The organism is Flavobacterium pectinovorum, from assembly GCF_006438875.1.
GTDB classification, from domain to species: domain Bacteria; phylum Bacteroidota; class Bacteroidia; order Flavobacteriales; family Flavobacteriaceae; genus Flavobacterium; species Flavobacterium pectinovorum_A.
The window spans coordinates 1-115,343 of sequence record NZ_RCZH01000020.1 but is presented as its reverse complement, the minus strand read 5'-3'; the positions used below and the strand labels follow the sequence as shown (position 1 = coordinate 115,343).

The following is a 115,343-nucleotide window of genomic DNA, read 5'->3' as shown; positions in this document are numbered from 1 at the left end:
TTTTAAACCCGTTCAAATTGGTTTTTTAGAACTAAAAAATCGTATTTCGATGGCTCCAATGACAAGAGCAAGAAATCAAGATGGAATTTCAAACGAGAATAATGCCTTATATTATGAACAACGTGCAGGCGCAGGATTAATTATTACCGAAGGAACCGCAATTTCGGCAACAGCAAAAGGGGTACTTTATATTCCCGGATTGTACACTCAGGAACAAATTGAAGGCTGGAAAAAAGTGACCAATGCCGTGCGTAAAAAAGGCGGTACAATTTTTTCTCAATTATGGCATGTAGGCAGGGTTTCTCATACTTCAAACCAACCAAACGAAATTGCTCCTGTTGGTCCGTCAGATATTCAGGCAAGAAATACGTCGGCTTGGGGATTTGATCAAAATGGTGTTGAAGGTTTTGTTCCGGTATCAAAGCCAAAAGCGCTTTCGTCAAGCGAAATAAAAGAAGTTGTAAATGATTTTGCAAACGCAGCCAAAAATGCAATCGAAGCAGGTTTTGATGGTGTTGAAATTCATGGTGCAAACGGTTATTTGATAGAGCAATTTCTGAATCCTTTTGTAAATAATCGTACAGATGAATATGGAGGAAGTATCGAAAACCGCTCGAGATTTTTATTAGAGATTGTCGATGCAGTTATTAAAACAGTTGGAAATGAAAAAACAGGCATCAGATTAACACCATACGGAGGTTTGGGAGATTTACCTCATTATGACGAAATAGAAGCAACGTATCAATATTTGGCAAAAGAATTGCAAAAAAGAAACCTCGTTTATATTCATTTGATGGATCAGTTATCCAAAGGAAGTCATGCTTTGCCAAATGGTTTTATCGAGCGTTTCAGATCTTGTTATAACGGTGTGCTTATTCTCGCGGGCGGAATGACCAGAGAAAAATCAGAAGAACTTATTGAAGCCGGAACAATTGATATTGCGGGATTTGGTGAACCTTTTATATCAAATCCGGATTTAGTGGAACGTTTACAAAACAACTGGGAATTAACGCCCCCAAATCGTGATTTGCATTACGGATTAGGAACGCATGGTTATACAGATTGGGAAATATACAAAGCGCCAGTAACAATATAAGTGAAATTTGATTTTACAATTTTCAGATTCGAAAACTTATAATGTATAATGTTGTTTATTAATTTTTTATCCATAACGTTCTGTATTACTTTTGATTAGAATTATGTTGTACGTACTTTTAGCCTGCCTTAAACTAAAGCCAAGTCACTATGGAATTGCCAAAAATACCTTTTTATAAAAAGTATGACCTCACTTTTAAAGCCGTCATTGTTGGCGGAATATTAGGGTTGCTTTATGCTGTGTTTACAGACGCAGGATCAGGTTATGCTTATTTAAGATTTTTGCCGGGTACAATAATTGGAATTTTTATCAGCATTATCATTATAACTTTCGAAAGGTATTTTATCCTGAGTAAGTATTCTTTCTTAGAAACCATGGTTCTCAAAGCGTTGATTTATAGTATTGTGATATTGCTTTTTTTGCTTCTTTGTATTGTCCTTTTCGAAGAGATATTGGGTAAAATGACGTATCAGGAAGTAATCAAAAATTATGTCAGGGATCGGTTGCTTGAAGATTTTATATTCTCTTTTGGAGCATCTGTATTTTTAATTCTTTTTCTGGAAATCAGCAGTTTATTGAACAGTCGTTTCTTCTTTAATTACTTTACAGGTCAGTATCATCATCCGTTGCAGGAAGAACGAATTTTTATGTTTGTTGATGTAAAATCATCTACAACATTGGCAGAACAACTGGGAGATATTCTTTACAGTAAAATGCTGCAGGATTTATTCAATGATTTTACGGATGCAATTATAGCCTCACGAGCAGAAATTTATCAATATGCAGGCGATGAAATTATACTGACCTGGAAAACAAAGACCGGATTAAAAAACAAACGCTGCTTATATTGTTTTTATCTGCTTAAACAAAGTATCGATCTTAAGAAAGAACATTATTTAAAGCATTATGGTTTTGTTCCGAAATTTAAGGCGGGAATGCATATCGGTACAGCAATAACAACCTGGGTTGGAAAAGTAAAAAAGGAAATTGTTTATCATGGCGATCTTCTCAATACAACGTCCAGAATTCAATGCAAATGCAACGATTTCAATCATGATTTTGTTGTTTCAGAAGCCATAAAAGAGGTACTGCCAGAAGATTCAAAGGTAACTTATACACATCAGGGAGAAATACTTTTAAGAGGAAAAGCAAAACCAATGAAACTTTATACCGTCGATTTTAATTTTTAAAGAGATTTGTTTTACAAGGAATATTTATAAATTTATAACATGAAAGCAATAGTTATTGGCGCGACAGGCGCAACGGGAGAGTTTTTGGTTAACGAACTTTTAGAAGACAACGATTATACAACAGTTACGGTTTTTGTGAGAAGATCAATAGAAAAACAACATCCCAAATTGGTAGAGCAAATTATCGATTTCTCAAAGATCGATTCTTATAAAGATCTGATAACAGGCGATGTCTTTTTTTCCTGCCTGGGAACAACTTTAAAAGCTGCGGGTTCAGAGGAAAATCAACGGAAAATAGATTTTGATATTCCGGCAAAGTTTGCCCAATTTGCCAGAGAAAATGGAGTTTCGTCCCTTGTATTATTATCTGCTTATGGAGCTGCTGCGCAAAGCAAGGTTTTTTATTCTCAAATAAAAGGACAACTGGAAAATAGAATTGCTGACCTTGATTTTGAGCAGTATGTTATTTTCAGACCGGGATTACTTTTAAGAAAAGAATCAAATCGTTTAGGCGAAAAGATTTCAGCAAATGTTCTGAATGTCCTTAATTCCATTGGATTGTTTAGAAAATTTAAGCCGTTACCAACCGCTTTATTAGCAAAGAAATTAGCAAAAGCACCAAAAATACTACCCAAAGGAACTGCCATTATTAAACTGGACGAAATATTCGGTTTTTAAGAAGTCAGGAATATTTGGCTAATTCAGATATTGGACTTAACTTAGTTCGAAACCTACTGTAGAAAATTTACAAAACTAACTACAGTATAAAAATTTCATCTATGATTATTGAGCTTTTAGATACCAATAAAAACATTACAAAATTAAAAAGCATTGATGAAATACCTAAAGATTTAAGTGGTATAAATAGTGTACAGGTTATAAATTATGCAAAAAAAGACGTTTCTGCTTTTGAAAAACTTTTTGACATCGATACCACAATACTTAATAATAGTGAGGATATAGAAATTAGTTCTCATTACCTTGAAAAGCAAAATCAACTGGCATTTAATTTTTCATTCCCATACTTAACGCCGCAAAATAGAGTAGAAGAAGTGATTGTATCCTTTATTCTTAAGGAGAAAATCATGTTCTCGTTTATGGATATTAATTTTGAGAAGTTTATACCGGAAAATAAGAAAAAGGAACATTTTGATAAAATAGAAAGTTTACCTTTTACAATAGATACTTTTCTTCAAATGATGATTGGAATTGTTCCGGATTATTTTGCAGATTTAACCGAAATCATTTCGAAGAATATCAAGACAATTTATTTAAGATTACAAAAAGAGAATGATTTTTCTGAAGAAGGATTGAACGAAATTACAGCCTTAAAGTTCAATAATTTTATAATAAAAGAATCTCTTAATGAATTTAGGCGAATTCTGCTTTTGCTTAGAAAAAGTGATAAACTAAAACCTGAAGTTAAAGACGCAATTTTGCTAGAACTTACAGATTTAACGGTAATCAATGAATATGTTCAGAATAATTTTGAACGATTGGAAGATGTTAAAGATTATGTATCAACACGAATTGATCTTCAACAAAACCGAATTTTTAAAACACTGACCATAATAACAATGTGTATTTCATTGCCAATGCTCGTAGCAGGAATTTACGGTATGAATTTTAAATATATGCCTGAACTCGATTGGGAATATGGATATGTTTTTGCAATAGCTTTGATATTTTTATGTTTTGTTGCGCCTCTGATATGGTTTAAACGTAAAAAATGGCTGAATTAAGTATTGAATTTTATATTGTTTTTTTTAAAATAAATGTTATTTTAGTTTTATATAAATGTTATTAATGTGTTGATAAATAATAATTTAAAGCACATTTTTAACAGTAGTTTAAAAGAAATAATTTTTATATTTGAGATTAGTTATTGACTTATTAATTTAAAAATATTTTACTATGGAAAAAGCTATAAAACTAAAAGTACGTAAGGAATTAGATGGTCAGCAACAGTTTAATATCATTAAATTAAAAGGAAGTTTAATCTCCCGAGGTTATACAGAAATAATACATATTCTGGATCAGGATGATGAATTTCATATCAACTCTTTTGAAACACCGCTTGAAACTAAAAATGAAGTTCAGGAATATATTACAGCCTTTATTAATAAAGAAAACCTGAGTGATACAATATCTATATATAAATGATATTTAATTGGTTGCGTAAAAACAAAATAAAGTCCCTGTACAAAATATAATCAAACGAAAACATAAAATAGTAAAGTCGGAACAAAGCAATTTTGTTCCGACTTTACTATTTTTAAATAATCCCCGAATCATTTTTTTCAATAAAAGTAACTCAAAATCTAATTTAGTCGCTCCGTACTTTCCATTCTCAAACAATGCTCGGTACCTAAATAGAGTTGATTACCATGTTTTTCAGACCAAAAACCATCCAGCACATCTTTGGTAATACATCGGTAAACGGCAACTCCCTTAAAAGTTTTATTATTTTCGCCTTTGTAGTTAAAATTAATTACGAGGATATTGTCTTTAAAGAAACCACGGCCTTTTTGTTCCTGTGAATCGTTAATAAGCCAGTGAGCAATAATTCGGTTATTATTATCAAGCGATAAATTCAAAATGCCTTTGTAGGTTATTTCATGGCTCTCATCCTGATTACTTCCGGAAATGGAATAATTGCCAATTAGATCTTGTATAATCATTTATTTTTTAATGCAGAAGTTAATATCTTTAAATATTTATTTGAATTGTCATACTCTTAGACATAATAAAGTACGAATGTGAATTAAATAACACGAGATAACGATAAAATAAAATACGGTACATTGTAATTGAAAGTTTTAGATTTTATGTTTAAAGGTTTTTAAATAAAGGTATTAATATTTTGTCATGTATTTAAATAATTAATTAGATTTGTGTGCCAAAAATAAATAAACTGATAAAAACAAAAACAATTCTCAATTGATTAATATTACTAATTTTCCTCTTGTTTCGGTTATTATACCTACCTATAATCGTTGTTATTCTCTACATGCTACAATTGAGGCTGCTTTAAACCAAACCTATAAAAATATTGAAGTTATTATTGTAGATGATGGTTCTACCGACCATACAAAAAATGTGGTTTCAACTTTTGGCAGCAAGATTAGTTATATCCAAAAAGAACATACCGGACAAGCTGATACTAGAAATGTGGGTTTGCAACATGCTAAAGGAGAAATTATTGCTCCCCTTGATTCAGATGATATCTGGCATGATAAATATCTTGAAAAAAGTATTGGATATATGTTGGAACATAAGTTAGATCTTTTTTTTTCAAATTGGGAACACAATATTTCTGATAATTACCAGGTAAATGTTTTTCCTGTTTTTTTAACACATACACATATTCCAAATAAAGGCTGTTATATTTTCGATTATTTTGAATTTAGAAAGCTTTTGTTAATAGATTCTATAGCCCCTAGTTCTGGCTTAATCATAAAAAAACATTCTATTCCTTTTGGTTGGAATGCTCAAGTAAATATTGGTGACGATTGGGTTTTGCAACTCGAAATGATTTTTAAAAATTTGAACTGTCGGGTTGGTTTCACCAATGAAGTTTTTTGGAAAAAAAACAGAGATAAAACAAATATCAGTGATGGGAGAGAAGGAGTTACATTTAGAAAATTACATATTGACGATTTAGATTTAATTCTCAATAAGTTTAGTTCCTATTTGGATAATCATGAACGTGAGATGATTGATCTCAAAGTTATTCAAAATAAAATTTTAATCACTTATTTACTGCTGCTTAAAGGCAGTATTGGGATAGAAATGAAACAGTTGCTTATTCATCTTATTAAGGAACCCCTATTATTTCTAACAGCTCTTAAAAGGGGAATTCAAAAAGAGATATCCAGAAAAAAATACCAACTTAATATTGTTAAGAATTAATGAATTTTTTTAAACATATTAGAATAGCCACATGGTGGTTTAAATTACCGCCTTTTTTGGTGCTTATTTATTTGTATTTTATCAAAGAAAATATAAAAGATCTTGGACATGAAATTTTTCTGATTTTATTCCTTTTATCCGGTGTAATAACTATAGCAATATTTGCCAGTTTGATTAATAATTTTTACGATCAGGAAGATGATGCTATAGCAGGAAAAGAAAATAAAATGTCAAATTTGAGTAAAAAGAACCAATTTTTAATTTTGGGAAGCATTTTGGTAATAGGGATTTTGTTTTCTTTTTTTATATATCCTAATTTTTATGCCTTAGTTTTTTATTGGCTAAGCTGGTTGTGTTTTTTTATCTATTCCTGTAAACAATTTCGTTTAAAAGAGAAAACATATCTTGGGATTATTTGTGACGGATTAGGATCTCAATTCTTCCCTACACTTTTTATTTTTTCGTTTTTATATAAAGGAGATTTTGAAAATCATCTCGTATGGATAGTTAGCGGAAGTATATGGATGACATTTTCGTTTGGAATGAGGTCATTAATCATTCATCAATATAACGACTACGAAAATGATCTAAAAGCTGGTGTCTGGACTTTTGTAAACAGTACAGCTCAATTGCCAAAAAAATTTTTCCAAGGATTTGTTTTGACAATAGAAATTATTTCTTTTGTCATATTTGTATGGGCAATAGATTGGCACATTTTTGTTGTTCCCATATTAATTTATTTGATGTTGTTAATTGTATCTAAAGTAATGCTTAATATGAAATTTTATTTCTTTGAACCATTACAAAATCAAAAATCCAGAAGTTTATTTTTTGATTTTTATATTACAATTCTTCCTCTTACACTTTTGGGATTACTTACTTTTAAAAGTTACCAAAACGCAATCTTATTAGTGATATCGATTATTTTATTTAATGTGCCTACTTTGTTTAATGCAGTTAAATTTTTTAAATTAAAAAAATGAAATATAATTTTTTCTACATCTGTGGAACTTTCGGAGAACTTTTTTGGGTACTTGCTTATATGCTCATAATTTATAGAGGACTAAAAGATAAATCTTATGGTATGCCTCTTGTGCCGCTTGCTTTAAATTTAGGTGTAGAATTTGTCTTTTCTTTTTACGACCGATTTAATTTATTGTTTAGCTATACTTGGTTTTTACTGGATTTAGGTATTGTTTACACCTATTTTAGGTATGGATATAGTTCTTTTAGTAAATATTATCATTTAGGGAAAAAGCAATGGTATTTTATAAGTATACTTGCACTTTTGATTGGGATTTTAATTAATTTGTTTGGTCATCAGTTTTTTGCTCATCTTTTAAAGGAGCTTCCTGATACAGACGTGAGTATTTTCTTCTCTGTTTTAACTTGTATATTTATGTCTATATGCAGACTGGCAATGTTTTTTCAACGTGGAAGTTCAGAAGGTCAGTCTTTTATAATCGCATGTGTAATAATGATAGGGAATTTTTTATGCTTTTTTCAAATTGTAGCCACGTCTGAATTGTATATATGGAATAATTCTCTAATGAGGCTGATTTTGTCAATTATTGTGATTACTGATATGTACTGTGCAACATTACTTTATAAGCAACTTATAAATGAAGGAATTAATCCATGGAAACGTTTGTGATTTTTTCTTTAGTACTTAAGATTTTATAGTTGAATCAAACAATATTTTATAATTATTGTTTTTTAAATAAGCAATAACAACACCTATAAGGAAACCTATAAAAGAAAATGTTATAAGAATATTAAATATTGAAGGTTCGCTGCTCGATAGTGGAATTTCTGCTTTTTCTAATATTTGAAAAACAGGTGTATCTTCTTGTATTTGTATTTGCATTTGTACAGTTAATGCTACCAGATTATTCTGAATCTCATTTGCTGAAATGTCGTTTTTTGTTGCATCTTTTGAAATGTTTTTTTGCAAATTTTCTATAAATTGTAATTCATTACGAGCTTTTTCAGTACGATAGTGGGTAATATAATCCATTAAGTAGGCCATTGTTAAATTTGCAACATCTGCTGCAACTGAGGGGTCCGGCATTTGTGCCGTGACTAAAATAACGTTACTCTTTTTGCTGGTAGTGACTACAATTCTTTTTTGAATATTACTGTTATATTTTATCCCATCAGTGATTGTAGAATTTGATTTTCTTTTTTCAACTAATGAAGTATTATTTTGCAAATAGTAATCATAATAAGACTTTAAACTTATTATTTTATTAGTACTTGTTTTTACATTTTTACTAAGAATGTATTTGCAAAAGTCATTTGTTTTTATAATTTCAGCATAAAGATCTGAACTGGTAATTTCGGTATTATATAAATCAATATTGTTATTGTATTTTTTTAACAATTGATAGACTCCTGCCATACCATTGGGCGCTTTATATGAAACTTCAGGCATTATTTTACCAGTAGAAATATATTCTTTTTGGATATTTAATACATAAAAAAGTCCAATAATTGTAAAAAGTGAAGTCACTGACAAAATTATTTTAAACTCCCATTTTAAAATAAGAAACAGAGAATTTTTCAAAATTGACAGAGATTCATTATCTTCTTTGGCTGCTTGTATCATTTTTTATTGAATTTGAATATAATATGCCATTCCGTAAATAATTGCAATATGGTATGGATCATAATTAAGCCAAAGATGATTAAAAAATTATTGTAATTTGTAATTGTTTTTATTTTTTTTTCTTAATATGGCTATAGTTTAAGAAGTATTATTTAGAGCCAAAAGAGGTATAAATTTCTTTCATGTTCTTAATTTGCAAAATAGAAAAGACATTTATTTGCTCTAAATATGTTTTTTTAAATATAATTATTTGACTAGAATTTTCTGAATTTCCATAAGACCTGCTTTGTTTAAACCAAGAATAATTTGTTCTACCAGATCATCGGATAACAATAATGTCGAGAGCATGATTTTTATATTGATTGGAGTTTCAGGTTCCAGTTCAAGAAGTTTTAGCAGTTGAGTTTCCGCGCTGCTGTTCTGATTCATTAAAGCCAGGCTTGAAGATTTTAGTAAAGGATCCCAAAAAGTTTCTTGAGAATCTATTTTATTAGCCCAATAATAGGCCGTAGCGTAGTCTTTTTTGTGTAAATAATAGAAGCTGAAACCACAATTTATCCACCACGGATAATGCGGATTAAGTTTAATTGTTTTTTCTAATATCGTAAAGCCTTCTTCAAAATACCCTGCACAAATAAGCATCACGGCAACTCCTGAAACAATTACAGAGCAATTTGGGTTTAGCTGTATGCATTGCCTGGCAGCAATTAAACACTCTTCTTTCTCCTTTTTAAACACATGAGCCAGCGTAAGAGTATAAAACCCATGCTGACACGAAGGATCTATTTTTAATGCCTCCATACAACAACGATATCCTTCTTCAATTGGGTTGTCGATATCCTTAATATCAAGTCCTGCACCATTGAGATATACTTCTCCCAACATTGCCCACGAAACAGCATGTTGAGGATGCTGTACCACGGCGTGCCGTAAAGATATAAGGGCAATTTTATAATTTTCAATGGAGTAAGAACGCTGGTATTTATAATAATTGTAAATACCTTTCCAGATACTTATATTCTTCGATACCTTTTCTGGTGCAGCTTTTTCCATTTCCTGAAATATTAATCCATAGTAACCTCCAATCGAGGTTATTACAGATTTTATAATTTCATCCTGTATGTCGAAGATATCTGATACTATTTCCTTTTCAATAGATTTTGTCATCATAATTTCGCCGGTGGCAGTGATGAGCAATATTATTCTAACCCGCATTTTCTGTTCACTATATTGAATGCTTCCTGTTATAATATAATCAGCTCCTGATAACTTCCCCGCTTGTAAAATATTATCGTTGATTTTTGTAATCACATCCGGAGAGTAGTATCCTATTACTGTTATATCTTCAAATCTTGAAAGCTCTGCAGTTAGTTCATTTCGAAGTAATGCAGCAAATAGATCCGCATCTTTTCTTTTGGGCGTACATTGAAATGGGAATATTGCTACAGTTGGATTAAAACTATCCGTGCTTGAATAGGGGACAAAAGACGGCAATACCAACAATTTTTGAGGAATTTTAAACTCAGGAATATAACCTCCTTTTGGAATTGAAATTATTATAGAATCCTGTGTACCATCACTTAGATAATAGTCATTTAAAGTCCTTCTTAATCTTCCGGCATGAATCCGGACTGCTGCATCATCATTAGAATTAAAATTGCTGGAACGCTTTAAAACATTGACAGCAATAGAATATTCTTTAAGAAATTCTTCTCTCTCATTAATTGTTTCATGGACAATATATGACAGAAAATTAGTGAGGGTTGGAGAATTTTTAAATGATTTAAAATTTAAAATATATTCCAATTGCAGGCAAATTTCTTCTGATGAAAAATTTTTTATTTTTTCCATTCTTATTATGTGATTTGATTGTAAAAGGGTAACGGGGGTAAGTATTTATAAAACAATGAGTTAAAGTTATTGTATTTTATTGATATTATTAACATAAACTTAAGATTTTTCCTCATGAATGTTTTATAAAATGTTTATAAACAATCGTTTAACCGTTAATAACCTGACAAATGTTATAACAGTCGATACGTTGTATAAATTTACTTCACAAAATATTAACATTTGGCTTTAGTGTTTGTTATTCAGGAAGATAGAAAATTGTGAATGAAATTTATTAGTTAAGAAAGAATTTTTAACCTTTTAAAATTGAAATTATGCCAATACCGGAAGTCCTTAATGCTGAAAAATTTGAATCGCATAAAGAGTTGATAAGGATATTATACCTGGTTGATGGCGATTTTAAAAATATGTGTGATGACTACAGTATGAGCAGATTTTGTATTGAAAAGTACAAGGAAAAGGTTGCACAGGATGTTGGGGTTAAAAAAGAATATGAAAATCTATTTGACGAATTAGAAAAAGAAATTTTGATTTATATAAAGAAAAACTGCTGATATTCATTTAACCAGGTATTTAAAAACATTATTTAATGTATACTATAAAACTATTTTTGCTGATTTTATTATTTGCTGGTGTTCAAACCTTTGGGCAAGTATACACCGACAAGATAATTGGAGAAAAAAATGAAGCTCTCAGGGATAGTCTTGAAACTCATCAATATCCTTATTCATTGCCAATATGGGGAGAGAAAGTAGCCCGTAAAGGTTATGAACTTCCTTACTCAGCGGGTATATCAGTCAATTATTTTTGGCAGAAATCAGATTTAATTATAAACAATCTTAATGTGGGTTTTAATAATGGACCTCAATATAATCTGGATCAAATTGTCAGATTTAATAGTGCTGTATCAGAAGCTAATTCAGTTAACATAAGACCGGATATCTGGTTATTGCCATTTTTGAACGTGTATGGAATCTTCGGAAAAGCCAAAACTTCAACAGCTATAAACGCGGGTATATGGGTTCCTGATGCTGATAATAACTGGACGGAAATAGTGTCTTTTGGTACAAAAGCAAACTTTGATGCTACAACAATGGGTATAGGATTTACACCTACAATTGGCATTGGCGGTGGCTGGCTGGCTTTAGACATGAATGTGAGCTGGACAGATATTAGCGCACTTGAAAAACCAGCCGTGACTTTTGTTTTTGGCCCAAGATTGGGGAAATCTTTCAAATTAAACAAACCTCAAAGCAGTGTGGCGATCTGGGCAGGTGCTTTTAGGGTACATCTAAAAAGCGGAACCAGTGGCTCACTAAACTTAGCTGATGTTTTGCCACTTGACGGAGCACAGGCAAAAGTTGATAATGGCTTTGTAAAAGTTGCAGACAATCAAACAAAAGTTGACGATTGGTGGAATGGCCTATCAAATAAAGACAAGGCAAATCCATCAAATATTGCCAAATATTCGACCGCAAATAAAGCACTTGAAACGGCCGGTAATTTTTTAACCGCAGTCGATGGTGCCTTGAGCACCGCCGGTACATCAACAGTTCAGTATTCTCTTGAAAAAGCACCGGCAGATATGTGGAATTTTATTTTAGGTGCTCAATATCAATACAGTAAACATATTATGCTAAGGGCTGAATATGGTTTTTTGGGTAGCCGGGATCAGTTTCTAACAGGATTGCAATATCGTTTTGGAATTTAACAATTACAAAAATCACATGAATTTAATCGATTAAAGTCAAACCAATGAAAATAAAACATGTATTACTGATAGCTGTATTAAGTTGCCCTGCTATACAAATGTTCGCACAAGAATTTGCGGTAAAGCCCGGTTGGTCTTATTATGCAGAACCTTATGTTATGTTCCCTAATATGAGCGGAAAGACAGCACTTGGTAACTTACCTGAGATGAATGTCGATGTAGATCCAAGTCAGATTTTTGAGAACCTTCAATTTGGTGCAATGTTATATTTGGAAGCTTCAAATGAAAAATGGAATTTGAATTCAGACCTTCTTTATATGGATATTGGTCAAGGAGTAAAAGGGAACACTTTAATTAGCAGTGGTGACGTAACAGCAAAACAATTGGGTTGGGAATTGGCTGGATTATATAAAGTAAAACCGTGGCTTGAAGTAGGTGTAGGAACTCTTTTGAATTCGATTAAACTCGAACTGGATATTAATCGAAATACTATTGGCGGAGGTACAACAAATGTTAAAAAAGAAATGACACAAACCTGGGTCGACCCAATGCTGATCGCTGTTTTTAAAAACACGCCCGGTAAAAAGTTTATTTATACTGTTCGTGGCGAAATTGGAGGTTTTGGAATAGGGTCAGAATTTGCCTGGCAGCTGCAGGCTTATGCAGGATACAGGTTTTCTAAATTATTTCAAATTCAGGGTGGATATCGAATTATATCCCTGGACTATAGTACCGGAAACGGTTCAAACTATTTTTTATATAACATGGATACTTATGGTCCGGTTATAAAATTCGGGTTTCATTTATAGAATGTGCCAGAAAAAAATTAAACAATGAATCCATATTAATCCCTTAAACATAAAATCATGAAAAAATTACTTATTATTTTAATTATTGCTGTCTCAATGAGTGCAAATGCCCAATCGTCGTCTAAGGATGAACTTGCAATTATTCAAAGTACGTATGGAAAATCCAAAACAGATTTGATCAATCAGTACATGGCTTTAAGTCCCGCACAAACAACTGCTTTTCAACCTATTTATGATGCTTATGAAGCAGAACGTAAAGTTTTGGGACAGAAAAAAATCCAGATTATTGATGACTATGCCACGAAATATGCCACTTTGACTGATGCTGATGCGGATCAATTAACAAAAGCGAACCTGAAAAATAATCTTGATCAGGAGAAACTTTTCGACAAAACTTATGAAAAGGCCAAAAAAGCTATAGGAATCACCAATGCTGCTAAATTTATCCAGCTTGAATCCTATCTTCAAACCACAATAAAAGGAGAGATTCAGGATTCTTTACCATTTATTGGAGAACTTGATAAAACGAAGGTGAAATAACAATTTAAGCATTTAAAAAAAAGTGATTGCACAGTATAGAGCTGTCACTTTTTTTTAAAACCAACATTTTTATGTTTTGTATAATTATGCTTTTTCTGTTGATCTAAATAGGAGTTTGGGTTAATGATTGGGCTCCTGTTACAACGGTCCGTTAAAACTGCTTCATATGCATTTGGAAAAAAGAAACTATTTTAGGATAAGAGGAAGTTTTAGTCTTAAGATTTGTTGCTTACTTCTGTTCATTGGCGGCAATCAGGTACAGGCGCAAACAGATAAACTGAATCAGTTTTGGAACGAATATGACTTTACGAAAGATTTAAGCCAAAAATGGGTGCTGCAGCTCGATGCCGGATTGGTAACAAGCAGTACTCCTGAGGATAGCGATATTTTTCACAACATAACACAGTTTTATCTAAGAGGCTGGGCACATTATTATCCTTCGGAAAGATGGAAAGTGTCTGTTTTTTATGCCTATTATTCGAATCAAAATGTACCGGAACTCAATCAGAGAAAAGCCCCTGAATTTAGAACAGCGGTTCAGGCCACTTATAGTCTTTTGAAATCTTCACCGCTTAAAATAAATCTTAGGGCACGGATTGAAGACAGGCATATTGAGAACGACGATCATTATTTAGAAGCCGTCGAGCGATTCAGATTTCAGATAAAAGCAGTTTGCCCGTTAACTACTTTTGGATTAAAAACAAAAGCGATGTATGTTTTTGCTTCAGATGAATTATTTTTTAAAACCAAAAGCCAGGTCAGTGGTCCTGATTTATTTGATCGAAACCGGGCAAGTCTGGGATTGGGATTTACTGTAATAGAGAACATTCAAATAGAAGCGGCGTATGCTAATGAAATTATGCCCAGAGATCCAACCAATAAAATGGTAAATGCGATTCAGCTCAAAGGAATTTTTAATAATTTTTTTCCAACGCTTATAAAATCATTTAAACGCAAGAAGAATGCAGTTGATCAGGGAGACGGAAGTCTGTGAAAGATCATCTTACTTATAATTTCATTTTAAATACTTAAAACATGAAAAATTTCACTTTTGCAATAGCAGTTTTTTTAATGATTTTTGTAAGTCTTCCAGCTTTTCCACAAGGAAATCCGGAACCAAAAGCTTTAGGACTTCCGGGAGATAATTTGGATCTCTATGCAGTATTGGATCTTTTTCAGAAATCAAAAACAATTGAAGATTTTGAAGCTGCATTAAATTCAGAGAAACAAGGCATCAATAATCTGGATTTGGACAACGATAAAAAAATTGATTTTATTAAAGTTGTAACCAAAAAAGACAAAGACTCTTACACCTTTATACTTCAGGATCCGGTCAGTAAAAGTGAAACACAAGATGTAGCCGTAATTCTGGTATCCAAAGATAAAAATAAAAAAGTTACTCTTCAGATTATAGGTGATGAAGCATTATATGGCAAAAATTATATCGTAGAACCTGCACAGACACCTGCTAAAGCCGCTACACCAAATCCCGCTTATGCTGGCGCTAATCCTGTAGCTGCCGCGCCACAAGTAGTAGTGGTTGAATCCAGTCCTGTAATTGTGTACTTGTATTCACCAGTATATGTGCCCTATGTTCCGCCTTATTATTATGGATTTTATCCGCCATATTTTCATCCTTGGGCGCCTATATATTTTAGTATGTATTACCATAATGTTTATCCTCATCATGCGTACTATCAAAACACGGTTATCATACACAGCTCCAATAATTACGCTCATTATTCCAGTTCTTACAGAAGCACTTCTGTAACGGTAAACCAGTATAATAAAAGTGGTAATTATAAAGGAACTTATCAGGGTAATAATTATAATAAGCCCACGACATTGCCTTCAAATGCATCGTCGTTTCCTTCAAATGCCAATAAACCAATGAATACGCAAGCCACTAATCGTGCAGCAAATACAACATCTCTTCCTTCGAATGTCAATAAGTCAAATGTTCCACAAGCGGCTAATCGTCAACAAAATTCAAATATCCAAGCTGCAAAAGCAGGTGCATCCGGGAAAAGAAGACGATAAAAAATATTTCTCCCTTTACAAATGAGTAATCTAAATTATGAACGAATCAAATCAAAGAAATGAAAAAACTATTAGCACTTTTATTTATTACAGTTTCTTTTATTGCTCAAGCTCAGCAATCCAAAAAGAACAATTCAAAAAGCTCAGGAAAACCAAATATTGTTATAATTACTTGTGATGATGTTGGTATTTGGAACATTAGTGCGTACCACAGAGGAATGATGGGTGGACGAACGCCCAATATTGACCGCATTGCCAGTCAGGGAGCTCTTTTTACAGATTATTATGCACAGCAGTCCTGTACGGCAGGTCGTGCGGCATTGATTTTGGGACAAACACCATTTAGAACGGGGTTATTAATGGTTGGATTACCAGCCGCTAAACAAGGGGTTCAGAGCTCAGATCCTACTATTGCGGAACTTTTAAAACCGCTGGGCTACGCAACTGCTCAAATAGGAAAAAACCATTTAGGAGATCGTAACGAATATTTGCCTACAGTACATGGTTTCGATGAGTTTTATGGAATGCTTTACCACTTAAATGCGATGGAAGAGCCTTATGCGGACGATTATCCTAAATCGCCGGAGTTCCTTGCTAAATTTGGACCTAGAAATATTTTAGATGCCAAAGCAAGTGATGTTGATGATCCCACTGTAGATCCACGTTGGGGCAGAGTTGGTAAACAGGTCATTACAGATGGCGGACCATTGCCTCCACATCCCGGTATGGATCCAAAAGCCAAATTTAATATGGAAAATGTTGATGATGAAATTCTTCGTCGTTCACTTGATTTCATGGATAAATCTAAAAAAGCAAATAAACCATTTTTCTTGTGGTACAATTCTACCCGAATGCACGTTTGGACACATCTTTCTTCTAAATGGAAAGATAAAAGCGGTTATGGACTTTATGCAGATGGTATGATGGAATTGGATGACGAAGTAGGTCAAATTCTTAAAAAATTAGATGATCTTGGCATTGCTGATAATACCATATTGGTTTTTACCAGTGACAATGGACCAGAAATTTTTACATGGCCTGATGGAGGAAATCAACCTTTTAGAGGAGAAAAAGGAACAACTTATGAAGGCGGGTTCAGAGTACCAACTGTGGTAAGATGGCCAGGAGTTATCAAACCAAATATTATAATTAACGACATGATGTCAAATGAAGACTGGATGCCAACAATACTTGCAGCGGCTGGAGATCCTGATGTAAAAGAGAAACTTTTAAAAGGAATGACCGTTGGAGATAAGACATTTAAAAATCATCTTGATGGCTATAATTTTGTTCCATTTTTTAAAGGAGAAGTTACTACAGGACCACGTCACGAGTTCTTTTACTTTGGTTCCGGAGCTGATCTAATGGCGCTAAGATATGATGATTGGAAAGTTAGTTTCAAAACGATAAAAGGAAATCTTTTTAGCGGGCAGGTTGAGACTACTACAGCGCCAATTGTAACTAATCTAAGACAAGATCCATGGGAACGCTATCAGGATCAATCCATGAATTATGGAAAATGGTGGGGAGAAAAACTTTGGACTATGGTACCAGCCGTCCAAATCGTTGGTGGATTTTTACAAACATTCAAAGAATATCCGCCTAGTCAGGCAAGTGGCGGACTAACGGTTAGTCAATTTCTTGAAGGTATATCAAAAGGAGCTGCTGGAGCCGGAAAATAACGGGAGAAATTGCAGTTTGTTAAAAAATCAAAATTTACCTTTTTAAAGTATTAGTAACTAAAAAAATATACTACAAATTAAAAATGTAAAACAAAAAAACAGCTTGAGTTTAGAAAAACTTAAGCTGTTTTTTTGTTTTCTTTAGTTAGAAAGGATTGCTATTTATCTTTTTTATCAGTATTGGTCTTTAGTCCCCAAATTTCTACGTGGGCTTTTTTGCCTGAGTTACCTGTGGCAGTATTATAAGTAAGAATCACTTTTCTAACCACTCTTTCTCCACCACCTTCTAATTTTACGACACGGGTTTCGCCTGGATCTTTGATGTTCTGACTAACTGAGACACTTTGTTTATCGCCTTTATCAAAATAAATGTCAAAAGATTTTAAATTGACAGGCGCATTGGTCACTTTTAATTGAAGAGAGCTGAACTTATTTGCTCCGATGACCATAATTTCGTCTTTATCAGTATTAAAACTCACCGTATTTTCACCAATTTTGTGCCAGCCTTGTTTATCGCTTAGAACAACTGCCGGTTTCTGAGCTAATGCTTTCGAATAATTTGCCGCAATTAGCAAAACAAAAAATATTATTTTCAAATTTTTCATAATTTTTAATTTTAATAGTTATTTAATTATTTAAAAAACAGGAAAGTAAAGTTATTGGAATGATACTGCAAAAAGTTATGATTTTTTCTGATTTTCTTACAGTATTTTCATTTTATAGTATTGTAACATTCAGATTTAAAACGGGTTGTGTGTTTTTTTTTATTTATTTTGTATTTGCAAATGAATTAGTAATAGTATTATTTAATTGCTAATAAAATTGTCTATTGTTATTGCAACTTCTTCCGGTTGCTCTTCAGATGCAAAATGCCCGCTATTGGCAATTATTTTACCTTGTATGTTTTTCAGCCCGTTTTTCCTGAATCCTTTTACATAATCTTCAATATCGCCAAAATCTTTATCTCCTTTTAGATATAAAACAGGAACACTTACTTCCTTGTATGTGCTGTTTTCTTTCTCATCTTCCGGAAAAGACCTGTACCAATCAAAACTAGTCTTGAGAGATAAAGGATCAGCATATGCAGCGACATATCGTTCTCTTTTATTGGCATCAAAAACATTTTTAATAAATGGCAACGTATCAAAAAAATAATCAAAAAGTAAACGCTGTTTGCCTTCAATTAAGTTTTCAGGTAAATTTGGAACAGCATAAAAAGCAAAATGCCAGATATGCGGATTTCTCTTAACCTCTTCCCAAGGTTCAACGCCGGGAATAGCGGTGTTCATAATAATGGCTTTAGATACTTTGTTGGCAAAATGTCTTATAAAAGAATACGTTATCATGCCGCCACAATCATGACCTGCCAAAATTATATTGCTAAGATTTAATTTTTCAATTAAATCCTTTACGAAAACAGCAATAGAGAATTTATCACTTGAATTTATTTTTTCTGATTTTCCAATGCCGGGCAAATCGATTGCTAAAACATGGTAATCATTTTTAAGAATATTCATTAAATCCTTAAAAGCTTCCCAATTTTCAGGATAACCATGAAGAAATAAGATCGTTTGTTTACTCTTGTTTCCCGCCTCAACTAAATGGATTGAAGTATCCTTTATTTGTATTTGTTGTTGCACGAAAGAATTAAATTCGCTGTCCATATTTTTTGATTTAAGTACTCTTTATAAAGTTCAAAATTTAGTAAAACCATAGCTGGTTTTCTATAATAAGCTATAGACAAAAAACGGAACAAAAAAACTTATTTTGTTCCGTTTATAAAGGCATAAATGGTCGATTTCTTTCCAATATGCTTATTTTAAATGCTGGTATGATTAGTAATGTTTTAGTTCTAATAATCTTTTTTTAGATCATCATCATCTTCAACATTATCTTCATCCTCATCATCGAACTCATCCTGATCAAGATCGTCTTGGTCAAGATCGTCGTCAATTTCATCATCAGGATAGTTTTCATTTAGAACATCATCGCTATTATTATCCAGATCAAGAGCATTAGAAAAATTCTTGTCTAAATCATCGTCCTCATTATTGATAATATCATTATCCTGATTTACGATTTGCTCGTCTTCCGGAAGATTGTCTTCCTCTTTGTATTCGTTGGTATAACTTTCGTTTTCTCCCGAATTGCGGTTATCAGCATAAACAGAATTTTCTTCTGAACTGATGGCATCTTCCGGATTAAGAAAATTACGGTCATCCCGACCGTAATTTTCGTTGCTTCCTACTATCATAAAAATGATTTAAATTTAAATGATTTTTAATGTTTTGTCGTACCAGACTTTTTATCGTCTGTAGACTTAGTGTTGCCTTTTGAGGCAGTTGATTTTGTATCAGTTTTTTTGTCTGACATTTTTGCACCTGTAGTGCCGCTGTTTTTTTGATGTGAAGTGTTCATAATAAATAGTTTAAATTAATAGATTAAATAAAATCTTCCGTTTAAATCAAGTCTGATTGTTTAAAGATTTTATCCAAAATTAATTTGAATGAAACGTATTTGTTTATGAAATTTTAATTATTAATTGTATAATTATCAGTAGTTTATATTACGTATTTAGCTTTTTTGAAACCTTAAATTACGAATTTAACATTGAAAACATTTTTTTAACTAACACACTTTAGGTTGAGGATGAAAATTATACAAAATAGGATTATCATTTTGCAATTTTTTGTCGTTCATTAGAAAAATATTGAAAAGTGTAAATACATTATAACAAAAAAATGTCCCTAAATAGTGGTTAAACACTTTAGGGACATTCGTTATTTATCATTTTTAATTTAGAGCGGCAAATAAATACAGAAGGTTGTTCCCTGATCGACTTTGCTTTTTACGGTAATAAACCCATTATGGTTTACAATAATTTTTTTAACCAAAGTAAGTCCAAGGCCGCTGCCATGATATTGATCGTTATTATGCAGTCTGTAGAAAGGCTCGAATATTTTTGATGCAAATTCCTGATTAAATCCAATACCATTATCTGTCACACTGATTTTTATATAGTTACTGTCTTTGTTACCACCAATTGCAAGTATTTCATCAGTTGAAGGCTGTTGTGTCTCGATTTTTATTTCGGGATTAACATCACTTTTTGTGTATTTAATTGCATTAAGAATTAAATTGGTAAAAAGCTGTTGTATTTGATAGGGAATCACATTTAAATGCGGAAACGGAGCCACAGTAATATTCGTATTTGTTTCTACAATAGTATCTTTTATATCTGCAATTATTTTTTTGAAAAGAACATTCATATCCGTTTTTTTATGTTCTTTTTCGATAAAATTTATTCGGGAATAAGCAATTAAGTCAGCGATTAACTGGCTCATATTAGTTACGGCAAATAACATTCGCTCAAGATTATGTTTACTTGACTCAGATAAATTTTCTTCGCTGTCAATAACTCTTTTGCAAAACATATGAATTTTGCGAAGCGGTTCCTGTAAATCATGACTGGCAGCAGAACTAAAGGCCTCAAGCTGATCGTTATAATTTTGCAGTTCTTCATTTTTGATTGTTAGCAACTCATTGGCGCTAATTACATCTGTAATATCTTCGAGTGCGAGCAAAATCATACCTGCAGGTTTTGCGTTTAAAATGCGGCGCGCGTTAACCATCATGATTTTTTTACCAATACCTTTGCACGTAGTATCGACTTTAAAATCCTCGATCTTGGTTTTTTCGCCCAGCATTTTATGGATCAGATCTTTAAAATCCGGAATATCCCATTGACAATCCCCAATTTCAAACAAGGAATAACCTTCTGTCTCTTTTTCAGTAGTTTGAAAATATTTATAAAAAGCAGGATTGGCACTTTTTACGAAAAAATCCTGATCAATGATAAGCAACGGTTCCCGAATTGTTTTAAAAATAGACTCAGAATAATTTCGCATAGAAATCAATTGCTCCTGACGATCCATTAATTCATCGTTGACACACATTAACTCTTCATTATTAGACTGAAGTTCTTCTGTAGAAGTTTCTAATTCCTCATTCATTGCCTGCATTTCTTCGCTGCTGCTCAATAGTTCTTCATTTGTAGTCTGAAGTTCTTCAAATGCAGTTTGTTGTTCTTCGGTAACACGTTTAATGTCTTCACGAAGTTGAGCCATTTCATTTTCAAGCTCTTTTATGCGTTGCTGATCAGAACTTTTTCGGTTTCTTTTACTGTCTTCGTCTAATTCAGGAAGCATTTTTTTATGAAAAAGAACCATAATATGTTCGTCATCATTAGGAATCGCAAGTACTTCAAATGAAGCCAAATAAGGCTGATCTTTGACAACTATATTTTCCTTGATAACACTTTTTTGATCCTTTCTTATTCTCAAAATAGCATTTCGCAATTCAAAACTGATGCCTTCGCGTGCCATTTTCAAAATATTAAAGTTTGGTTTTCCGGGTGATGGCAATAAAAAGAAACTTGTATCACCATGAAAATGAACAATTTCCAGATGTTCATTTATAATTACGCTTGCCGGAGTATATTTTAAGAATAAAATATCCGAAGCAATTTTTCTAAAATCTGTTTCGGGCTGATTCTTTTTAGGGAATATTTCTGTTTTGTCGCGTGAATTTATATTTGCAGGTTTAAAAGCCTCAGGAACATAACGTCCTGGTGCAAATTTGCGCACATATATCTTCTCGTTTTTACCAATAGGTTCAAACAAATTTTGTGCATTGGCTGTAGTTTCTGATTTCCCAAGAAACAAAATTCCTTTTTCTTTTAAGGAATAATGAAAAGAACTCAATACTTTATTCTGCAGAAACGGATTAAAATAAATCAACACATTTCGGCACGATACCAAATCAATTCTGGCAAACGGCGGATCTTTAATAAAGTTGTGAACTGCAAAAATGCACATATCACGAATTACTTTATTGATCTGATAATGACCGTCGCGTTTTGTAAAATAATTTTGAAGCCTTGAAGGCGAAACATGTTGCAAATCCTGGGCGGAATAAAGTGCCGTTCTCGCTTTTGTAATGCATTTTTCAGAAATATCCGAAGCAAAAATCTGAACCTTTATATCCTTATTATTTTTCCCGGCAAGATATTCATGAATACAAATCGCAATCGAATACGCTTCTTCGCCACTGGCACATCCCGCAACCCAAATACGTAAATTATTATTGACCATATTTTGAACCAATGCTGGAAAAACAAGGCTTGGCAGCGATTCAAAAAACTTCGTATCCCTAAAGAAATACGTTACCGGAATTAAAAAATCATTGAACAAGAGATCCTGTTCTGCTTTATCATTTCTTAAATAATGGTAATATTCCTCCAGACCTTCTTTACGAACAATCACCATTCTGCGGGCAATACGTCGTCTTATAGTAGGTTGTTTATAATGACTAAAATTATTGCCGGTTCTTAAAAAAACAACATTTATAATTTGATTCAGGATTTCTTCTTCATTTTGAGGAATATGTTCTTCCTCACTATAACCATGATTAATCGTGTAGCTTTTCTGAATTTGAAGCAACTGTTCCGGAATCCTTTCAGGAGCCAGAATATAATCAACAACATCAGCATCTATGGCATTTTGAGGCATTCCTTTAAAAGCTGCCGTTTCAGGATCTTGCGCGATTGTTACACCGCCAAGTTCCTTTATTTTTTTTAGACCATAAGTACCATCAAATGCAGTTCCGGAAAGAATTACACCAATAGCAAAACTTTTATGAACTTGCGCCAAAGACTCAAAGAAAATATCAATGCTGTTATTTTTTCGCTCTTCTCGTGTTCTGTTATGCAATTTCAAAACGCCATCTTCAGTAACAAGATTATTGTTTTCCGGAATAATATAAATATGGTTTGGAGCCAAATTAATATCATTGATAATCTCATGAACCGGAATATCCGTGCTTTGCGAGAGTATCTCAGTAAGATTGCTGGGATAGTCAGGCGATAAATGCTGTACAAGTACATACGCCATTCCTGAATCTTTGGGAATCGCCTTCAATACTTTCTTGAAAGCGTCTAATCCTCCGGCAGAGGCACCAATGCCAACTACGGGAAAATCCTGTTTTGTTCTTTGAGGGTTTTTAGCAGGAACTTTCATGGTAAACTTTTATTTATACCAAATGTATAAAGTCTTTTTAAGATTTAAAAATTGTATTTTCATTAAATGGAAATATTATAACAATAAATTCAGAAAAATAGAAGACTAAGGCCCAAATTTCGTTAAAATTTGTTTTTATGATTATTTTTTAAAATTTAATTCCTTAAAAATCAATGTTATGAAAAAAACGTCTAATAATCACAATTATAAATTTTAAGGATATACTATTACACAAGAAAAATGAAATAAAAGACTTCAAACTAGAACAGCAATAATTATGAGTATTACTGTCGAAATGTAAAGACATTTTCTATTAAATTTTTATTGGAGAAAGATTTACAAAGAGGTGGTTTTTAAGTAAGAGTAGTAAGGATTTTTTTAAGTACATTAAAATCATTTGGCTTAATAAAATAATCCATAATGCCAAGATCTTTCATTTTGTTTTTTACTTCAGGAGGTATTGATGTTGAAAATATAATAACGGGTATATTTTTAATTACATCCTTCTTTTTAATTTCATGCAATACTTCTAATCCGTTCATAATTGGCATATTAATATCAAGAAAAATAACATCAGGATGGATTTCATTATCAACAAGTTTTTGTATCGCCAGAACCGGATTATGGATCGCGGTGTAGGCAGCTGCAGAAACTTCTTCAAGAGCTTCTAAGAAGAAATTGCAGTCATCATAATCATCATCGATTTGTAAAATGTTTTTATATTTCATGTTTGTAGAAATTGAGTTTATAAGTGCTGCAATAAAAAAAGTTATGTGACTTTTGATAACTCGATAAAGTCATAAAAAACAAATCAAATGGGAGGGATGAATAGTAAGATTTTCTGCATATTTTTTTATTTTTAAAGTTAAAAAAAGCTTGTAATTTAAACAAGCCATTTCTAAATAAATTGTCTGGAAAAATTATTTTCTTAAAACCGCAAACGAATCGGGTTTTGTTATTTGGGCTTCTTTCTGATCACGAGTATAATCCTCATCATCACAATGTGAGGCATAATTAGTATTTAATATTACAAGTAAAAAAACGGTTAAAAAAAGGTTGATACTCTTCATTTTTGGTTCTTTAGGTTATTAACTAATTCATGATTTATGTAAATTTAGAATCCTCAATAACCATAAATTTATATAATTTCTGTTTTTTGTTACATAATTCCCATGTTTGATATAAACGTGCCAAATATAATTATTTGATCGTGTTTAAGTTGTCTGGAAATGCAATAGCGAAGCCTTAATTGAAATTTTATAATCTTACCCAAAAATAGTAGAACTTTATTATTCTAAATTTTTATTAATTTGAACAAAATCAATTTATTAAAATTTAAAAATAACAACTATGAAAATACCAAGAGAAATAATCAACGGATTTTATATTTTTTTAGGAATCGCTATTTTCTTTTTATTAATGGAAGTTTTAGGTCTTTCTCATTTATTTTATCTGCGTTTATTAAATGTGCTGTTTATTTTGTACGGAGTCAACAGAACCTTAAAAATGAACCTTGCCGAAGGTAAAAATAGTTTTGTTCCCAACGCAATATCCGCTATGGTCACTTCATTTTCCGGAGTGGTATTTAGCGTCGTAGCATTACTTATTTATAGTTATGCAAAAGGCGGCGATGCGTATGTAAAATCATTATCAGAAGCTTTTATGTTTGGCGGAGATCCATCTGTATCAACTTATGTTCTTTGCCTGTTTTTTGAAGGAACAGCTTCGTGTATTATTGTAACATTATTATTGATGTTGTACTGGAACAACAAATACAAAGCCGATTAAATTAGGATTTAGTAAAGTTTCATTGTTGATTTCTCTTTAAAATTTTCAATGATTATATTTATACGATAAAAGACAAAAACCGCTGAATTTGCATCAGGCGGTTTTTTTTAGGTTTAAAACTAAGAAAAGTAAAATCATTAAGTATCACTTTGAAGATCAGAGGTATCTTTTTGATCAAAATCGGAATCAGAATCTTCACTATCATAATTATTGCTTTCAGATGTGTTTTTATTTTCTAAATCATCATCAAGATCCTGAGCAATTTCCGCATTTTTTTGAAAATAAGGATCTTCAGTATCGTTATCATCTTGTTCAGATGATTTTTCATCCTCTTGATCCTGATCGCTATAGTCGTGATTTACATTGTTTGCAGTATCATCCTGATGCTGATTAATTGCAGGATCTTTATTTTCCATAGTCTCAGAATTAATCATCTGACTTTCTGATTGAGTTTGACGGTGACTTTGTCCAAATCTCTCGTTGTCTGCTATTGCCATAATAAGTAGTTTTAAAATTATTTTTTTAGCTTAAAGCTGATATTCTATAACCAGCATTTTATTCTCAAAGAAGAATTTAGAATAATTAGTAAACCAAAACGGAACTCAAAAAAGCTTAATATTTAATTGAGCTTTTTTGAGTACTGTTTAAGCTTTTTAATTATTGCGCAATGCGTGTATTAATTCTTTTTTAGTCATTGTAGAGCGTCCTTTTATATCCGCTTTTTTAGCTTCAGAATAAATCTCTTCTCTCGTTCTGTCTGCGTAATCGTCGCTTGAACCTCCTCTTTTTTCGGCTCCTTTACTATTTGATATTCGCGCTGATTTTTGTTTGCTGTAACCTTTATCGCGCAATGCTTCGTATTGGTCCTTATCTTTTATTTGCGGACCTGGATCTTTTCCTGGCATAATAATTTAATTTAAAGTTTGTACTGTTTTAATGGATTAAATTCTAATGGATTAGAAAGTAATATTTTGCTATCCGGAATACCAAAATTCTATGGTATTCATTAAGTCTTTATCCGGCTTAAAACCTTTTTGGTTTAAAAGGATCAGGTTCATTAATATTCGGATTTTGTTTGTCTAAATTTTTGTCCGAATATCTAAGTTTATCTTCCTTGTCAAAATCTGTATTCTCGAAATCAGATTGATCTTTTCGATCTAAATCGTCATTATTAAAAGCATCTCTTAGATTATTTTCCCTGATATCTTCATCTTCGACATCATTGTCGTACGAATCATAATCGTTGTTGAGAGGATCTGAATCTTTCTTTGAATTGTTGTGGTTTAAATTGACATTCTCTAAACCATTATCCTGATCCGGTTCATCTTCGTTTGCATTATATTCGTCCAATGTTCTTCTGCTGGGATCGTTATCAGAATCATTCTGTAGACTATTGTTTCTATTTTCCTGATCCGGAGTATTTTCATTTTGCGCAGAAGAACTTTTATACTCTTCTCCGGTTTGTGCCTGACTTTGATCGCGATTTGTTGTATCCGTTTTTTCAGTAGTATCCTGAGTAACTCGCTGTCCTTCTGAATAAAAATTGCGATCTTCCTGATCGAAATTTTCTTTGTTATCGTTGTTCATAATTTTAATATTTATAATTATTGATTATTTTTTGTATGCTTGTTTTTGTTTATCATTACTTTTCATATTTGTAAATTCGGAACGAATTTTACCGCGCGCTAAGATTAAATTTTACTTTACGTCTAGAAAACACAATCCCGAAGCCCAATGTCATTAAGTTAAAGAGAAATCTATAAAAATTACTTAACAGTTTAATCAGGGAAAGTAATTAGAAAATTCGTTTTTTATCAGTGTTTTCGCTTTAGCGAATCAGTAAAATCAGCGTCTAATTTTGACGCGGATAAAACAGATTTACTTCGTAAAAACGCGGAAAAAAAACGGATTTGATTTGCAATAATTTTATTTTAAGCTTAAATTAATGACGGGATCTGAACTTTGCCGAATAAATCTCGCGAAAAGTCGCAATCCCGAAGCTTCGGGAGCAAAGAAAATGCATGTTAACTTCGCGTCTTTGCGACTTTGCGCGATTTTTTTTAGTCTTAATTGTCTAAAAAAAGCTTAGCGTGCTTTGCGTTAAAATTATTTACAATACAAAATGTTTTATGTTTCTCCACAGGTTTTTATGAAGATCCATTTATTATTTCTCTAATTCCAGATAAGATTTAAAACTCGTAATATCATCCTTGACTATTTTTTCGAAATAAGGATTTAAAAGCTGCGCCGCTTTTTCGCCAATAACTCCAAAGGGGGCGTGGTAAGAAATCGTTACATCAATTTCTGTATGTTTTCCTTTAGGTTTAAAAACAATTTTTCCAACATTTTTTATTGGAGCATCAGTAAGTGACTGCCAACTTAAAAAGGTGTTTTTTTCATCTTTTACAATTTCAGCTTCCCAGGTTAATCTTCCAATTCCCGCCGGACCTTTTGCTGTCCATTCCGATTTTCTTTGGTTTATGGTTTTTACAGATTCGAGATGCGTCATAAATTTGGGTAGATTTTCAAGGTCACGCCAAAATTCATATACTTCATTTACAGGTTTTTTAATTACGCTGTTAATTCGAATGTTGACATTGACCGCTTTGCTGTGCTGCAAATTGTCAACAGCATCATATACAGGACAATAACCGCTTACGCCACGAAGAAGCATTGTGCCTCCCAACGTACTTTTTGATATACTTTTTTTGTTATGTGACAAGCCATCATATAAAAGGTAGGCGCCACTTACAGCCATAATTATTCGCTCAATCGGGGATACATTTTTTTTAAGATGTAACGGATTCAGAGCATTTAACGAATGTGATGTTTTTAATTCCATTTTATTCTTTTTTTGATTTATAAATTCACTTAAATAGTAATTCGAAAATTATAATAAGTGTCTCTAAATCAATTATAAAATAAGAATCTGAGATTTACATTATTTACATAATATCTCCTCTTAAATTATTTTTTAGATTTAATATTTGTTGATTTTTAATGGTTTAGCTGTGAATTTTATAAAACTAAACGCTCTATTTTATAAAATTGATATTATGGTTCTTTTTAAATTCGAGTAGTGTAATTTTTTAGAACAATTGTGAGGGAAAATCCTTTAAAGAAATCCCTTACAATAGAGGAATTATAGACTTGTTGAAGATAAGAGTGAATTTGAAAAAATATAGAAACAGAATGAACCTGTTTTTCAAATTAATTCAAGTTGCTGGTTAATAAAGTTTAGTTCCTGTGGCAATGTCATTAAGTTAAGTTTTTTTAGACAATTATGACTAAAAAAAATGGTGCAAGGTCGCAAAGACGCGAAGTTAACATGCATTTTCTTTGCTCCCGAAGCCTGCGACTTTGCGCGAGATTTATTCGGCAAAGTCTTCGGGAGCAAAGTTTTTTTGAATAGGCTCCAGCTTTAGCTGGAGAGTTTATAATAGAAATGTAGGAAATGGCTTTAGCCAAAAATGCGTGATTTGGCTAAAGCCATCTTATTGTACACATTAAACACCTCCAGCTGAAGCTGAAGGCAATTTATTTATTGAATTATTAAACCGGCAACTTAAATTAATTATGTACTAATACTTAATATTAAAAAAATGGATCAAATACGAAATCTCATTGTTATTGGAGCATCAGCGGGAGGGATTAAGGCAATTTCTAAAATTATCAATGGTTTGCCGGAAACAATCGATGCCGCTATTATGGTGGTTCTTCATTTATCGAGAAAATCAAATCCGGAAAATATTGTTCAGATATTTCAAAGAAATACTAGTTTGAAATGTTTGGTTGCAAAAGATGAAACAGAGATTGAAAAAGGAAATATATACATTGCTCCGCCGGAACATCATTTAATGGTAAATAATCAGACCATAAATTTGAATCAGGGTCCGGAAGAAAACAGGCATCGTCCGTCTGTTGATGTGCTGTTTCGTTCTGCAGCAGTTCATTTTGGACACAAAGCAATTGGGGTCATTGCAAGTGGTATGTTATACGATGGAACTTCGGGAATGCAGGCGATTAAAAGTTGTGGAGGACTTTGTATCGTACAAGATCCGGAACAGGCAGAATATGCTGATATGCCAAGAAGTGTATTAAATAAAATAAGGGTTGATTATATGGCGGAACTGGAAGAGATTCCCGTCATTATTCAAAATATTTTAAATAAACCACTTCCTCCAAAAATTGAAATTCCACACGAATTGAAAATTGAAATAAATATAACCGAAAAACTAATGAGCGATATTAATCAATTAAAAAGAATAGCGGATCATAGTGATTTTTCATGTCCGGATTGCGGCGGTGGATTATGGAAAATAAAAGAAGATCCCACTCACAGATACAGATGTCATATTGGGCATGTTTATTCTGAGAAAATGCTGCACGAACTTCAGGATTTAAAAATCGAAGAATCCATTTGGGTATCCATCAGAATGCTGGAGGAAAAAAGAAATATGCTTCGGTTATTATCTGAACGCAGAAATCGCAGGGATAATGAGGAAACACTTTCTTCATTTGCCAAAAGAATTAATGACATCGATGAACATATAAAAAGATTAAAATCGTTTGTAATCAATATATCTACAAATGCCTTATCTGGAGATTAGAGAATTTACAAATATCCTGAACCCGTTACAGCATCCTTCAAAATGAAAAAAGCCCTCAAAATCAATGATCTTGAAGGCTTTTAATTTTAGGAATAAGTAAAAATGTATATATAATGATTGTATTACTAAGAAAAAAACTAGCAGTTTTTAAGGATTTCCTTCTCCACCGCTTGAACCATAAATCTGACCTGTTGCATAACTGGCATCATTAGCAGCAAGCTGAACATATATAGAAGCAAGTTCTGCCGGTTGCCCAGGTCTTCCCATTGGTGTCTGTGAACCAAATTCTTTTAGTTTTTCCATTGTGGCTCCTCCGCTGACTTGTAATGCTGTCCAGATTGGTCCGGGAGCAACACCATTAACCCTGATGCCTTTTGGCGCAAGCTGTTTTGCAAGCGATTTAATATAATTGGTTGTAGCCGCTTTTGTCTGAGCGTAGTCATATAAATCCTCAGTAGGAGCATAGGCTTGTACAGAACTGGTACCTATAATTGAGGCACCCGGTTTGAGATGCGGAAGCGCCGCTTTGATAATCCAGAAAGGAGCATAAATATTAGTTTTCATGGTCCAGTCAAATTCTTCGGTCGAAATATCCAATATCGAAGCGTGTGTTTGCTGTCTTGCCGCATTATTGACCACAATGTCCAGTCCGCCCAGCGCTGTTACAGCTTGTTCAACAAGAGCTTTACAGAATTGTTCGTTACGTAAATCCCCGGGAATTGCAATGGCTTTGCGTCCTTCGGCTTTTATAAGTTCAATTACTTCTTTGGCATCTTCTTCTTCGGTAGGATAATAATTTATGGCAACGTCAGCGCCTTCTCTTGCATAAGCAATTGCTGCAGCTCGTCCCATTCCGGAATCGCCTCCGGTAATTAATGCCTTACGGCCTTTTAAACGATTCGAACCTTTATAACTTTTCTCACCATGATCTGGACGTGGATCCATTTTACTGACAAGACCCGGCCATGGTTGTGATTGTTCTTTAAAAGGTGGTCGGGGATATTTTGTGGTAGGATCTTCAGGTATATTCATCATCGGAATTTCATTTAGTGTAAAGGCATTTGCCATAATTGGGTTAAATGCTGCTGTTGCAAATACCGCTCCCATACCGGTAAGTGCAGAGCGACGGGATATTTTATTTTGGGTCTCCATAATACTTATATTTTCCGTTCTTAAAAATGTTCTTTTGGGATTTTTTTCCTGATCTAAATTTGGATAATGTTCCCCGTTTCTCCCTGATCTTTTCTTTCGAACGTATTAGAAAATTCACCCTCAGGGTATTTTGGTTCTTCTCCCCAACACAATAGCTGCTCTTTTACCGATTGATAAAATTGATAAACCTGTTCAACATGATTGCGTTCAAATGTTTCCATAAACATTGGAGAATCTTCTGATAAAAGTACTTGTTGCGTTTGCTTTGTAGAATTAGTTGTTTTCATAATACTGAAATGTTTTAAATTTATTTTTATAGAAACAAGCTAATTGTCTGTTTCCAATTTTTTAATTGTGTTTATCGTTTAACTAAAAGAGTTTCTTATTTTTTCTTGTAATTAAAACAAGGATTTAAAACGCTTAATGCTTAAACTCAAAACCAAATTTAAAAATAGAGGTAATTATATTTTTATATAATTTCAGATTTTAGTTATGTAATCTCCAGTAGTTTATATTTAATAATAGTAACCTGTTGGGTGCAATTATTTTTAACACATAGAAACATAGTCCCGAAGCGTCGGGATGAACTCAAAAAAGGCGTTTCATTTCCATTAACACGTCGCGATGCTCAATGTCATTAAGTTAAGGTTTTAAAAAATAAAATTATTGCAGATCAAATCCGTTTTTATCCGCGTTTTTACGAAGTAAATCTGTTTTATCCGCGTCAAAATTAGACGCTGATTTTACTGATTCGCTAAAGCGAAAACGCTGATAAAAACGGATTTTTCTAATTAGTTTCTTTTTTATAATCTTCGAATAAGCACTATTTAATAGTAAAGTCATTTTCCTTTAATGCTTCAGCAACCTTAATCACAACTTCTGATCTGTGTTTGCCATCGGTCACGGTACGGTCGGTTTGTACCCAATACCGAATATTGATTTGTATGGTACTTCCGGTAATGCCTGATACAACAGCCGAATTAGAATAACCTTTGTCTACTATCGCAGTATCTGTTTTCATGACGTTTGTAATAATTTCGATTGCTTTTCTGTAATCTGATCCGTATTCCAGACCAATAGTGAAATCCTGCAGTAAATATCCTTCGCTGTTAAAATTCACCAGGGTATTTTTTATCAAAAGGGCATTTGGGATATAAATATTTTTACTGTCGCTTTTTACCTGTGTATCACGGAGATTTAGTGCTACAACTTTGCCTTTTACGCCATTGCTTTCTATAATATCACCAACAGAAAACGGTCTTTTGAAAGCCAATAGAATTCCGGCAAGAAAGTTTTCGCCAATATCTTTAAGTGCAAAACCTATTACAAATGCTGATATTCCGGCACCAGCCAAAACACTTTGTGCTACGCCGTTAAGACCAATAACGCGAAACATAAACAACAGCCCAATAATGATAAGAACTGCCTTGATTAAATTGGCAATAAAAGTAGCTAATAGCGGGTCATGCATTTTGGTTTTAAGTTTGCGATCAGCAAATACTTTTACGCGCGCGGCAATAAACCAGGAAATTAAAACGACCAGAATGGCAAGTAAAATTTTTGGAGTAATATCAACAAGATTATAATAATATCCTTCGATATGTTTAAAAATGTCATGAAAAAATTCTTCCATACTAGTACCGTATCATAATTAGTTTTCCTTTCATTAAAATTAAATTTTCATTGTTATAAATGACTTATATAATTTTTACTGTTTATTATAAAATTTTATCGTCTCATTTCAGAAGTAAGCTTTTAAGTTTCAATGCATTTAAGGGTGCATATCCATTTTGATCGTTATCGAAGTAAACGAAAACATCTTTTGTCTTCAACCATTTTCTGCATTGTTCTGCCCATTCTTCCAGCGTTTCATCAGAATAACTTCCTTGATATTTATCACCGGGACCATGAAGCCTTAGATATACAAAATCAGCAGTAGTTTCTATAGGAGACAAATGTCCCGCCAATTCATAAATGCAAAATGCGCAATTGTATTTTTTAAGCAAGAGATAAAGCTCTTTTGTGTACCATGCCGTATGCCTGAACTCGAATACATATCTTTGTTTTTTGGGTAATGCAATCAGAAATTCTTCAAGCAATTCGAGATCAGGTTTCATAAAAGGAGGTAATTGAAATAATATGGCGCCCAATTTTTTTCCCAGTAAGGCGGTTCGTTCCATAAATGAAAAAATACTTTCAGACGGATCACGAAGTTTCTTCATATGGGTGATATATCGGCTTGCTTTAATGACGTATGTAAAAGATTCAGGTGTGTTTTTTTTCCAGTTTAAAAATGTTTCTTCAGACGGGAGCTGATAGAAAGTATTATTGATTTCGACCGTATTAAAATTTTGCAGATAGTAAGCAAATTGATCCTTTACCTTGACTTCCTGAGGATAAAATGTGCCTCGCCAATGTTTATAAGACCAGCCTGATGTTCCTATGTAAATTTGATTTTGCATACAATCTGTAAACTATTTTTTAAACGAATGTTTGACATCAATTCAACTTAAAATTTAGCCCGCAGGATAAGCAGCCATAATTAGATAAGCAATAATTATGATGCTCATTACAAAAATAACAACGGTAATTACCGTGAGCATCATAGTAGAATACAGGTATTTTCCCTGCTCGAGAAGTTTATATGTTTGTTTGTATCTAAAATAAGACAGCAATATGGTAATAGCTCCGGTGAGCACCAATGCAATACCGATGAAAATTGTAGATCCGTTTTTGGGAAGGTCTGGTTCCTGAAAAAATCTGGAAGGAATTTGATTTACAAACAAAGAAAATTTTACGATAACGAATCCAAAGACCATAATACCGATTCCGGTTCTGATCCAGGATAAAAAAGTTCTTTCATTTGCCATTTGGTCATTTGCCAAATTTTTATTTTCGTTATCCATATTGTTTAGTATTTTAAAATTATAGTATAAAAACCGCAATTCACAAAAATAAAATTAAAACACATAGTCCCGAAGCTCGAGTCTTTGAGGAATAAATCGCGCAAAGTTTTATTTTGTTTCACGCAGATTTAAAAAGATTTAAGCAAATGCTCGCAGATTTATAAAATTCTAAATCAAAATAAAATCTGCAGAATCTGCGTGAAATAATTCTTTTGAATCTTTTTAATCTCTAGCCCTTATATAAAAAAATGGTCCAGAAGCCCAGGATCGCGACTTGGCAGCGATTTTTTTTAGTCATAATTATCTAAAAAAACTTAACGTAATGACATTAGGTTTCGGGATAATTGTTAAAAAATAATTATACCTAAAAGTTTATAAGATTCTAATCTAAGCCAGCACCGCCCTGAACCCAATGAAGCGCCTGATCATAAGATTCTTTTTTAAACCCACGAAAATTACCGGGCACCACGTAACCAAATGCATTGGTAAAAGAAATTGCTCTTTCGGAATTGGTAACAATAGCAGCCCTGTTCCATTTCCCAAAATTTTTAAGGCCTATAAAAGCATCTTCGAGCCAGGCTGTTGCCGTAAAATTTTCCAAATCAGTATCAATTAAAAAGAGAAAGTTGATTTCGTCAATCTGTTCTACGAGATTTTTTACTGCTGGTGCTATTATGGTTTTATAATCGTTTGCCGTGACCTCGCCAAGAGCCCGGAAAGCCACTACGTTTTTTGGTGCGTTAAGTACTTGTATCATTCTATATATTTATTATTATTATTATTATTATTATTATTATTATTGATTTTTTATTTAATATGAATTTGACTCAGATTTGTTTTTGCAGGACCATTTGTTACTACGCCATCGCATGAGAAACGCGAACCGTGACAAGGACAATCAAAAGATTTTTCATCGTTATTCCAATTAACGATACAACCCAAATGCGGACATACTGCCGAAAATGCTCTTAAACTATTGTCATAATCGCGGTATACGGCAATTTTTTTGAGTCCTGATGATAAAATTCCGCCTTCTCCAGTTGTAAGTTCTGCTACATTTTTTAAGTCAGATGCCGCAATCCAATCCAGATATTGTGCTGCCATATTTCCGGCTTCTTTGGCAAAATCTATTGCAGTTTTCAAGGTAATTCGGGACGGGTTATAGAGATCTTCCCATTTGTTTTTAAATCCTAAAATACTATCGCTGATGATCATGGCACCTATCGTAGCGTGCGTCATCCCGTTACCGGAATCTCCTGTGATAATATAAATATTGTCATCACCTGGATTTTTGCCCATAAATCCTAAGGAATCCACAGGTTCCATAACCTGACCGGACCATTTGTATGTTATATCCTCAAGCATGGGGAAATAATTTCTTGTCCAGGTTTCAAGTCTTTCATATCGTTGTGATTCTGAAATACCTTCTTCGTCTGCCTGACCCGTTTTATGGTCTTCACCACCGGAAATCAATAAATCGTATTGCTCATCAAAACTTTCTAAGCGCACATAATGATAAGGCTGAGAAACCCATTTAGAATCGGCATCGCCAGTATCCCACCAAAGCGAATAGGGTAATTTTCCTTTAGGGACTTTCCCCGCAATAACATAAGTTCGATAAGCAAATTGTTTCGTATGCATTGTGAGCGTATCATTTACCGGAGAATTCGTCGCCACAACAATGTCTTTAGCCGAAAAAGCAAAATCATTAACAACAGCACCATCTTTTGTAATTTTATCAGCTCGGGCTTCGGTAAATATTTGTCCTCCAAGAGCAACAATTCCCTGCGCAAGTCCTTGTAAATAGTGCAGAATATGAAATTGTGCCTGATTGTAAAAAGCCAGACAATTTAATTTATCACCATTCATTATAGCAGGAATATGATCTAAAAGACCGGTGTTTAAACCTGCATTTTGCGTAGCTTTAAATTCTTTTTGTAAATTTTTCTCGTCATCACTTGGGTGAAGGAATAAATATCCGTTGACTCTCTTGAAGTTGCAGTCGATATTAAGATCACTTACGTTTTTTTCAATTTCATCAATTGCTGCCGTATGACTTTCAGCAGCCAGTTTTGCAGCCTCTCTCCCAAAAGTATCTTCGAGAAAATAATAACGATCGTCCAATGCAGCAGTTAAATGTGCTGTGGTACGTCCGGTTTCGCCACTTCCTATAAAACCGTCCTCGACGAGCGTTACTTTTTTACCCGCTTTTAATAATTTATATGCCGTAGTAAGTCCGGCAATTCCACCGCCAATAATTAATACATCGGTTTCAATATTTCTATTGGGTTTATCAAAAGCAATAATGGCAGTAGAATCAATCCAAAAAGATACATTATCTCCGGATGTTATATTGCCTGAGTCGAATTTGTCGTGTAATGGTGCCATATTATCTGTCTGTTTTAGTTTGATAAGCAACAAGATTTTATACTCTAAAAGCCTGAATCTCTCAAAATTATAAAATCATGTGCGCTGGAGATTTATAAAATATTGTAGGACTTTTATATTATTTCCAGTTGTTTTATATGTAAGGATTTTTAATTAATGTATAAGATTAAGATGTTTAATATGAGTTACTTACAATCCTATTAATTTTAAAAAGCGTACTTATGAAAGCAGCAGTTATACACGGACCGGGTTCCGTAAAATACGATACGGTCGATGACCCGAAATTAAAGGCCAATGACGATATTATTCTTAAAGTAACTTCTACAGCAATCTGCGGATCAGATTTGCACATTTATTCGGGTGGTTTTCCACAGCCAAGACCGATGGTTTTGGGACATGAATTTATGGGAATAGTCGAAGAGACGGGATCAGCAGTTACACATCTTAAAAGAGGGGATCGCGTTGTTGTACCATTTCCTATTGCCTGCGGAAATTGTTTTTTCTGTAACCATGATTTCCCCGGAAATTGCGAACACAGTAATCCCGAACATTACGGACCTGAGGGAGGAATCCTGACTGAAAAAGGGGGAGCACTTTTTGGCTATACCGATCTTTACGGAGGTTATGATGGTGGACAAGCACAATATGTACGCGTTCCTTACGCCAATTATGGACCAAGAATAGTTCCTGACAGCCTCACAGATGAGCAAGTATTATTTCTGACAGATATTTTTCCAACCGGATATACCGGAGTAGATTGGGGAGAAGTAAAAGGAGGAGAGACCGTTGCCATCTTCGGATCAGGACCTGTGGGACTTATGGCTGCAAAAAGTGCCTGGCTTCGCGGAGCTGCGCAGGTTATTGTTGTCGATACACTTCAATATCGACTGGATAAGGCAAAAGCCACAACAGGATGTACCACTATTTTATGGGAAGATGGTCCTAAAGACGTTGTCGAGCAAATTCGTGCGCTCACACAAGGGCGCGGGGCAGATGTATGTATTGATGCGGTAGGATTTGAGCCTGAACGTAATCTTGGCGACAGAATCAAAGCGACTATCAATTTTGAAAAGGGATCTATCAAAGTATTAGAAGCCTGTATGAGCGCCGTAAGAAGAAGTGGTATTGTTTCAGTATTGGGTGTTTATCCGGCGAATTATGATAATTTTCCGTTGGGACAATTTTTCGATAAAGGGATAATTCTTAAAGGCGGTCAGGCTCCGGCGCACAAACACATAGACAAACTTTTAGAATATGTGGTACAGGGTAAAGTACAATTGGATGATATAATTACACACAGACTTCCGTTGTCTGAGATTTCGCATGCTTATGATATCTTTAAAAAACGGGAAGATGGCTGTGTAAAAGTTGTACTTGATCCCTGGCAATAATTATTTGATAGCGAATACTATTTTACTGCGATAATTGTTTAAATATTTTGGTTGAATGTGTAATAAATCAAAAAAAGACCGTTGTTAACGGTCTTTTTCATTTCTTTTCGGATCTTCTTCTTCGATGTCGGCATCATTATTAAATTCATTTGTACCAAATTTATCTTTTTTGAATTTGTCATTATTAGCCTCGTTTCGGATAAATTCGTCATTTTTAATTTGTTCATTACTAAGTTCCCCAATTTCGAATTCCTTATGATGCAATACATTGTCATTTAATTCGTCAGTTCCAAACTTTGTGTCTTGTTTATCAATCTCGTAATCAATATCAGATTCAAACAGATCATTATTTTTCAAATCATCTTCAATGTCTTGCTCCGTTATATCTTTCAATTCACTTTCGGATTCATTATCGAGATTTTCAGAATCGTAAGGATTGTCGTTTAAATGATTTTCAGTTGTTTGATCTTCATTAGCTTGCGAATCCGAATTTTTAAAATTAGGATCTTCTGTCGTATTAAATTTATTATTTTCTGTTTTCATAATAAAGATATTTACATTATTATTTTTTGATTGGTGCCACTTTCTTTGTTTCAATATTTAATTTTTCATTGCTTCTCGATGAGGGTGCCTTAGAAATTACTTTTTTATTTGAAGTTCTGGCGCTCGGAGCCGTACTATCTTTATGATATGAAGTATCCATGATTTTACGTTTAATTAATATGTACAAATCTAATGGAGTAATATACGGTTTTCTTATAGAATTTTACCCAATAATTCTATAATTATCAGATGGTTATGTTTTTTTTTGTGAACATGAAGTTAATTACGTATTAACTAAATATATAGATTACAAAACGTTTTAATTTTACAAAAAAATGCAAATGGAAATGATATAAGTATGAGGTATTAAAATGTAAGATTTTTTTATTTTTAATGGCAAAATTTGTTTTTAAATAAGTTGAAAATATTTATTAATTATTTAAAAATCAATATTATGAAAAAGTTATTATTAACATTCGCAATGATTTTTATTGTAGGATACGCTTCTGCGCAAGAAACTCCTAAATCAAAATCAAAAACCACAACGGACACAATCCATTCGGGAAAAATGCAGAAAAGTACCCAAAAAAGTTCGACCACTACAAATAAGAGTGAGACAACAAAATCAAGTACTAAAAAAGGTAAGCATAAATCCAAAAATCCTACTACGACAGATACTATAAATCGTCGTCCTACAACAGGTGATGGAACTCCTAAATAAGTTAGGAATTCATTTAGGATTAAATGATGGATTTAAGAAAAAAGCCTGTATTTACAGGCTTTTTTGTGATGTTTTATAATGGTGCATTTTATTGAATATTAGCGATTTAAAATCGAAAGCTTAAAATGTTTTAACTATAATTTTTTGTTGAAATTATGTAATAATTTTATTATATCTAATTTTAAATTTATCAAATAAATTATTAAAATTAAAATTATGAAAACAATATTCAAAACCAAAATGGCGCTTTTAATTGTAGTTGCCGGACTTGCATTTTCATGCAAAAAAAACGATGCTACTGCGACAGAACAGTACACAGATTCAACAGCAACGCAAACCACTGTTGACACAACCGGAATCGTAACTGATACAACCGGCACAGGAACAGTAAAAGGTACAGGTACCGATGGCACAACTGGTACTTCAGGTACAACCGGTTCCGGATCAGCAACTGATTCAACAACTACAAAAAGCAAATAATATTAAAGGTTATCTTACCAATACTAATACTTTATTTGGTTGATTATTTAAATTCCTGAAAACCTGTAGCGATTGTTACAGGTTTTTTGCGTTTTAATAAATAAAATTCCTTCTGGCTTTTTACTACTGCAGGCAAAATTTACATTTTCTCTTTCGTAAATAACAAAAAAAACATCTGTAGGTGATACAGATGTTTTTTGGTGAACTAATAAGCAACGAAATGAGAACTGTTTATTTATCGTTATTCAGCTGCTACAATATTAATGGTATTTAATGCAATATCATTAAGCAGGCAATCGGCTTCTTTTTCTTCTGAAAGAGTTTGTGTTAATAATTTTGCCACTTCATTTTCGCCCAGCGTTTTGGCAAATGCCGCTAAAGTTCCATAAGTTGCAATTTCATAATGTTCGATCTTTTGAGAGGCAGAGATAATTCCTGCATCTCTTACAGCTCCTGGAACGGTTTCCTGAAGAATTGCATCGCCTTCTTTTAAAAGTCCCGCCATAGCTTCGCATTTTTTTCCTTCGGCATTTTCACCAAGCACATTAAAAACTTTCTGTAATCTTACGATTTGATTTTCGGTGACGGCACGATGTTCGATAATTGTACTGCTAAGACTTGGAGAAGTAGCATTTGCAGCCATTTTTGCTAATGCTTCAAGTAAGGCGTTTTCTGCCCAGTAAATATCTTTAAGGCTGTCAATAAAAAAGTCATATAATTCTTCTGCTGCATCTTTCGCAGGTGCTACCACAAGGTTTTTAGTATTGGTTGTCGCTTTGTTTGCTGTGGGTTGTTTTTCTGAATTTTTCATGATTTTATTTTTTTTATTAATTATATAAGTTTACTTCACGGTCCCAAATACGGTGTTTGGCCATAGCTGTTATAAAATCCTGTGCAAATGCTTCACTCGCTGCTTCGCTGGTTATGATAATACCTTCGTCATCATTAGTGAGTTTAGAAGCAAACGGCGCTGAGCTTATTATTGAGGCCGCTTGACCATCAGCTCCTATAACTTTGCAATGATTGTAAGCCTCATTTAAAAAATCAGCCACCTCAGCGCTTTCAGCAAGAGAGTTAATATCTAAACCATCAGGAAAATAAAGAGCGTCAAACAAAACTGATGAAGCTGTAAGTAAACTAAAATCTACCGGAATTGCTCCATCTGTATTGGTCAGAATAGTACCCAAATGAGGCGCAATTATAAAACCTTTGGCATCTTCTTTTTTAAGGGCTTTTTTTAGATTTAATACACTTGCATCAGAAACGCCGTCTGTACAAACAATCGCCACTTTTCTTGAAGCAATAGTGGGTGAATTGGTAGGATTGTTAATCATGCTCAACGCATCAGATAATGCGAGAGACTGCTCAACAATACGAGGTTCATGATTGCCTTCGATTTCGTTTTCAGGAGATACTCCGTGGTTCAAAGGCGTTTCTAAAATAGGAGGAACCGTAGAACCAAGTCCAAGCGCTACTTTTTCAGCAAGTTCAGTGTCGATCTGAGACAAAAGCCCAAGCATTCTCACCCTGATTGCTGTTGTTTTGACTTTACCAAGTTCAAAGCGCAAGGCTTTTACAATATGGCTTTTTTCAGTTGGCGTCTGGCTATTAAAAAATAATTTGGCCTGCCCGAAATGGTCTGCAAAACTTTCGCTTCTTTCTCTTATTTTATGTGCATCGATACGTTCGTTGAAACTGGCAAAACCGCCTTCGCTGATTTTTGCCTGATAAGGACAGCCTCCGCCAAGCGAATTAGGATGATAACTTACACGTCCAACATTAATCTCCTGACGCATATGTCCGTCACGCTGGTTGTTGTGAACCGGTGCAACGCTTCGGTTAATTGGTATTTCATGAAAATTAGGACTTCCTAATCGTGAAAGCTGTGTATCTGTATAAGAAAATAATCTACCCTGAAGCAACGGATCATTTGTAAAATCAATTCCCGGTACAACATGCCCCGGATGGAAAGCAATCTGCTCCGTTTCTGCAAAGAAATTATCGGGATTTTTGTCCAGAACCATTCTTCCTATAATTGTTACAGGAACTAATTCTTCAGGTACAATTTTGGTTGGATCAAGAAGATCAAATTCAAATTTATGTTCGTCTTTTTCCGGAATAATCTGAATACCCAATTCCCATTCAGGGAAATTTCCCATTTCTATGGCTTCCCATAAATCTTCTCTGTGGAAATCAGCGTTCTTTCCGGAAATTTTTTGAGCTTCGTCCCAAACAACAGCATGAGTTCCTAATTTTGGTTTCCAGTGAAATTTTACAAAAGTAGATTCTCCCGCTTCATTAATTAATCTGAAAGTGTGAACGCCAAATCCTTCCATCATACGATAACTTCTTGGAATGGCGCGGTCTGACATCACCCACATAATCATGTGCATGGATTCCGGCATGAGGGAAATAAAATCCCAAAAGGTATCGTGTGCAGAGGCTGCCTGTGGAATTTCGTTGTGCGGTTCCGGTTTTACAGCGTGAATCAAATCAGGAAATTTTGAAGCATCCTGAATAAAAAATACAGGAACATTATTTCCTACTAAATCATAAATTCCTTCCTGCGTGTAAAATTTTACCGCAAAACCACGAACATCACGGGCTAAATCAGTTGAACCGCGCGAACCGGCAACAGTAGAAAAACGGACGAATACAGGAGTTTTAAGTCCGGCTTCTTTCAGAAAACCTGCTTTTGTTAATTCAGGTATTGGGTTGGTAACTTCAAAAAAACCGTGCGCGCCGGAACCTCTTGCATGTACAATTCTTTCCGGAATACGTTCATGATCAAAATGTGTAATTTTTTCACGTAAAATAAAGTCTTCCAAAAGGGAAGGTCCTCGTTCACCGGCTTTTAAGGAGTTATTGTCATCATTAATCTTAACGCCCTGGTCAGTAGTCAGAAATTTGTTTGTACCATCTGATTTGTTGAGGGACAAATCACGTTGTTTTTCGTCTTGTAAATTTTTCATAATATCTTTAGTATTATTGGTTTATTGACCTGAAAAAATGCTGCTTATGCGGTCATTTTTTTCAGATTACCAAATTTACTTTTCGTTACTATCAAAAATTTATATAATTATAAGAGCATTATTACAATATTATAATATGCTGTTTTTAAGTGTTCTAAGTCTTTTTGCTATTTATAGCCAACAAATTCCAAACGCGATAAAATTTCGTTTATCGAAAAATAGGCACCGCATACAAACTCATCTGCGGCTCCGTAATAAATAGTGAGCCTGTCACCGTCAACAACATGCCCGTTGGTAAAAACAACATAGCCAAAAAATCCGCTTAATTCGTAATTTTCCTGAGGTCTCATAATGGGTTCCAATGTCCGTGCAATAATTTTTGACGGATCTTTAAGGTCCATTAAAAAAGCCCCAAGACAATATTGATGTTCCGCATTTGCGCCGTGATAAATTTCAAGCCATCCTTGTTCTGTTTTTATTGGAGCGGCTCCTGCGCCAACTCTTGCACTGTCCCACAAACCTGGTCGGGATTTTATGATACATTGGTGATTTCCCCAGTGAACGCCATCAATTGATTCTGTAAGCCAGATAAAATTACCTCCAATTTGTGGACTAGACGGACGATGTAAGGCATAAAATTTGCCATTGATCTTTTCTTCAAAAATGGCACAGTCTTTATTATGAGGCGGAATAATCATTCCTTTTGCTTCAAAATTTTTCCAGTCTTTAGTAGTACGAAGTCCCACGCCAACACCGTTTTCTGAAACCGCCGTATAAGTAAGGTAATACGTGTCGTCTAATTTAGAAACACGACAATCCTCGATTCCAAATTGTTCCAGATTTCCCATTCCGGTTAAGATAGTGTTGGTGTCTTTTGGCTCATAAAAATGAATACCATCGTCACTGCATAACAAACGCAAATGCGAAAGCGTAGTAAGATAATCCAGTCCTTTGTATTGCACTATCCGCGCATCAGTCATGACCAGATCCGGATCGTTTAAAGGGATTTCGATAATTTCTATTTTACCCAATGCGTTCACTATGGGAAAAAAAATAACGCCCTCTTTTTGTGCAATACATTCTGCAACACGAACAAGAAGCCAGGTTTTATCTTCAAAGACAAAAACACCGGGATTTAAAAGACTTATAATTTGCAAATCAGCTGTACTTGGCTGCAAATCTTTGGGCATTAATAATGGATTTTCAGAAAAACGACGTGCTATATCACTCATAATATTTTGTTTTGATTAACCCGTTGGGTGTAATTATTTAACACATAGAAACATAGATTTCTTAGCTTAAGAAAAGGCGTTTCACTTATTTAAAATGTATCCCGTCCCGTCCCCGACGCTTCGGGCAATGTCATTAAGTTAAGCTTTTTGACTAGCCTCCAGCTTCAGCTGGAGGTGTTTAATATGCACAATGAGTGGCTTTAGCCAAATCGCATATTTTTGGCTAAAGCCACTCAGACTGGTTTTGAATAATCTCCAGCTAAAGCTGGAGATTATTCAAAACTACACTTTGAGATAAAAAATATAATCAAAAAAGCTTAACTTAATGACATTGAGCTTCGGGATCGGGATCGGGCAATGTCATTAAGATATTTTAGATTTTGTTCCATCGGAACATTTCATCGGTAGAAAAAAATGCATCCAGAGAAACATCGTCCCATTGGGACGTTTGAAATTGTCTACGTAATCTGTATATGTTTTTAACAATATTATTTATAAAATCAAACGTTCTTACGGAACGTAAAAAATACCGTATTTATTGGGCTATCAATGAAATGTTCCGATGGAACAAAAACAAATTAAAACTTACAATTATGCTTATGCTAAGAAAGTCAATCTATGGCTAATAAATTTATATAATAATAACGTACGCTTATGAAATTTTCATCAGTTTTAATTGATTTTCAATTATATAAAAGCGTTATATTTTTCAGAAATGCAGAATAAAATTTATTTCACAAAATGCGAAATAGAAGAAATCTTATAAAATATATAAAAAATGATGTAAGTAAAAGTCGTGAGAAGATTACAAATTTGTAGTAGCTAAAAAGATTGTACTATGAAAAATTTCTTACGTAATAACAGCCTTTCACTTTCTTTTTTTGTTTTGTTTCTAGCGTCATTAGGTGCGCAGACCATTTTTGGCTTTAAAGAACACAACAAAGAACTTATCGAAGACGGTGCAAACGCCATAACTTTTTTGTCTTATTTAACCTCAGGTCATTTTATACAATCGACATTTGAGAATTGGGAAAGTGAGTTTTTGCAAATGGCCTTATTTGTAGTAATGACTATTTTTTTACAACAAAAAGGTTCCTCAGAATCTAAGGATTTTGATAAAGACGAAGAAGTCGACAGAGAACCATCAGCAAATAAAAAAGACGCGCCATGGCCGGTAAAAAAAGGCGGATGGATTCTGGCAATTTACAAACATTCCTTAACGATTATTTTGTTTTTACTGTTTTTAGTTTCTTTTATTTTTCATTTTTATGGAAGTCTGAAAGACGAAAACGAAAAGCTTTCCTTAAAAGGACTTCCTTTAGAATCTGCTTTAAATTATATTGGAGACTCAAGATTTTGGTTTGAATCTTTTCAAAACTGGCAAAGTGAATTTCTATCTGTCTTTGCCATCGTTATTCTGTCTATTTATTTTCGTCAAATTGGTTCATCGCAATCCAAACCTGTTGATGCACCAAATATGGAAACCGGAGAATAGTGTTGATTAAAAAAAACAAAATTATGCCATCAGAAATTATTACAGAGTGCAGTAGAATTATTGCAGAAAAAGGCTGGAATATTGCCTTTGCAGAAAGCGCATCGGCAGGGAGATTAAGTGCCGAATTTTCTCTTACGCCATATTCCGGACAAATTTTAAGAGGTGGAATTGTCTGTTATGAAGTTTTTGTAAAAGAACAAATCTTGCACGTTCCGCATTATCTCATCAAGGAATTTACACCGGAATCTATGGAGGTGACTCAGGTTTTGGCACAACAAACAAGCCAGTTTTTTAATTCAAAAATAACGGTCGCACTTACCGGACTTACCACTCCGGGAGGAAGCGAAACGGAGGAAAAACCAGTTGGCACTATTTTTTTCTATATCATAACGCCTAAAGGCAACATCAGCCACAAAGAAGTATTTTCTGGTAATCCTGAAGAAATTGTGCTCAAAGCTGCCGACCGCGCAGCAACGCTGATTCAAAAGAAAATAAGTTAGAAATTAATCGATAAAATTAGATACACATGCAATCAATTTCACCATGGGCTGCAACAGTGCAGTCTGATCTGGAAAACAGCACGGTTTTATGGGAAAAGAAATTCCGTGAGTACACTTTTCAATTATACAATACCGGAGATTCACTATGGATTGTTACGTTGTGGCCCAATCAGGGAAAAATGGCTTTTAGGGCAGCTTTTGGTTTAAACAGTTGTTTTGAAGTTACCAATTTATTTGATGACGGTCAGATAACAGTACTAAACCTGTCAACAAGAATTGGGAAATATGAAGTAACAATTGATTTCCCAAATGAATTATTGCCTTTATTGCATTATAAAACGTCGTTTAAGGCAGATTTTCCGATTATGATTCCGTTCTGGCCTCGTGATATTTTGCCTTTAACAGAAAAAGGAAGTGTCGAAAATACCTTTGGAAACATCCATACACATCAGGTAGGAGCACGTTCAGGGCTTATTTTTCTGAGTATGACAAAACCAAAAACCGGATCTGTATTTTACTTTCAGGATTTAGGTTCCATGAGTGCGTATTGTGAAGCAACTGAAACTTCACTTGATGAAACCGTTGGTGGTAACTGGCCGGAAATTGGTTTTCAATTACCGCTGACGGAAGATAAACCTTTGCCGGCAGATAAAGATTTTGTTCTATCAGATGCTTATGTATTATTTTCGGACCAAATTGCCGAAGATGATATTCAGGTTACACATCAATTCTTAAATAATTTGGGCGAAGTTTATAAATCGCTTCCGCATCCTGAAACCGAATATCATAAATGGCCGGAAATTGCTGAAAAATGTCAGGAAGATTTATATCATAACAAAGGCTGTTGGACGCAAACTAACGGCGTTCCCTATTTGAATGCCTATTTGTGCGATTATAAAACGCCATCGGAAATTATGGTACAGCTTGCTGTTTTAATGCCTCTGAAGGAATATATGGAATGGACCGGAGAAAAACATCCGCTTTTTGATGATTTGCAAAAAGGAATTTCGGCATTTTACGATCCTGATATAAAAACTATAAACCGCTGGCTTCCGGCTTTATATGATAAACTCGACGGATCAGAAGAGCAAAAAGAGAAAATGGTGATGGATTCCTGGTATTTGCATCATCCTTTAATGAATCTAAGCAGACTTGCCTTAAAAGGAGAAAAAATTGCCGAAAAATTACTATTGGATTCTATTCCATACGCCATAAAAGTGGCACGCCATTTTGAATACGAATGGCCCGTTTTTTATAGAATGGATACATTCGAAGTTATTAAAGAAGAAACCGTGCCGGGGCAAGGAGGTGAGCATGATGTTCCGGGTTCATATGCACATTTGATGCTGTTGGTTTATGAATTAACAAAGGATGAACTTTATTTACGTGAAGCGAAAAAAGCGGTTAAAAAATTGATTGGTTATGGTTTTCAAATTTTTTATCAGGCGAATAATACCGCTTTTTCTGCCGGAGCACTTTTAGATCTTTATAAAATAACAGGCGAAAAAATGTATCTCGATTTGAGTTTTGCTTGTCTTGCCGGATTATTTAAAAACATGCAAATTTGGGATTGCCAATATGGTTATGGAAAAAATTATCCCAATTACTTTTCCATTTTTCCGCTTAATGATGCACCTTACAGTGCCGTATATGAAGAACATGAGGTTTATGCCAAGTTTTGCGAGTACATGATAAAAGCGGAAGATATTGAAATCCTGCCGGCGTTAAAAATTTTAATTCCTGAATTTATAAAATATTCGTTGACCAGAATGTGCTATTATTATCCGCCAAAATTGCCGGAAGATATGCTTTCTGAAGAAGTGAAAACCGGAGAAATTCAACCAAAACTATGGATTCCGCTGGAGGATCTTTATACCGGCTGGGAAAAAAGCGGTCAGGTTGGTCAGGAAGTTTATGGTGGTGGTGTGGCTTTTGGTGTGGTGCCAAGACAATATTGCAAGGTTAAAGGAGAAGACTTTTTGATGTTTTTTGATTATCCGATAAAAGGCTTTAGAAAAATTAAAAATACAATCATTTTCAAAACTCTGGGAAGTGAGGAATTCACTTGTAATATCATGATTATTGGTCCAAAGAAAATTCCGAAAAATATAAAAGTTACCCAAAATAAAAAAGTAATAGAAGCGGAGTTTTCGGAAGCAACTAGTATGCATTATACTATACAGGGAAATAGCAAAGTTAAAATTGAATGGTAAATTTTTTATGAATTTAAAAAAGGATAAATAATTGCAACTGAAAATAATATAAAGGTTACTTGAGAAAATTATAAAATTTATAAAGTACTAATGTTTAGTTTTAAGTAATCGAATATTATATTCTGTTTATTAAAGGTTTATATTCAGATAAAATGCGTAAAAATACCTTTAAAAAAGCGATACATTTTTAAATAAAAAATTATGAAAGCGATTATACTTTTGGCTACCCTTAAAAAAAATGGAAGATCGAATACCGAAACTCTAGTGGAATTTTTGGAGCCGTATCTTAAGAAACAAAATATAGAATATGAAGTAATCAAACTTGCAAAACACCATATTGTTCCCGGTACTTATATTCATATGGAAACAAAAGACGACTGGCCGGAAATTTATGAGAAGATTGCAAACGCCAAAATTTTGTTATTTGCCACACCCATTTGGTGGAACAATCACTCATCAGAACTTCAAAGATGTATAGAGCGTCTTGACGAAGTTTATGATAAAATTCTGGCAGGAGAAAAATCTCCACTTGATGGAAAAATAGGAGGTGTGATTGTGACAGGTGATTCTGATGGAGTAGAACATATTACAGGAAATATTGCTAATTTTTTCTGTAGTATCGGAGTAACAGTTGCGCCTTATACTTCTTTGGGAGTTATTTGGGATGGACATGCTAAAGATTCCAAAAAGACCAAAAAACAGCTTTTGGATTATTATAAGAGAACGTACGCCAAAGATGCAAAAGCTATGGCAGAATCATTATCGAAAGCAGCAAAATAGCAGCTGTTTTTTTTGGAAAATGAAATTGCCATGAAGAATGAAGCTTATATAACCCGAGGTAAAAACCGTATCGCCAATGCCGTATTCTTTTTCATATCAGGATTTGGATACGCAGCATGGGCTTCCAGAATTCCTACTATTCGCACGACTTTTCAACTTAGTGATAGTATGTTGGGAACCTTATTATTTGCAATGCCCGTTGGACTTATTTGTACTTTGCCGCTTACCAATTACCTTTTAGGAAAATTTAGCAGTAGAAAGATAATGCTTTTAGGATCTGTCGCATTCAACAGCGTATTATGTTTTACAGGTTTTGCCTCTCAAATTTGGCAGCTTTTTATCATTTTATTTTGCTTTGGGTCAGCGCGAAATCTTCTAAATATCAGCATGAATGCACAGGCAGTAAGTGTACAGCGTCATTATACGGAATCTATTATAACGACATTTCATGGCATTTGGAGTATTGCGGGTTTTGCAGGTGCAGCTCTTGGATATTTTTTGGTAAGTATGGATATTGGCATAAAATGGCACTTTCCACTTGTTGGATTAACTATGATTGCCCTGACGATTTATCAATATCAATATACTATAGACGATCCGCCTGAGCCGAAGAAGAGAAAAACCTTATTTTCATTGCCCGAAAAATCAGTTTTGCATTATGCCATTATCGTATTTATTTGCATGGCGTGCGAAAATACCATGTATGATTGGAGCGGTGTTTATTTCCAGAAAACCATGTACGCTTCGCAAGCGATGGCAACAGGTGCTTTTGCTGTTTATATGGTAGCAATGACTCTGGGGCGTTTCGCAGGAGATCGCGTCGTAAATCGTATTGGAATAAAAAATATGCTGTACTATAATTCCATTTTGCTCACGGCAGGTTTTCTGTTGGTAGTTTTAATTCCGTATCCCATATTTGGTTTTATAGGTTTTTTGATGACTGGTTTTGGAATATCCTGTATTTCGCCTTTGGTTTTGAGTCTGGCAGGAAAATCTGCTAAAGAGGGAAGTGCAAGAACACTGGCTTCTATTTCAAGTATCAGTTATTTGGGATTTTTGGTAGTGCCGCCTATTATTGGTTTTATTTCAGAAGCAGCAAGTATCAGGATTTCCTTTGGAATAATAACATTGCTTGCGGTAATAATGATCGTATTAATAAAAAGAATCAAACAGGATTCGAAAACAGTTACTGAACATACACAAGAAGTAGCACTTTAATTAAGTTGCATTAAATGACTAAAAAATAAGACTATGAAAAATTTAAATGAATACTTTGGAACAAATATTAAGGATAAAAATATTGTAATTACGGGCGGAACAACCGGAATAGGAAAAGCCACTGCCGAATTGTTACTTTCGCTCGGCGCACGAGTGCTTATTTTTGGAAGGGACCACGAAGATTTTAATAACACTTTTGAAGAGTTTACAGCAAAATATCCTGAAGCCGAATTGTTTGGAACACCAGCGGATGTTACAAATGAGGATGATATTAAAAAGATTTTTGATATTGTAGATCTAAGCATGGGAAACATCGACATTTTGATTAATAATGCTGCTTTATCTTCTGGTGGAATTACCAGTAACGACGATTGGAAATATATAGTAGATACGAATATTAAGGGCTACATTGATTTTGCACAACAAGCCGTTGTGAGAATGAAAACACAAAAATCAGGGCATATTGTTAACGTAGGATCAATGAGTGCCGAGATCAAAAATCCGGAAAGCACGATTTACGTAACAACAAAATCTGCTATTAACGGTTTTACAGCAGCACTTCGTAAAGAAATAAATCCGTTAGGGATAAAAGTGAGTCTTATAGAACCCGGAGCTGTAATGTCTGACATGCAGCCGGGAACTAAGGAAGAACAACGAGAAAAAATTGAAAAACTAGAAATGCTTGATGCAGATGATATTGCAATGAGCATATTGTTTATAGTATCGCAACCTAAAAGATGTGATATTGTGAGTATGCAGGTACGACCAATTCTACAACTTATTTAATGATGTTTTTTATGAATGTTTGAATTGTATAATGACTAATAAAAATTTTATAAGATTAAAATTACTGATAGTAATACATTTGAAATTATAACTAAAAAACTCATTATGAAAACAATACGAATCAAAATAGTATTAGCTATTGTTGTTGCAGGTTTAGCTTTATCCTGTAAAAAAAATGAAACGGCTCCAACTGATTACAACAAAAGTGCAGATTCTACAACGACACAAATAGATACTGTTGGACCAAATTCAGACACAACAAGTGTTGGGGCAGGAACGACCGGTGCAACTGGCGAAGGTTCTACCGGTTCTGGTTCTGCCGGAACAACACAAAAAGGAAATACGACTGTGAAAACAGATTCGACCAGTACAAATGGCAGATAAAAGTCTGCATTTGTTGATTATTTAATATTTAAAAAAACCTGTAACGATTTTCGTTACAGGTTTTGATTTTTATACCATCTTCCCAATTGGAAAAAACAGGTTTTGCTCTAATTATTTTCGACTTTTCAAAAAATCACGAGCTCGCTTAAGTCCAATTGCTATTGCAGAGCCTTCTTCGATGCCATTTTTGAGAAGAGCGTTGGCTATTTCTACTGCTTTTTTCCGAAGTTCTTCGGGAAGGTTTTTATAGGATGGAGGAAAATCTCCGTTATACCAAGGCATAATTTGAAAGTTAAATTAAAAGAAATAATGCAGGATAAAAGAAATCCTGCATTATTAAAGTTTTAGCTATTTGTTGCTGCACTGCCTGTACTACCGGAACCTCCGGAATTATCGTTTCCGCTTTCATAACGATTAGGATCAGTTCCCGCTTCATCGTCTTCATCAATATCTCCCCAATCTCCTGTGTTGGGCTTTTCTTGTGGTTCATTGTTTTTGTCGGAATTATTTTCCTGACTGTGATAAGGACATTTTTGAAGTTCTTCAGCGCTATAATTGTTTGAATTTTCCATGATTTGAATTTTTTAAAAGATTAATAACCTCAAAATTAATTCTATACAAAGATTTTGTCTTATAAAAAAATCAGCTTTTGTTATTAAATTATAAGGTATATGCTTCGGCGTATTTATTATTTTGTATTTGATAATGAAATTGTTAACCTGTGAATCCTGTAAAACGAGATTTATATTTTGTAAGATCTTTGTCTAAGAGATTTATAGATTTGAGTCATATGTTTAATTCTTAAACTGACTGGATTTGTCAAATTTATTATGAAAAATAAATATACTCTCGCAACATTATTTGGCATGATAGCAATGCCGTCTTATAAACCTTCAGAAAAGTAAAAATCCGGACAAAATCGTTTCCTTTTAATTTTAGAAATAAATAAATCATTTCATATGACAGACTCCCGCAATTACATACGATACAATGAAAATATAGAAGTTATACAGCCTAATGAGGACGAAATTAATAAAAAAGTTGTGGACTCAATGGCAAGAGTAAATCGCCTGATGTATGAGAAGCACCGTCATGCCATAAGGGATGCGCACTCAAAAAGCCACGGAATTTTGAAAGGCGAATTAGAGATTTACGACAATCTGCCTGAGCATCTGGCACAGGGATTATTTAGTAAACCTAAAAAATATCCTGTGATTGTAAGGTTCTCAACAGCGCAGGGTTCCATAGTTCCTGATAAAATGTCGGCATTTAGAGGCATGGCTATAAAAGTTATTGGTGTTGAAGGGCAAAAATATCTGGATGATTTATCTCATGCCGTAACACAGGATTTTCTGCTTGTTAATTATCCCATTATCCCTACGGGTACTATAAAAGAATATTTAAAAGCACAGGAAAAGATTGAAAGCCATGCCGATAGTGATTTATTGGTTCAGAAAATAGCACAAAAAGCCGCAGTAGGCGTACAGAATGTATTGGCAAAAGTTGGACTGGCAGATGATACCAATGAGTTGGATGCTCCTGGACCTCATATTCTGGGAGATACGTACTTTAGTATGGCAGCGTTGCGTTATGGAGATTATGTAGCAAAAATTAATATGAAACCGCTGTCAGAAAATGTCAGGGAATTATCAGGGAAGAAAATAGAGGATGCTATTATTGAGGCTGATGAAAATGCTTTCTTAACTTCGATCATTGCTGATTTTTTTAAGTCTAATACAGCAGAATATGAGATGGGAGCACAGCTTTGTACAGACTTAGATATAATGCCGGTTGAAGACGCATCTGTACAATGGCCGGAGGATAAAAGTCCTTATCAGCCAATTGCGAAGCTTGTATTTTTTCCTCAGAAAACTTTTAGCCCCGAACGACGTGTATATGCCGATGATGTTTTGAGTTTTAATCCGTTTCATTGCCTGCCAGAACACCGTCCGCTAGGAAATATTATGCGGGTTCGAAAACTGGCTTACGAAACTTCAAGTAAGTTCAGGCACCTTATGAATGCAAGAGTTAGGGTTGAACCAAAGGGAATTGAAGAACTGCCTGATTAATTATTATTAACCCGTTGGGTGTAATTAATAAGAGTTCAATTGGCACCTATAGAAACATAGATTTTAAATGCAAAAAAGAAACACATTTCTTTCACATAGCTGGTCCCGAAGCTTCCGGATGTATTTTAAACATTTTTCTGTAGAATAATGCCCAACTCGGAATCTCATTTAAAAGAATAAAAAAATCAGTATGAGAGATCGGTTTTTTCCTGACCTTCTTTTGTGATATAATAAGTGCGCATACAGCCTGTTTTTAAAAAATAAAAATGACTGCAAACTTCCTCCTGAGATAAAATAATTGTATTTCGTTTTATTTTAAGAGTTTTAATGCAAGACTATTAATTGGTGAATAATTTAAGTAATTGGTGACCTATAAATATAAGATAAATTTAATTCTTGAAAAACTTCAAAGTAAGAAAAATAATCGTTTTTTGTTGTAGAAATAAAAGCTTCCAATGTATAACACTGAAAGCCAAATATTTTTCGAGTAACTTATTAATGAATTTTTATAAATCTGTTATCACAGTGTATTTTGGAACAAGGAATTTCATAATCGCCCACGCAATCAAATACGCAACAGCACAAAGCACAAACATTACAGTATATCCTGTTTGAATATGCCCCAAATTTTCATAATAATCGAAAAGTGCACCGCCCAATTTTGAAACCAGAACACCGCCAATTCCTCCTGCCATTCCGCCAATACCAATCACAGAACCAATTGCTTTTTTAGGAAACATATCAGATACTGTTGTAAATATATTAGCAGACCAAGCCTGATGTGCAGAAGCTCCAACACCAATTAATAGTACAGGAATCCAATAACTAATATAGCCGAGTGGTTGAGCTAATAAAACAACTAAAGGAAAAAGGGCAATAATAAACATCGCTTTCATTCGACCCTCATAAGCGTTGTAACCTTTGTTGATGAAATACATGGGGAAATAACCGCCATAAATACTTCCAACCATTGTCATTGTATAAAGTACGGAAAGCGGAAAAGCAATATCGGTTTTTACAAGCCCAAATTGCGCTTCTAAATATTTAGGCAGCCAGAATAAAAAGAACCACCAGATACCATCGGTTAGAAATTTACCAATTATAAAAGCCCATGTTTGTTTGTATTTTAAAAGTTTAATCCACGAAATTTTTTCTTTTGGCAAAGCGTTTTCAACTTCCTTTTCTATAACCTCATTTTCAAGAATATAATTTAATTCAGCTGCTGATAGCCTTTTTTGCTTTTCGGGTTTTTCATATAGAACGTACCAAAAAAACATCCAAATAAAACCAATTCCACCAATGATGATAAAGGCAATTTCCCAACCCCAATTTACAGCAATCCACGGAACGGTTAAAGGTGCTAATATCGCTCCAACATTTGAACCTGAATTAAAAATACCCGTTGCAAGTGAACGTTCTTTCTTTGGAAAATATTCAGCAACGGCTTTAATGGCGGCGGGAAAATTTCCTGCTTCACCAACAGCTAAAAATGATCTTGAAATCATAAACCCTAAAATAGAAACCGGCACTGCAGCGATTCCCGCCCAAACCAAAATATTGTTTACCGAAGTTCCAATTGGGATGGCGTAGGCATGCATAATGGCGCCAATTGACCATAAGGCAATCGCTAAAATGTAACCAATTTTTGTTCCCACTTTATCAATCATTCTTCCTGCAAAAAGCATCGAGATGGCGTACACAAATTGAAAAATTGCTGTAATATTAGCATAATCGCTGTTACTCCAGTGAAATTCTTCTGAAAGGCTTGGGGCTAATAAACTCAGTACCTGTCTGTCTAAATAATTGACAGTGGTAGCAAAGAAAAGCAGTCCACAGATGGTCCATCGGTATTTTCCAATGACTTCGGTTTTATTATGCATTATTTTTGGTTGTTATAGTTTAATAATAGAATTTTAAATAAAGTTTTTTTGCATGATTGTATTTTTAATGTCATGATTTTATGGTGTAACGGTATTAAAAAAATTATATCAATGTTTATTTATAAACTTCTTTTGATTCCCAGTTCTAATCCTCGTAGTTCAGCCAAACCTCTTAAACGTCCAATTCCGGAATATCCGGGATTTGTTTTTTTCTTTAAATCATCAAGCATTTGGTGACCATGATCTGGACGCATTGGGAGTTTACTTCCGTTTCTTTTTTCTACTTTGATGATTTCTTTTACCACTTCATACATGTCAACATCACCTTCAAGATGATTTGCTTCAAAAAAGTTTCCTTGCTCGTCACGTTGTGTACTTCTTAGGTGAATAAAATTCATTTTATCACCGTGACGTCTCACGATTCCGGCTAAATCATTATCGGCTCTAACGCCGTAAGAACCTGTACACATTGTAAATCCGTTTGATTTTGAATCATACGCTCTCATCAATTCGATAAGATCATTTTCTGTGCTTACCACTCTCGGAAGTCCTAAAATAGGATAAGGCGGATCGTCCGGATGAATGGCCATCAATACATGATTGCTTTCGGCAACGGGAATAATTTCTTTTAGGAAAAAGAATAAATGCTCTTTCAATTTATTGCTGTCAATACCATCATAAGCTGCCAAAGTAATTAGGAAATCTTCAACAGAATATGCTTCTTCAGCACCTGGAAGTCCGGCAAGAATGTTCTGCTGTAATTTGATTTTGTCTTCTTTTGATGCATTTTCGAAGTACGTGGTAGCAGCTTTAATTTGCGCTTCTGAATATGATTTGTCAGCATCAGGACGTTTTAAAATAAACAATTCAAATGCTGCAAATTCGGTCATATCAAAACGTAATGCTTTTGAACCATCGGGCATTTCATACGACAAATCAGTTCGTGACCAGTCTAATACAGGCATGAAATTATAACAGATACAATGGATACCGCACTCAGCAAGATTTTTAATGCTTTGTTTGTAATTTTCAATGTATTGAAGGTAATTTCCTGTTTGTTTTTTGATGTCTTCATGAACGGGAATACTTTCAACAACTCTCCATTTTAAACCTGTCAATCCATTCTCAGGATTTCCATCCTTGTATTTTACAATATCAATTCTCTTTTGAATTTCTTCAACTTCCCAAACCTGACCGTTTGGAATATGGTGTAATGCGGTTACAACTCCTGTTGCGCCTGATTGTGCTATATCTGATAAAGAAACGGGATCGTTTGGCCCGAACCATCTTAATGTCTGTTCCATTTTATTTTGAATTTTATAATTAGTGTTTTTGATAATGTGTATTTTTTTAAACACATAGAGACATAGATTCAATTCTTAAAAAAAATGATATGAAGAGAAATACATTTTTTTTACATAGCTTATGTACCTTTTAATAAGTGAAACGCCTTCCTTTGCGTCATAAAAGCTATGTTTCTATGTGTTAAAATAATCGTTAACAATAGGTTCTATTAAATACTTGTTGCGCCAAAACCGCCATCTACTTTTATAATTGTTCCGGTTACGAATTTGGACATGTCGCTGCATAGAAAAAGTAAAACGCCATCTAAATCTTCAGGAACGCCAAAACGTTTCATTGGGGTCTGATCGATAATTTTATTTCCTCTTGGAGTCAATTCTCCTTCCGGTGTTAATAATAAGGCTCGGTTTTGTTCTCCGATAAAAAACCCCGGAGCAATGGCATTCACACGAATTCCTTCGCCGTATTTTGAAGCCAATTCTACAGACATCCACTTAGTGAAATTATCGATAGCAGCTTTTGAAGCTGAATAACCCACGACTCTGGTTAACGGACGCTCTGCTGATGCCGAAGAAATATTGATGATAATTCCGCTTTTTTGTTTTGCGAAAAGCTCAGAAAATACTTTTGAAGGAAGCATTGTCCCAATAACATTTAAATCCATTACTTTTTGTAAGTCACCTAATTTTAAGTCGTAAAAAGCCTGATCCGGTCCAATTGTTGCTCCCGGCATATTTCCTCCTGCAGCATTTATTAAGATATCCAAGCGGCCATATTTCTCAACAATTGTACTACGGATTTCTTCCAGTTCTTCCTGATTTAAAACATTTCCTTTAACTGCAAAAGCTTTAACGCCCTTAGCTGTTAATCTGTCTACTGCTGTTTGAGCTTCCTCAAGAGTAAGTCCTACGATTCCTGTAATTACACCTTCTTTGCCTAATACTTCGGCCATATTACTGCCCAAAACCCCTGCACCTCCGGTTATAAGGGCAATTTTTCCTTCTAAATTAAATACTGAATTCATTTTTTATTATTTATTGGTTACTTGTTTATAGTTTTTATAATGTTCAGGACGCTTTTGGTTTGAGTTTCTAGGGTCTCATAATCCTTGTTATCCATCAGTTTCTTGCTAATTAATTTGCTTCCCATTCCAACGGCGGAAACTCCTGCATCAAACCATGCCTGAATATTTTCTTTTGTTGTATCGACTCCGCCTGTAGGCATAAAAATCAGATCGGGAAAAATGTCTTTTATGCTGGATAGAAAGTCAGGTTCTATCTTGTTTCCCGGAAATAATTTTATGAACTGAATTCCTTTGTTTTCAGCCGCAATTATTTCAGTTGGAGTCATACAACCCGGGATATATAAAATTTCTTTGCTTTTTAATAAAGCGGCTACTTCGGGAACAAAACCCGGACTTATAAAAAAGTCAGCACCCAATTCCAGATAGGTTTCTGTTTGCGCTTCATTTTTAATGGTTCCAATTCCGATAAGTAAATCGAACATTTCGGCATCGCGAACGGCTATCATTTTTTTGAAGTTTTCTGTCGCTTCAATTCCTCTGTGCGTATATTCGATTGCTTTTATTCCGGCTTTGTACAGCGCGCGCAATATTTCTATACTGACAGTTTCATCTTTATTAAAATACAAAGGCAATGTGCCTTGTTTTGTAATCGTGGTTATTACTTGTTCTATTTTACTCACTTTTATTCGTTTTTATTACCATTTCCCATAGGATTTAATCTTCCAATAAATATTTGCGCTTATTTTTTCTCGCAGCTTTAGCAGATTTTTTATTTTATGATCTTTTGCTTTGTGTTAATAAATTAGATAGTTTTTAGAATTATCGAATCACTCTTCCGCCTGTAGAACCGTTCATTAAAGCTTTAATATCATCGGCTGAAGCCAAATTAATATCTCCGGCAATTGAATGTTTTAGGCAAGAAGCTGCTAAGGCATATTCCACCGTTTTTTTAGGATCTTCCGACCAGTTAATAAGCCCGTATATAAGTCCTGCCATAAAGGCATCGCCGGCACCAATACGATCGATAATGTGTGATATCTTATATTCTGTCGATTTGTATAATTTTGAATTGCTCCATAAAACCGCTCCAATTGTATTCGATGATGCGTTGGCATCGTATCGAAGTGTGGAAACAATCGTTTTTAATTTTGGATGCTGTTTTTGCCATTTTGTATAAACATCTTCAAAAGATTCTTTTTCTGTTGTTTTTATTCCTAAGCAGTTCTCAGAATCATCAATTCCTCCCAAAAGCACATCACAATATTGAATTAGGTTCGGCATTACTTCATTGGCTTTTTTGCCATAATTCCATAAGGTTGGTCTGAAGTTTAAATCAGCAGAAATTATAAGCCCCATTTCGGAGGCTATAATTAAGGCTTCTTCACAAACATCTGCCAAATCTTGCGAAAGGGCAGGAGTGATGCCCGACCAATGAAACCATTTTGCATCTTTGAAAATAGTTTTCCAATCGATCATTCCTTTTTTTAGCATCGAAAAAGAAGAACTGTTTCGATCATAGATTACTCTTCCAGGTCTTTCAGACGCACCCTGTTCGAAATAATAAATTCCGATTCGTTCTCCTTGTTTGATACTATTGGCCTTCATTCCATACGAAAGCATTTCACTTTCTGCAGCTGCCCCAAGTTCATTTTGAGGAAGTGCAGTTACAACCTTAACATCACAGCCCATTAAAGACAATGACGCTCCAACATTTGCTTCAGCACCGCCATAATGTGCTTCAAATGTTTTTGATTTAAAAATTTTTAAATGATTTGGAGGTGAAAGGCGAAGTAATATTTCTCCAAAACACACGATTTTATCTGACATAACTTATTATTTGTAATTTACTTTTGTATGGAATTCAGAACCATTATTTATTACTATTTAAAACTTAATTAACCATTAGCTTTTTGTTTGAAACTTTGCTGCCTGATTTTAAGGAAACCAAGTAAATACCAGTTTTTAAGGTTGAACTCAGGTCTGCTTTAAATGAATTCTCCTCTTTAACTTTACCAGAGTAAACCAAACTTCCTGTACTGTTATAAATTTCTATTGAAGTATATTTTTCACCATTAAAATCAATGTTTATAATTCCTTTGTTTGGATTAGGATAGATATACAAACCTTCCTCAGTTAAAGATTCAGTTGTTGTTTCAGCAGTCTTTGCACTTTTAGCCGCTATACCTCCCGAAGTAGTTTTTATAGCTAAATAGTCTACATTTAATTCCGTTGTTCCTTCAGAATCACGCAGCTCGATTACGTTATTTCCCTGATTAAGAGCAGTGCTTAAGGAAACTTCGGCAAAAGTTAAAGAGGAGGATGTGATAACGCCTTTTTTTGTACCGTTTACATAAAGTCCCATTTTTCTTGTACTTGCAGAATAAACCGCAACATTAAATGCTAGATTGTATGTTCCAGCGGTAGTCATATTAACATTTCCCCATTTTAGGCTTCCACCGGCATTTAAGTCAACATATCTTCCGGTTGCTCCGTCGTTTATAGTTCCTTCATTGATTAAAGCATTTTCTGCCTCATAGATATTTTTATTCGTAATCTCAAAATCCATAGTACTTATAGCTCCGCAACTGTTGGTGTACGTTGCGGTATAGGTTCCGTATTTTACATCCTGAATATTAGAAACAGTAACTTCGCGTGAATTTGAATTAAATCCGTTTGGTCCTGTCCAGCTCCAGGAACCGTCAGTAGGCTGAGGCCCAAAAGTCACAGCTGCGCCAGTAGCGGCAACGGTAATAGGAACATTTCTATAAGCACCATTATTTACTTTTGAGAAAGGATCAATTGGAATTCGGGTACATCCATCAGTTTCATGAACATCAGCCGTTGTGTTTTCGAAGTAAGTTCTCGGACGACTGCTGTTTCCTGTATTGATAAAATCACAGCTGTTAATATCAAGACCATCAATACCTCTTGCCCAAATACCATAAGCATTGGCGATTCCGTTATTTTTAACTTCAGGATAGTTTCCGTTCATGCAAGTAGGAACAACTCCTGCATTTGAACTGTAGTTATAAACTGTAATATTGTTTAGGGTTACATCTTCAATTTTAGTAGTTTCCGCACAGTCATAATTGAATACTACCGGTTGTACAGTTGCTTTTTTGCAATTGATGTTTTCAATTAAAATGTTGCTTAGTGTACCATTAAACGGGCTGTGATTTCCTCTGTTTTGCAATTCAAGATAAATAGGGTTGTAGCAGCTGTTGATCGTGAAATTTCTGATGGTAACATCATGTACATTGGTGTTATCGTTACTTTGTACTGTTATAGCAGAGATACAATCACCAGTAGAAATAGGATCTTGTCCGGATTCAGCAGGATTGGAATGTTTGTTTATAATAACATTTTCGGCAATGATATCATACACATCATTTTTTGTATCAGTTCCAATTTTAAAAGCGTTGCAGGAAGAAGCCAAAATACAGTTCTTGATTCTTACTTTATGCAAAGGGGCATCGGGTTTAACCTTTAGACAAAGTGCATCATCACCAACTTCAATATCACAATTGGTAATGGTAACATCAAAGCAGCTTTGGATATCTATACCATCTGCAGAACCGCGAAAGTTATCAAAAGGTCGACCACGAATTAACATATTATCTACTATTACGAGATTGCATCTTTCAATATTGACAGCAAAATTTGGGATATTTCTAACTGTTAAATGATGAATGTTTACGTTCGTACAACCAATTAATTCAATACCACGTCCGGGTTTATCATAAGGTCTCGTACTGCGTTCGTAGACCAAACCACCGCCATCGATGATTCCGCCTCCGGTTATTTCAATATTCTTAAGGTTTTCACCAAAGAATAAATCACTTCCGTTCTCGCGCCATACATAGATAGTATTGGCTTTTATAAGTGCGCCCGGGGAAATGATAACTGTTAAGTCGTTGGATTTAAGCGTCAAACCGCTGTCCATTAAATAAGTTCCGTCAGGAAAGAATAATACATCACCTGGCTGGCAGGCATTAATTGCATTTTGGATATTGACAGTTGCATAGCTGGCACCTGTATTATCTGCTCCGTAATCTGCGACCACGTTTCGGGTGGCGCTCCAAAGCACTGATGCGTTACATAAAAACGCAATGCTTGCAAAAAAGAAAATTTTCTTCATCGAACATCGATGGAAATTCAAACTTGTTTTCATAATAAATTGTTTTAAAAATGTGGTTATTTAATAGTTAATATTGCGCGTGTGCGCACACGGTTTTTGTTAAATTTTTTTACTTATTTGTCATTCAAAATATAGTTTATAAGAGTTAATTCTTCTTCGCTAAAAATGATATTTTTTAGAGCTTCAATAGAATCTATAATTTGTTCCGGTTTACTCGATCCTATTAAGACTGATGTTATTCGATTATCTCGCAGGAGCCAGGATAATGCCATATGTGCCAGTTTCTGTCCGCGCTGTTTTGCCAGATTATTGAGCAGGGAAATCTTTTGTATTTTTTCAGCTGTAATATGACTTTCATTCAGGAATTGTCCGCTTGTGGCAACTCTTGAATCCTCGGGAATTCCATTAAGATATTTATCAGAAAGTAATCCTTGTGCCAAAGGCGAAAAAGGAATACAGCCAACGCCTTGTTTTTCTAATACATCAAGCAATCCATTTTCCGGATCACGAACAAACATGGAGTATTTAGGCTGATGGATCAGGCATGGAGTTCCCAAGTGTTTAAGCAGTTTTACGGCTTGCAATGTTTGTTCCGCATTGTAATTAGAAAGTCCAACATATAATGCTTTTCCTTGTCGCACAATAAGATCTAAAGCTGTCATGGTTTCTTCGAGAGGAGTTTCAGGATCTGGCCTGTGATGGTAGAAAATATCTACGTAATCCAGTCTCATCCTTTTAAGACTTTGATCCAGACTTGAAACCAAATATTTTTTAGAACCCCAATCGCCATACGGACCATCCCACATGGTATAACCGGCTTTGGTAGAAATGATCATTTCATCTCTGTAATTTTTGAAATCCTGTTTCAGTATCTTCCCGAAATTTTCCTCGGCAGAACCTGGTGGCGGACCATAATTATTAGCAAGATCAAAATGGTTAATTCCATTATCAAAAGCAGTTTGAATAAGATTACGGCTGTTTTCGAAATCATTGACATTCCCGAAATTATGCCACAAACCCAACGATAACGCAGATAATTTAATACCCGAATTACCGCAGCGTCTGTAGTCCATATTTTTATATCGTTCTGATGAAGGTTGATAAGTCATTTGATGAAATGTTTATTTGTTTATTCGTTAATTTGTTCGATTGTTTTGCCGATGTGTTTAAATAATTTAATAGGTTGAGGTTTGTGTAGTCCCTACGGGACAATTTTCAGGGTCGTAATTTGTTTTTTCTACCAATATGTAATCTCTACGAGATATTTTTTTAGAGTTTCTAAGAATTACTCCGTTAGGAGTTTAAATGTTGGTAGAAAAAATATCCAACATCCCAGAAAATTGTCCCGTAGGGACTACACCAAACCCTACATATAATTACGTCCAAAATATTATTTAACCACATTTTCGCAATCTTCAAAAATCGTAGCTTCACGCGGATCTTTACATTTTAAATCATATTTCAAATTTTCGATTTTTAAACCGTTCACATATTTAAAATTGAAACCATAACTTGACATATTTCCGAAGGTATCAGGCGACGGATAACCCCGTTTTTTTTCCTGTAAAAGTTTCGTCATATCAATGCTTCTGTCTTCAGGATTTCCGGGATGCGTTAATTCAATATTGATATTTTTAAGGATAACATTGGTTACTTTATTAGCATTGTCTAATCCTGTAATTGATGATGACATTGGTCCGGCTCCAAAAGCTTTTATATTAGAAAATAGGATGTTTTTAATACTTCCTACAGCTGGTATTGGTGCTGTAGCGGTATGTTTGCGGCTTCTGTTTCCTAGAGTTACAAATATTGGTGTTACACAATCTGTCGCTTCGATATTATCAAACCAAACGTTTTCCATTTTACCTCCGTCAGTAATAATTAGGGTGATGGCGGTACGGGTTGTTTCGGTTCCGTTTACTTTATGAAAACCGGTTACGGATTGAACCACTTTGCAATTTCGGTACATGATGTTTTTGAATCCGCCTGTAGTTTCAGTTCCTAGTTTTAAGGAATTACAGTGGCTTGAGGCAATACAGTTTTCGATAAGGACATTTTCGCAGGCAGAAGGTCCGTTGCTTTTTAAGCAAATAGCATCGTCATCACTGTCGATACGGGAATTGCGAACATAAACATTACGGCAACCGTCTATATCAATTCCGTCATTGTTTTGGTGTGCATGGTTAAAAACGTTTATATTTTCTACCATCAGGTTTTCACAATCCAGATAATGCTGCATCCATTGTGGGGAATTCAAAAGCATTATACCGCTTATATAAATGTTTTTTGAACTTACGATTCTGATTCCAAAAGGTCGGCGTTTGTCATTATTTCCAGTTCCTAAATAAACTGGACTTGTTCCCTGAAAGTCAATCATTCCTTTTCCTGTAATCGATATCCCGTCTACTTTCTCAGCGTAAAACAGCGATTTATCAACCTGAAGATCTGTATTGTTTTTGTATTCTGGCTGAATGACCAGATAATCTTTTGCATCTGTGCTTCCCAGTATTTTTGCATTTTTGTCCAATTCAATATGAACGCCTGATTTTAAAATAAGTGTTCCGGTAAGATACATTCCAGCAGGAAAGAAAAGTCGGGAAGGCCCGTTTGCAGCACACTTATCAATGGCACTTTGTAATTCTTTTGTCGTTACTTGTACTCCGTTGTTTATTGCGCCAAAATCTTTAACGACATCATAAACCGGAAAATTACTGCGATCTATCGCCAATGATTTTTCTAGTTTTTTTGCCATAACTTCTAAATCAGAAGCTAATTTATTTTGATCAAATGCATTTTTTTGTCCTATTGCATTATTTGAAAAAATGCAAGTCAGCAAACAAAGAATTAGTATAGAAAATTTGTTATTCATGATAGTAGATATTTTATTTTAAAGCTATTTTCTTTTTAATGGTTTCGTTTTTCTTTAAAGTGATTTTTTCTCCGTTAAGGTCAAATTCACAATCTTTCCAGGCTTTTAATTCTAATGAAGCCGATTTTGTATCCAATTCACCGTTTACAATTACGCCAAGTTTTGAATAGATATTTTTTAGATATACTTTTTCTTTCCACGGATTACATTTGGCAATTTCCAATTTTCCGTACCAGTCAGATACTATATTGTTTAGAAGTGACTGCGTTATTAATCCATTGGTAATATTATAATAAGAGTCTTTGTAAACTCCGCTGGTTTCGAATACCTGAATCCATTCGGCATCAACATAATTTGCTTTTCTAAGATTATCCCAGTCTTTTTGCCATTCTATAACATTTCCGATTCTTGATCCAGCCAATAGAAATTCACCTAAAGTCCATCCGAAGAAATAAGGTTTTTTAGCACCCATTGTAATATCATAGCGAAGATCGTAAGCGGTTTTTGAAGTAGCGGATACTGTTTTTTCTATTGGAAGAAATGCCAACGGATTCAATTGTACAGGATGTTTCTGGTTACCATAATCTGATTCTCCTCGTCCTTTATTGGTAAAATAAATACCTCGTTGTGACTTAAGTTCTGGAAATGCTAATCCTTCTTTTAGGATTTTAGCGTAGGTTCCGTCTTCATCTAAATTGTATTCTATTGCTTTTTGAAAACAATATTCGGCACTAAATAAAGCACATAAATAATCGTCCTGATTAACACCGCCTTTTTCATCCTGTCCTGTCGACGGCTGAATGATGATGTGCCAAAGGTTATCAGATCCTTTTTGACAAACATTTTTATAGAATAAAGCCGTTTCGCCAATTAATGGTTTTGCATATTTGTCCGTCCAGCTTTGATCATTGACAAATACAGCCGTTTCATACGTCATGCGAGCCATATAACCCGAATTATGAATCTCATAGTAAAATTTATTTGGAACTGATGGTGTATGATAACCCTCAAAATCGCCTAACGGAAAAACCCACGGAGCCATGATTCCATCCACATTTAATAGACGTTTGGTGTAGGCTTTCATTCCGGGAATTCGTTCTGAAAAATATTCGATCCATGATTTTGCCATGTCTATATTTCCTGTCGAAAGCAACATGGTATGCACAAACGAAACATCTTGTGGATAGCCAAAATTCCAGTGATTTCCTGTGAATCCCATTGGTGGCGGCAAGCCCAGTTTTTTATCATTAAAAGAATATAAAAACTGCGCCATTGATCTTACCCACATTTGCTGCGCATGAATTTCAGGAGTAATTAAAATTCCCATATTTTGCCATTTTTCATGCCACCATTCTGTAGATTGTTTTAGTGATTGCTCCGCAGAAATTGTAATCGGTTCCTTTACAGAAAGTAGTATATTGTTTTCCCCTGAATGTAATGTCAGAACCAAATTCGAATCCTGAAGTTTTACAGCGGCATTTGTTTTTAGATAAACAAACATAGTTTTATCCAGACACGACAACTCAATTTTCCATTGATCGTTTTCGTTTGTTATTTTAGAAATCTGAGTTAATTTTTGATCGTAATGAACTTCTAAAATATCTAAAGGCTTAAAAATAATATCAGAAGATTTTCCTTCTACTGCAACGTTTAATCCAGCCAAATTTTTATCAACGGCGTCAAACCAGGTTTTTACGTTGATTTTATTTTTATCATATTCAAAATGAGTCGAAATAGTACCATCATAATACGATTGTGCCTGATTGTATTTCGTGATTTTTTCAGGTTCTTTTTCCCAGTAAAACTTCGCAAACGGAACCAGATAATCAGCAGCAAATTTGCCTCTGACAAAATAATTCATATTATAATATTCTGTTTTTCCGTATTTAGTAAGTGCTGTGTTTTTGGCTGGATTAATATGCAATCCAAGCGCTCCATAAGAACTCCCGAAAACGCCATTTCCCTGATAAAGATTAATCACAGCGGTGTCTGCGTAAGTTTTTCTCTCCAGATCTGTTGCTCTGATCGCTTTTTCTATATCTTTTATGCTGATGCCCGTATTTTGTGCAAAAGCGGGACAAATTAAAAAGACAAAGAAACCTAACAGTATGATTTTTTTATACATAATTGAATGCTTAACAGTTATTATTAGTGGTTTTTTTGTCCTGCAATCCCGAAGTTTCGGGATTGCAGGACGTATATTATTATAAATTTATCAGTCTAACGGCATCTTTTGAAACTGTTTTATCCTTCTTTATCAAATCTTCATTTTTGAATTTCTTTAAAGTTTGAATCGTAATATCCTCTGTCTTAATTCCTTTGAATGAAAACCACGGAATCGTTACAGGGAAATTCAAATTAAGTAATGTCGCTTTTCGAACATCGGAGAAATCCATTACAGATTTGCCTTTATTATTGCCATCAGTTTTAAGATTATTTACATATAAATCCTCCACATCTTCTGCTTTGACCAAAGGGCGCATATCGTCTTTGTCCACATAAATTTGAACATCATTCAACTGAATGTTTTTTGCATGTCTGATAAATAACCCTGAGATTGGAATAGGATCGGTGTCGTCTGATTTTGATAAAACGCGTCCCCACATTTTAGGATCGGGATATGATTTTTCTAATTCGTCAAGTTCAATTGATGCTGTTTTTTCATCTTCGCCACCAAGTGTTTTTATAATGATATTGCTTAAAACGACATTTTCGACATAAGAACCCGGAATTGAAGTAATCGACGAAGCAATACTGGCATTATACGCGACAATGTTCGAGATCATAACATCTTTAATGGTTCCGGCAGTTGATAAAACCTTTTTTTGTTCGCCTGCACCACGATTTCCTAATCTTATAAATATTGGGCACCAGGCTCCGTCCATCACAATATTCGAAATGGTTACGCCTTGAATATTGGCTCCGTCAACACTTTCGAGTGCAATACCGCTGGTAGCAGCCAAGCCATATCTTCGTGCATTTACATCGATATATTGAGCTGCGTCTTTTGCCAATTCTTCATCTGGTCGGGCAGTTTTTATGACTGAATTACTAAAAACAATATTCTTGAAGTCACCCAGAGATTCAGTTCCTATTTTGAATGAATTGCAAACTGTGGTTAAAATACAATTGGTCACGGTGATATTCTCGCAAACTTTGTGGGTATATTTTGGATCTCTGTTTTTCAGACAAATGGCATCATCTCTGGTATAAATATCGCAATTGGCAATTCGTACATTACTACAAGCCTGAATGTCAATTCCGTCTGTATTAGGACCTTGTAGTGGATTTCGAATACTGATTCCGTCGACGACAACCTGATCGCATCCTAATAAATGCAAAGTCCAACTGTCTGATCCTTTTAGGTGAATGTTTTGGATTTTGACATTTTTGCAACCTTCGAGCTTGAGCATGTTTCTCGGGCTTTTGGTTTGATGAATCCATTCTGGTGCACGATCATAAGGAATTTTGCTTCTATCGGCTGGAATCCAAAAAGTATGACCTTGTCCGTCAATAGTTCCGTTTCCGGTAATTGAAATATTACTGACTTCGACTCCGCGAATTAAATTCATCGGATCGTAATCTGCAATATTGGTACTTCCTAATAATACAGCGCCACTTTCAAGATTTAGATTAACATCATTTTTTAGATAAATTGTTCCAATCAAAAAATTCCCAACAGGAACCGTAACCGTTCCGCCGCCAGAAATAGAGCAGTCATCGATTGCTTTTTGAATGACTTTTGTGTTTAATGTTTTTCCATCTGCAACAGCTCCATATTCTAAAATATTGATGTTTTTTGCGTTACAATGGAATGCAATAAAAGTGAAAAAGAGAATAAGACAGGCTTTCGTTTTCATTATTTTATGATTTATTTCTTTTGTTTTTTTGAATTTTCGAGTAATTGGTTTTTGTCAATTCCTGGTGAATTTTGAGTAGTAATAGTTGCAACATCATCGGCAAATACTGCGGTTTTTATACCTTTAGCTACCTGTAATTTTAAATTATCAAGATACAATCCCTGAATATCTGAGAACATCGCTGCCGGACGTTTATCGGTTGTTTCAAATTGAGTATTGATGTTTGCCAATTCTAAATTTTTTACATGTCTGGCAAAAATGCCATAAGCTGGTAAGGTTCCTATTTTATAAGGTTCCGGATAACCATCACCCAATTCTCTTGGTTTTATAGCTGCATCTTCTAGAGTTCCGCCACCTTTAGAGGTTAAGCGGATATTTTCTAATCGAAGACCATCAATTGGCTGTTCAGGTAATCCAATAATTTGAATCCCGCTCATCATATCCACACCAGTCGCAATGACATTTGAAATCAAAACATTTTTCATTCTGCTGTTTGTTTTAACGTTGGGAGAACGGTTTCGGTTTCCCGTAGCGATATAAATGGCATAATGATACAAGTCGATCATGGTAATATTAGAAATGGTGATGTTTTCTAAAATTCCGCCATCTACAGATTCCAAGGCAAGTCCGCGACAGCTTCTAAAAGTGCAATTGGATATGGCAATGTTTCTAAATCCACCGCTGGATTCGGTACCAAGTTTGATACGTCCCGAAGCATTTGGTCGCGGTTTCATGGTTCCATCTAATAAAGTACCTTCCTGAAATCCGGAAACCTGACAGTTTGTAATGGTAATATTTTCGGTAAGCCTGAATTCTCCAAGAGCAAACGTACTTTTTAGACAGATTCCGTCATCTCCTGGAGAATTGATTCGGCAGTTTGAAACAGTAGTATTTCTGCAACAATCAATATCAATCCCGTCACGGTTTGTATCCATCGTTACATTATCTATGGTCATGATTTCGCAACCCGTTAATAACATTCCAAAATGTCCGCCGTGTACAATTGTAATATCACGGATTAAAACATTTTTGCATAACTTTAATGCAATGGTTTTGTTGCCCAATCTTAAAGCCGGCATATTATTTTTAGTTGGATTTTTCCAATTGTCGTGATCGTTCATTTTATTCAAAATAAGATCATCACGTATAATTCCGCCACCATTTATAAGTCCGTTCCCGGTAATAGAAATGTTGACCAGATTTTCTCCCCAAATTAAACTATTGTGAAAATAGCTGTGTGCGCCGTCCTGATAAGGTCCAAATGTGTAAGATTCCGTTTCATCATAAGCATTCATTTCTTGTGGAGCGCCCAAAATTGTTGCACCAGAATCAAGGTGTAAATTAATGTTGCTTTGTAAATGGATAGAACCGCTTAAATAAGTTCCTGCCGGAATCCAGACTGTTCCTCCTCCGGATTTTGCAGCTTCTTCAATTGCTTTATTAATGGCAGGGCTGTCGAGAGTTTTTCCGTCACCAATTGCACCGTAATTACGAACATTATAGACTGTGGTGATTTCTTTTGACTGGGCATTAATAACGATATAGAACCCAGATAACAGAAAGATAACAAATGCCAAAAAAAATGATTTTTCAGTTATTGTGAAATCTAATGTAGATTTTTGTCTGCTCATGGCTTTTCTATTTTAAAAAGTTTCGTTTGAGCTTGTTCCAGATTGATGTCTAATTTTCTATTTCCGATAATGGTTTTGGTTTTGTTCCAAAGTTCAGAAACCTCTACAGATTTATTTTTTACAAATAATGCTGGCAGGTTTAATGTGGTACTTACGGTATGATCTGCTGTGTGATTGATTCCTTCTTCGAGATTTCCGGTCATAATTTTGAAGCTTCCATCTTTAAGCTGCCACATTGATAATTGAACAGGCTGATTTTGTTTGATTTCATCAACAAAAGTAAAACCTGCTTTTTTCATCGTTTCATTCATTAGCCTGGCAGTCAAAACATACGGAACCGGACTTCCCATAATTTGATCCAATGAACCTTTGTAATTATCAGTTCCAGCGGGAAGATTATTGAAGAAATCAGGAGCATCCCAGTAAATTAAATTTTTACCATTCGTTTGGTTCAATCCTAAAACAGGTGAACTGCTTACAGAATATATTCTCTCAAGATCAGCACTGAATTTATTTTGTGTAAACGGCTGAAAAAGCGGAAATGTATTGGGTAATGATTCATAAATACCTTCTGTTTTGTAATTAATTGTTCCGATGTATTTAGTGCCTGTTATTGCTGTATCTGTAGAAGAAACACCTAAAATTTCGGCAATCTCTTTATCTAATCCTCCTGCGGGACTTCCTATAATCATTGCTGGCTTTCCCGATTTTAAATAGGTAATTAAGTTTTCTTTTTCTAATTGATTTAAATGAGATGGTGTCTGAAAAATAAACAAATCACTTTCGACCTTAGGTAAATATTCCAAACGTGTTACGGACATAATAGGAGCAGACCATTTCATTAATGTTCCGGCTTGCTCATCTATCCATTCTTTTATTGTTTCGTCCGGTTTATTGTTTGATTGCCATTCCATCGCACTTCGATTGTAGACTATTGTAGGACCAAAAACTTCTTTGGTTTCTGCTGCATCTGCAATGGCATCATTGGTGGTTTGCGCAAGGAATTTTACATCTTCTTCTGGCAATAACATTTTTCCTCTGTTGCACCATGAAATATAACTTCCTTCTGGCATTTTTAAACCATTTGGTGTTTTTAATGCAGCGTGCGAATATGCCCAAATTCCCCAACGTAAACGTTCTCTGGCATTGTGAATCATGTCCCAGGTTTCCCACGCATCAAAGGTTTCGGTTAGAAAATAATGATGCACTTTTGTATCTGCGAGCATAGCCGAATGAGTCAGCATATAACCTAACATATAGCTGTATCCTAATAATGGTGAACTCCAAAAACGTACTTCCGGCACATAATTCATAACTGGTCGTTGACCGACTTCGTTCCATGATCCTGCCCAGGATTGGTCAATCCATCCATCGAGATACCCTTCTTTTGCGATGGTTTCCAAATCAAAACAATTCGCACGCCAGCTGCCAATGGCACTTGCTGCGTTTGAATATCCTATGACCAATGCTTTTGGATTGGCTAATTTGGTTTGTTTCACTAAATCAGCTGTGGCTTTGCTCCATTCTGCTACTAGTTGTGGGTCTTTTGGTGCTGTTTCTCCATATGGACCTTTTCTTCTCGAGTATAATCCTGTTCCCAAAAATCCATCTCTTAGAATTATTACATCAAGATTTAATGCTTTAGATAAACTTCCCCATTGTTTTCCGAAGAATTCTGTTAATGGTGTGCCTTCTGGAATTCCTTGCGGGAACGCGCCATATTTATGTGATTCGGCTGATAATTTAGCGACCATATTAGGTTTTCCATTTCGGTATGAATTTGGATGCTTTACGGAAAATAAAGCTTTATCTCCATCATACGAACTATCACCGCCAGTAATAAATGTGCCGACTTTTACATCTTTAATATGATATTTATTTTGGGCTGTTTTTTTAATAATGCCTACTAATTTTTTTAAATCAGCATACGTCCATTTTTCGTAATCGATGGATTGTGGTTTATCTGCTTTTTCAAAACGTTCTTTCCATAAATCCATGCGTTCCGGAGTTGTTCCTGCCAATTGACCTCCATCTTTAATTGAACCCCAGGTTTTCATGTTTTTTGGCAACTTTATTTCCTGATTGATATCGCCTTGCCATTCGTATAAATAATCTGTTATCCAGCCCACATTGATGATAACACCTTTCCATCCGTCGATTCCCTGCATAAGCGGTTCGTAACGATCCCAAAATTCGTTAGCCGATTTTTGCATGTTTTTGTGTTCAAACCAATACAGATCAATTTCCAGCCAACGGTCTGCAGCAACGGGCGTTTTTGCGTTTACACTGATGCTGTAAAGTATAGAAAACAAGATAAGAAGCGTTTTTTTCATTATATATTTTTAATTATTTGGTAGTAATTTTTTTAAACACATAGAGACATAGATTTTTGTATTCTTAAAAAAGGCGTTTCACTTAGTTAAAATGAACATAGCAATAGGTCTATGTCATTCAGTTTTTTAAACTACAATTCAAAACTACATTTTGAGATAAAAAATATAATCAAAAAAGCTTAACTTAATAACATTGAGCTGAAGCTGGAGGCTAGTCAAAAAAGCTTAACTTAATGACATTGAGCACTAGCTTTGAGAAAGAAATATATTTCTCTTCTGGTTTCTTTTTTACGCATAAAATCCATGTTTCTATGTGTTAGATGTTTTTTATAAATCATGTTTTATTATTTTTTTTCCTTTTATCAGAATATCTTTTTTGCCACCATTCCATAATAAAGTAAGGGTAAAGTCTTTGTTTGATTTTATGGTTATTTGAGGCATTTTTTTAGTATCATTTCGGGATTTGCAATAAAAATCAATTGAACCATCTGTTCCAAAAGGATATTTTTTTACTCCAAATTCATCGGTTAAGCGCACATCCCAAACAATTTTATTATGAGGTACATCGGCTCTAATTCCAAAATTATATTCAAATAAAACTGCAATTGGTGTTAATCCTGTCCATCCTATAAAATTCTTGCGATCATTTCCCTGTACTTTTTCGGGCGAATAGTTTTCGAAAAATGTTCCGGTTGTATTAAAAACTTTCAGGACATTATCGAAGTGGTTTTTTCCTATTTCATAAGCCAAACTATCCTGATGTACCTGAGTTAGTCCTCTAAGAACCATATAAGTAGTTGGCGCCCAAACGGAGCCACGCCAGTAACCGCCATCGGCATTATAATCAGGATTATCTGCAGCTAATGTTGGTACGCGATGCGGACGATTGAATTTTTTAGGATCAGAAAGAGGGCTGATAAATTTATCAAGGCGATTGTCAGGAACTACATCTGCCAATAATGCCCAATAGGAACCTATAGATTGCACATTTGATAAAGAACCGTCTTTAAAAACATCGGTATAAAAATGCAGGTTTTCATTCCACATTTTTTCATTGATGAATTTGGTAAGTTCCTGAACTTCTGTCTGTAGATTTTTTACGTCTTTTTCTCTGTCAAGTTCGATGGCCATTTTTATTAAAAACTTTGCTGCAAAAATTTCTTGTAGCGTTGTATCAATCCATGACATTTGTCCGTTGCTCCATTTTACATTATAACCGCTTTGCAATCTCGGCTGATTGTCCATTCCGCAACCCCAACCGCTGGAATAATAAGTGCCGTCTTTCCAGGTGCGGTTTAGATTAAACCAATTATAATAAGCGAGCAATGCTGGAAAAACTTTGGCAAGTCTGGTTTTGTCGTTGAAGTTGTTATAATATTCCCATTCCGCCCACGGTAAAATATTAGGTCCAGTACTTGATGGATCATAACGTTCAAAAGAATCTTCGCCATTAGAACCATAAATTTGTCGGCATATAAATCCGTCGGGTCTTTGTTTGTTATAAAAATTATCTAAAGAGCCTTGAAAATTAAAAGCCCTTGAACCATAACGTCCAAAAAGTGTCATAAATGAAGTGTCCCACATAAAAATGTTGCCATTGAATGCGGCGTCTATGTATGGAGAAACAAATCCGTTCTGAGCGGTTACCTTATGAAGATTAGAAAAGGCAATTTCCCAAGCTTTCCAATACGAAATAATAGCATCGTTGTTGGCTTTCCAGATTGGTTCCGGTAACTTGTCTTTTATTTGGCTGAAAGTTGGCGGATCAATAAAATTTTGTGACGTGTTTTTTATAAAATCATTTTCGGCAACAAATTTATTCGGAATATAAAGTTTTTTTATCCCTTTTCCCCAAGCTTCTGTTCCTAGTTCAATAACAGTTTTTTGCGCTGTTACATGGCCTAAGAAAACTAAGATCATTAAAAAAGAATATATTTTTTTCATCGTTTTGATTTTGGATAACTTGGAATATATTATTTACTGTTTATAAATTATAAATTATGAATTTGTATTTCTAAGTCCCATTGGGACGCAATATTTATAGAAACAATAAATCCACCATAATATAAAACCCCAGCGGGGTGATATCTTAATTTATAACACAAGTATTTCGCTCCGATGGAACTTTAATTAAAAACTAAAATAAACGAGCTATAAATATCATACTCCTTTGGAGTTTGTATCGATTGTCGTTTGATTGAACATAAATTAAGCCTTGGTGCAGTAGTTTTAAAAGGGCGGAACAGGAAGGAGGATTCCCATCCCGCTTCTTTCAAAAAACTAAAATTAAACCAACTCTAAAATATTATATTGAATTTAGGCAGTCCTTTAGCCTGCGCCAATTGGAGCCTATACAAATTTTTTTAATGTATAAGGAATCTGTCCGCTTGCATTAAAGCGTGACATTCTTACTAAATCAGTTGAATTTTTCTCCCATGATTAAGCATGGGAGAAAGATTATTTAATTAATATCCGGGATTTTGATCTGACGGTTCGATTTTATTATTTAAGTCGATTTCTCTTTGAGGAATAGGAAATAATAAATTCTTTGGCTGCGGATTTTTACCTGCAGCTGTCATGATAGGAATTAACTGCTCCGTACGAATCAGGTCAAAATATCTTTTGCTTTCAAAACAAAATTCCCAGCTTCTTTCCTGAAGTATTGCCGCTCTGAATTGTTCTTTTGTCAAACCTGAAAGTTCCGTCATACCGGCGCCGGCTCTTTTACGAATGGTATTAATAGCATCGTATGCATCTGTAGTTGGGCCGTTTAGTTCGTTTAATGCTTCTGCTTTTATCAACAGTACATCTGCATATCTTAAGATTGGGTAGTTGTTATTGTTGTTGCTTCGCGCAAATGCCTGAGAATCGAAGTATTTGAATATACTTAGTTCTGCTAAACCTTTAGTAGGATACTCATAATATTTGCTGGTTTTAGGATCCGTAAAACTTGATAAGATTGAAGCATCACGGCGCGTATCTGCAGCAGCAAAAGATCTCCAGAATTTATCTTCCACTAAATTAATAGCGAAGCCAGATATTCCATTATTCTGAATAACATTTGCTGTTCTTGAAAGATAGAATTGCGAATATGCACTACCGTAACCTTCAGGACCGGACTGAAATTGAATTGAAAATATATGTTCTACTTTATTTTCATTGGCAATTTTCCAGACATCTGCTGGTGTTGCATATAAACCATAACCGTAAGTACCTTTATTGGTAATTACTTCTTGTGCTTTTGCAGCAGCATTAGTCCAGTCCTTTTTTGTTAAATATACATAAGCAAGCAGGGAGGAAGCCGCACCTTTTGTAGCTCTCCCAACTCCAGTTGCAGGCTGTACCGGCAGCAGTTTTGCTTCGGCTAGTTTTAAATCATCAATAATGACAGCATAAACTTCGTCTACTGATGAGCGCGCTATATCAAGGCCTTCTAATTCAGTAGTTTCCTTTAAACGTAAAGGCACTCCGCCAAATTCTCTAACAAGATTAAAATAGGCTAATGCACGTAGAAAATGTGCTTCGGCAATATATAGATCTTTATTAGCGGCAGGCATATCAATAGCAGGTACACGTTCTATAACTGTATTGGCTCTATTGATGACAACATAATTATTATTCCAGTTTCCGGCTAAAACAAGATTACCAGATTGAACGGTAAAATTATCAATATCAGTTCTGTCCGTATTTGAACCTGTTCCCGGATTGGTCTGTTCTCCGGCTAAATCTCCAACAAAAGTCATATCCTGACTGTATATGGGTCTTAACCCATTGTAGACAGATACTAAAGCTGCATATGCATCTGCGTCTGTTTTATAAAAGTTTGTAGGTGATAAAAATGATTGTGGATCTTCCTCCAGAAAATCATTCTGACAGCTGCTAAATCCAGTAATCAAAATAGATAAAGCTGCAACAATAAGAAAATTATTAGATTTCATGTTTTTTTGATTAAAGTTTTACATTAAGTCCCATTAGGAATGTTTTGGCAGCCGGATAACCTCCACGATCAACACCGATGCTAAGATTGTCCTGTCCAAATGAATTCACGTCAGGATTGTATCCTTTGTAATTGGTGAACGTGAAATAGTTTTGTAAACTCACATATAATCTGATGGACTCTACAAAAGTATTTTTGAAAACAATCTTTGGCATTTCATATCCAAATGATATGTTTTGTATGCGCAGGTAAGATCCGTCTTCTACTTGTTTGTTTGTTAAACGTGTTTCTTTTGTAGTTCTTGGAACATCTGTATTTGTGTTTGTTGGCGTCCATCTGTTATTTGAACCTGGAGCATTAATATCTGTTTCTGCATTTACATTTAGATTTAAAACATCATTGCCCTGAACACCATTAATTAAAACATTTAAATCGAAGTTTTTATAACTAAAAGTATTGGTCATTCCATAAAAGAAATCAGGTTGTGCATATCCTAAGATTGCACGGTCTTTGGCATCTAATTTTCCGTCACCATTAATGTCTTTATAGCGACGATCTCCTAATTTTACACCTGCTTGTCCAGAAGCTATTCCTGCATCTACTTCGGCTTGAGTTTGAAATAAACCATCGGTTACATAACCATAAAATAAACCAACAGGCTCACCAACTCTTAAAATTCCTGTATTTGCAATTGCTTTACTGGCACTTCCTCCTCCGGCTGGTCTTTCATAATCTCCACCCAGATCTGTTACTTCATTTTTATTGAAAGTGATATTAAAGGATGTTTTCCATTTAAAGTCACCGTCAAAATTCACTGTATTTAAAGCCAATTCAATACCATGATTTCTTACACTTCCAACATTTTGAAGTGAAGTCTGATATCCAGAAGTTCCAGGAATCTGAACGTCAAGTAATAAATCTTTGGTACGTTTGTCGTAATAATCTGCAACAAAGTTAATTCGGTTTGAAAACAAACTTAAATCAACACCTGCGTCGAATTGCGATGTAGTTTCCCATTTTAAGTTAGGATTGGCAACTCTTGTAGAAGCCACTCCGCTTGTGATAACTCCACCAATTGGATAATTAGAAGTTCCGCCTAAGGCTGCTAAACTGCGGTATGTTGGGATTTCGGTATTACCGGTTTGTCCGTAACTTGTTCTTAGTTTAAGATTTGAGATGATTTTTTGAGTTGATTTCATAAAATCTTCTTCAGATACTCTCCACGCAACAGATCCTGAAGGGAAGAATGAGAATTTATTACTTTCACCAAAACGGGATGATCCATCGGCACGACCTGTAAGGGTTACTAAATATCTGTTATCGTAACCATAATTAATTCTTGCAATGTAAGATTCAAGTGCCCATTCGTTTACATTTGATGTTGGAGGAACAACTATTGCTCCGGTACCTAAACTTCCATCTCCTAAAACGTCATTAACGAACTTATCAGCTCCTGTTGTTACATTTTCTGCAGTGAATTTTTGACGCGTAAAACCTCCTAATGCCGTAAAATTGTGTTTTGCAGCAAAGGTTTTAGTATAAGTTAAAGTGTTTTCATTTAACCAGCTAAAGCTTTGGTTAACTCCAATTCTTGCTTTTGCATTTTGTCCGGTATTCTGAATAAACGCTGGCATATAGTAATCATCTTTAACATTGATTTGATCACCTCCAAAACTTATTTTGAATAATAAATCTTTTGTGATTTTATAGTCAAGAAAAATATTTCCCATTACACGATCCGTTCTGGATAAGTTTTTAATTTCCAGTAGCGATGCAACAGGATTTCCGTAGAAACTTCCATCTGGTCCAATAAATCTGTTGTAGCTTCCATCAGGTGCATAAACAGGTGCAGTTGGCGGAGCATAAAGAATAGAAGTTACGGCACCAATATTATTGGCATCCAGATCTGTATCTGTTTTAGCCTGATTGTTTGCTGTTCTCGAAGCAGTGAAACTTAATCCCAATTTAAATTTAGAACTTAGGTTTTGATCCAGGTTTACGCGTACAGAACCACGTGTAAAATCTGATCCGCGAAGGATACCATCCTGAGTAAAATAATTTCCTGAAATCGCATATTTTGTCTGCTCATTTCCACCTGTAAAACCTAATTGATAGTTTTGTGTCGGAGCAACTCTAAAAGCTTCATCCTGCCAATCCGTTCCCTGACCATATACTGCCGGATTATAAATTTCAGGATCGGGATAAATAATTGGACGTGCTCTTTGTACGTTGTCTACGTTAGCATTTCTTGCAAAATCATATGCATTTACTAAATCTATTTTTTTACTAAGCTGTTGGAAACCGTAATAGGTTTCAAAATTTACGCTTGTTTGTCCTGTTTTACCACGTTTAGTAGTAATAATGATTACTCCATTAGCACCTCTTGCACCATAGATAGCAGTTGCCGAAGCATCTTTTAGAATTTCCATAGATTCAATATCACTAGGATTGATAGAAGCAAGCACATTCGTAGGCTGTCCGTTTCCTAAAACTCCGGTAGAGTTACTGTTGTCATTGTATATCGGGAAACCGTCAATAACATATAAAGGTTCGTTTCCTGCACTGATAGAGTTACCTCCACGAATTCTTACAGATGCACCACCTCCGGGAGCTGATGAAGATTGTGTCATTTGTACTCCGGCAGCTTGTCCTTTTAAAGCCTGTTCTGTAGAAGTAAGTACAAGATCTTTTATCGAGTTTTTATTAATTGAAGATACAGATCCGGTTATGTCGTGTTTCTTTTGAGTACCATAACCAACTACTACAACTTCATTAAGTCCTGCAGCACTTTCTTTCAGAACAATTTTAATAGTAGCTTGACCTTTAAGGGAAACTTCCTGAGTATCAAATCCTATGTACGATATTATTAGTATGGCGTTTTCGTTTGAAACATTCAAAGCAAATTTTCCATCAAAATCTGTTGTTACTCCGGTTTTGGTTCCTTTTTCGACAACGTTCGCACTTGGCAGCGGCTGTCCGTTAGAATCAACGATCGTTCCTTTAATTTGGACAGGAGGAAGATCCGGAAGATTTGGCTGACTTATCATGATGACTTTGTTCTCTTTTGTTTTGGTTAACAAAATCTTGCGATCATCAATTTCATATGAAGTATCAGTACCTTTAAAAAGTAAGTCCAGAATAATATTTACCGGAACTTTTTTAACGTTCAAAGTTACTTTTCGGTTTAAATCAACGGACTTGGTATTAAAAAGAAATTTAAATTCTGTAGTAGTTTCGATTTCATCGATAACTTCTTTTACAGTAACACTTTCTTTATTCAAAGAGATTTTAGTTTTTTGAGAATATGAGATGCTGGCTTGCATAACAAAACTTGCGGTGACAAAAAATAACAGTGATAACTTCATTTTTAAATCAAATTTTAAGCACGCAGGAAATAATCCATTGGACTTTGGTGGTTTTTTCATAATTTTGGAATGTTAATTAGTGATTAATCTTTGCGGTTTGATCACTTTACCTAAGTCGGGAAATGTTAGCGCATTTTCCGATTTTTTTTATCCAGATGATTTGGAAGAGGTATTTTAAGTGATAGTTAGTACTAAGTTTTTAAGTGGAACTACATAGGCTTATTTTAATTTAATTGATTATAATTTTGTTTTCTACGATACTGTAGTTAATCTGATAGACTTTTTTAAAGTAATTGAATACTTGCTCAATGCTTTCATGATCAGTTTCTATAGTAGCATTAAAGGTTTCTTTTGCAAGGTTTTTATTATTGTTGATGATAATTACATTGTAATGGCGTTCTAATTTTTTAATGATATTTTCAAAAGATTCTTGTCTAAAAACAAGATTTCCATTCATCCAGGAAGTATATAAAGAAGTGTTGACCTTTTCATTGGATATCTTTTTGTTATCTTTAATAAAAGTTCCTTTATAACCCGGAGACAGGAAAATTTCATTTTTACTTTTCCCTGCTGATCCTGATTCTGCCATACTTACTGAACCTTCGACAAGCACAACATCTGTAGCATCATCTTCCTGATAATTACTTACATTGAATTTAGTTCCATAAACCTGAACGTCGAGTTTGTTGGCATTTACAATAAAAGGATGTTTTTTATCGTGAGCAACTTCAAAGAAAGCTTCTCCTGTAAGGAAGATTTTTCGTTTTTCGTTTTTTATAAACTGTACAGGATAAGTCATAGAGCTTCCCGCATTCAGATAGACTACAGTTCCGTCTGAAAGCGTGATGTTAAAACGTTTTCCGTTCGGAATACTTAATGTGTTATATACTAGCTTCGTAACTTTTGGGTCATTAGTATATACCAGTTCCTTTCCATTTTGCTCACCAACTACTTTTCCATTGGCATCATATACTTTTGAAGTTCCGTCAGCTGCGATAACTTTAATATTTCCGTTTCCTAGTTTTAGCGTAATTTCATCCTTTTTAGGAACAATTATTTCTTTGGAATTATTGGCATTAAAAACATTCTTTTGTAATAAAACACCAATTCCTAAAAATATAATGGCAATGGCAGCATATTTCATTAAGGAACGAAGTCTGTATTTCTGCACTTTTTTCTTTTCCTTTCTTATTTCTTTTAATAGTGCTTTTTTAACTGTTTTAATATCCGGATTATTCATAGCCAATGTTACAGCAAAATGCGTTTTTACATAGTCCTGAAAAATCACTTGATTCTCCGGATCTTCTATCCATTTGTTCAGTATATCCAAATCCTGCATATTTGCAGACTGGGAAAAATACTTTATAATTATAATTTCGACTTTTTTGAAATCCATTTTGGGGTGGTTTTTTATGTAATACAAGGCAGAATCACAATACCCTAATTTTTTATTAATATTTTTTTCATATTCATATATTTTTTTTCTTTATTTTGCCGAATAATTACTTTTTATGGATTTTGACGATAATAAAATTTTGATGGAAAGCCTTACAAATGGAGAAGAAAAGGCGTATAAATTTCTGCTGAATAAGTTTCATAGAAAGCTTCATGCCTATGCTTTGACCTTAGTAAATGACCATTCGATGGCTCAGGATATTGTTCAGAATGTATTTTTAAAAACATGGAAAAACAGAAGCAAGCTTAATCCGGAGTTCTCCATACAAAGTTTTTTATATAAATCGGTTTATAATGAATTTATAAACAGCTATCAGCAAAATAAGGCGATGATGCTGCTACAGCAAAAATATGTGGAATCAATGCAGCATGTTGTTGAGACCACAGACGAAAATTCAATAGAACGAATGCTGGCAATCATCAATAAAGAAATCCAAAATTTACCAACTAAATGTCAACAGGTATTTATTTTAAGCAAAAAGGAGGGACTTACCAATATTGAAATAGCAGAACATCTCGATGTTTCTATTAAAACCGTTGAAGCCCAGATCAGTAAAGCTTATAAAATACTGAAAGAAAAACTCAAGGACAACTATAATATGATGTTGTTTTTGCTTTTTCATCCCGCTCATAAAGAATCTCATTAATAGTTCTAATAAAATAAAAAAACCTTCAACATTATAATAATACTGAAGGTCTGACTATCTTTTTAATTTATTTTATTAAAGGAATTTGCCTATAAGTTGCGTACTTACTAACAGCATACAGAATAGGAATGTCTTTATTTTTTGTTGTACCAATCGGGTTGAAAATTTATGATACTTTCGTTACGAATTATCTAAAGCATACCAATACTAGTGCTTCATTTCACCTCAATAAAATTGATTTATATATTTACAGTTTGTATTTTTGCCTTTATGAATGATAACTTTATAAATGAATATTTTGGGATAGGAATACAAAATGGTAAAACGCCTGAAAATTTGGGTGTTTTATGGCGATCTGCTCAAAACTTAGGCGCTACTTTTATATTTACTATTGGTAATCGATATGCCAAACAAGCTTCTGATACTCATGATGCAGTAAAGTCAATTCCCTATTTTCATTATGATACTTTTGAAGCATTTTTTGAAAACCTACCTAAAGGTGCGCGATTGGTTGGTGTTGAATTAGATGAAAAAGCTTCTGATTTGGAAACCTTTGAACATCCAAGACGTTGTGTTTATTTATTAGGCGCAGAAGATCATGGTTTGTCCAAAAAAGTAATGGATAAGTGCCATCATTTAGTAAAATTCAAATCAGAAAAAAGCTTAAATGTAGCCGTTGCCGGAACTATTATCATGTACGACAGAAACTTGCCGAAACCAAGATCTTAGAATAAAACGGCATTATCATAGCAATTATAACTGAGAGGAAGCTACAAGCTCTATTCTTTATCCAAAGTAAAAAAGGAATAAAAAAACGAGTAAAAATATTATTTATTAATACTCTTACTCGTTTATTTGTTTTTATTTCGTCTGTCTATTTTCCGATGCAGAAATTTGCAAAGATATTCCCCAGTAATTCGTCGTTTGAGACCTGACCTGTAATAAGCCCAAATTGATATAAAGCTTCACGAATATCAAGAGCTATAAGGTCGCTCGACAAATTAGTTTCAAGACCGTATTTGACTTTTTGTATTTCATCTAAAGCTTTCAATAAGGAATCATAATGTCTTGTATTCGTAACGATTGTTTCATTATTACGAAGAGCACCAGTATTTACGAAAGAAAGTAATTCATTCTTTAATTCATCAACACCAATTTTCTCTTTAGCAGAAATTTTCAAAAGTTTCAAGTTTAAAGTTTCAAGTTTTTCATTGATCGTTTGAATTTCATTTTCACTTAATAAATCCACTTTATTAATGACAACTAAAATTGGTTTTAAAGGATATTTATTTTTAACTTTTTCTATTTCAACAATATATTCAGAACCTGAAACCTGAAACTTAAAACCATCAAACAAAAATATAACAACTTGTGCCTGCTCAATTTTTTCGAAGGTTTTTTTGATTCCGATGCTTTCTACAACATCTTTCGTTTCGCGGATTCCAGCTGTATCAATGAATCTAAAACCAATTCCGCCAATTACCAATACGTCTTCGATAGTATCACGGGTTGTTCCTGCAATGTCCGAAACTATGGCGCGTTCTTCGTTTAGTAAAGCATTTAAAAGAGTCGATTTTCCAACATTTGGTTCACCAACAATTGCAACCGGAATTCCGTTTTTGATTACATTTCCAACAGCAAACGAATCAATTAAACGTTTTAATACGAATTCGATTCTATTTAATAATTCATGAAATTGAGTTCTGTCTGCAAATTCCACATCTTCTTCTGCAAAATCCAATTCCAATTCAATTAGAGAAGCAAAATTCAAAAGTTCTTCACGTAATTTGGCAATTTCATTACTAAAACCACCGCGCATTTGCTGCATCGCAATTTGGTGAGAAGCTTCATTATCAGATGAAATCAAATCGGCAACAGCTTCTGCCTGAGATAAATCCAATTTTCCGTTAAGGAAAGCTCTTAATGTAAATTCACCTGCATCAGCCATTCTACAGCCTTTTCTCAATAGTAATTGAATAATTTGCTGCTGAATATAAGTAGATCCATGGCATGAAATCTCAATCGTATTTTCGCCTGTATAAGAATTTGGCCCCTTAAAAACAGAAACCAAAACTTCATCCAGTGTTTTTGAATCATCAACAATATGACCCAAATGCAGCGTATGTGTTTTTTGTTTGGTTAAATCTTTGTTTTTGATGGATTTAAAAACTGAATCTCCAATGGTAATAGCATCAGAACCTGAAATACGGATAATAGCAATAGCTCCAGCTCCAGATGGAGTAGCCAATGCAACTATAGAATCTTGATTTATCATGCTGCAAAGGTATAAAAAAGCCGTAAAGATAACAACCTGAACTAAAGAGGGAAATGAGAATTTTATAGCTTATAAAATGGAGTTTTAGGAGAATATTAAATGTTAAAATACTGATAATTGTCAGGTTATTTTGTTTTTAGAATGATTAAATTTGAGAAACAAACCAGTAATCTCAAACAAAATGAAAAAGATACTATTTCCAACAGACTTTTCTGAAGCAGCTACAAATGCTTTTGTTCATGCTTTAGAATTTGCAAAAATTGTTAATGCCGAACTTATTTTGCTGCATACTTTTGAGATCCCGGTTTATGACAGCCAGTTCTTTCCGGAAAATTATGCATCGATTTATAGTTCGATCGAATTAGCAAAATTCGAAATGTTTAAGGATGAAATTCCAAAACTGAGAGCCATTGCTGAAGAACGAAAATTAGATGATATTGTAATAAAACATCGTTTGATGGACGGCGATTTAATTTATAATTTAAAAAATGCAGTAGAAGAAGATAAAATTGATTTTGTGATAATGGGAACTTCAGGAGTTAATGACTGGACAAAATTCTTTCTTGGATCGAATACAAGTTCCGTAATTTCAGAAGTAAAAGTTCCCGTTTTATGTATTCCTGCTGATGCAAAATTCAAAAAGATTAAAATAATTGGTTTCACAACACGCTATCGTGAAAAAGATAAGTCAGAGCTAAAAAAGGTTCTGGAAATTGCAAAAAAAACAAATGCAAAAGTAAAAAGCTTATATGTTAAAACTTCCGGTTCAGATGTTTCTGATGCTACTATTAAAGAATGGGAAAAAGAATTTGCAAATGAAAATGTCGAATTTCTGGTCTTGCCAAGTGATGAAGTAAAAGAAACCATACTTGATTTTATACTTTATAAAGATGTTGATATTCTGACTACAATAACTCATAAAAGATCGTTCTTTGAAAGTATTTTTGAATCTAGTTTTTCGAAGAAAATTGCCAAAGAAGTTTCAATTCCGGTTTTAGTAATGCATGAAACCTAAAATCTAATATATATTGATGGTAATTTGTAAGTGTAAAACCTATATTTGTATTTCATTAAAATCTAAGAATGGAAGCATATAATAATAAAGTTGAACATTATACAACACTTTTTCATAAAATCAATAAAAGATATAACAGCATAAGTATTCTACGCCTTTTAACCGTTTTTCTGGGTTTGTTTTTATTGTTTTATTACATAAAAACCAATGAAATTCTTTACGTAGTTTTTGCTTTTCTATCTTTTGTTGGTTTTCTTTTTTTGATGCGAATTCATTCTGCGTTGTCATTTCAAAAAGAACTTACTTCAGCGATTTTAAAAATTAATAAAAATGAGATTTCATTTTTAAAAAGAGAAAAACTTCCTTTTGAAAATGGAATAGAATTCAATGATTTTCATCATCCTTATGCTTACGATTTGGATATTTTTGGAGATCATTCTTTATTTCAAAATATAAACAGAACGGCAACTTTTACAGGAAAAAAAACATTAGCAAATCAATTATTGAAGTTGTCTTCTAATGAAACAATTCTGGAAAATCAGGAAGCAATAAATGAACTTAATGCTAAAATTGACTGGCGTCAGGATTTCCTGGCTTTGGCAATGATTAGTAATGATTCTAAAAGTTCGTATGATTCTTTAATACATTGGAATTCATTTAAAAATAATGCGCTACCTAAAGCTTTAGTTGCTGCATCAATTGTTCTTCCAACATTATTCTTCGGTTTTTTAATTGCCTATTTTGTCACTTCAAAAATGATTTTATTGTCTTATGTCACTTATATTTTTATAGCAAATATGATTGTTTTAGGGCAGTCTTTCAAACGAATTCAATCTGAGATTGCTAAAGCTGATAATGTTGACAAAATAATTAAACAATACAGTTTATTAGTTCAGAAAATTGAAAAAGAAACTTTTCAGTCCAAAAAATTAGTTGATTTTCAGCAACAATTAATTTTTAAAAATGCAACAGCAAGTACACACTTAAAAGATTTATCAGAGTTGTTTTCAAGAATGGATACGATTAACAATTTTGTTACGGCAATTGTTTTTAACGGAACCTTTTTGTTTAATCTGCATGTTTTGAGAGCCCTATTAAAATGGAAAGACAATTATTCGACCGAACTCGAAAAATGGATTGCTATTATTGGAGAATTTGAGGCTTTAAACAGTTTGGCAAATCTCGCTTATAATAATCCTGATTTTGTTTTCCCTGAGATCAATTCCGAATTTAAAATTGGATTCTCAGATTTAAGTCATCCTTTACTAAATCCGACAACGAGAGTAGGGAATGATACTCATTTTTATCCGGAATCATTCGTGATTTTGACCGGTTCTAATATGTCCGGAAAAAGTACTTTTTTAAGAAGTTTAGGGATTAATATGGTTTTAGGCGGAATAGGTTCAGTTGTTTGTGCTTCAAAAGCTAATATTCATCCACTTCCAGTATTGGTTTCAATGCGATTATCAGATTCCTTAGCTGATAGTGAATCGTACTTTTTTGCCGAAATCAAGCGTTTAAAACAAATTATGGATGCCTTAGAAGAGCAGCCTGCTTTTGTTTTGCTGGATGAAATTTTAAGAGGAACAAACTCTGATGATAAACGAAACGGTACTATTGAAGTAGTTAAAAAAATCATTGCAAAAAAGGCCATTGGCGCAATAGCAACACATGATATCGAAGTTTGCCTGACAACAAATGAGTATCCTAATATTCTAACCAACCAATGCTTTGAAGTCCAAATCCAAAATAACGAACTTCATTTTGATTATAAACTTAGAAATGGAATCTGTAAAAATAAAAGCGCTACTTTTTTAATGCAGAAAATGGGGGTGATATAATCTTAGATTTTAGAGTGTAGATTTTAGATTAGAGAACAAAGATTTTAGAACAAAGAGTAAAGATTTTAGATTATAGAGTTTGATCTGGATTGTCATTCTTAGCGATGTCGGAGATAGTAACGACTTATACAATAGTTTGTCATATCTGGTTTTTTTTAAGAAGTTCCAGAGGAACGAAACATATTGTAGGGATGTCCCGAGGCTTCGGGATTAATACATCTCTCGCAATGCAAACACAATCTTGTCATCCCGAGGAACGAGGGATCTCCGCAAGAAACTCCGTAATCAAAATACACAATCTTTGTCGAGCTACTTACGGAGATCCCTCGTTCCTCGGGATGACAAGATCGCGGTTATTTCTGCATTTCCTTAATCGTATTTACAAAAGCTTCAACGGGCTGCGCTCCGGAAACGGCATATTTTCGATCAAAGACAAAAAACGGAACACCTTGCACGCCAATTTCCTGCGCTTCTTTAATATCGTTCTCAACGTCTTTTAAAAATAAGTCTTCATCTTTTAATACTTCTAAAACCTGATTCTGATCTAAACCAGCTTTGATGGCCAATTCGATTAGGGTTGGACCATCATTTAAGTCTCGCCCTTCAGTAAAATAAGCTTTAAAGAAGATTTCTTCCATTTCATCGCCTAATTTTTTGGCTTTAGCCAAATGTATAATACGATGTGCTGTCAAAGAATTTGAGATTATAGCTTTGTCAAAATGATAATCCAAACCAACGCTTTTTGCACGTTCTACGACACCTTTGTGCATTTCTATAGATTGTTCAACAGAAATACCTTTTCGTTCAGCAAGAAACGTATAAACGTCTTTTCCTGATTGTGGCGTAATAGTTGGATCAAGTTGAAAGCTTTTCCACTCAATTTCAAATTCATCATTTGGAAACTCAGCTAAAGCGGTTTCCAGTTGTCTTTTTCCGATATAACAAAACGGACACATGATGTCCGACCAAATTTCTATTTTCATATTACAAAGTTAGAAAAAAAATGTTTCAGGTTTGAAGTTTCAGGTTTTTTGGCTTTCGAGAGCTTTGTGAAAGTTTTAAACCAAGAGTGTAAGGAACTTTGTCGAAAGCCTAAGCTCAAAGTTGATATACGCATTTTTGTCATTTCGACCGAAGGGAGAAATCACATAAAGTAGCTCGTCAACAGTGCGTTCTCCCCGCGTGTGATTTCTCCCTTCGTTCGAAATGACAAGATTGTGGCTATTTTGTGTGATTTTTTTTAAAAATCGTTGTCAAATTAAAGTTCCTTACACTCTTGGTTTTAAACTTTTACAAAGCTTACATCGTAAATTTTATGTTTAGCAAACTCGACAGGTTTTAAAAACCTGTCGGGTTTATTATAAACACAAAGTTATAAAACTTGAAACTTCAAACTTGAAACAAAAAAAACACTCTTAAAATAAAAAACCGCAACTCTTTTTGAGAATTGCGGTTTCTAGGTATAAAAAATGGTTGGTTAATAGCGATATTTTTTTTTACAATGATATGTCTTTAATTTGAAACTAAAAAAAATCCCTGTAACAAAAAGTACTTTTGATGTTAACTATTTAACATTACGGGCATTACCAACATTGTTACTGTTTCTCCTTCTTCTAAACCATCAACAGGCGTAAGAATACCAGCTCTGTTAGGCAATGACATCTCTAGCATGATCATATCTGATTGTAGGTTAGTCAACATCTCTGTTAAAAAACGAGAGTTGAAACCAATTTGAAGATCATCTCCTTGGTAATCACAAGTCAATCTTTCTTCGGCTTTGTTTGAGTAATCGATATCTTCAGCAGAAACATTTAATTCAGCTCCGGCGATTTTTAAACGAATCTGGTGTGTTGTTTTGTTTGAGAAAATCGCAACACGTTTAACTGAACTTAAAAATAAAGAACGGTCAATCATTAATTTGTTTGGATTCTCCTTTGGAATTACCGCTTCATAATTAGGGTATTTTCCATCAATTAAACGGCACATTAAAATATAATTGTCAAATGAGAAAGTCGCATTCGAATCGTTGTATTCAATTTTTACTTCAGCATCAGAAGATCCAAGAATACTTTTTAAGATATTCAAAGGTTTCTTTGGCATAATAAAATCTGCAACCTGAGACGCTTTTACATCTGTACGGGCATATTTTACTAATTTGTGAGCATCTGTTGCAACAAAAGTCAATCCTTCTGGTGAGAACTGGAAGAAAACTCCAGACATTACCGGACGTAAATCGTCGTTTCCGGCAGCGAAAATTGTTTTGCTTACAGCAGTTGCCAAAACATCTGCAGGAACAAGTGTTACAGATGGATCTTCAAGGTTTACTGCTTTAGGAAATTCTTCTCCCGCAGCATATGCCAATGCATATTTTCCTGAATTTGAACTGATTTCAACTGTATTGTTATCTTCAACTGTAAAAGTTAAAGGCTGTTCCGGGAACGTTTTCAAAATTTCAAGCAAAAGTTTAGCTGGCACAGCAACACTTCCTTTGCTTGTAGAATCAATTGATAATGTAGCCGACATTGTAGTTTCAAGATCCGAAGCCGAAACTGTCAACTCAACATTGTCTAGTTCAAATAAAAAGTTATCTAAAATAGGCAACGTATTGTTACTGTTGATTACACTACCTAAAACTTGTAATTGTTTTAATAAGTACGAACTCGATACTATAAATTTCATCTCTTTTGTTTTATTTTTTGGTGTATTCTTTAGCATTTAGACGCTAAAGATACGGATTACAAATATATCGTAAACAATCTTAGTTTTGCAAATTTTTTATTAACATCTATTTGCTGTATTTTCTTTTTCGTAAGTAAGTAAAGGCTAATCCGAAAACCAATAAAATTAGAATTGGAAGTCCGATAGTTATGAATTGCGTCATTGTATAATTCTCGTAAACCTTCTCTTTGTCCAATAATGGCAAACTAACATCTTTGCTTCTAATGTTAATAAGTCCGGTATCATCCAACAAATAATTAATACAATTCATCATGAAATCTTTGTTGTCGTATAGGTTTCCGGTACGTTGATCGTAACCTAATTCTACAGGCATCATGTTTTTGTCTAATTGATTTCTCGCCAAATCTCCATCGGCAATTACAATCATTTTGTTTGGTTTTCCTTTTGCTAAAAACGAATTTTCTTTAAACGGCAATACGCGATTCTCAAAAGCCGAGTGAAACGAACCTTCCAGTAAAACAGAAAGCGGAATGTTTCCTTTATTTATATAATCCTGTGGAGAAGTTTTTTCGGTTACAATATTCAAACTGATTTCTGCAGGTGATCCAACGGTTTTAGAATATTGAGACGATTGCAATAAAACCGTTTTTTTGATTCCGTTTTTCAAAGTATCAATCGGGCTTGCGAAATCAAATTTAATTTCCCCCAGATTTTTTACTATCGGATTATTGCTCGTTGGTACTACAATAGGGGCATACTTCCAAACAAAATCCTGGTATTGTGTAGCACTTCCTTGTTCGCCAGTAGCTAATTTTATAGGGCTTCCATGTTCGTCTTTTACTAAATCGGGATTAATTCTGAATCCGTATTTAAAGAACATATCATTCAGATTCAAATCTCTTGGATATGCCAACGTTGCACCGGATTGATTGTATAAACTGTCCATATCAGCCGCAACCTGATCAATTAGCCACAAGGTTTTCCCACCATTCATAATAAACTGATCCAAAACCTGTTTTTCTTCATCAGAAAAAGTTTCAGTTGGTTTTGAGATAATCGCTAAATCATATTTTTTTAAAGCGTCTAAAGTTCCTGTTGGATTTTGAGCCACAGAATCTAAAGTGAAAGGTCCTATATAGTAACTTTCACGAATTTGCTGTAATAATTTAGCAATGTGAACTTCACTTAATTCTCCGTTTCCTTTTATAATCGCAACCTTCTTTTGTCTGTCTTTGCTGATTTTATTAATAGCATCAGCAATCGAATATTCTAAATGCTGAATTGACCCAATTACTTTTTGCGTCGTCGAAGCGCCCATAATGTTTTTCAACAAAGGAATATTAACTTCTTTATTATTATAAACCGCAACTGCCCAAGGAAAAACCATTGCCTGAGATTGTTTTCCTTTATTGTCAACAGTGATGTTTATTGGCGTAAGACCCTTTTGATAAAGAGATTTTACAACATCCATGTTTTCGTCTCCGTTTTCTAACGGATTAACAAATTCAAAAACAATATTGCTGTTATAAGCCTGAAACTCTTCCAGTAATTGTTTTGTTTCTAGCTGTAAACGTTTAAAATCTGCCGGCAAATCGCCTTGCATATAAATCTTGATCGACAACGGGTTTTTTACCTGTTTTACAATTTGTAAAGAAGTTTCAGATAAAGTATATCGTTTGTCTTTGGTTAAATCAAATCGGTGGAAAAATAAACTTCCCAATACATTTAAAACGATTAAAACAAAAACCGTAATACCTAACGTTTTGATATTTTGTTGAGTAGATACTTTCATTATGCTTTAAAAGATTTTAATTGATAAACTGTAAAAGACAGAAATAATACGGTGATGCTCAAAAAATAAAGAACATCGCGTGTATCAATAACGCCTCGACTCATACTTTTAAAGTGATCCTGCATACCAAATGCCGAAACAATTGTAGAAGATCCGGGAATCAATGAAGCCAATCCTTCAAATCCAAAATAGAAAATAAAGCACAGAAAAACGGCAATAATAAAAGCAACGATTTGATTTTCGGATAACGTAGAAGTAAAAATTCCGATAGCTGAATAAGCCGCAATCAGAAATAATAATCCAAAATAAGAACCAATTGTACTTCCCATATCGATATTTCCTTCGGGTGCACCCAAATTAGAAATCACTTTTACATATATAAAGGTTGGAATAATTGCCAAAACAATCAATAGGAGGGAACCTAAAAATTTTCCGTTTACGATTTCCCAAATTGATAATGGTTTAGTTAGAAGCAATTCTAATGTTCCTTGTTTTTTTTCATCAGAGAAACTTCTCATTGTAACCGCAGGAATCAAGAAAATTAAAATCCATGGCGCCAAAGTAAAAAACGGAGTCAAATCGGCATAACCACTGTTTAATATGTTGTAATCTCCTTCGAATACCCATAAAAATAGTCCATTGCTAATTAAGAAAATAGCAATGACCAAATAGCCAATAGGAGAGCCAAAAAAGGATTTTATTTCTCGTAAAATGATTGATTTCATGTAACTTATTTTTGTTTCAAGTTTTTTTGTTTCAGGTTTCAGTTTTTTGAACTCTGAAAGCTTTAAAAATTATTTTCCGTGTGTTATTTTTATGATCTTTGAGTTTTTGGAATCAATAATTATTAAAAATGTTCCTCCCAAATAATCTTCGGGCAAAGTTCCTGAAATAACCCAGTAATTTTGCAATAAATAAATTTCATACGGTCTTTGTTTTTCAATGTTTTGTTTGCCGTAAATTTCGAATAAAATTGGTTCTGCGATTTTAATTGCAATAACACTGTCTTTTATTAGTATTGTTTTATTATTAATAATATTATGTTGCACTTCTTTAGATAAAGCTCTTTTTAACTCTTCTTGCGCATATTCTTTACCTAAAACTAAACGTTTATTTTGCGAACAACTACTAAGCGAAACTAATAAAAGACATAAGAAAATGTATTTCATAATTAGATTTATTATTTTTTGTCTCAAGTTTCAGGTTTCATGTCCACACAGCTTTGCGAACTTTGCTATTTCTAAAACGATTTAAATATAATCTTTGCGTTCTCTGCGGTTACTTCGTTCCAATATTCAGATTCAGCATATATCCTGAAACCTGAAACTTGAAACAAACTAATTCAAACTAACAATCTTGTCAACGCTCCACGCTTCTGGTTTTGCATTGAACAGTGTTTTTGTAAAACTCCAAACCGAATTAAATAATTCAGATTTTCTGTAATTTTCTAAATCTTCTTCAGTTTCCCAATAACTGTAAGTAAAAAAGATGCTTTTGTCATTCTTATCCTGATACAATTCTAAAAAACGATTTCCTTCAGCATTTCGTATTTTGTCTTTCACGCTTTCAAAATTCTCCAGAAAATCCGGAATCTTTTCTTCGTGAAAACTCATTTTTACTATTCTAACAAACATGTGTTTAATTTTAGATTTTAGATTGCTGATTTTAGATTGTTGAATGTCTAAAGATCTTACAGGTGCGCAAAAATACCAAAATTGATTGTTCTTTTTATGAAAAATTAAAATATTATAAAATAGTTTTTACCGCAATGTTGTCATCTTAACAAAGGAGAGATCGCATTTGTAATTCCGTAACGAATATCACCAATCTTTGTCGAGTTTCGAGTGTGATTTCTCTCCCGAAGCCTCGGGATCGAAATGACATACTAAACGTAAACATTCTTATGAAAAAGATTGAAACGGATAGCGGGATTAGCTCTTAAAAAATTGCTTTTATCATAGAAATCGAAATGACAAAGCCACGAGAAAATCTGTATCTATCAGCTTAAATCAGTTAAAATCTCCGTGCCATTTTTTAGATATTCAATACTCTAAACTTATAAAAACTTAATCGTAATCACATCACGATAATTCAATCCTAAAAGGCTATTTGCTGAACCAACTTTTGAAGGATTACTCCTAAAAATGGCAATTTCAAGAAAACCGGCTTCGTTAAAAATAGCCAGCTTTTCGCCTTCGTAAGTTTTAATGGGATATTTGTCTGATGTTGCTATTGCAGAGTAATTTGGCAGAATTGTTTTGATACTTTTTGGCTTCATTACAATTTCGTACGGACGCCCTTTTGCGATTTCTACAAACTGCTTTTTGGAAATATTAGTTACAATGTTTCCAAAATGATCAATGTAAATTACATATCCTTTTATAGAGCTTCCGTCGTTTGAGATTACAGGTTGCAGCTCTGTAATTTGTTTAATTTCTGCGATTTCTTTTCCAATAACATTTAGTAATCCGCCTTTAGAAATATGGCTGGCAACTTTTATAAAAATATCCAAATCGCTGAATTCACTCGGAAAACGATCGTGTATATTGATGGCAACAATTTTTTGCGGAACAATTTTCTGCGTAAGCATGCTTAGAATACCATTATCGGCACAAATAAAGAAATGATCATTCCATTGCATGGCAATATGCTGATTCTCTTTATTGCGTTCGATATCGACACCAATTAAGTGAACGGTTCCTTTTGGGAAACTCAAATAAGATGCGCCAACAATGTAACTTGCTTCAGCAGTGTTAAATGGATCTATGTCATGCGAAATATCAACAATTGTAACCTCTGGATACTCAGATAATATTTTACCCTTAAGCGAACCAACAAAGTGGTCTTTTAAGCCGTAATCGGTAGTAAGGGTAATTATTGACATAATTTTGTTTATAACTATTGGTAGTATTTAAATCTAATTTTCATTAAATTTGAGAAATGCAAAGCTAATAATAGTAAATGCAAATTGAAAGAAAGAAAAGACAAATTGCGATAAATATATAGTAGTCTTAGTTTTCAGTTTCAGTTTTCAGTTTTTTAACGATAATGATTTTAAAACTCCGACTGTCACTGAAAACTTTAAACTAAAAAAATACCCGACAACCACTGATTTATAAAAACTGATTTATTTTTAATTTAAAACTATCTCATTTGAACGAAAGAATTATCGAGCTCATAGACATCGCTCCAAAAGACTTTTGGGGCGCTCAAGACACTCATCTTGAAATAATTAAAAAGTATTACCCAAAGCTTAAAATAGTAGCGAGAGGTACCACTTTGAAAGCATTTGGCGAAAAAGAAGTTCTAGATGAATTCGAAAAAAGATTTCAGAGGCTTATGCTTCATTTTACAAGATACAACAACATTGATGATAATGTAATTGAACGTGTAATAATGAGTGATGGTCAGGATGAAAGAAAATCATACGATCATGACAAAATATTAGTTCATGGAGTTGGCGGTAAAATAATTAAAGCCATGACGCCTAACCAGCAACTATTGGTAGATACCATCAAAAAAAACGATATGGTATTTGCTGTTGGTCCAGCCGGAACAGGAAAAACGTACACTGGTGTTGCAATGGCGGTTAAAGCGCTTAAAGACAAGGAAGTAAAAAGGATAATACTAACGCGACCGGCGGTAGAAGCAGGAGAAAATCTTGGTTTTTTACCCGGCGATATGAAAGAAAAACTAGATCCTTACATGCAGCCTCTTTATGATGCTTTGCGCGATATGCTGCCAAACGAAAAGCTCGAAGATTACATTTTAAAAGGAATTATACAGATTGCGCCATTGGCATTTATGCGTGGACGTACGCTTGATAATGCCTTTGTAATTCTCGATGAAGCGCAGAATACGACACACTCGCAAATGAAAATGTTTTTGACCCGTATGGGAAAAAATGCCAAATTCATGATTACGGGTGATCCTGGACAGGTCGATTTACCACGCAGAACTATTTCTGGTCTTAAAGAAGCAATCTTGGTTCTGAAAGACGTTGACGGAATCGGAATTATTTATCTTGATGATAAGGATATCGTACGTCACAGATTAGTCAAAAAGGTAATTGATGCTTATAAACAAATAGAAAATCACGATTAATTTTTTATAAAGTGTCAAATGTAAATCGTGAAATGTGATTTGACATTTACTAATATTCGTTTTCTACATAATCTAAAGACAGATATGCAGGAAACGAATATTTTTTTTGATAAATTTGAAAATTAAAATTTCTATTTGATGACAATTAAAACACTGAGTTTAGTAGTTCTTATTTTTTCTATTTCGTGTAAGAAAACAGAAAGTACCCCGAAAAATTTTGTTGGAACCTGGTATGATACCGGATTTAAAGCCGAGAATAAGACCACTTTAAAAATACTCGATAATAATACATTTTTATATAACGGGGGAAGCAGCGACTGGACAGGTTTCTCTAACGGAAGTTGGAAAATAATAGGAGATACCATAGAATTAAGTAGTACAAAAATGGAAGATTGCTATAATGTTTCTCCTTTTTCTGATTGTAATTCTTCTGATGGAAAAAATAAAGTTACGACAACAATACCTGGCTGTACGCCTGATATTGATGTTTCATTTGTAGTTCTTAACAAAGAAAAATTTTATATGAGGAATGATTCTTTGATACATAAAAGTAAAGTTAATTCTAAATGCACGGATAAGTTAAAAATAAGTTTTGCAAGAACTCCAAAAAGTAAAAAATGACAAAATTGGATGATTTCTATTTAAACCAAGAAGAGCCTGTAAAGGGAATCTTTCTTGCATTAAAAGAAATTATTCTAAAACAAGACCAAAACATTACTAATGTTTTAAAATATGGAATGCCATTTTTTTGTTATAAGGGAAAAATGTTTTGCTACTTATGGATTCATAAAAAAAACAAACAGCCTTATATTGGAATTGTAGAAGGCAAACACTTTGAAGAGTCTTTTTTGATTCAGGAAAATCGGTCAAGGATGAAAATTATGATGCTGAATAATAATGAAGATTTGCCTTTGGAACAAATTGAAAGGGTTATTGAGAAGGCTATAAATTTATATAAAACTGGGATTATAAAAATTACATGAAATCAAAAATTGTTGGAGAACTTAAACCTTTGGAACATGATTTAGATTTTTTTGAAAGTGAGCCATATCCAATACCGTATTTTAATAATAAAAAATTAAAAATTGGGTTTGTGGATGCCAGATATCCTTCATATTTGTTTGAAGCAGATGAAGTATTAGAGAATTTTCTAAAACTTGATGTGAAAGAAAGTATTAAAAATGCGCAACTAGTTTTCAATTATTATGATGAAATTTTAAAATTTGGATATACGAAACGATTAGATATTAAAACTGTTGAAGAAGTTTGGAATTTTGTTTATCCATCTGAAATAATTATTGATTGGGATGAAAATGGAGTTTTTTATTTATGTGTTTCTTGTGGATGTGAATGGGAAGAAGAACACGGACTTCAGTTAGTTTTTAAAAATGGCCTGAGTTTGACTAAAGCAAGTGGACATGGTGAAAGTTATGAAGATTAATTAGTAAAATAAAGACGAAAAGTGCTGAATATTCAATATTTAACGAAATAGTTAAATAAATAATAAACTTCGCTTATTTCAGGCTTTTACGGTTTGTAATCTTTGCTCTTCTGAGCGTAAAGCCGTAAATTTGCAATTCATAAAATACTTGATTTTAATATGACTTCTAAACTTAAGAATATAAAAGTTGTTGTAAGTGACTTAGATGGAACTTTACTCAATCCACAGCATAAAATATCTGATTATACTAAATCTGTTTTTCAGGAACTACACAATCAAAATTACCTTATTGTTGTTGCTACAGGCCGTCACCATCTTGACGCAATGGCGATTATTGAAAAACTTGAAGTTCCGGTTTATTTGGTAAGCTCAAACGGAGCAAGAATTCATTCGCCTGATAAAGAACAACTTTTTGCATTTAACTTAGAAAGTGATATTGTAAAAGCAGCATTAAATGTTGAAATTGATCCTGAAATTACGGTCGTTTTATTCAAAGAGAATGTTTGGCAGACCAATAGAATAAGTGAAAAACTAAACGCTTTTCAAGAGGAATTAAAATATCGTCCTGAATTGGTAGATTATGAAACACTGGAAGATTTTGGTGCAATAAAAATATTCTTTTCGCACGACAATCACGAAAAATTGGTAGTACTAAAAGATGCCATTTTAGCTAATTCCTCAGAAAATTTGCATCATGCTTTTAGCTTGCCAACTTGTCTGGAATTTATGGATAAATCTATTGATAAAGCGGTTGCAATATTGCGTGTTCTTGAAAAAGAAGGATTTTCTCCGGAAGAAGCTGTTTCGTTTGGAGATGGTTTCAACGATGTTCAAATGTTATCGTTAACCGGAAAAGGATTAATCATGGGGAATGCTCCTGCATTATTAAAAGAAACTTTACCTGATTTAGAAGTTATTAGCACAAATGCTGAAGACGGTGTAGCAAAATATATTTCGTCAAAAATATTGAATAAAGAATTTGTTGCAGGCTAAACAATAAATAAGTAATAGCATAAATAAATTATAGAGTTTGAGAAATTATTTTTTTGAACTTTTATTAAATATTAAGATCCTTGAAGATAATTCTTCAAGGATTTTTTTTGTTATTTAGTACAACTCAAAGAATTTCGTAAGCAAATTATTAAAACATTTTTTTAATAATTTTCAAAGTGTATTTTTGTTTTCTCAAAATAACATTACCATGACAAAAAACATTTTTATTCTTGCCTTTTTAATTCTTTCTATTTCGGGCAATAGCCAAACATTGAAGTTAGAAGAAATAATGAAAGGGGAATCTTTTATTGGAAATCAACCAACAAACGGACGCTGGTCTTTGGACGGTAAAAAAGTATATTTTGAATGGAATCCAACGAATGATATTGACGCAAATACATATTTATGGCAAAAAGGAGCTGCAAAACCTGTTTTGACTGAACCAAAAGAAGCCGCTTTTTCTAAACTTGATTTCAAAAGAAAGCCAAATTCTGATATTGTATATTATATTGATAACGGTGGTTTGTATTCTTATACCGTAAGTACAAAATTGGTAAAGAAAATCATTCAGCAAAGTAATCCAATTTCAAATATTGATTTAGGAACAACGGCTGGAATTGTATTTTTTGAGCAGAACGATAATATCTTCAAATACAATGCTAAAGAAGGAACCGTTTTGCAAATAACGAACTTTAATAAAGGAACTAAAAAAGAAAAAACTTCGGATAAAGACTCGTTTTTAGTTACTCAGCAAAAAGAATTATTCCAGTTTATTAAAGACAAAGAAGCAAAAAAGCAATGGAATCTTGCTAAAAGCAAAGCTGTTAAATCTGATTTTGCAAAAGAATATTTTTATGGCAAAGACAATCTTTATAATCTGAAAGCAAATCCAAATGGAAATTTTGCCACTTTTAGTTTAGTCGAAGAATCTGATGTCAAAAAAGAAAAAATGGAAGTTTTTATAACGGATGATGGTTATAATCAAACTCCGGATACTAAAGAAAAAGTTTCTACAGCAAATTTATTAAAAACGAAATTCGGAATTTATTCTGTAGCAAAAGATACTGTTTATTACGTTAATTTTTCGACTTTAAGTCATATTCAGGATACGCCAAAGTATTATGAATCTTATGATAATCTAAAAAATAAAGCCAAAGAAGACAGGGTAATTAGCACTCAGGCGCCTGTTTATAACGAAGATGGATCGTTGGCAATTGTCGATATCAGAAGTCAGGATAATAAAGACAGATGGCTTGTGAGTTTAAATCTTGAAAACGGAACTTTTAAAGAAATTGAACATCAACATGATGATGCGTGGATTGCCGGTCCGGGGATTCCGTCGTATTCTTTTGATTCGGGTGTTCTTGGTTTTCTGGCAGATAATGAAACGATTTATTTCCAGTCTGAAGCTACAGGATATTCACATTTATATACTTACAATGTAAAGTCGAATAAAAAAATACAATTGACCAGTGGAAATTGGGAAGTTCGTGAAGTAACCTTATCTAAAGATAAAAAGACATTTTATTTAACAACGAATACTACGAATCCCGGAAATAGAAATTTCTACAAATTACCTGCTATTGGTGGTACTTTAGAACCAATTTTGACGAAAGATGGTGCACATGAAGTAGTTATTTCAGCAGATGAAAAATCGCTTTTAGTACGTTATTCGTATAAAAATATTCCATGGGATTTTTATATTGCCGAGAATAAAAAGAATACCACATTACAGCAAATTTCTTCTTCACCTTCTGAAAGTTTCAAGCAATATAAATGGAGAGAACCGGAGGTAATTACTTTCAAAGCACAAGACGGAACTCCTGTAAATGCCAGATTATATGTGCCAAAAGCTGAAAATGCAAATAAAGCTGCGATCATTTTTGTTCACGGCGCGGGTTATTTGCAAAACGCACATAACTTTTGGAGTAATTACTACAGAGAATATATGTTTCATAATTTGTTGACAGATTTAGGATATACAGTTCTCGATATTGATTACAGAGGAAGTGATGGTTACGGGCGTGATTTTAGAACTGGAATTTACCGTTTTATGGGAGGAAAAGATTTGTCTGATCAACTTGACGGAAAAAAATATTTAGTTGAAAAATACGGAATCGATACTAATAGAGTAGGGATTTATGGTGGTTCTTATGGCGGATTTATTACGCTAATGGGAATGTTAACGACTCCTGGTGAATTTAAATCAGGTGCGGCTTTGCGTTCCGTTACAGATTGGGCACATTATAATCATGAATACACAGGGAATATTTTGAATTTTCCTGAAACAGATCCTGAAGCTTACAAAAAAAGTTCGCCTATTTATTTTGCTGATAATTTAAAAGGAAATCTGGTTATGCTACACGGAATGGTCGATGATAATGTTGAGTACAAAGATATTGTGCGTTTGTCACAGCGTTTTATAGAATTACAGAAAAAGAATTGGTCTCTTGCTTCGTTTCCGGTAGAATCACATGGTTTTAAAGAAACCTATTCCTGGATTGATGAATATAGCAGAATTTTAAATTTATTTAATTCGACACTTTTGAAATAAGTTTTCGGTCGCAGTCTCAGTCTTCAGTCACAGTTTTCAGTCACAGTTTACAATCTCAGTTTTTAGTCGCAGTTTGAACTTTTGAGTGAATTATGTTAAAATGTAGGTTAAAGCTTTGTGAAAGCTTTAAAATTTTGACAAAGCTCACGCAAAGACTTTCACTGAAAACTGAGACTGCGACTGAAAACTAAAAACTAAAAACTTTCTTGCTTGCTCTTTTAATTAGTTTTAAATTTGCAATCGTAAAAAACAACACAACACTAGGATAATGAGTAATACAATTACAACTACAAATTTTAATTTCCCAAATCAAAAGTCAGTTTACCGCGGAAAGGTTAGAGAAGTTTACAATATTGATGACGAACTTTTGGTAATGGTTGCAACGGATAGACTTTCGGCGTTTGATGTGGTTTTACCAAAGGGAATTCCATACAAAGGACAAATTTTAAATCAGATTGCAACAAAATTCATGGAGTTAACTCAGGATATTGTTCCAAATTGGTTAATTGCAACTCCAGATCCAAACGTAGCTGTTGGGCATTTATGCGACCCTTTTAAAGTAGAAATGGTTATTCGTGGTTATGTTTCAGGTCATGCTGCACGTGAATATGCTGCTGGAAAAAGACTGATTTGCGGAGTTACTATGGCAGAAGGTCTAAAAGAAAATGATAAATTCCCGGAACCTATCATTACACCAACTACAAAAGCAGATAATGGTTCTCATGATGAAGATATTTCTCGTGAAGATATTTTGTCTAAAGGAATCGTTTCTGAAGAAGATTATCTAATTTTAGAAAAATATACTCGTGCTTTATTCCAACGAGGAACTGAAATTGCTGCAAGCCGTGGTTTAATTTTAGTAGATACTAAATACGAATTTGGAAAAACAAAAGATGGAGTTATTGTTTTGATTGACGAAATCCACACACCGGATTCATCTCGTTATTTTTATGCTGACGGATATCAGGAAAGACAGGAAAAAGGAGAGGAGCAAAAACAATTATCAAAAGAATTTGTACGTCGTTGGTTGATCGAGAATGGTTTTCAAGGTCAGGACGGACAACAAATTCCGGATATGACAGAGGCTTATATCGAATCAGTTTCTGAAAGATATATTGAGTTATTTGAAAATATTTTAGGAGAGAAATTTGTAAAAGCTGATATTGATAATATCGACGAACGTATTGAGAAAAACGTAGTAGAATATCTTAGTTTTAAAAAATAGATTTTAGATAAAGATTTCTTTTTATAAAAGATAAAAGAGTTTTAGCCACAGATTAAAAGAGGAAGCAGATTTTTAAGAATCATTCTAATCTTATAATCTGTGGCTATTTTTTTATTTCTCCATATGTGCTTTTAAGTTTTCGAGACCTTTATCTAAATCTTTCCCAATCATTGTATCCATATTCATCATGGGCATCATAATATTCATGGGATAAGGAAAAACGCCATTGATTCCCCATTTTACTTTAGTTTGATTTCCTGATACTGCTTCTGTCGACATAAAACCTACCGCAGTATCATCCATTGGTTTTTTAAAACGTAAGGCAAAGTCGATGCGCTTTCCTTCTGTTATCTTTGTGATTTCCTGTTCGCCAACGCCAACTTCTTTTACATCACTTTCCCAAGCCGATATTGAACCTACAGTTCCATCAGTTCCTTTATAGGTAGATTTCATTTTTGGGTCAATATTAGCCCAAACGCTAAATTGATTTTGGTTCTTTAGATATTTCACATAATTAAAGACACTATCAACTGGTTTGTTTATTGTGATCTCTCTTTGTATTGCATAATCTTTTGGCATAAAATACGCTGCAATTAATACGATAGATACAATAAGGATTAATACGATCAGAATTCCTTTAATAAATTTCATTTTCTGTAGTTTTAAGGTTAAAAATTGCTTTCTGTTCTGATTAGATATTCTTTTTTAGTCAAATTTTAAAGTAAAGTTATAAAACTAAAGCCTTGAATTTGTTGGGTTTAAAATTTTTTGATGAATTTTTTATATTTTTTTCGATTTTAGTGTAACATATTAATGTTTGTAGCGTCTATTAGTAAAGCAAGTTGAAATTTTGGAAACGTTAAGTTTTAAAATGTAACCCATTTATTAACTGAATGTTAAGAATTAGTTAAAACACAGTACCTTGCATTACATATTACAAAAATAGAAGTACCTTTACATAGAAATTAAAAATCATCATTATCAATCAATTAAATAATCAATCAACATGAAAAAATCAGTAATTATCTTAGGAGTAGCTTTAGTAGCATTTGCAAATGTTTCAATGGCATCAAATCACAAACTAGTTGTGAAAAATGGAGTTGAATTTTCAAGATCTTTTGTATCTCCATTAAACGTGGCAGTTAGCAAAGGAGACATTGAAATCGTGAAAAAATTTATCGAGTACGGAGCTGATGTAAATCAGATATCTGAAGATATGTCACCTTTAATGGTTGCAGCTCGTTACAACAAAGTTGAAATTTTAAAAGTATTATTAGCTAGCGGCGCACGCCCAAGCGATAAAAACGATAAAGGATATACTGCATTAAAATATGCACAATTATCTAATGCAACAGATGCAATTGCACTTTTGAAAGATTTAAAATAAACGTTTTTGAACTAAAAGTTTAAAAGAGTTTTGAGTTAGTAATTGAAACGACCTTCCTTGAGCAGAAGGTCGTTTTTATTTTATATAAGTTGGAGGAAACTATTTTTAACACATAGAGATATAGCTTTTGAAAACTAAAAAAGTAGGCGTTTCACTTTTTTCACACTATGCGTTAGAAACTTGTTTCTTTTAATCTCCTTTTATTGCATGAAGAAAAACTATGTTTCTATGTGTTAAATGTTTTTTTACGTCTACAATAAAGCAACGGAGTAATCACACTTAATGATTAATAGATAAATTGGGTACAGGTAATCAATTGCGATAAAGATTAAAAATTGATTTTCTGAATTTGTTTATCCTGAATTTTGGAGAATATAATTAGTCCAACAATTGCTCCAATAGTTGCAAAAAGCATATCAGATTGTGTGTCCCAAACATATCCCTGCGTTCCTAAAAATGCGTCTCCACCGTCTCCGGTTGCAAGCGAAACAAACCATTCTATAAATTCGTATGCAGCGCTGATTGCCAAACAAATACATACAATAATAAAGTTGAAGAAGCTTTTATTATTAATTACTTCCTTACGAATAAAAAGCTCCCTAACAATCATGGCAGGAACTAATCCTTGCGCAAAATGTCCTACTTTATCATAATTGTTTCTGCTTTGATGAAATATTTCTTTTATGTAATCAAAAAATGGAACTTCGGCATACGTATAATGTCCACCGATGAATAAAATAATACAATGTATTAATATCAAAGTATAGGTAAAATTTGTAAATCGGAATTTTTTAAAAGTAAAAACTAAAATTAAGAAGCCTATAATTGCGGGAATAACTTCAAGAAAACAAGTAAGTCCTTCTTTTGGATTTATAATGGAGAGTAACAATGAAATTGTAAAAATAGCGAGTAGAGAATAGATGTATTTCATGAATCAGATTTTACTTATTTAATCTGCAATATATCAAACTTCGAGTTAATGAAATCAAAAAAGCACCATTAAAATAATGATGCTTTTTCTTTAACCGAATCAAATTAATTTAACCAATTAATCAATCTTAAATATTTTACTCAATTTTTACGTTTTTTTTACGGTTGAATACCCAAAAGAGAATCGGGAAGACCAATAAGGTTAGAATCGTTGCCGTAACCAAACCACCAATAATAACAATTGCCAATGGTTTTTGTGATTCAGAACCAATTCCCGTAGAGATCGCTGCTGGCATTAAACCTATCGACGCCATCAAAGCTGTCATTACTACGGCTCTTGTTCTTGCTTTTACTCCCATGAAAATGGATTCTTCGAGCGTGAATTTTGCCTTCAGGTTATGATGAAATTCTGATATCAGAATAACTCCGTTTTGAATACAAATTCCGAGTAAGGCAATAAAACCAACACCGGCCGAAATTCCAAAATTCATTCCAGTAAGGTGCAAGGCAATGATTCCTCCAATAATAGCAAAAGGAACATTGGCTAAAACTAAAAGCGAATCTTTAATATTTCCGAATAAAATAAACAACAGAACAAATATCCCAATTAAACTGATTGGAACCACTTGCGCCAAACGAGCACTGGCACGAACCTGATTCTCAAATTCTCCTGTCCAGCCTGTGGTATAACCTGTAGGCATTTTTAATTCGGCCACTTTTTTCTGAGCTTCGGCAATTGTACTTCCTAAATCCCGATCACGAACAGAGAATTTTACTCCAATAAAACGTTTTGTATTATCTCTATAGATAAATGCGGGTCCTGTAACGGTTTTAATGTCGCAAATTTCTTTAAGCGGAATTTTTACACCGCTTATTGTTGGTACTTTAAGTTCGGCAAGATCAACTTCGTCTTTACGGTATTCTTTTAGGAAACGGACTCTTACATCGAATTTTTTCTCATCTTCATATTTTTGAGTGGCTGTTTTTCCTCCAAAAGCTAATTCCAGAACTGCCTGAGCATCACTCAAAGTAACTCCATAAGCTGCCATTTTTTCTCGATCTAAAATCACACTAATTTCTGGCTGACCAACATTTCTAAGAATCCCGGCATCTTTTATTCCGGGAATATCCTTGATTTTTGCCAGAACTTCATTTGATAATTCATCCAGTTTATCAAGATCGTCTCCGTATATTTTTACTGCGTTTGAAGCTTTAAAACCAGCCACAGATTCCGCAACGTTATCAATAACAGGTTGCGAATAATTATAAGTAATACCTTGATGAACTTTCAGTTTTTGATCCATTTCATTGATCAATTCATCCATATTAATTTTTCGCGTCCATTCTGATTTAGGTTTCAAATCTACCTGAAGCTGAATAAAACCAAAACCATTCGGATCTGTTCCATCGTTACTTCTACCAGTTTGGGACAATACATTTTTTACTTCGGGAAAACTTTCCAGATCTTTTCGAATCATTGATGCTGTTTGCACACTTTCAGGAAGAGAAGTACTCATAGGCAATTCAGCCGTTACCCATAAAGCGCCTTCATTTAATTGAGGTAAAAATTCAGTTCCTAAAAAAGTGGCCGAAAAGAAGACCGCAACCAATAAAGCCAACGAAGCAATTAGCGTTTTTGCTTTATGTTTGAATGTCCAGGCAAAACCTTTACCAACAATTCGGTCCCAAAAATTCACAAAAGGATTGTGTTTCTCTTTTACATTTTTATTCAAAAGAATATGAGATAAAACAGGAACCAATGTCAAAGTAAAAAGTAATGCTCCCATTAAGGCAAAACCAAGAGTAAAGGCGAGAGGAGAGAACATTTTCCCTTCTACTTTCTGAAATGAAAATATCGGTAATAATGCGGTAATGATTATTAATTTAGAAAAGAAAATAGCTTTACCCATTTCAGTTCCAGTTTTTTTAATCAAACTTCCTTTTGCAATTTTATTATATTTCGCCATTCCAAGTTGATGTGCCCGATGATCAAGTACTACAAACAAACCTTCGACCATAACAACTGCTCCATCAATAATAATCCCAAAATCGACCGCTCCCAAACTCAGTAAGTTGGCGCTCATTCCCATCATTTTAAGGCATAAAAAAGCAAATAATAAGGATAATGGAATAACGATCGAAACGGTGAAAGTAGTTCTCCAATCCGCCATGAAGAGAAATACGACACAAGTAACCAGAATAATTCCTTCGAATAAATTATGCATTACCGTTTCGGTTGTGAAATTCATCAGATTATCACGATCGTAGAAAGTTTCAATTTTTATATCCTTTGGTAGTACATTATCATTTAAATCTTTTATTTTGTCTTTAATTAATGCTAAAGTTTCCTGAGCATTTTCGCCTTTTCGCATTACGACAATCCCTTCGACAGCATCGTCATTTTTGCCAATTCCGGTTTGACCAACTCTTGGCATGGAACTTTCATAAACAGAAGCAACATTTTTTACCAAAATTGGATTTCCGTGAGCATCATCAACAATAATATTTTCGATATCCGGAATTGATTTTAAAAGCCCAACACCACGAACCACAAAAGCTTGTCCGTTTTTTTCGATTACATCTCCGCCAACATTTAAGTTTCCAGCGTTTACAGCATTATAAACTTGTAGCGGCGTAATATTATATTTGGCAAGTTTAATTGGATCAACTCCAACTTCATACGTTTTTACCTGACCACCAAAAACATTCAAATCGGCAACACCAGGAACAGAGCGCAATTGTTTGTCAATAATCCAGTTTTGATACGTCAATAATTCTCTACTATCTCTACTGTCACTTTTAACGATGTATCTGAAGATTTCTCCCGTAGGTCCATAAGGTGGCTGAACATCAGGCTCAACATCATCTGGAAGTGAAACATTCTTCAATAAATTATTAACCTGTTGACGTGCAAATGTATCATCAACACCATCATCAAAAATAATTTTGATTACAGATAAACCAAACATCGTAATACTACGAACACTGGTCTTTTTTTGCACCGAATTCATTGAGATTTCAATAGGAGAGGTCACAAAACGCTCTACTTCCTCGGCACTTTTACCATTCCATTGTGTGATAATGATAATCTGAGTATTGGTTACATCAGGAAATGCGTCAATAGGCATATTTTTGAAAGAAATAAAACCGGCAACAGCCAATATTCCCACCCAAAAAAATGTAAATGCTTTATTCTTAAGGGAAAAAGCAATAATATTTCGTATGAATTTGTTCATTTTAAAAAGTATTTTTAATGATGAATTTTTATTTTTTTAAATTTATTTTGAGCATAAATGTTTCTAACAAAAATTGTGTAATTAGAACTCTATGTGAAAGCGTAATGCTAAAAATTGAATAGGACCGCGATCTTTATTGTATGAGGGATTCATTGCAAATTGATAATCCGGTGAAAGTGTAATATGAGTATTCGGAATTAAAAAGGAATAAAAAACTTCTGCAATTTGTTCTACGCCGTAATTTAAAGTTCCGTCACCAATCATAAATCCATCTCCACCAAGTTTTTGATATTTTTCATGTGAATTTGATAATCCGTTGGCGACAACTGCAATTCCGGCAAAATCATCTTTACGGTTCCACATTTTTCCTTTTAGGGTAATACCTAATTGTGCCGATCTGTCGATTTCTGTAAATGCCCAGGTTTCATTTTTACCATCGTTATAACTTATTCTTCCAAAAAGTCCCCAAGTATCTCGGTGCGTATAATCCATATTTAAACCGATACCATATTTTGTACGACCATTTTGTCTTGTACTTTTAATATCCGGAATTGTGGTGATATTTGAGTTCGCTTCATTATAATTTCCCATTCCTGCAACATTTCGAAATCCTAATAATTTAATATTGGCGGAATCATTATTTTTAAAAATTATTTGTTTCTCAATTTCGACATTGATAGCATTCGAATTCTTAAACCTAAACTCGACATTTGGACCATTTGCATACGTTGGTAAAGCGGTCAAAGAGGCTCGTACTTGCCAGCTATCAAATTGATAGTTAACATATAATCCATCTGTATATCCTCGGGTATTTGCAGCATAATCCCAAGCTCCATATGTCATTAATGACCAGTTTAGAAATTGTGTTCTGGGATCATGTGAGTACGTATTATCATCGAAATAATCTGATAGTCCAAACTTTCCAAAAACCAATTGCAATTCGTTATTATTTTTAAACTCAAATTTTTGTTCCAAAAGCATTCTCGCAACATAAACGACAGGTTTTGTATCACCAATTCTAAAGGTTTCCCCGTTAGGAAAACCACCTAATCCTTTGGCTTGGGACAAACCTTCGCCTCCTGACATTTCGGGATTAAAAGTTGCAGTTGCACCTTTCCAAAGCGGAACATTTAGATATAAAGTTGATGTCAATGATAAGGCACTTTCTTCTTCGGGATGCATACTATTCGTTCCTGAATAGTTCGCATGAAAAGCGGGATGATATTGATAAATAGAGGTCATTTGAAATTTCAGACTATATTTTCGTATCGAATCTGTTTCTTGTGAAAATGATAGCGCTGAAAAAAACAACGTTGCAAAACTCAAAATATTTACAGATTTTTCCATCTTGCTAGTCGTTTAAAGCGCGATAAATAAATAGCTGATTGTTGGTAATAACTTTTTCATTCTCTTTTAAACCTGTCGAAATATAGGTTGTGTCACCAACAACTCTGTACACTTCAACTTGTCTGGTTTCAATATTATGGCGGTCCTTAAACACCATTACAAAATTTTTACTTTTGTCAAAAACAATCGCTTTACTAGGAATTGCAATCATCGATTTATCTTCATTAAAAGACAATTTGATACTCGCATTCATATCAGGTTTCAACATATAACCCGGATTTTTCAATTTGATACGGGCTTGCATCGCTTTAGTTTCCGGATCAATTACGTTGAAGATTTTATCTACTTTTCCTTTAAAAACTTTATCAGGATAACTTAAAGTGGTTACATCAGCATCGATTCCCAGTTTTACTTTATTGATATCCATTTCGTTAATATTAGCCATTGCCCAAACTTCACTGATCTCGGCAATATCAAAGATGTTTTCAGAACGATCATTACGCAAAAGCATATCCTGATTGATACTTTTTTGAATAATAAAACCACTTATTGGCGCTGTTACTTCGTAAATAGATCCTGCTTTAATATTATATATTTTGTATGTTTCCTGAATTTTATTCAGCTGAGATTGCGCTTTATTAACTTCTGATTTTGCCTGAAGAACATCACTTTCCGAATTTAATTTTCCATCAAATAATTCCTGAGCAACTTTCAAACTATTTTTGGCAACCAGCAAATCACTTTTAGCATCAATCGCTTGCTTTTCAAAATCGGCAATATCAGTACTTCTAATTGTCGCAAGAACTTGTCCCTTGTTTACATAATCTCCAAGTTCTACATTTACTTTTATAACGCTTCCTCCAACAAGCGGATATACATCGATGGCTTTATTATTATCGGCAGTAATTTTTCCATAAAAACTCAACTGATTTTTTACCGGCTGATTTTGAGCTTCTGCCATTGTCGTTGTTTTTAGCATTGCATCACTTAAAGCAAACGAGGCATTTGTATCCGGATTTTCAACTTCCTTTTTGCAGCTTACAAAAGATAGACTTACGATTGCAATTGCTATGATTAGTTTATGTTTCATCTTTATTTGGTTTTAAAATAAGTCTTTGTTGATTGTACTGTTTAATTCTTCGCCTGAAAGCACTACTTTTTTCTTTAATTCATTTACCTGAATTGAAGCCTGATTGTAGCTTTCCATAAAATCAGTAAATTCTAATAAACTAATATTTCGTTTCTGAAAATTGTTTAGAATTCCATTGTAAACCGCTTCAAAATCTGAATTTACAGTTGGTTTTATAACCACGTAGTTTTTACGGGATTCGTCCCATTTATTCCATGCCGATGTTATTTCGGTTTGCAATTGCAGCTCAAAACTTTGTTTATCAACTTTAGATTGTTCCAGAATGGTTTGAGCGTATTTAATATTTCCTTTGTTTTTATTCCAAAGTGGCAGCGGAATTCCAAGTGTCAGATTTGCTTCTTTATTAAAAGCACCACTTCGCTGATCATAGTTTGCACCAACAGTAATATCAGGAATAGAAAGTGATTTTTGCCATTTTACATTCAATGTATTGGCGTCTATTTCTTTTTGTTTAGCCAAATAATCCGGACGATTGGTTATCGCATCACTTTCAAAAGACTTTAAATCAAAAGCAATAGTTTTCAAATATTTGTTGAATTCAGCATCAGATACATTTGGAACCACTGTTTCGGTTTCGTTCAATAGCAATTTTAAATTTGCCTGTTCCTCAATATTATCATTTACAACTTCCATTCGTTCATTTTTAAAATTTAGATACAAAGACTGCAAACGAACTAAATCTCTTAAAGGAATATTTCCTTTTTGAACCTGAACAGAGTAGGAGTTGATTAAATCTTCAATGTGCGCAATCTGTTTATCTGTAGTTTCGAGATTCTTAGTATTGTAGTAAACCGTATAAAAACTTTTACGAAGCTGCAATTTTAATGTCCTCAGTAAATCATTGAATTGCAATTCTGCCAATTGTTCATTGGTTTGAGCCAGCTTTACTTCATTTCTTTTTTTACCGCCTAAGTAAATTAGCTGTTCAATACCAAATGCTTTTTGACCATCCTTTCCAATATCAAAATATTGGTTTCTTTCTGGATTATAAGCATTCAATTCTGCACTAATTGTGGGGTTGTCCCAGATGCGAGCCTGAATAGTTAGTGCCTTCGAAGCATCAATATTATATTGAGATGCCAACAAAAAAAGATTCTTTTTAAGAAACTGGCTCTCACAATCCTGAAGAGTGACTGTTTTTTGAGCTGTTATTGCCTGATTGAACAATACAAGCAATAGGAATGCACATAGTTTTCTCATTGTATCAAATTTATTTTATACAAATATGCTATCAGCAGACTTTAAGAAACCTTAAAATCTACCTTAAAAATACCTTAAAATAAATTATAAATGAAAAAATAACTGAAATAAATTCGTGTTAATATCTGTAGACGTGTAAGTTATGGTGGCGTTATGAAGATTTAGTATGCGCTGAACAATACGTAATCCTAATCCAAAACCAGAAGTTCCCTTTGCATTTTCGCCACGCATAAAGGGCTGGAAGATGTTCTTCTGTTCCGTCTCGCTTAAGGTTTTACCGGTATTTAAGATCGAGATAATAAGTTGTTTATTTTTAGTACTAATTTTTACTTTGGCTTGTTTATTGTCAGAGTAGACACAAGCATTTTTTAAGACATTGCTTAAGGCAATTTCCAGAAGGTTCTTATTTCCTTTAATTTCTAAGGCAGTATCTAAATTGTCATTTTCTTCTATTTCAAATAAAACAACGAAATCCGGAAAGCTTTTATTTAATTTTTCAATTGCTGAAAACAGAATTTCATCAATACGGTGAACTTCGTTGTTTTGGAAGCTTTTAGTATCAATTTTAGACAAAACAAGCAATGAATTAATCAATTCCGTTAATTGATTTACATCTGATAAAATTGTTTTTAAAAACGATTTACTTTCTACGGGAGTTTTGGCATCAGCAACAATATTCTCTATTTGCGAAGTAATTCTGGAAAGCGGAGTTCTAAGCTCATGTGAAGCGTGCGCTGTAAATTCCTTTTGCTTTTGATAAGAAACCTCGATTCGGTCCATCATAAAGTTAAATTCATTTGCAATCAGATCAATCTCGTTCTTATTGCTTTTCGACGCAATACGAGTGTCAAGATTATTCTCGTTTATGTTTTTAATTTTCTGATGAAAAGAACTTAACGGATTCATGGCTTTTTTGACGGTAAACGAAGTAAGAACCCAGCAAATACAAGTAAAAAAGATATAAGAAATTACCAAAGTGTATCTCAAGAACAAGAGTTTTCTTTGACCATAATCATCTGTTGCAGATATTAAAGCATAAAAATCCCTGTCTTTAGTATCATAAAAAACACCATAAACCTCATAGTTTCCTTGTTGTTTAAAGAAAGTTTTATGCTTTTGAAGGTACTTTAAATCATCAATAGACCAATTAATTTTGGCATCGTCAATACTACTATATATAAGTTTATAGTTAGAATCAAATACCAGCGTTTTCTCGTCATATAATTTATTGATCGAATTTTGATCGATCATTTTCAAAAGCTGATCGTCGACTTCTTTTACATTCACAAGAAGTTTAATATTCGAAAGCGCTTTTATTTCCAGTCGGTCGCGAAATTCTTCCTTTCTAAAATTAGAATACAAAACAAATATCAAAGTAGAAGCCAACCCAAAAAGGATTGTAAATAATAAACTAACTAGTAATGATATCCGATTCTTTAAAGTCATTCCTGATCGCTTAAGTAATATCCGTATCCAATTTTGGTCCGAATAAGTTTTGTTTCGTGGTCTTTGTCAATTTTTTTTCTTAGAAAGTTAATATAAACCTCAATCGTATTTTGATTGGTTTCAATGTGATAATCCCAAAGTTTTTCGGCAATAAATTGCTTAGACAATACTTTTCCTTTGGCATGAGCCAAAATCAAGATCAGTTTAAATTCCTTTGGAGTAAGTTTTATTTCTTCGCCAGAGCGATAAACTTTCATATCATCTTCTAAAATCTCTAAATCCTGAATCAATATTTTTTTCTCACTTTGCTGCGGAATATCTTTTCGTCTTAATAAAGAAGAGCTTCGGGCGTATAATTCTTCAAAATGAAAAGGTTTTACCAAATAATCATCTGCGCCATTATCAAAAGAAGCAAGTTTATCTTCGATTTCGCTAAAAGCCGTCAGCATAATTATTGGCGTCTTTTTATCAATTTCCCTAATCCCTTTGCAAACCTCAATACCATTTGTTCCGGGAACATTTATGTCCAGAATAATTAAATCATATTCATAAGGAAAATACTTTTTCAATAATAAAGAACCATCATAATAGGGGAAACACTCGAATTCTTTTGAAGTAAAGAACGCTGAGATTTCTTTGGATAAAGTAAAATCGTCTTCGAGTAATAGTAGCTTCATATTTTTTTAGTAATCAAATCGGTTATTACTAAAATAACCGATTTGATGTTTTAAATTCTAATTTTTATTTAAAATAAGAAAAATTTTCATTGTTTTCAATCTTCAATAATGACTCATAAATCAATTGAATCACATTTTCAACATCATCTCTATGAACCATTTCTACAGTCGTATGCATATAGCGCAAAGGCAAAGAAATCAACGCCGATGCCACACCGCCATTACTATAAGCAAAAGCATCAGTATCAGTTCCCGTAGCTCTTGAAGTTGCATGACGCTGAAAAGGAATTTTGTTTTCTACCGCAGTATCAACAATTAAATCACGAAGTCTGTTTTGAACCGCTGGCGCATAAGCAATAACAGGACCTTTCCCCATTTTAAGATCACCTTCGACTTTTTTATCGATCATTGGAGTAGTGGTATCGTGGCAAACATCAGTCACGATAGCAATATTTGGTTTGATCGTGTGAGCAATCATTTCAGCACCACGTAAACCAATTTCTTCCTGAACTGAGTTGACAATATACAAACCAAACGGAAGTGTTTTTTTATTTTCCTTTAATAAACGAGCCACTTCAGCAATCATAAAACCGCCCATTCTGTTATCAATCGCGCGACAAACAAATTTGTTCTCGTTCAAAATCATAAACTCATCAGGATATGTAATCACACAGCCTACATGAACGCCCATAGCTTCAACTTGTTCTTTGGTTTCACAACCCAAATCAATAAAGATATTGCTGATTTTTGGTGATTCTTCCTTATCACGTAATCTGGTGTGAATTGCAGGCCATCCAAAAACACCCTTTACAATTCCTTTTTTAGTATGAATGTGAACCCTTTTTGAAGGCGCAATCTGATGATCAGAACCACCATTTCGGATAACATACAATAAACCATCATCCGTAATATAGTTTACATACCAGGAAATTTCATCGGCATGACCTTCAATTACAACCTTAAAAGGCGCATCAGGATTAATAACTCCAACAGCCGTTCCGTAAGTATCAGTGATAAAAGTATCAACGTAAGGCTTTAAATAATTCATCCAAAGTTTCTGACCTTCACTTTCATAACCAGTCGGTGAGGCGTTATTTAGGTAGCTTTCCAGGAAAGCAATAGACGTATCTTTTAAGATAGATTCAGTACTCATAAAAATATTTTTTTGCTAATTTATAAATTTGGTATTAGAGTTGTGTATAAATATATAATTTTACATTTAAATTATGACTCAATGAGATTTACCTACATTATTTTATTCTTTATATTGATTTCGTTTACAAGCCAGGCTCAGGTTACTCCAAAACCAAATCAGGAAATGGGCTATGTCTTAACCGAAAATGATTCTATCTTAAATGATACAATTCAGTTGCCAGAGATTATCATTTCTAAGGAAAAGTTAGATCCCGAAGCACAAAAGCAATTCCTTATCCTTCAAAATCGGGTTTTTAAAGTCTATCCTTATGCAAAACTTGCAGCAGATCGTCTTACAGCATTAAATCAGGGAATGGCACGTTTGAAAACCAATCGCGAAAAGAAAAAGTATTTTAAGATCGTTGAAGATTATCTTAATAACGAATTTGAGGACAGATTAAAGAAGTTGTCACGAAGACAAGGTCAAATTCTTGTCAAATTAATCAACAGACAAACCGGAATTACGACTTATGAATTAATCCGAACCTTAAAAAGCGGGTTCAAAGCCTTTGTTTCTAATACAACCGCCAATTTATTTGACATAAGTCTAAAGAAAGAATACAAACCGTATGAAGTAAACGAAGACTATCTAATAGAAACCATTCTTCAGCGCGCATTCGAGTCTGGCCGACTAACGAGTCAGAAACCTGCAACTCCTATAGATTATAATGATCTAATGAACTTCTGGGAAGAAAAAGCTAAAGCTGCAAAGTAAAAATAATTCACTCCTTATATATAAGGAAAGATTCGATACCCAACCCGATAGATTTTCAAAGTCTGTCGGGTTATTTTTTATACCTATATATAAGGAGTGCTTTTTCATCCGCCAAACCCGACAGACTTTGAAAACCTGCCGGGTTTATTTTTTGACACCTATATATAAGGAATGTTTTTCATCCGCCAAACCCAACAGACTTTGAAAACCTGCCGGGTTTACTATATAGGTATGATTTTGGAATTTGGGATTTCAGACTTGGAATTTGAATAAGATCAGGAGCTATTTCCCGCTATCCACTACAATCTTTTGCTTTTTAAAGGAAAAAGCAAAAGGATTTTCGTTACTATCGGGGCTAGGGCAGCAGTTTCCAGAAGAATTTCCGGGATAAAATCACCGCAAAACCAAAACTCTGCGCCTTCGCTCCCGTCCCGAAGTTTCGGGATCGGGATTGCGCGATTAACCAAAACACCAGCAAAATGAGTCTTTGCGTCTTAGTGCCTTAGCGGCAACCCCCCGTAAAACAAGCAAAACCCCAAAAGCAACAAAAAACTTTC

General features: G+C 33.9%; 103 protein-coding genes (1 of these 103 running past the window's edge). 41 read left to right on the top strand and 62 right to left on the bottom strand.

Going from position 1 to position 115,343, the window contains the following annotated elements:
* The 5 genes from EAH81_RS23325 to EAH81_RS23305 form a co-directional block, all read left to right on the top strand.
* Positions 1 to 1,096: the 3' portion of an alkene reductase gene (locus EAH81_RS23325; RefSeq protein ID WP_140511409.1), read on the top strand. Its footprint begins 14 nt before the window's first position; only the last 1,096 of its 1,110 coding nucleotides appear in the window; its start codon lies beyond the left edge, outside the window; its stop codon occupies positions 1,094 to 1,096.
* 149 nt (positions 1,097 to 1,245) lie between these two features.
* A complete protein-coding gene (locus tag EAH81_RS23320; protein ID WP_140511408.1) occupies positions 1,246 to 2,286 on the top strand; it encodes an adenylate/guanylate cyclase domain-containing protein in 1,041 nt (346 codons plus the stop codon).
* Between the two features lie 39 nt (positions 2,287 to 2,325).
* Complete coding sequence (locus EAH81_RS23315; RefSeq protein ID WP_140511407.1) at positions 2,326 to 2,964, top strand: NAD(P)H-binding protein; 639 nt, start codon at positions 2,326 to 2,328, stop codon at positions 2,962 to 2,964.
* A 101-nt stretch (positions 2,965 to 3,065) separates the two neighbouring features.
* Positions 3,066 to 4,028, top strand: a complete 963-nt coding sequence (locus EAH81_RS23310) for a CorA family divalent cation transporter (RefSeq protein WP_140511406.1) — start codon at positions 3,066 to 3,068, stop codon at positions 4,026 to 4,028.
* 172 nt (positions 4,029 to 4,200) lie between these two features.
* Positions 4,201 to 4,449: a hypothetical protein gene (locus EAH81_RS23305; RefSeq protein ID WP_140511405.1), complete on the top strand. Its 249-nt coding sequence runs from the start codon at positions 4,201 to 4,203 to the stop codon at positions 4,447 to 4,449.
* A gap of 158 nt (positions 4,450 to 4,607) precedes the next feature.
* On the opposite strand, the gene EAH81_RS23300 is transcribed toward EAH81_RS23305, so the two are convergent.
* A complete protein-coding gene (locus EAH81_RS23300) occupies positions 4,608 to 4,967 on the bottom strand; it encodes a hypothetical protein (RefSeq protein WP_140511404.1) in 360 nt (119 codons plus the stop codon).
* 259 nt (positions 4,968 to 5,226) lie between these two features.
* Between EAH81_RS23300 and EAH81_RS23295 the strand changes: the two genes are divergently transcribed.
* The 3 genes from EAH81_RS23295 to EAH81_RS23285 are packed head-to-tail and all read left to right on the top strand — an operon-like array spanning position 5,227 to position 7,852.
* Entirely contained in the window at positions 5,227 to 6,198 is a 972-nt protein-coding gene (locus tag EAH81_RS23295; protein ID WP_140511403.1) for a glycosyltransferase family 2 protein, read from the top strand.
* Positions 6,198 to 7,181, top strand: coding sequence for a UbiA family prenyltransferase (locus EAH81_RS23290; RefSeq protein WP_140511402.1), 984 nt, complete (start codon positions 6,198 to 6,200; stop codon positions 7,179 to 7,181). The genes EAH81_RS23295 and EAH81_RS23290 overlap by 1 nt, the downstream gene beginning before the upstream one ends.
* Positions 7,178 to 7,852 carry a hypothetical protein gene (locus tag EAH81_RS23285; RefSeq protein WP_140511401.1) on the top strand — a complete coding sequence of 225 codons (675 nt, stop codon included), beginning with the start codon at positions 7,178 to 7,180 and terminating at the stop codon, positions 7,850 to 7,852. The genes EAH81_RS23290 and EAH81_RS23285 overlap by 4 nt, the downstream gene beginning before the upstream one ends.
* Positions 7,853 to 7,867: 15 nt before the next feature.
* Here EAH81_RS23285 and EAH81_RS23280 read toward each other — a convergent pair whose 3' ends face one another.
* Both EAH81_RS23280 and EAH81_RS23275 read right to left on the bottom strand, forming a co-directional pair.
* The gene (locus EAH81_RS23280) at positions 7,868 to 8,806 is read right to left on the bottom strand and encodes a hypothetical protein (protein WP_140511400.1); all 939 of its coding nucleotides are present in this window, start codon (positions 8,804 to 8,806) and stop codon (positions 7,868 to 7,870) included.
* Positions 8,807 to 9,052: 246 nt separating this feature from the next.
* Complete coding sequence (locus EAH81_RS23275) at positions 9,053 to 10,657, bottom strand: hypothetical protein (RefSeq protein WP_140511399.1); 1,605 nt, start codon at positions 10,655 to 10,657, stop codon at positions 9,053 to 9,055.
* Between the two features lie 314 nt (positions 10,658 to 10,971).
* Here EAH81_RS23275 and EAH81_RS23270 point away from each other — a divergent pair, with 314 nt between their 5' ends.
* The 7 genes from EAH81_RS23270 (at position 10,972) to EAH81_RS23240 (ending at position 17,439) form a co-directional block, all read left to right on the top strand.
* Positions 10,972 to 11,211 (top strand): hypothetical protein, encoded by a 240-nt coding sequence (locus EAH81_RS23270; protein WP_140511398.1) that lies wholly within the window; start codon positions 10,972 to 10,974, stop codon positions 11,209 to 11,211.
* Between the two features lie 35 nt (positions 11,212 to 11,246).
* Positions 11,247 to 12,368, top strand: coding sequence for a hypothetical protein (locus EAH81_RS23265; protein ID WP_140511397.1), 1,122 nt, complete (start codon positions 11,247 to 11,249; stop codon positions 12,366 to 12,368).
* A gap of 44 nt (positions 12,369 to 12,412) precedes the next feature.
* Positions 12,413 to 13,177, top strand: a complete 765-nt coding sequence (locus EAH81_RS23260) for a hypothetical protein (protein WP_140511396.1) — start codon at positions 12,413 to 12,415, stop codon at positions 13,175 to 13,177.
* 57 nt (positions 13,178 to 13,234) lie between these two features.
* The gene (locus EAH81_RS23255) at positions 13,235 to 13,717 is read left to right on the top strand and encodes a hypothetical protein (protein ID WP_140511395.1); all 483 of its coding nucleotides are present in this window, start codon (positions 13,235 to 13,237) and stop codon (positions 13,715 to 13,717) included.
* 166 nt (positions 13,718 to 13,883) lie between these two features.
* Positions 13,884 to 14,711, top strand: coding sequence for a DUF2490 domain-containing protein (locus EAH81_RS23250; protein ID WP_140511394.1), 828 nt, complete (start codon positions 13,884 to 13,886; stop codon positions 14,709 to 14,711).
* 41 nt (positions 14,712 to 14,752) lie between these two features.
* The gene (locus EAH81_RS23245) at positions 14,753 to 15,757 is read left to right on the top strand and encodes a hypothetical protein (protein ID WP_140511393.1); all 1,005 of its coding nucleotides are present in this window, start codon (positions 14,753 to 14,755) and stop codon (positions 15,755 to 15,757) included.
* 59 nt (positions 15,758 to 15,816) lie between these two features.
* On the top strand, positions 15,817 to 17,439 hold the full coding sequence (locus tag EAH81_RS23240; RefSeq protein WP_140511392.1) for an arylsulfatase: 1,623 nt from the start codon (positions 15,817 to 15,819) through the stop codon (positions 17,437 to 17,439).
* A gap of 158 nt (positions 17,440 to 17,597) precedes the next feature.
* Here EAH81_RS23240 and EAH81_RS23235 read toward each other — a convergent pair whose 3' ends face one another.
* The 7 genes from EAH81_RS23235 to EAH81_RS27550 form a co-directional block, all read right to left on the bottom strand.
* Entirely contained in the window at positions 17,598 to 18,044 is a 447-nt protein-coding gene (locus tag EAH81_RS23235) for a DUF2541 family protein (RefSeq protein WP_140511391.1), read from the bottom strand.
* A 201-nt stretch (positions 18,045 to 18,245) separates the two neighbouring features.
* Positions 18,246 to 19,103: an alpha/beta fold hydrolase gene (locus EAH81_RS23230; protein ID WP_140511390.1), complete on the bottom strand. Its 858-nt coding sequence runs from the start codon at positions 19,101 to 19,103 to the stop codon at positions 18,246 to 18,248.
* 188 nt (positions 19,104 to 19,291) lie between these two features.
* Positions 19,292 to 19,693 carry a hypothetical protein gene (locus EAH81_RS23225; protein ID WP_140511389.1) on the bottom strand — a complete coding sequence of 134 codons (402 nt, stop codon included), beginning with the start codon at positions 19,691 to 19,693 and terminating at the stop codon, positions 19,292 to 19,294.
* A 26-nt stretch (positions 19,694 to 19,719) separates the two neighbouring features.
* The gene (locus tag EAH81_RS27555; RefSeq protein WP_161595851.1) at positions 19,720 to 19,857 is read right to left on the bottom strand and encodes a hypothetical protein; all 138 of its coding nucleotides are present in this window, start codon (positions 19,855 to 19,857) and stop codon (positions 19,720 to 19,722) included.
* Between the two features lie 380 nt (positions 19,858 to 20,237).
* A complete protein-coding gene (locus EAH81_RS23220; protein ID WP_140511388.1) occupies positions 20,238 to 23,516 on the bottom strand; it encodes a CheR family methyltransferase in 3,279 nt (1,092 codons plus the stop codon).
* A gap of 353 nt (positions 23,517 to 23,869) precedes the next feature.
* Positions 23,870 to 24,244, bottom strand: a complete 375-nt coding sequence (locus EAH81_RS23215; protein ID WP_140511387.1) for a response regulator — start codon at positions 24,242 to 24,244, stop codon at positions 23,870 to 23,872.
* Between the two features lie 192 nt (positions 24,245 to 24,436).
* Complete coding sequence (locus EAH81_RS27550) at positions 24,437 to 24,586, bottom strand: hypothetical protein (protein WP_161595849.1); 150 nt, start codon at positions 24,584 to 24,586, stop codon at positions 24,437 to 24,439.
* Between the two features lie 280 nt (positions 24,587 to 24,866).
* On the opposite strand from EAH81_RS27550, the gene EAH81_RS23210 reads away from it, so the two are divergent.
* The gene (locus EAH81_RS23210) at positions 24,867 to 25,304 is read left to right on the top strand and encodes a hypothetical protein (protein ID WP_140511386.1); all 438 of its coding nucleotides are present in this window, start codon (positions 24,867 to 24,869) and stop codon (positions 25,302 to 25,304) included.
* A gap of 137 nt (positions 25,305 to 25,441) precedes the next feature.
* Here EAH81_RS23210 and EAH81_RS23205 read toward each other — a convergent pair whose 3' ends face one another.
* The 4 genes from EAH81_RS23205 to EAH81_RS23190 form a co-directional block, all read right to left on the bottom strand.
* Positions 25,442 to 25,801 carry a hypothetical protein gene (locus EAH81_RS23205; RefSeq protein WP_140511385.1) on the bottom strand — a complete coding sequence of 120 codons (360 nt, stop codon included), beginning with the start codon at positions 25,799 to 25,801 and terminating at the stop codon, positions 25,442 to 25,444.
* A 156-nt stretch (positions 25,802 to 25,957) separates the two neighbouring features.
* Positions 25,958 to 26,209, bottom strand: coding sequence for a Rho termination factor (locus tag EAH81_RS23200; RefSeq protein WP_140511384.1), 252 nt, complete (start codon positions 26,207 to 26,209; stop codon positions 25,958 to 25,960).
* A 118-nt stretch (positions 26,210 to 26,327) separates the two neighbouring features.
* Positions 26,328 to 26,891: a hypothetical protein gene (locus EAH81_RS23195; RefSeq protein ID WP_140511383.1), complete on the bottom strand. Its 564-nt coding sequence runs from the start codon at positions 26,889 to 26,891 to the stop codon at positions 26,328 to 26,330.
* Positions 26,892 to 27,468: 577 nt separating this feature from the next.
* The gene (locus EAH81_RS23190) at positions 27,469 to 28,146 is read right to left on the bottom strand and encodes an SRPBCC family protein (RefSeq protein ID WP_140511382.1); all 678 of its coding nucleotides are present in this window, start codon (positions 28,144 to 28,146) and stop codon (positions 27,469 to 27,471) included.
* Positions 28,147 to 28,906: 760 nt separating this feature from the next.
* Between EAH81_RS23190 and EAH81_RS23185 the strand changes: the two genes are divergently transcribed.
* A complete protein-coding gene (locus tag EAH81_RS23185; RefSeq protein ID WP_140511381.1) occupies positions 28,907 to 29,914 on the top strand; it encodes a chemotaxis protein CheB in 1,008 nt (335 codons plus the stop codon).
* Positions 29,915 to 30,061: 147 nt separating this feature from the next.
* Here EAH81_RS23185 and EAH81_RS23180 read toward each other — a convergent pair whose 3' ends face one another.
* From EAH81_RS23180 to EAH81_RS23150, 7 genes are all read right to left on the bottom strand, one after another.
* Positions 30,062 to 31,066 carry an SDR family oxidoreductase gene (locus EAH81_RS23180; RefSeq protein WP_140511380.1) on the bottom strand — a complete coding sequence of 335 codons (1,005 nt, stop codon included), beginning with the start codon at positions 31,064 to 31,066 and terminating at the stop codon, positions 30,062 to 30,064.
* Between the two features lie 53 nt (positions 31,067 to 31,119).
* On the bottom strand, positions 31,120 to 31,353 hold the full coding sequence (locus tag EAH81_RS23175) for a hypothetical protein (protein ID WP_140511379.1): 234 nt from the start codon (positions 31,351 to 31,353) through the stop codon (positions 31,120 to 31,122).
* Between the two features lie 536 nt (positions 31,354 to 31,889).
* Positions 31,890 to 32,699 carry a mechanosensitive ion channel family protein gene (locus tag EAH81_RS23170; protein WP_140511378.1) on the bottom strand — a complete coding sequence of 270 codons (810 nt, stop codon included), beginning with the start codon at positions 32,697 to 32,699 and terminating at the stop codon, positions 31,890 to 31,892.
* A 103-nt stretch (positions 32,700 to 32,802) separates the two neighbouring features.
* Entirely contained in the window at positions 32,803 to 33,528 is a 726-nt protein-coding gene (locus EAH81_RS23165) for a DUF72 domain-containing protein (protein WP_140511377.1), read from the bottom strand.
* Positions 33,529 to 33,582: 54 nt separating this feature from the next.
* Positions 33,583 to 33,972 carry a YidH family protein gene (locus EAH81_RS23160; RefSeq protein ID WP_140511376.1) on the bottom strand — a complete coding sequence of 130 codons (390 nt, stop codon included), beginning with the start codon at positions 33,970 to 33,972 and terminating at the stop codon, positions 33,583 to 33,585.
* 382 nt (positions 33,973 to 34,354) lie between these two features.
* Positions 34,355 to 34,729: an STAS/SEC14 domain-containing protein gene (locus EAH81_RS23155; protein ID WP_140511375.1), complete on the bottom strand. Its 375-nt coding sequence runs from the start codon at positions 34,727 to 34,729 to the stop codon at positions 34,355 to 34,357.
* A gap of 50 nt (positions 34,730 to 34,779) precedes the next feature.
* Complete coding sequence (locus tag EAH81_RS23150; RefSeq protein ID WP_140511374.1) at positions 34,780 to 36,360, bottom strand: FAD-dependent oxidoreductase; 1,581 nt, start codon at positions 36,358 to 36,360, stop codon at positions 34,780 to 34,782.
* 221 nt (positions 36,361 to 36,581) lie between these two features.
* Here EAH81_RS23150 and EAH81_RS23145 point away from each other — a divergent pair, with 221 nt between their 5' ends.
* Positions 36,582 to 37,751 carry a zinc-dependent alcohol dehydrogenase gene (locus EAH81_RS23145; protein WP_140511373.1) on the top strand — a complete coding sequence of 390 codons (1,170 nt, stop codon included), beginning with the start codon at positions 36,582 to 36,584 and terminating at the stop codon, positions 37,749 to 37,751.
* An 84-nt stretch (positions 37,752 to 37,835) separates the two neighbouring features.
* On the opposite strand, the gene EAH81_RS23140 is transcribed toward EAH81_RS23145, so the two are convergent.
* Entirely contained in the window at positions 37,836 to 38,294 is a 459-nt protein-coding gene (locus tag EAH81_RS23140) for a hypothetical protein (RefSeq protein WP_140511372.1), read from the bottom strand.
* Positions 38,295 to 38,313: 19 nt separating this feature from the next.
* Positions 38,314 to 38,454, bottom strand: coding sequence for a hypothetical protein (locus EAH81_RS27545; protein ID WP_161595847.1), 141 nt, complete (start codon positions 38,452 to 38,454; stop codon positions 38,314 to 38,316).
* 294 nt (positions 38,455 to 38,748) lie between these two features.
* Here EAH81_RS27545 and EAH81_RS23135 point away from each other — a divergent pair, with 294 nt between their 5' ends.
* Together EAH81_RS23135 and EAH81_RS23130 are read left to right on the top strand one after the other, a co-directional pair.
* Positions 38,749 to 39,015 (top strand): hypothetical protein, encoded by a 267-nt coding sequence (locus EAH81_RS23135; RefSeq protein ID WP_140511371.1) that lies wholly within the window; start codon positions 38,749 to 38,751, stop codon positions 39,013 to 39,015.
* Positions 39,016 to 39,231: 216 nt separating this feature from the next.
* Complete coding sequence (locus EAH81_RS23130; protein WP_140511370.1) at positions 39,232 to 39,495, top strand: hypothetical protein; 264 nt, start codon at positions 39,232 to 39,234, stop codon at positions 39,493 to 39,495.
* A 241-nt stretch (positions 39,496 to 39,736) separates the two neighbouring features.
* Here the strand turns inward: EAH81_RS23130 and EAH81_RS23125 are convergent, their stop codons facing one another.
* From EAH81_RS23125 to EAH81_RS23115, 3 genes are all read right to left on the bottom strand, one after another.
* A complete protein-coding gene (locus EAH81_RS23125) occupies positions 39,737 to 40,306 on the bottom strand; it encodes a ferritin-like domain-containing protein (protein ID WP_140511369.1) in 570 nt (189 codons plus the stop codon).
* Between the two features lie 16 nt (positions 40,307 to 40,322).
* Positions 40,323 to 42,467, bottom strand: coding sequence for a catalase (locus tag EAH81_RS23120; protein WP_140511368.1), 2,145 nt, complete (start codon positions 42,465 to 42,467; stop codon positions 40,323 to 40,325).
* A gap of 167 nt (positions 42,468 to 42,634) precedes the next feature.
* On the bottom strand, positions 42,635 to 43,699 hold the full coding sequence (locus tag EAH81_RS23115) for a glycoside hydrolase family 130 protein (RefSeq protein WP_140511367.1): 1,065 nt from the start codon (positions 43,697 to 43,699) through the stop codon (positions 42,635 to 42,637).
* An 838-nt stretch (positions 43,700 to 44,537) separates the two neighbouring features.
* Between EAH81_RS23115 and EAH81_RS23110 the strand changes: the two genes are divergently transcribed.
* From EAH81_RS23110 to EAH81_RS23080, 7 genes are all read left to right on the top strand, one after another.
* Complete coding sequence (locus EAH81_RS23110; RefSeq protein ID WP_140511366.1) at positions 44,538 to 45,194, top strand: DUF6766 family protein; 657 nt, start codon at positions 44,538 to 44,540, stop codon at positions 45,192 to 45,194.
* Between the two features lie 23 nt (positions 45,195 to 45,217).
* Positions 45,218 to 45,694 (top strand): CinA family protein, encoded by a 477-nt coding sequence (locus EAH81_RS23105; RefSeq protein WP_140511365.1) that lies wholly within the window; start codon positions 45,218 to 45,220, stop codon positions 45,692 to 45,694.
* A 26-nt stretch (positions 45,695 to 45,720) separates the two neighbouring features.
* Positions 45,721 to 47,907 (top strand): hypothetical protein, encoded by a 2,187-nt coding sequence (locus tag EAH81_RS23100; RefSeq protein WP_140511364.1) that lies wholly within the window; start codon positions 45,721 to 45,723, stop codon positions 47,905 to 47,907.
* Between the two features lie 201 nt (positions 47,908 to 48,108).
* Entirely contained in the window at positions 48,109 to 48,687 is a 579-nt protein-coding gene (locus EAH81_RS23095; RefSeq protein ID WP_140511363.1) for a flavodoxin family protein, read from the top strand.
* 12 nt (positions 48,688 to 48,699) lie between these two features.
* Positions 48,700 to 49,905: an MFS transporter gene (locus EAH81_RS23090; protein ID WP_241676638.1), complete on the top strand. Its 1,206-nt coding sequence runs from the start codon at positions 48,700 to 48,702 to the stop codon at positions 49,903 to 49,905.
* A gap of 33 nt (positions 49,906 to 49,938) precedes the next feature.
* Positions 49,939 to 50,691, top strand: a complete 753-nt coding sequence (locus EAH81_RS23085; RefSeq protein WP_140511362.1) for an SDR family oxidoreductase — start codon at positions 49,939 to 49,941, stop codon at positions 50,689 to 50,691.
* Between the two features lie 105 nt (positions 50,692 to 50,796).
* On the top strand, positions 50,797 to 51,075 hold the full coding sequence (locus EAH81_RS23080; protein WP_140511361.1) for a hypothetical protein: 279 nt from the start codon (positions 50,797 to 50,799) through the stop codon (positions 51,073 to 51,075).
* A gap of 111 nt (positions 51,076 to 51,186) precedes the next feature.
* On the opposite strand, the gene EAH81_RS27655 is transcribed toward EAH81_RS23080, so the two are convergent.
* Both EAH81_RS27655 and EAH81_RS23075 read right to left on the bottom strand, forming a co-directional pair.
* Complete coding sequence (locus EAH81_RS27655) at positions 51,187 to 51,357, bottom strand: hypothetical protein (RefSeq protein WP_170214149.1); 171 nt, start codon at positions 51,355 to 51,357, stop codon at positions 51,187 to 51,189.
* A 62-nt stretch (positions 51,358 to 51,419) separates the two neighbouring features.
* Complete coding sequence (locus EAH81_RS23075; RefSeq protein ID WP_140511360.1) at positions 51,420 to 51,647, bottom strand: hypothetical protein; 228 nt, start codon at positions 51,645 to 51,647, stop codon at positions 51,420 to 51,422.
* A gap of 387 nt (positions 51,648 to 52,034) precedes the next feature.
* Between EAH81_RS23075 and EAH81_RS23070 the strand changes: the two genes are divergently transcribed.
* The gene (locus EAH81_RS23070; RefSeq protein WP_140511359.1) at positions 52,035 to 53,144 is read left to right on the top strand and encodes a catalase family protein; all 1,110 of its coding nucleotides are present in this window, start codon (positions 52,035 to 52,037) and stop codon (positions 53,142 to 53,144) included.
* 185 nt (positions 53,145 to 53,329) lie between these two features.
* Here EAH81_RS23070 and EAH81_RS28175 read toward each other — a convergent pair whose 3' ends face one another.
* From EAH81_RS28175 to EAH81_RS22985, 17 genes are all read right to left on the bottom strand, one after another.
* Positions 53,330 to 53,458 carry a hypothetical protein gene (locus tag EAH81_RS28175; RefSeq protein WP_410501120.1) on the bottom strand — a complete coding sequence of 43 codons (129 nt, stop codon included), beginning with the start codon at positions 53,456 to 53,458 and terminating at the stop codon, positions 53,330 to 53,332.
* A gap of 192 nt (positions 53,459 to 53,650) precedes the next feature.
* Entirely contained in the window at positions 53,651 to 55,024 is a 1,374-nt protein-coding gene (locus EAH81_RS23060) for an MFS transporter (protein ID WP_140511358.1), read from the bottom strand.
* Between the two features lie 119 nt (positions 55,025 to 55,143).
* On the bottom strand, positions 55,144 to 56,328 hold the full coding sequence (uxuA, locus tag EAH81_RS23055; RefSeq protein WP_140511357.1) for a mannonate dehydratase: 1,185 nt from the start codon (positions 56,326 to 56,328) through the stop codon (positions 55,144 to 55,146).
* A 209-nt stretch (positions 56,329 to 56,537) separates the two neighbouring features.
* The gene (locus EAH81_RS23050; RefSeq protein ID WP_140511356.1) at positions 56,538 to 57,350 is read right to left on the bottom strand and encodes an SDR family oxidoreductase; all 813 of its coding nucleotides are present in this window, start codon (positions 57,348 to 57,350) and stop codon (positions 56,538 to 56,540) included.
* Between the two features lie 17 nt (positions 57,351 to 57,367).
* Positions 57,368 to 58,030 carry a bifunctional 4-hydroxy-2-oxoglutarate aldolase/2-dehydro-3-deoxy-phosphogluconate aldolase gene (locus EAH81_RS23045; protein WP_140511355.1) on the bottom strand — a complete coding sequence of 221 codons (663 nt, stop codon included), beginning with the start codon at positions 58,028 to 58,030 and terminating at the stop codon, positions 57,368 to 57,370.
* A gap of 139 nt (positions 58,031 to 58,169) precedes the next feature.
* Positions 58,170 to 59,177 (bottom strand): sugar kinase, encoded by a 1,008-nt coding sequence (locus tag EAH81_RS23040; protein ID WP_140511354.1) that lies wholly within the window; start codon positions 59,175 to 59,177, stop codon positions 58,170 to 58,172.
* 64 nt (positions 59,178 to 59,241) lie between these two features.
* A complete protein-coding gene (locus EAH81_RS23035; RefSeq protein ID WP_140511353.1) occupies positions 59,242 to 61,521 on the bottom strand; it encodes a glycosyl hydrolase family 28 protein in 2,280 nt (759 codons plus the stop codon).
* Between the two features lie 80 nt (positions 61,522 to 61,601).
* Positions 61,602 to 62,597 (bottom strand): L-glyceraldehyde 3-phosphate reductase, encoded by a 996-nt coding sequence (gene mgrA / locus EAH81_RS23030; protein WP_140511352.1) that lies wholly within the window; start codon positions 62,595 to 62,597, stop codon positions 61,602 to 61,604.
* Positions 62,598 to 62,878: 281 nt separating this feature from the next.
* Positions 62,879 to 64,357: a glycoside hydrolase family 28 protein gene (locus EAH81_RS23025; protein WP_140511351.1), complete on the bottom strand. Its 1,479-nt coding sequence runs from the start codon at positions 64,355 to 64,357 to the stop codon at positions 62,879 to 62,881.
* 13 nt (positions 64,358 to 64,370) lie between these two features.
* Positions 64,371 to 66,482 (bottom strand): hypothetical protein, encoded by a 2,112-nt coding sequence (locus tag EAH81_RS23020; RefSeq protein ID WP_140511350.1) that lies wholly within the window; start codon positions 66,480 to 66,482, stop codon positions 64,371 to 64,373.
* Positions 66,483 to 66,561: 79 nt separating this feature from the next.
* Positions 66,562 to 68,217 carry a glycoside hydrolase family 28 protein gene (locus EAH81_RS23015; RefSeq protein WP_140511349.1) on the bottom strand — a complete coding sequence of 552 codons (1,656 nt, stop codon included), beginning with the start codon at positions 68,215 to 68,217 and terminating at the stop codon, positions 66,562 to 66,564.
* Positions 68,218 to 68,228: 11 nt separating this feature from the next.
* On the bottom strand, positions 68,229 to 69,848 hold the full coding sequence (locus EAH81_RS23010; protein WP_140511348.1) for a glycoside hydrolase family 28 protein: 1,620 nt from the start codon (positions 69,846 to 69,848) through the stop codon (positions 68,229 to 68,231).
* A complete protein-coding gene (locus EAH81_RS23005) occupies positions 69,845 to 72,181 on the bottom strand; it encodes a hypothetical protein (RefSeq protein ID WP_140511347.1) in 2,337 nt (778 codons plus the stop codon). Before EAH81_RS23005 ends, EAH81_RS23010 begins: the two co-directional genes overlap by 4 nt.
* Positions 72,182 to 72,508: 327 nt before the next feature.
* The gene (locus tag EAH81_RS23000; protein ID WP_206669108.1) at positions 72,509 to 74,125 is read right to left on the bottom strand and encodes an MGH1-like glycoside hydrolase domain-containing protein; all 1,617 of its coding nucleotides are present in this window, start codon (positions 74,123 to 74,125) and stop codon (positions 72,509 to 72,511) included.
* 521 nt (positions 74,126 to 74,646) lie between these two features.
* Positions 74,647 to 76,119, bottom strand: coding sequence for a RagB/SusD family nutrient uptake outer membrane protein (locus EAH81_RS22995; RefSeq protein ID WP_140511346.1), 1,473 nt, complete (start codon positions 76,117 to 76,119; stop codon positions 74,647 to 74,649).
* A gap of 10 nt (positions 76,120 to 76,129) precedes the next feature.
* The gene (locus EAH81_RS22990) at positions 76,130 to 79,483 is read right to left on the bottom strand and encodes a TonB-dependent receptor (protein ID WP_161595846.1); all 3,354 of its coding nucleotides are present in this window, start codon (positions 79,481 to 79,483) and stop codon (positions 76,130 to 76,132) included.
* A 229-nt stretch (positions 79,484 to 79,712) separates the two neighbouring features.
* A complete protein-coding gene (locus EAH81_RS22985) occupies positions 79,713 to 80,879 on the bottom strand; it encodes a FecR family protein (RefSeq protein ID WP_140511344.1) in 1,167 nt (388 codons plus the stop codon).
* 115 nt (positions 80,880 to 80,994) lie between these two features.
* Here EAH81_RS22985 and EAH81_RS22980 point away from each other — a divergent pair, with 115 nt between their 5' ends.
* Both EAH81_RS22980 and EAH81_RS22975 read left to right on the top strand, forming a co-directional pair.
* Positions 80,995 to 81,585 (top strand): RNA polymerase sigma factor, encoded by a 591-nt coding sequence (locus EAH81_RS22980; protein WP_140511343.1) that lies wholly within the window; start codon positions 80,995 to 80,997, stop codon positions 81,583 to 81,585.
* Positions 81,586 to 81,855: 270 nt separating this feature from the next.
* Complete coding sequence (locus tag EAH81_RS22975) at positions 81,856 to 82,314, top strand: RNA methyltransferase (RefSeq protein ID WP_140511342.1); 459 nt, start codon at positions 81,856 to 81,858, stop codon at positions 82,312 to 82,314.
* Between the two features lie 145 nt (positions 82,315 to 82,459).
* Here the strand turns inward: EAH81_RS22975 and mnmE are convergent, their stop codons facing one another.
* The gene (gene mnmE, locus EAH81_RS22970; RefSeq protein WP_140511341.1) at positions 82,460 to 83,860 is read right to left on the bottom strand and encodes a tRNA uridine-5-carboxymethylaminomethyl(34) synthesis GTPase MnmE; all 1,401 of its coding nucleotides are present in this window, start codon (positions 83,858 to 83,860) and stop codon (positions 82,460 to 82,462) included.
* Positions 83,861 to 84,041: 181 nt separating this feature from the next.
* Here mnmE and EAH81_RS22965 point away from each other — a divergent pair, with 181 nt between their 5' ends.
* A complete protein-coding gene (locus EAH81_RS22965) occupies positions 84,042 to 84,875 on the top strand; it encodes a universal stress protein (RefSeq protein ID WP_140511340.1) in 834 nt (277 codons plus the stop codon).
* A gap of 68 nt (positions 84,876 to 84,943) precedes the next feature.
* The gene (locus EAH81_RS22960) at positions 84,944 to 86,716 is read left to right on the top strand and encodes a MutS-related protein (RefSeq protein WP_140511339.1); all 1,773 of its coding nucleotides are present in this window, start codon (positions 84,944 to 84,946) and stop codon (positions 86,714 to 86,716) included.
* Between the two features lie 353 nt (positions 86,717 to 87,069).
* Here the strand turns inward: EAH81_RS22960 and EAH81_RS22955 are convergent, their stop codons facing one another.
* The 7 genes from EAH81_RS22955 to EAH81_RS22925 form a co-directional block, all read right to left on the bottom strand.
* Positions 87,070 to 87,699, bottom strand: a complete 630-nt coding sequence (locus tag EAH81_RS22955; protein WP_140511338.1) for a DsbA family protein — start codon at positions 87,697 to 87,699, stop codon at positions 87,070 to 87,072.
* A gap of 577 nt (positions 87,700 to 88,276) precedes the next feature.
* Complete coding sequence (gene dnaN, locus EAH81_RS22950) at positions 88,277 to 89,395, bottom strand: DNA polymerase III subunit beta (RefSeq protein WP_140511337.1); 1,119 nt, start codon at positions 89,393 to 89,395, stop codon at positions 88,277 to 88,279.
* Between the two features lie 106 nt (positions 89,396 to 89,501).
* Entirely contained in the window at positions 89,502 to 91,187 is a 1,686-nt protein-coding gene (gldG, locus tag EAH81_RS22945) for a gliding motility-associated ABC transporter substrate-binding protein GldG (protein WP_140511336.1), read from the bottom strand.
* Complete coding sequence (gene gldF, locus EAH81_RS22940; RefSeq protein WP_140511335.1) at positions 91,187 to 91,912, bottom strand: gliding motility-associated ABC transporter permease subunit GldF; 726 nt, start codon at positions 91,910 to 91,912, stop codon at positions 91,187 to 91,189. Before gldF ends, gldG begins: the two co-directional genes overlap by 1 nt.
* Before the next feature lie 69 nt (positions 91,913 to 91,981).
* The gene (locus EAH81_RS22935) at positions 91,982 to 92,356 is read right to left on the bottom strand and encodes a YbbC/YhhH family protein (RefSeq protein ID WP_140511334.1); all 375 of its coding nucleotides are present in this window, start codon (positions 92,354 to 92,356) and stop codon (positions 91,982 to 91,984) included.
* A gap of 168 nt (positions 92,357 to 92,524) precedes the next feature.
* Complete coding sequence (locus EAH81_RS22930; protein ID WP_140511333.1) at positions 92,525 to 92,821, bottom strand: putative quinol monooxygenase; 297 nt, start codon at positions 92,819 to 92,821, stop codon at positions 92,525 to 92,527.
* A 422-nt stretch (positions 92,822 to 93,243) separates the two neighbouring features.
* Positions 93,244 to 94,071: an S-adenosyl-l-methionine hydroxide adenosyltransferase family protein gene (locus tag EAH81_RS22925; RefSeq protein ID WP_140511332.1), complete on the bottom strand. Its 828-nt coding sequence runs from the start codon at positions 94,069 to 94,071 to the stop codon at positions 93,244 to 93,246.
* Between the two features lie 269 nt (positions 94,072 to 94,340).
* On the opposite strand from EAH81_RS22925, the gene EAH81_RS22920 reads away from it, so the two are divergent.
* The 7 genes from EAH81_RS22920 to EAH81_RS22890 all read left to right on the top strand — a co-directional run bounded on the left by EAH81_RS22920 (position 94,341) and on the right by EAH81_RS22890 (position 101,504).
* Entirely contained in the window at positions 94,341 to 95,291 is a 951-nt protein-coding gene (locus tag EAH81_RS22920; RefSeq protein WP_056190794.1) for a PhoH family protein, read from the top strand.
* Positions 95,292 to 95,429: 138 nt separating this feature from the next.
* Positions 95,430 to 95,912, top strand: a complete 483-nt coding sequence (locus tag EAH81_RS22915) for a hypothetical protein (RefSeq protein ID WP_140511331.1) — start codon at positions 95,430 to 95,432, stop codon at positions 95,910 to 95,912.
* Positions 95,909 to 96,274, top strand: coding sequence for a DUF1801 domain-containing protein (locus EAH81_RS22910; protein WP_140511330.1), 366 nt, complete (start codon positions 95,909 to 95,911; stop codon positions 96,272 to 96,274). Before EAH81_RS22915 ends, EAH81_RS22910 begins: the two co-directional genes overlap by 4 nt.
* Positions 96,271 to 96,732, top strand: coding sequence for a DUF6985 domain-containing protein (locus EAH81_RS22905; RefSeq protein ID WP_140511329.1), 462 nt, complete (start codon positions 96,271 to 96,273; stop codon positions 96,730 to 96,732). Before EAH81_RS22910 ends, EAH81_RS22905 begins: the two co-directional genes overlap by 4 nt.
* A gap of 159 nt (positions 96,733 to 96,891) precedes the next feature.
* The gene (locus tag EAH81_RS22900; protein WP_140511328.1) at positions 96,892 to 97,725 is read left to right on the top strand and encodes a Cof-type HAD-IIB family hydrolase; all 834 of its coding nucleotides are present in this window, start codon (positions 96,892 to 96,894) and stop codon (positions 97,723 to 97,725) included.
* A gap of 208 nt (positions 97,726 to 97,933) precedes the next feature.
* Complete coding sequence (locus tag EAH81_RS22895) at positions 97,934 to 100,279, top strand: S9 family peptidase (protein ID WP_140511327.1); 2,346 nt, start codon at positions 97,934 to 97,936, stop codon at positions 100,277 to 100,279.
* Positions 100,280 to 100,547: 268 nt separating this feature from the next.
* A complete protein-coding gene (locus EAH81_RS22890; RefSeq protein WP_140511326.1) occupies positions 100,548 to 101,504 on the top strand; it encodes a phosphoribosylaminoimidazolesuccinocarboxamide synthase in 957 nt (318 codons plus the stop codon).
* A 111-nt stretch (positions 101,505 to 101,615) separates the two neighbouring features.
* Here EAH81_RS22890 and EAH81_RS22885 read toward each other — a convergent pair whose 3' ends face one another.
* Entirely contained in the window at positions 101,616 to 102,155 is a 540-nt protein-coding gene (locus EAH81_RS22885) for an SRPBCC family protein (protein ID WP_140511325.1), read from the bottom strand.
* 355 nt (positions 102,156 to 102,510) lie between these two features.
* On the opposite strand from EAH81_RS22885, the gene EAH81_RS22880 reads away from it, so the two are divergent.
* A complete protein-coding gene (locus tag EAH81_RS22880) occupies positions 102,511 to 102,891 on the top strand; it encodes an ankyrin repeat domain-containing protein (RefSeq protein ID WP_140511324.1) in 381 nt (126 codons plus the stop codon).
* Between the two features lie 328 nt (positions 102,892 to 103,219).
* On the opposite strand, the gene EAH81_RS22875 is transcribed toward EAH81_RS22880, so the two are convergent.
* From EAH81_RS22875 to EAH81_RS22840, 8 genes are all read right to left on the bottom strand, one after another.
* The gene (locus tag EAH81_RS22875) at positions 103,220 to 103,822 is read right to left on the bottom strand and encodes a DUF2238 domain-containing protein (protein ID WP_140511323.1); all 603 of its coding nucleotides are present in this window, start codon (positions 103,820 to 103,822) and stop codon (positions 103,220 to 103,222) included.
* Positions 103,823 to 103,958: 136 nt separating this feature from the next.
* Positions 103,959 to 107,057: an efflux RND transporter permease subunit gene (locus EAH81_RS22870; protein WP_140511322.1), complete on the bottom strand. Its 3,099-nt coding sequence runs from the start codon at positions 107,055 to 107,057 to the stop codon at positions 103,959 to 103,961.
* 81 nt (positions 107,058 to 107,138) lie between these two features.
* Positions 107,139 to 108,404 (bottom strand): carbohydrate porin, encoded by a 1,266-nt coding sequence (locus EAH81_RS22865; RefSeq protein ID WP_140511321.1) that lies wholly within the window; start codon positions 108,402 to 108,404, stop codon positions 107,139 to 107,141.
* Between the two features lie 4 nt (positions 108,405 to 108,408).
* Complete coding sequence (locus tag EAH81_RS22860) at positions 108,409 to 109,494, bottom strand: efflux RND transporter periplasmic adaptor subunit (RefSeq protein WP_140511320.1); 1,086 nt, start codon at positions 109,492 to 109,494, stop codon at positions 108,409 to 108,411.
* 12 nt (positions 109,495 to 109,506) lie between these two features.
* Positions 109,507 to 110,754, bottom strand: a complete 1,248-nt coding sequence (locus EAH81_RS22855) for a TolC family protein (RefSeq protein ID WP_140511319.1) — start codon at positions 110,752 to 110,754, stop codon at positions 109,507 to 109,509.
* Between the two features lie 84 nt (positions 110,755 to 110,838).
* On the bottom strand, positions 110,839 to 112,200 hold the full coding sequence (locus EAH81_RS22850; RefSeq protein WP_140511318.1) for a sensor histidine kinase: 1,362 nt from the start codon (positions 112,198 to 112,200) through the stop codon (positions 110,839 to 110,841).
* On the bottom strand, positions 112,197 to 112,877 hold the full coding sequence (locus tag EAH81_RS22845) for a response regulator transcription factor (protein ID WP_140511317.1): 681 nt from the start codon (positions 112,875 to 112,877) through the stop codon (positions 112,197 to 112,199). Before EAH81_RS22845 ends, EAH81_RS22850 begins: the two co-directional genes overlap by 4 nt.
* Positions 112,878 to 112,941: 64 nt before the next feature.
* Positions 112,942 to 114,030, bottom strand: a complete 1,089-nt coding sequence (locus tag EAH81_RS22840) for a M42 family metallopeptidase (RefSeq protein WP_140511316.1) — start codon at positions 114,028 to 114,030, stop codon at positions 112,942 to 112,944.
* A gap of 81 nt (positions 114,031 to 114,111) precedes the next feature.
* Here EAH81_RS22840 and EAH81_RS22835 point away from each other — a divergent pair, with 81 nt between their 5' ends.
* On the top strand, positions 114,112 to 114,786 hold the full coding sequence (locus EAH81_RS22835; protein WP_140511315.1) for a DUF4294 domain-containing protein: 675 nt from the start codon (positions 114,112 to 114,114) through the stop codon (positions 114,784 to 114,786).
* The last annotated feature ends 557 nt before the right edge of the window (positions 114,787 to 115,343 follow it).

Coding starts and splice junctions, on each gene's coding strand:
- EAH81_RS23320 (WP_140511408.1), top strand. CDS start 1,246: ATGGAATTGCCAAAAATACCTTTTTATAAAAAGTATGACCTCACTTTT.
- EAH81_RS23315 (WP_140511407.1), top strand. CDS start 2,326: ATGAAAGCAATAGTTATTGGCGCGACAGGCGCAACGGGAGAGTTTTTG.
- EAH81_RS23310 (WP_140511406.1), top strand. CDS start 3,066: ATGATTATTGAGCTTTTAGATACCAATAAAAACATTACAAAATTAAAA.
- EAH81_RS23305 (WP_140511405.1), top strand. CDS start 4,201: ATGGAAAAAGCTATAAAACTAAAAGTACGTAAGGAATTAGATGGTCAG.
- EAH81_RS23300 (WP_140511404.1), bottom strand. CDS start 4,967: ATGATTATACAAGATCTAATTGGCAATTATTCCATTTCCGGAAGTAAT.
- EAH81_RS23290 (WP_140511402.1), top strand. CDS start 6,198: ATGAATTTTTTTAAACATATTAGAATAGCCACATGGTGGTTTAAATTA.
- EAH81_RS23285 (WP_140511401.1), top strand. CDS start 7,178: ATGAAATATAATTTTTTCTACATCTGTGGAACTTTCGGAGAACTTTTT.
- EAH81_RS23280 (WP_140511400.1), bottom strand. CDS start 8,806: ATGATACAAGCAGCCAAAGAAGATAATGAATCTCTGTCAATTTTGAAA.
- EAH81_RS23275 (WP_140511399.1), bottom strand. CDS start 10,657: ATGGAAAAAATAAAAAATTTTTCATCAGAAGAAATTTGCCTGCAATTG.
- EAH81_RS23270 (WP_140511398.1), top strand. CDS start 10,972: ATGCCAATACCGGAAGTCCTTAATGCTGAAAAATTTGAATCGCATAAA.
- EAH81_RS23265 (WP_140511397.1), top strand. CDS start 11,247: ATGTATACTATAAAACTATTTTTGCTGATTTTATTATTTGCTGGTGTT.
- EAH81_RS23260 (WP_140511396.1), top strand. CDS start 12,413: ATGAAAATAAAACATGTATTACTGATAGCTGTATTAAGTTGCCCTGCT.
- EAH81_RS23255 (WP_140511395.1), top strand. CDS start 13,235: ATGAAAAAATTACTTATTATTTTAATTATTGCTGTCTCAATGAGTGCA.
- EAH81_RS23250 (WP_140511394.1), top strand. CDS start 13,884: ATGCATTTGGAAAAAAGAAACTATTTTAGGATAAGAGGAAGTTTTAGT.
- EAH81_RS23245 (WP_140511393.1), top strand. CDS start 14,753: ATGAAAAATTTCACTTTTGCAATAGCAGTTTTTTTAATGATTTTTGTA.
- EAH81_RS23240 (WP_140511392.1), top strand. CDS start 15,817: ATGAAAAAACTATTAGCACTTTTATTTATTACAGTTTCTTTTATTGCT.
- EAH81_RS23235 (WP_140511391.1), bottom strand. CDS start 18,044: ATGAAAAATTTGAAAATAATATTTTTTGTTTTGCTAATTGCGGCAAAT.
- EAH81_RS23230 (WP_140511390.1), bottom strand. CDS start 19,103: ATGGACAGCGAATTTAATTCTTTCGTGCAACAACAAATACAAATAAAG.
- EAH81_RS23225 (WP_140511389.1), bottom strand. CDS start 19,693: ATGATAGTAGGAAGCAACGAAAATTACGGTCGGGATGACCGTAATTTT.
- EAH81_RS27555 (WP_161595851.1), bottom strand. CDS start 19,857: ATGAACACTTCACATCAAAAAAACAGCGGCACTACAGGTGCAAAAATG.
- EAH81_RS23220 (WP_140511388.1), bottom strand. CDS start 23,516: ATGAAAGTTCCTGCTAAAAACCCTCAAAGAACAAAACAGGATTTTCCC.
- EAH81_RS23215 (WP_140511387.1), bottom strand. CDS start 24,244: ATGAAATATAAAAACATTTTACAAATCGATGATGATTATGATGACTGC.
- EAH81_RS27550 (WP_161595849.1), bottom strand. CDS start 24,586: ATGAAGAGTATCAACCTTTTTTTAACCGTTTTTTTACTTGTAATATTA.
- EAH81_RS23210 (WP_140511386.1), top strand. CDS start 24,867: ATGAAAATACCAAGAGAAATAATCAACGGATTTTATATTTTTTTAGGA.
- EAH81_RS23205 (WP_140511385.1), bottom strand. CDS start 25,801: ATGGCAATAGCAGACAACGAGAGATTTGGACAAAGTCACCGTCAAACT.
- EAH81_RS23200 (WP_140511384.1), bottom strand. CDS start 26,209: ATGCCAGGAAAAGATCCAGGTCCGCAAATAAAAGATAAGGACCAATAC.
- EAH81_RS23195 (WP_140511383.1), bottom strand. CDS start 26,891: ATGAACAACGATAACAAAGAAAATTTCGATCAGGAAGATCGCAATTTT.
- EAH81_RS23190 (WP_140511382.1), bottom strand. CDS start 28,146: ATGGAATTAAAAACATCACATTCGTTAAATGCTCTGAATCCGTTACAT.
- EAH81_RS23185 (WP_140511381.1), top strand. CDS start 28,907: ATGGATCAAATACGAAATCTCATTGTTATTGGAGCATCAGCGGGAGGG.
- EAH81_RS23180 (WP_140511380.1), bottom strand. CDS start 31,066: ATGGAGACCCAAAATAAAATATCCCGTCGCTCTGCACTTACCGGTATG.
- EAH81_RS23175 (WP_140511379.1), bottom strand. CDS start 31,353: ATGAAAACAACTAATTCTACAAAGCAAACGCAACAAGTACTTTTATCA.
- EAH81_RS23170 (WP_140511378.1), bottom strand. CDS start 32,699: ATGGAAGAATTTTTTCATGACATTTTTAAACATATCGAAGGATATTAT.
- EAH81_RS23165 (WP_140511377.1), bottom strand. CDS start 33,528: ATGCAAAATCAAATTTACATAGGAACATCAGGCTGGTCTTATAAACAT.
- EAH81_RS23160 (WP_140511376.1), bottom strand. CDS start 33,972: ATGGATAACGAAAATAAAAATTTGGCAAATGACCAAATGGCAAATGAA.
- EAH81_RS23155 (WP_140511375.1), bottom strand. CDS start 34,729: ATGATACAAGTACTTAACGCACCAAAAAACGTAGTGGCTTTCCGGGCT.
- EAH81_RS23150 (WP_140511374.1), bottom strand. CDS start 36,360: ATGGCACCATTACACGACAAATTCGACTCAGGCAATATAACATCCGGA.
- EAH81_RS23145 (WP_140511373.1), top strand. CDS start 36,582: ATGAAAGCAGCAGTTATACACGGACCGGGTTCCGTAAAATACGATACG.
- EAH81_RS23140 (WP_140511372.1), bottom strand. CDS start 38,294: ATGAAAACAGAAAATAATAAATTTAATACGACAGAAGATCCTAATTTT.
- EAH81_RS27545 (WP_161595847.1), bottom strand. CDS start 38,454: ATGGATACTTCATATCATAAAGATAGTACGGCTCCGAGCGCCAGAACT.
- EAH81_RS23135 (WP_140511371.1), top strand. CDS start 38,749: ATGAAAAAGTTATTATTAACATTCGCAATGATTTTTATTGTAGGATAC.
- EAH81_RS23130 (WP_140511370.1), top strand. CDS start 39,232: ATGAAAACAATATTCAAAACCAAAATGGCGCTTTTAATTGTAGTTGCC.
- EAH81_RS23125 (WP_140511369.1), bottom strand. CDS start 40,306: ATGAAAAATTCAGAAAAACAACCCACAGCAAACAAAGCGACAACCAAT.
- EAH81_RS23120 (WP_140511368.1), bottom strand. CDS start 42,467: ATGAAAAATTTACAAGACGAAAAACAACGTGATTTGTCCCTCAACAAA.
- EAH81_RS23115 (WP_140511367.1), bottom strand. CDS start 43,699: ATGAGTGATATAGCACGTCGTTTTTCTGAAAATCCATTATTAATGCCC.
- EAH81_RS23110 (WP_140511366.1), top strand. CDS start 44,538: ATGAAAAATTTCTTACGTAATAACAGCCTTTCACTTTCTTTTTTTGTT.
- EAH81_RS23105 (WP_140511365.1), top strand. CDS start 45,218: ATGCCATCAGAAATTATTACAGAGTGCAGTAGAATTATTGCAGAAAAA.
- EAH81_RS23100 (WP_140511364.1), top strand. CDS start 45,721: ATGCAATCAATTTCACCATGGGCTGCAACAGTGCAGTCTGATCTGGAA.
- EAH81_RS23095 (WP_140511363.1), top strand. CDS start 48,109: ATGAAAGCGATTATACTTTTGGCTACCCTTAAAAAAAATGGAAGATCG.
- EAH81_RS23085 (WP_140511362.1), top strand. CDS start 49,939: ATGAAAAATTTAAATGAATACTTTGGAACAAATATTAAGGATAAAAAT.
- EAH81_RS23080 (WP_140511361.1), top strand. CDS start 50,797: ATGAAAACAATACGAATCAAAATAGTATTAGCTATTGTTGTTGCAGGT.
- EAH81_RS27655 (WP_170214149.1), bottom strand. CDS start 51,357: ATGCCTTGGTATAACGGAGATTTTCCTCCATCCTATAAAAACCTTCCC.
- EAH81_RS23075 (WP_140511360.1), bottom strand. CDS start 51,647: ATGGAAAATTCAAACAATTATAGCGCTGAAGAACTTCAAAAATGTCCT.
- EAH81_RS23070 (WP_140511359.1), top strand. CDS start 52,035: ATGACAGACTCCCGCAATTACATACGATACAATGAAAATATAGAAGTT.
- EAH81_RS23060 (WP_140511358.1), bottom strand. CDS start 55,024: ATGCATAATAAAACCGAAGTCATTGGAAAATACCGATGGACCATCTGT.
- uxuA (WP_140511357.1), bottom strand. CDS start 56,328: ATGGAACAGACATTAAGATGGTTCGGGCCAAACGATCCCGTTTCTTTA.
- EAH81_RS23050 (WP_140511356.1), bottom strand. CDS start 57,350: ATGAATTCAGTATTTAATTTAGAAGGAAAAATTGCCCTTATAACCGGA.
- EAH81_RS23040 (WP_140511354.1), bottom strand. CDS start 59,177: ATGTCAGATAAAATCGTGTGTTTTGGAGAAATATTACTTCGCCTTTCA.
- EAH81_RS23035 (WP_140511353.1), bottom strand. CDS start 61,521: ATGAAAACAAGTTTGAATTTCCATCGATGTTCGATGAAGAAAATTTTC.
- mgrA (WP_140511352.1), bottom strand. CDS start 62,597: ATGACTTATCAACCTTCATCAGAACGATATAAAAATATGGACTACAGA.
- EAH81_RS23025 (WP_140511351.1), bottom strand. CDS start 64,357: ATGAATAACAAATTTTCTATACTAATTCTTTGTTTGCTGACTTGCATT.
- EAH81_RS23020 (WP_140511350.1), bottom strand. CDS start 66,482: ATGTATAAAAAAATCATACTGTTAGGTTTCTTTGTCTTTTTAATTTGT.
- EAH81_RS23015 (WP_140511349.1), bottom strand. CDS start 68,217: ATGAAAACGAAAGCCTGTCTTATTCTCTTTTTCACTTTTATTGCATTC.
- EAH81_RS23010 (WP_140511348.1), bottom strand. CDS start 69,848: ATGAGCAGACAAAAATCTACATTAGATTTCACAATAACTGAAAAATCA.
- EAH81_RS23005 (WP_140511347.1), bottom strand. CDS start 72,181: ATGAAAAAAACGCTTCTTATCTTGTTTTCTATACTTTACAGCATCAGT.
- EAH81_RS23000 (WP_206669108.1), bottom strand. CDS start 74,125: ATGAAAAAAATATATTCTTTTTTAATGATCTTAGTTTTCTTAGGCCAT.
- EAH81_RS22995 (WP_140511346.1), bottom strand. CDS start 76,119: ATGAAATCTAATAATTTTCTTATTGTTGCAGCTTTATCTATTTTGATT.
- EAH81_RS22990 (WP_161595846.1), bottom strand. CDS start 79,483: ATGAAGTTATCACTGTTATTTTTTGTCACCGCAAGTTTTGTTATGCAA.
- EAH81_RS22985 (WP_140511344.1), bottom strand. CDS start 80,879: ATGGATTTCAAAAAAGTCGAAATTATAATTATAAAGTATTTTTCCCAG.
- EAH81_RS22980 (WP_140511343.1), top strand. CDS start 80,995: ATGGATTTTGACGATAATAAAATTTTGATGGAAAGCCTTACAAATGGA.
- EAH81_RS22975 (WP_140511342.1), top strand. CDS start 81,856: ATGAATGATAACTTTATAAATGAATATTTTGGGATAGGAATACAAAAT.
- mnmE (WP_140511341.1), bottom strand. CDS start 83,860: ATGATAAATCAAGATTCTATAGTTGCATTGGCTACTCCATCTGGAGCT.
- EAH81_RS22965 (WP_140511340.1), top strand. CDS start 84,042: ATGAAAAAGATACTATTTCCAACAGACTTTTCTGAAGCAGCTACAAAT.
- EAH81_RS22960 (WP_140511339.1), top strand. CDS start 84,944: ATGGAAGCATATAATAATAAAGTTGAACATTATACAACACTTTTTCAT.
- EAH81_RS22955 (WP_140511338.1), bottom strand. CDS start 87,699: ATGAAAATAGAAATTTGGTCGGACATCATGTGTCCGTTTTGTTATATC.
- dnaN (WP_140511337.1), bottom strand. CDS start 89,395: ATGAAATTTATAGTATCGAGTTCGTACTTATTAAAACAATTACAAGTT.
- gldG (WP_140511336.1), bottom strand. CDS start 91,187: ATGAAAGTATCTACTCAACAAAATATCAAAACGTTAGGTATTACGGTT.
- gldF (WP_140511335.1), bottom strand. CDS start 91,912: ATGAAATCAATCATTTTACGAGAAATAAAATCCTTTTTTGGCTCTCCT.
- EAH81_RS22935 (WP_140511334.1), bottom strand. CDS start 92,356: ATGAAATACATTTTCTTATGTCTTTTATTAGTTTCGCTTAGTAGTTGT.
- EAH81_RS22930 (WP_140511333.1), bottom strand. CDS start 92,821: ATGTTTGTTAGAATAGTAAAAATGAGTTTTCACGAAGAAAAGATTCCG.
- EAH81_RS22925 (WP_140511332.1), bottom strand. CDS start 94,071: ATGTCAATAATTACCCTTACTACCGATTACGGCTTAAAAGACCACTTT.
- EAH81_RS22915 (WP_140511331.1), top strand. CDS start 95,430: ATGACAATTAAAACACTGAGTTTAGTAGTTCTTATTTTTTCTATTTCG.
- EAH81_RS22910 (WP_140511330.1), top strand. CDS start 95,909: ATGACAAAATTGGATGATTTCTATTTAAACCAAGAAGAGCCTGTAAAG.
- EAH81_RS22905 (WP_140511329.1), top strand. CDS start 96,271: ATGAAATCAAAAATTGTTGGAGAACTTAAACCTTTGGAACATGATTTA.
- EAH81_RS22900 (WP_140511328.1), top strand. CDS start 96,892: ATGACTTCTAAACTTAAGAATATAAAAGTTGTTGTAAGTGACTTAGAT.
- EAH81_RS22895 (WP_140511327.1), top strand. CDS start 97,934: ATGACAAAAAACATTTTTATTCTTGCCTTTTTAATTCTTTCTATTTCG.
- EAH81_RS22890 (WP_140511326.1), top strand. CDS start 100,548: ATGAGTAATACAATTACAACTACAAATTTTAATTTCCCAAATCAAAAG.
- EAH81_RS22885 (WP_140511325.1), bottom strand. CDS start 102,155: ATGAAATTTATTAAAGGAATTCTGATCGTATTAATCCTTATTGTATCT.
- EAH81_RS22880 (WP_140511324.1), top strand. CDS start 102,511: ATGAAAAAATCAGTAATTATCTTAGGAGTAGCTTTAGTAGCATTTGCA.
- EAH81_RS22875 (WP_140511323.1), bottom strand. CDS start 103,822: ATGAAATACATCTATTCTCTACTCGCTATTTTTACAATTTCATTGTTA.
- EAH81_RS22870 (WP_140511322.1), bottom strand. CDS start 107,057: ATGAACAAATTCATACGAAATATTATTGCTTTTTCCCTTAAGAATAAA.
- EAH81_RS22865 (WP_140511321.1), bottom strand. CDS start 108,404: ATGGAAAAATCTGTAAATATTTTGAGTTTTGCAACGTTGTTTTTTTCA.
- EAH81_RS22860 (WP_140511320.1), bottom strand. CDS start 109,494: ATGAAACATAAACTAATCATAGCAATTGCAATCGTAAGTCTATCTTTT.
- EAH81_RS22855 (WP_140511319.1), bottom strand. CDS start 110,754: ATGAGAAAACTATGTGCATTCCTATTGCTTGTATTGTTCAATCAGGCA.
- EAH81_RS22850 (WP_140511318.1), bottom strand. CDS start 112,200: ATGACTTTAAAGAATCGGATATCATTACTAGTTAGTTTATTATTTACA.
- EAH81_RS22845 (WP_140511317.1), bottom strand. CDS start 112,877: ATGAAGCTACTATTACTCGAAGACGATTTTACTTTATCCAAAGAAATC.
- EAH81_RS22840 (WP_140511316.1), bottom strand. CDS start 114,030: ATGAGTACTGAATCTATCTTAAAAGATACGTCTATTGCTTTCCTGGAA.
- EAH81_RS22835 (WP_140511315.1), top strand. CDS start 114,112: ATGAGATTTACCTACATTATTTTATTCTTTATATTGATTTCGTTTACA.